The 111,232-nt window shown below is 67.0% G+C and carries 106 protein-coding genes and 1 tRNA gene (1 of these 107 cut by a window edge); 71 read left to right on the top strand and 36 right to left on the bottom strand.

Features of this window, described 5'->3' with window-relative positions:
- From AC07S4_RS17390 to AC07S4_RS17365, 6 genes are all read left to right on the top strand, one after another.
- Window positions 1–577: the 3' portion of a glycosyltransferase family 2 protein gene (locus AC07S4_RS17390; protein WP_494987853.1), read on the top strand. The gene continues 398 nt to the left of window position 1, outside the view; only the last 577 of its 975 coding nucleotides appear in the window; its start codon lies beyond the left edge, outside the window; the stop codon is at window positions 575–577.
- An 88-nt stretch (window positions 578–665) separates the two neighbouring features.
- The gene (locus AC07S4_RS17385) at window positions 666–1,712 is read left to right on the top strand and encodes a glycosyltransferase (protein ID WP_494987852.1); all 1,047 of its coding nucleotides are present in this window, start codon (window positions 666–668) and stop codon (window positions 1,710–1,712) included.
- On the top strand, window positions 1,709–2,758 hold the full coding sequence (locus AC07S4_RS17380; RefSeq protein WP_494987851.1) for an acyltransferase family protein: 1,050 nt from the start codon (window positions 1,709–1,711) through the stop codon (window positions 2,756–2,758). Before AC07S4_RS17385 ends, AC07S4_RS17380 begins: the two co-directional genes overlap by 4 nt.
- A 92-nt stretch (window positions 2,759–2,850) precedes the next feature.
- A complete protein-coding gene (prsT, locus tag AC07S4_RS17375) occupies window positions 2,851–5,631 on the top strand; it encodes an XrtA/PEP-CTERM system TPR-repeat protein PrsT (RefSeq protein ID WP_494987850.1) in 2,781 nt (926 codons plus the stop codon).
- Between the two features lie 159 nt (window positions 5,632–5,790).
- Window positions 5,791–6,606, top strand: a complete 816-nt coding sequence (locus tag AC07S4_RS17370; RefSeq protein WP_494987849.1) for a PEP-CTERM/exosortase system-associated acyltransferase — start codon at window positions 5,791–5,793, stop codon at window positions 6,604–6,606.
- A gap of 20 nt (window positions 6,607–6,626) precedes the next feature.
- Entirely contained in the window at window positions 6,627–7,418 is a 792-nt protein-coding gene (locus tag AC07S4_RS17365; protein WP_494987848.1) for a PEP-CTERM/exosortase system-associated acyltransferase, read from the top strand.
- On the opposite strand, the gene AC07S4_RS17360 is transcribed toward AC07S4_RS17365, so the two are convergent.
- Window positions 7,405–8,238, bottom strand: a complete 834-nt coding sequence (locus AC07S4_RS17360) for a ThiF family adenylyltransferase (RefSeq protein ID WP_494987847.1) — start codon at window positions 8,236–8,238, stop codon at window positions 7,405–7,407. The genes AC07S4_RS17365 and AC07S4_RS17360 overlap by 14 nt on opposite strands.
- A gap of 459 nt (window positions 8,239–8,697) precedes the next feature.
- Between AC07S4_RS17360 and AC07S4_RS17355 the strand changes: the two genes are divergently transcribed.
- Entirely contained in the window at window positions 8,698–9,582 is an 885-nt protein-coding gene (locus tag AC07S4_RS17355) for a PEP-CTERM sorting domain-containing protein (RefSeq protein WP_494987846.1), read from the top strand.
- Window positions 9,583–9,637: 55 nt separating this feature from the next.
- Here AC07S4_RS17355 and AC07S4_RS17350 read toward each other — a convergent pair whose 3' ends face one another.
- From AC07S4_RS17350 to AC07S4_RS17320, 7 genes are all read right to left on the bottom strand, one after another.
- Window positions 9,638–10,504, bottom strand: coding sequence for a lytic transglycosylase domain-containing protein (locus AC07S4_RS17350; RefSeq protein ID WP_494987845.1), 867 nt, complete (start codon window positions 10,502–10,504; stop codon window positions 9,638–9,640).
- A 43-nt stretch (window positions 10,505–10,547) separates the two neighbouring features.
- Window positions 10,548–11,666 (bottom strand): nucleotidyltransferase domain-containing protein, encoded by a 1,119-nt coding sequence (locus AC07S4_RS17345; RefSeq protein WP_494987844.1) that lies wholly within the window; start codon window positions 11,664–11,666, stop codon window positions 10,548–10,550.
- Window positions 11,663–12,598, bottom strand: a complete 936-nt coding sequence (locus AC07S4_RS17340; protein ID WP_494987843.1) for an HprK-related kinase A — start codon at window positions 12,596–12,598, stop codon at window positions 11,663–11,665. Before AC07S4_RS17340 ends, AC07S4_RS17345 begins: the two co-directional genes overlap by 4 nt.
- Window positions 12,592–12,879, bottom strand: a complete 288-nt coding sequence (locus AC07S4_RS17335) for an HPr-rel-A system PqqD family peptide chaperone (RefSeq protein ID WP_494987842.1) — start codon at window positions 12,877–12,879, stop codon at window positions 12,592–12,594. The genes AC07S4_RS17340 and AC07S4_RS17335 overlap by 7 nt, the downstream gene beginning before the upstream one ends.
- A 33-nt stretch (window positions 12,880–12,912) precedes the next feature.
- Entirely contained in the window at window positions 12,913–13,536 is a 624-nt protein-coding gene (locus AC07S4_RS17330; RefSeq protein ID WP_494987841.1) for a hypothetical protein, read from the bottom strand.
- A gap of 191 nt (window positions 13,537–13,727) precedes the next feature.
- Window positions 13,728–14,327 (bottom strand): XrtA/PEP-CTERM system exopolysaccharide export protein, encoded by a 600-nt coding sequence (locus tag AC07S4_RS17325; protein ID WP_494988251.1) that lies wholly within the window; start codon window positions 14,325–14,327, stop codon window positions 13,728–13,730.
- A 139-nt stretch (window positions 14,328–14,466) separates the two neighbouring features.
- A complete protein-coding gene (locus AC07S4_RS17320) occupies window positions 14,467–15,189 on the bottom strand; it encodes a S1 family peptidase (RefSeq protein WP_494987840.1) in 723 nt (240 codons plus the stop codon).
- Window positions 15,190–15,514: 325 nt separating this feature from the next.
- Between AC07S4_RS17320 and AC07S4_RS17315 the strand changes: the two genes are divergently transcribed.
- The 11 genes from AC07S4_RS17315 to AC07S4_RS17265 all read left to right on the top strand — a co-directional run bounded on the left by AC07S4_RS17315 (window position 15,515) and on the right by AC07S4_RS17265 (window position 29,767).
- The gene (locus AC07S4_RS17315) at window positions 15,515–17,053 is read left to right on the top strand and encodes an XrtA system polysaccharide chain length determinant (protein ID WP_494987839.1); all 1,539 of its coding nucleotides are present in this window, start codon (window positions 15,515–15,517) and stop codon (window positions 17,051–17,053) included.
- A 19-nt stretch (window positions 17,054–17,072) separates the two neighbouring features.
- Window positions 17,073–18,095, top strand: a complete 1,023-nt coding sequence (locus AC07S4_RS17310) for an XrtA-associated tyrosine autokinase (protein WP_494987838.1) — start codon at window positions 17,073–17,075, stop codon at window positions 18,093–18,095.
- A complete protein-coding gene (locus AC07S4_RS17305; RefSeq protein WP_494987837.1) occupies window positions 18,088–19,653 on the top strand; it encodes a TIGR03016 family PEP-CTERM system-associated outer membrane protein in 1,566 nt (521 codons plus the stop codon). The genes AC07S4_RS17310 and AC07S4_RS17305 overlap by 8 nt, the downstream gene beginning before the upstream one ends.
- A gap of 15 nt (window positions 19,654–19,668) precedes the next feature.
- The gene (locus AC07S4_RS17300) at window positions 19,669–20,682 is read left to right on the top strand and encodes an XrtA/PEP-CTERM system-associated ATPase (protein ID WP_494987836.1); all 1,014 of its coding nucleotides are present in this window, start codon (window positions 19,669–19,671) and stop codon (window positions 20,680–20,682) included.
- Complete coding sequence (wecB, locus tag AC07S4_RS17295; RefSeq protein ID WP_494987835.1) at window positions 20,679–21,821, top strand: non-hydrolyzing UDP-N-acetylglucosamine 2-epimerase; 1,143 nt, start codon at window positions 20,679–20,681, stop codon at window positions 21,819–21,821. The genes AC07S4_RS17300 and wecB overlap by 4 nt, the downstream gene beginning before the upstream one ends.
- Entirely contained in the window at window positions 21,818–22,681 is an 864-nt protein-coding gene (locus AC07S4_RS17290) for an XrtA system polysaccharide deacetylase (RefSeq protein WP_494987834.1), read from the top strand. The genes wecB and AC07S4_RS17290 overlap by 4 nt, the downstream gene beginning before the upstream one ends.
- Window positions 22,678–23,736: a FemAB family XrtA/PEP-CTERM system-associated protein gene (locus tag AC07S4_RS17285; protein WP_494987833.1), complete on the top strand. Its 1,059-nt coding sequence runs from the start codon at window positions 22,678–22,680 to the stop codon at window positions 23,734–23,736. Before AC07S4_RS17290 ends, AC07S4_RS17285 begins: the two co-directional genes overlap by 4 nt.
- A gap of 4 nt (window positions 23,737–23,740) precedes the next feature.
- Window positions 23,741–24,967 carry a TIGR03087 family PEP-CTERM/XrtA system glycosyltransferase gene (locus AC07S4_RS17280; protein ID WP_494987832.1) on the top strand — a complete coding sequence of 409 codons (1,227 nt, stop codon included), beginning with the start codon at window positions 23,741–23,743 and terminating at the stop codon, window positions 24,965–24,967.
- Window positions 24,964–26,565, top strand: coding sequence for an exosortase A (gene xrtA, locus AC07S4_RS17275; RefSeq protein WP_494987831.1), 1,602 nt, complete (start codon window positions 24,964–24,966; stop codon window positions 26,563–26,565). Before AC07S4_RS17280 ends, xrtA begins: the two co-directional genes overlap by 4 nt.
- Window positions 26,566–26,594: 29 nt before the next feature.
- A complete protein-coding gene (locus tag AC07S4_RS17270; protein WP_494987830.1) occupies window positions 26,595–28,490 on the top strand; it encodes an XrtA/PEP-CTERM system amidotransferase in 1,896 nt (631 codons plus the stop codon).
- Window positions 28,491–28,558: 68 nt separating this feature from the next.
- A complete protein-coding gene (locus AC07S4_RS17265; protein ID WP_494988250.1) occupies window positions 28,559–29,767 on the top strand; it encodes a TIGR04063 family PEP-CTERM/XrtA system glycosyltransferase in 1,209 nt (402 codons plus the stop codon).
- A gap of 4 nt (window positions 29,768–29,771) precedes the next feature.
- On the opposite strand, the gene AC07S4_RS17260 is transcribed toward AC07S4_RS17265, so the two are convergent.
- Together AC07S4_RS17260 and AC07S4_RS17255 are read right to left on the bottom strand one after the other, a co-directional pair.
- Window positions 29,772–30,788 carry an NAD-dependent epimerase/dehydratase family protein gene (locus AC07S4_RS17260; protein WP_494987829.1) on the bottom strand — a complete coding sequence of 339 codons (1,017 nt, stop codon included), beginning with the start codon at window positions 30,786–30,788 and terminating at the stop codon, window positions 29,772–29,774.
- The gene (locus AC07S4_RS17255) at window positions 30,785–32,152 is read right to left on the bottom strand and encodes a UDP-glucose dehydrogenase family protein (protein ID WP_494987828.1); all 1,368 of its coding nucleotides are present in this window, start codon (window positions 32,150–32,152) and stop codon (window positions 30,785–30,787) included. The genes AC07S4_RS17260 and AC07S4_RS17255 overlap by 4 nt, the downstream gene beginning before the upstream one ends.
- Before the next feature lie 164 nt (window positions 32,153–32,316).
- Between AC07S4_RS17255 and AC07S4_RS17250 the strand changes: the two genes are divergently transcribed.
- The 6 genes from AC07S4_RS17250 (at window position 32,317) to AC07S4_RS17225 (ending at window position 38,793) form a co-directional block, all read left to right on the top strand.
- On the top strand, window positions 32,317–33,528 hold the full coding sequence (locus AC07S4_RS17250; protein WP_494987827.1) for a glycosyltransferase family 4 protein: 1,212 nt from the start codon (window positions 32,317–32,319) through the stop codon (window positions 33,526–33,528).
- Window positions 33,525–34,706, top strand: coding sequence for a TIGR03088 family PEP-CTERM/XrtA system glycosyltransferase (locus AC07S4_RS17245; protein WP_494987826.1), 1,182 nt, complete (start codon window positions 33,525–33,527; stop codon window positions 34,704–34,706). Before AC07S4_RS17250 ends, AC07S4_RS17245 begins: the two co-directional genes overlap by 4 nt.
- Entirely contained in the window at window positions 34,703–36,382 is a 1,680-nt protein-coding gene (locus tag AC07S4_RS17240) for an ArnT family glycosyltransferase (protein WP_494987825.1), read from the top strand. The genes AC07S4_RS17245 and AC07S4_RS17240 overlap by 4 nt, the downstream gene beginning before the upstream one ends.
- 126 nt (window positions 36,383–36,508) lie before the next feature.
- A complete protein-coding gene (locus AC07S4_RS17235; protein WP_494987824.1) occupies window positions 36,509–38,107 on the top strand; it encodes a methyl-accepting chemotaxis protein in 1,599 nt (532 codons plus the stop codon).
- Between the two features lie 72 nt (window positions 38,108–38,179).
- Entirely contained in the window at window positions 38,180–38,509 is a 330-nt protein-coding gene (locus AC07S4_RS17230) for a hypothetical protein (protein WP_494987823.1), read from the top strand.
- Entirely contained in the window at window positions 38,506–38,793 is a 288-nt protein-coding gene (locus AC07S4_RS17225; RefSeq protein ID WP_494987822.1) for a 2Fe-2S iron-sulfur cluster-binding protein, read from the top strand. Before AC07S4_RS17230 ends, AC07S4_RS17225 begins: the two co-directional genes overlap by 4 nt.
- Window positions 38,794–38,800: 7 nt before the next feature.
- Here the strand turns inward: AC07S4_RS17225 and AC07S4_RS17220 are convergent, their stop codons facing one another.
- The gene (locus AC07S4_RS17220) at window positions 38,801–39,133 is read right to left on the bottom strand and encodes a hypothetical protein (protein WP_494987821.1); all 333 of its coding nucleotides are present in this window, start codon (window positions 39,131–39,133) and stop codon (window positions 38,801–38,803) included.
- Between the two features lie 94 nt (window positions 39,134–39,227).
- On the opposite strand from AC07S4_RS17220, the gene AC07S4_RS17215 reads away from it, so the two are divergent.
- Together AC07S4_RS17215 and AC07S4_RS17210 are read left to right on the top strand one after the other, a co-directional pair.
- On the top strand, window positions 39,228–39,497 hold the full coding sequence (locus tag AC07S4_RS17215; protein ID WP_494987820.1) for a MoaD/ThiS family protein: 270 nt from the start codon (window positions 39,228–39,230) through the stop codon (window positions 39,495–39,497).
- A 2-nt stretch (window positions 39,498–39,499) separates the two neighbouring features.
- Window positions 39,500–40,588 carry a WD40/YVTN/BNR-like repeat-containing protein gene (locus AC07S4_RS17210; RefSeq protein WP_494987819.1) on the top strand — a complete coding sequence of 363 codons (1,089 nt, stop codon included), beginning with the start codon at window positions 39,500–39,502 and terminating at the stop codon, window positions 40,586–40,588.
- Here the strand turns inward: AC07S4_RS17210 and AC07S4_RS17205 are convergent, their stop codons facing one another.
- On the bottom strand, window positions 40,589–41,194 hold the full coding sequence (locus AC07S4_RS17205; protein ID WP_494987818.1) for a TetR/AcrR family transcriptional regulator: 606 nt from the start codon (window positions 41,192–41,194) through the stop codon (window positions 40,589–40,591).
- Between the two features lie 83 nt (window positions 41,195–41,277).
- Here AC07S4_RS17205 and AC07S4_RS17200 point away from each other — a divergent pair, with 83 nt between their 5' ends.
- Window positions 41,278–42,300, top strand: coding sequence for an MBL fold metallo-hydrolase (locus AC07S4_RS17200; protein WP_494987817.1), 1,023 nt, complete (start codon window positions 41,278–41,280; stop codon window positions 42,298–42,300).
- 12 nt (window positions 42,301–42,312) lie between these two features.
- Here the strand turns inward: AC07S4_RS17200 and AC07S4_RS17195 are convergent, their stop codons facing one another.
- Together AC07S4_RS17195 and AC07S4_RS17190 are read right to left on the bottom strand one after the other, a co-directional pair.
- On the bottom strand, window positions 42,313–42,639 hold the full coding sequence (locus AC07S4_RS17195; RefSeq protein WP_494987816.1) for a hypothetical protein: 327 nt from the start codon (window positions 42,637–42,639) through the stop codon (window positions 42,313–42,315).
- Between the two features lie 119 nt (window positions 42,640–42,758).
- The gene (locus AC07S4_RS17190) at window positions 42,759–45,239 is read right to left on the bottom strand and encodes a TonB-dependent receptor domain-containing protein (protein ID WP_494987815.1); all 2,481 of its coding nucleotides are present in this window, start codon (window positions 45,237–45,239) and stop codon (window positions 42,759–42,761) included.
- A 218-nt stretch (window positions 45,240–45,457) separates the two neighbouring features.
- Between AC07S4_RS17190 and AC07S4_RS17185 the strand changes: the two genes are divergently transcribed.
- From AC07S4_RS17185 to AC07S4_RS17165, 5 genes are all read left to right on the top strand, one after another.
- A complete protein-coding gene (locus tag AC07S4_RS17185; protein WP_161074987.1) occupies window positions 45,458–46,435 on the top strand; it encodes a LacI family DNA-binding transcriptional regulator in 978 nt (325 codons plus the stop codon).
- 81 nt (window positions 46,436–46,516) lie between these two features.
- A complete protein-coding gene (locus AC07S4_RS17180) occupies window positions 46,517–48,835 on the top strand; it encodes a glycoside hydrolase family 65 protein (RefSeq protein WP_494987814.1) in 2,319 nt (772 codons plus the stop codon).
- Window positions 48,832–49,482, top strand: a complete 651-nt coding sequence (gene pgmB / locus AC07S4_RS17175) for a beta-phosphoglucomutase (protein WP_494987813.1) — start codon at window positions 48,832–48,834, stop codon at window positions 49,480–49,482. The genes AC07S4_RS17180 and pgmB overlap by 4 nt, the downstream gene beginning before the upstream one ends.
- Before the next feature lie 30 nt (window positions 49,483–49,512).
- Complete coding sequence (locus AC07S4_RS17170) at window positions 49,513–50,781, top strand: MFS transporter (RefSeq protein WP_494987812.1); 1,269 nt, start codon at window positions 49,513–49,515, stop codon at window positions 50,779–50,781.
- A gap of 10 nt (window positions 50,782–50,791) precedes the next feature.
- A complete protein-coding gene (locus AC07S4_RS17165; protein ID WP_494987811.1) occupies window positions 50,792–51,802 on the top strand; it encodes a substrate-binding domain-containing protein in 1,011 nt (336 codons plus the stop codon).
- A gap of 46 nt (window positions 51,803–51,848) precedes the next feature.
- Here the strand turns inward: AC07S4_RS17165 and AC07S4_RS17160 are convergent, their stop codons facing one another.
- From AC07S4_RS17160 to AC07S4_RS17140, 5 genes are all read right to left on the bottom strand, one after another.
- Entirely contained in the window at window positions 51,849–52,055 is a 207-nt protein-coding gene (locus AC07S4_RS17160) for a hypothetical protein (RefSeq protein ID WP_494987810.1), read from the bottom strand.
- A 79-nt stretch (window positions 52,056–52,134) separates the two neighbouring features.
- Window positions 52,135–52,500 (bottom strand): glyoxalase superfamily protein, encoded by a 366-nt coding sequence (locus AC07S4_RS17155; RefSeq protein ID WP_494988249.1) that lies wholly within the window; start codon window positions 52,498–52,500, stop codon window positions 52,135–52,137.
- A gap of 51 nt (window positions 52,501–52,551) precedes the next feature.
- Window positions 52,552–55,860: a fused isobutyryl-CoA mutase/GTPase IcmF gene (gene icmF, locus AC07S4_RS17150; protein ID WP_494987809.1), complete on the bottom strand. Its 3,309-nt coding sequence runs from the start codon at window positions 55,858–55,860 to the stop codon at window positions 52,552–52,554.
- A 122-nt stretch (window positions 55,861–55,982) separates the two neighbouring features.
- A complete protein-coding gene (locus AC07S4_RS17145; RefSeq protein ID WP_494987808.1) occupies window positions 55,983–59,534 on the bottom strand; it encodes an indolepyruvate ferredoxin oxidoreductase family protein in 3,552 nt (1,183 codons plus the stop codon).
- A gap of 213 nt (window positions 59,535–59,747) precedes the next feature.
- The gene (locus AC07S4_RS17140; RefSeq protein ID WP_494987807.1) at window positions 59,748–60,677 is read right to left on the bottom strand and encodes a LysR substrate-binding domain-containing protein; all 930 of its coding nucleotides are present in this window, start codon (window positions 60,675–60,677) and stop codon (window positions 59,748–59,750) included.
- 78 nt (window positions 60,678–60,755) lie between these two features.
- On the opposite strand from AC07S4_RS17140, the gene AC07S4_RS17135 reads away from it, so the two are divergent.
- The gene (locus AC07S4_RS17135) at window positions 60,756–62,006 is read left to right on the top strand and encodes an HD-GYP domain-containing protein (RefSeq protein ID WP_494987806.1); all 1,251 of its coding nucleotides are present in this window, start codon (window positions 60,756–60,758) and stop codon (window positions 62,004–62,006) included.
- Here AC07S4_RS17135 and AC07S4_RS17130 read toward each other — a convergent pair.
- Window positions 62,003–63,052, bottom strand: a complete 1,050-nt coding sequence (locus AC07S4_RS17130) for a GGDEF domain-containing protein (protein WP_494987805.1) — start codon at window positions 63,050–63,052, stop codon at window positions 62,003–62,005. The two genes, AC07S4_RS17135 and AC07S4_RS17130, sit on opposite strands and share 4 nt — an antisense overlap.
- A 379-nt stretch (window positions 63,053–63,431) precedes the next feature.
- Here AC07S4_RS17130 and AC07S4_RS17125 point away from each other — a divergent pair, with 379 nt between their 5' ends.
- The 13 genes from AC07S4_RS17125 (at window position 63,432) to AC07S4_RS17065 (ending at window position 75,344) form a co-directional block, all read left to right on the top strand.
- Window positions 63,432–63,611, top strand: coding sequence for a Flp family type IVb pilin (locus AC07S4_RS17125; RefSeq protein ID WP_161074999.1), 180 nt, complete (start codon window positions 63,432–63,434; stop codon window positions 63,609–63,611).
- A gap of 59 nt (window positions 63,612–63,670) precedes the next feature.
- Window positions 63,671–64,207 (top strand): prepilin peptidase, encoded by a 537-nt coding sequence (locus AC07S4_RS17120; RefSeq protein WP_494987804.1) that lies wholly within the window; start codon window positions 63,671–63,673, stop codon window positions 64,205–64,207.
- 80 nt (window positions 64,208–64,287) lie between these two features.
- Window positions 64,288–65,682 (top strand): DUF8689 domain-containing protein, encoded by a 1,395-nt coding sequence (locus AC07S4_RS17115; protein WP_494987803.1) that lies wholly within the window; start codon window positions 64,288–64,290, stop codon window positions 65,680–65,682.
- Complete coding sequence (gene cpaB / locus AC07S4_RS17110) at window positions 65,679–66,527, top strand: Flp pilus assembly protein CpaB (protein WP_494987802.1); 849 nt, start codon at window positions 65,679–65,681, stop codon at window positions 66,525–66,527. Before AC07S4_RS17115 ends, cpaB begins: the two co-directional genes overlap by 4 nt.
- Before the next feature lie 8 nt (window positions 66,528–66,535).
- Entirely contained in the window at window positions 66,536–67,936 is a 1,401-nt protein-coding gene (locus tag AC07S4_RS17105) for a type II and III secretion system protein family protein (RefSeq protein ID WP_494987801.1), read from the top strand.
- Window positions 67,933–68,271, top strand: a complete 339-nt coding sequence (locus AC07S4_RS17100; RefSeq protein WP_494987800.1) for a hypothetical protein — start codon at window positions 67,933–67,935, stop codon at window positions 68,269–68,271. Before AC07S4_RS17105 ends, AC07S4_RS17100 begins: the two co-directional genes overlap by 4 nt.
- Window positions 68,271–69,716 carry a pilus assembly protein TadG-related protein gene (locus AC07S4_RS17095; RefSeq protein ID WP_494987799.1) on the top strand — a complete coding sequence of 482 codons (1,446 nt, stop codon included), beginning with the start codon at window positions 68,271–68,273 and terminating at the stop codon, window positions 69,714–69,716. Before AC07S4_RS17100 ends, AC07S4_RS17095 begins: the two co-directional genes overlap by 1 nt.
- Entirely contained in the window at window positions 69,713–70,174 is a 462-nt protein-coding gene (locus AC07S4_RS17090) for a hypothetical protein (RefSeq protein ID WP_494987798.1), read from the top strand. Before AC07S4_RS17095 ends, AC07S4_RS17090 begins: the two co-directional genes overlap by 4 nt.
- Window positions 70,164–70,766 (top strand): TadE family protein, encoded by a 603-nt coding sequence (locus AC07S4_RS17085; protein WP_494987797.1) that lies wholly within the window; start codon window positions 70,164–70,166, stop codon window positions 70,764–70,766. Before AC07S4_RS17090 ends, AC07S4_RS17085 begins: the two co-directional genes overlap by 11 nt.
- Before the next feature lie 30 nt (window positions 70,767–70,796).
- Entirely contained in the window at window positions 70,797–71,972 is a 1,176-nt protein-coding gene (locus AC07S4_RS17080) for a CpaE/TadZ family protein (protein WP_494987796.1), read from the top strand.
- A 31-nt stretch (window positions 71,973–72,003) separates the two neighbouring features.
- The gene (locus AC07S4_RS17075; RefSeq protein WP_494987795.1) at window positions 72,004–73,371 is read left to right on the top strand and encodes a TadA family conjugal transfer-associated ATPase; all 1,368 of its coding nucleotides are present in this window, start codon (window positions 72,004–72,006) and stop codon (window positions 73,369–73,371) included.
- A gap of 21 nt (window positions 73,372–73,392) precedes the next feature.
- Entirely contained in the window at window positions 73,393–74,385 is a 993-nt protein-coding gene (locus AC07S4_RS17070; protein ID WP_494987794.1) for a type II secretion system F family protein, read from the top strand.
- 11 nt (window positions 74,386–74,396) lie between these two features.
- Window positions 74,397–75,344: a type II secretion system F family protein gene (locus tag AC07S4_RS17065; RefSeq protein ID WP_494988248.1), complete on the top strand. Its 948-nt coding sequence runs from the start codon at window positions 74,397–74,399 to the stop codon at window positions 75,342–75,344.
- 16 nt (window positions 75,345–75,360) lie between these two features.
- Here the strand turns inward: AC07S4_RS17065 and AC07S4_RS17060 are convergent, their stop codons facing one another.
- The 3 genes from AC07S4_RS17060 to AC07S4_RS17050 form a co-directional block, all read right to left on the bottom strand.
- Window positions 75,361–76,122: a GIN domain-containing protein gene (locus AC07S4_RS17060; protein WP_494987793.1), complete on the bottom strand. Its 762-nt coding sequence runs from the start codon at window positions 76,120–76,122 to the stop codon at window positions 75,361–75,363.
- A 37-nt stretch (window positions 76,123–76,159) separates the two neighbouring features.
- Window positions 76,160–76,375: a hypothetical protein gene (locus AC07S4_RS17055; RefSeq protein WP_494987792.1), complete on the bottom strand. Its 216-nt coding sequence runs from the start codon at window positions 76,373–76,375 to the stop codon at window positions 76,160–76,162.
- Between the two features lie 136 nt (window positions 76,376–76,511).
- Window positions 76,512–77,600, bottom strand: a complete 1,089-nt coding sequence (locus AC07S4_RS17050; protein WP_494987791.1) for a tartrate dehydrogenase — start codon at window positions 77,598–77,600, stop codon at window positions 76,512–76,514.
- A gap of 86 nt (window positions 77,601–77,686) precedes the next feature.
- Between AC07S4_RS17050 and AC07S4_RS17045 the strand changes: the two genes are divergently transcribed.
- Complete coding sequence (locus AC07S4_RS17045) at window positions 77,687–78,643, top strand: LysR family transcriptional regulator (protein WP_494987790.1); 957 nt, start codon at window positions 77,687–77,689, stop codon at window positions 78,641–78,643.
- On the opposite strand, the gene AC07S4_RS17040 is transcribed toward AC07S4_RS17045, so the two are convergent.
- Genes AC07S4_RS17040 through mscL form a run of 3 tightly spaced genes read right to left on the bottom strand, consistent with a single transcriptional unit; the run spans window position 78,586 to window position 80,943 of the window.
- Complete coding sequence (locus AC07S4_RS17040) at window positions 78,586–79,278, bottom strand: DUF2461 domain-containing protein (protein ID WP_494987789.1); 693 nt, start codon at window positions 79,276–79,278, stop codon at window positions 78,586–78,588. The two genes, AC07S4_RS17045 and AC07S4_RS17040, sit on opposite strands and share 58 nt — an antisense overlap.
- A gap of 27 nt (window positions 79,279–79,305) precedes the next feature.
- A complete protein-coding gene (locus AC07S4_RS17035) occupies window positions 79,306–80,475 on the bottom strand; it encodes a S1C family serine protease (RefSeq protein WP_494987788.1) in 1,170 nt (389 codons plus the stop codon).
- Window positions 80,476–80,523: 48 nt separating this feature from the next.
- Window positions 80,524–80,943: a large conductance mechanosensitive channel protein MscL gene (gene mscL / locus AC07S4_RS17030; RefSeq protein WP_494987787.1), complete on the bottom strand. Its 420-nt coding sequence runs from the start codon at window positions 80,941–80,943 to the stop codon at window positions 80,524–80,526.
- Between the two features lie 206 nt (window positions 80,944–81,149).
- On the opposite strand from mscL, the gene petA reads away from it, so the two are divergent.
- From petA to AC07S4_RS17000, 6 genes are all read left to right on the top strand, one after another.
- A complete protein-coding gene (gene petA / locus AC07S4_RS17025) occupies window positions 81,150–81,758 on the top strand; it encodes a ubiquinol-cytochrome c reductase iron-sulfur subunit (protein ID WP_161074598.1) in 609 nt (202 codons plus the stop codon).
- Between the two features lie 3 nt (window positions 81,759–81,761).
- Entirely contained in the window at window positions 81,762–83,174 is a 1,413-nt protein-coding gene (locus AC07S4_RS17020) for a cytochrome b (RefSeq protein WP_494987786.1), read from the top strand.
- A 31-nt stretch (window positions 83,175–83,205) separates the two neighbouring features.
- Window positions 83,206–83,970: a cytochrome c1 gene (locus AC07S4_RS17015; protein WP_494987785.1), complete on the top strand. Its 765-nt coding sequence runs from the start codon at window positions 83,206–83,208 to the stop codon at window positions 83,968–83,970.
- Window positions 83,971–84,086: 116 nt separating this feature from the next.
- Window positions 84,087–84,698, top strand: coding sequence for a glutathione S-transferase N-terminal domain-containing protein (locus AC07S4_RS17010; protein WP_050409980.1), 612 nt, complete (start codon window positions 84,087–84,089; stop codon window positions 84,696–84,698).
- Between the two features lie 2 nt (window positions 84,699–84,700).
- Window positions 84,701–85,219 carry a ClpXP protease specificity-enhancing factor gene (locus tag AC07S4_RS17005; protein ID WP_494987784.1) on the top strand — a complete coding sequence of 173 codons (519 nt, stop codon included), beginning with the start codon at window positions 84,701–84,703 and terminating at the stop codon, window positions 85,217–85,219.
- Between the two features lie 19 nt (window positions 85,220–85,238).
- Window positions 85,239–85,314 (top strand) — tRNA-Thr (locus AC07S4_RS17000).
- Window positions 85,315–85,355: 41 nt separating this feature from the next.
- On the opposite strand, the gene AC07S4_RS16995 is transcribed toward AC07S4_RS17000, so the two are convergent.
- Together AC07S4_RS16995 and AC07S4_RS16990 are read right to left on the bottom strand one after the other, a co-directional pair.
- Window positions 85,356–86,315 (bottom strand): GlxA family transcriptional regulator, encoded by a 960-nt coding sequence (locus tag AC07S4_RS16995; RefSeq protein WP_494987783.1) that lies wholly within the window; start codon window positions 86,313–86,315, stop codon window positions 85,356–85,358.
- A complete protein-coding gene (locus AC07S4_RS16990) occupies window positions 86,312–87,295 on the bottom strand; it encodes an SLAC1 family transporter (protein ID WP_494987782.1) in 984 nt (327 codons plus the stop codon). Before AC07S4_RS16990 ends, AC07S4_RS16995 begins: the two co-directional genes overlap by 4 nt.
- A gap of 255 nt (window positions 87,296–87,550) precedes the next feature.
- On the opposite strand from AC07S4_RS16990, the gene AC07S4_RS16985 reads away from it, so the two are divergent.
- Both AC07S4_RS16985 and AC07S4_RS16980 read left to right on the top strand, forming a co-directional pair.
- A complete protein-coding gene (locus tag AC07S4_RS16985; protein WP_494987781.1) occupies window positions 87,551–87,952 on the top strand; it encodes a cupin domain-containing protein in 402 nt (133 codons plus the stop codon).
- 99 nt (window positions 87,953–88,051) lie between these two features.
- Window positions 88,052–88,594, top strand: a complete 543-nt coding sequence (locus AC07S4_RS16980) for a hypothetical protein (protein ID WP_494987780.1) — start codon at window positions 88,052–88,054, stop codon at window positions 88,592–88,594.
- A gap of 7 nt (window positions 88,595–88,601) precedes the next feature.
- Here AC07S4_RS16980 and AC07S4_RS16975 read toward each other — a convergent pair whose 3' ends face one another.
- The 8 genes from AC07S4_RS16975 to AC07S4_RS16940 all read right to left on the bottom strand — a co-directional run bounded on the left by AC07S4_RS16975 (window position 88,602) and on the right by AC07S4_RS16940 (window position 95,440).
- Window positions 88,602–89,858, bottom strand: a complete 1,257-nt coding sequence (locus tag AC07S4_RS16975) for a hypothetical protein (protein ID WP_494987779.1) — start codon at window positions 89,856–89,858, stop codon at window positions 88,602–88,604.
- 9 nt (window positions 89,859–89,867) lie between these two features.
- Window positions 89,868–91,889, bottom strand: coding sequence for a hypothetical protein (locus tag AC07S4_RS16970; protein WP_494987778.1), 2,022 nt, complete (start codon window positions 91,887–91,889; stop codon window positions 89,868–89,870).
- Window positions 91,890–91,900: 11 nt separating this feature from the next.
- A complete protein-coding gene (locus AC07S4_RS16965; protein WP_494987777.1) occupies window positions 91,901–92,416 on the bottom strand; it encodes a hypothetical protein in 516 nt (171 codons plus the stop codon).
- Window positions 92,417–92,567: 151 nt separating this feature from the next.
- On the bottom strand, window positions 92,568–93,596 hold the full coding sequence (locus AC07S4_RS16960) for an NAD(P)H-dependent glycerol-3-phosphate dehydrogenase (protein WP_494987776.1): 1,029 nt from the start codon (window positions 93,594–93,596) through the stop codon (window positions 92,568–92,570).
- A 9-nt stretch (window positions 93,597–93,605) separates the two neighbouring features.
- A complete protein-coding gene (locus tag AC07S4_RS16955; RefSeq protein WP_161074573.1) occupies window positions 93,606–94,049 on the bottom strand; it encodes an SH3 domain-containing protein in 444 nt (147 codons plus the stop codon).
- Window positions 94,050–94,161: 112 nt separating this feature from the next.
- Window positions 94,162–94,641 (bottom strand): protein-export chaperone SecB, encoded by a 480-nt coding sequence (secB, locus tag AC07S4_RS16950; protein ID WP_494987775.1) that lies wholly within the window; start codon window positions 94,639–94,641, stop codon window positions 94,162–94,164.
- A gap of 122 nt (window positions 94,642–94,763) precedes the next feature.
- A complete protein-coding gene (grxC, locus tag AC07S4_RS16945; RefSeq protein WP_056401242.1) occupies window positions 94,764–95,024 on the bottom strand; it encodes a glutaredoxin 3 in 261 nt (86 codons plus the stop codon).
- Window positions 95,025–95,038: 14 nt separating this feature from the next.
- Window positions 95,039–95,440 (bottom strand): rhodanese-like domain-containing protein, encoded by a 402-nt coding sequence (locus AC07S4_RS16940; RefSeq protein ID WP_494987774.1) that lies wholly within the window; start codon window positions 95,438–95,440, stop codon window positions 95,039–95,041.
- A gap of 105 nt (window positions 95,441–95,545) precedes the next feature.
- On the opposite strand from AC07S4_RS16940, the gene gpmA reads away from it, so the two are divergent.
- The 16 genes from gpmA to AC07S4_RS16860 are packed head-to-tail and all read left to right on the top strand — an operon-like array spanning window position 95,546 to window position 111,105.
- The gene (gpmA, locus tag AC07S4_RS16935; RefSeq protein ID WP_494987773.1) at window positions 95,546–96,292 is read left to right on the top strand and encodes a 2,3-diphosphoglycerate-dependent phosphoglycerate mutase; all 747 of its coding nucleotides are present in this window, start codon (window positions 95,546–95,548) and stop codon (window positions 96,290–96,292) included.
- Between the two features lie 7 nt (window positions 96,293–96,299).
- Window positions 96,300–97,850 carry a murein hydrolase activator EnvC family protein gene (locus AC07S4_RS16930; protein WP_494987772.1) on the top strand — a complete coding sequence of 517 codons (1,551 nt, stop codon included), beginning with the start codon at window positions 96,300–96,302 and terminating at the stop codon, window positions 97,848–97,850.
- A gap of 23 nt (window positions 97,851–97,873) precedes the next feature.
- The gene (locus AC07S4_RS16925) at window positions 97,874–99,364 is read left to right on the top strand and encodes a S41 family peptidase (RefSeq protein ID WP_494987771.1); all 1,491 of its coding nucleotides are present in this window, start codon (window positions 97,874–97,876) and stop codon (window positions 99,362–99,364) included.
- 4 nt (window positions 99,365–99,368) lie between these two features.
- On the top strand, window positions 99,369–100,139 hold the full coding sequence (locus AC07S4_RS16920) for a HesA/MoeB/ThiF family protein (protein ID WP_494987770.1): 771 nt from the start codon (window positions 99,369–99,371) through the stop codon (window positions 100,137–100,139).
- A gap of 41 nt (window positions 100,140–100,180) precedes the next feature.
- Window positions 100,181–100,627: a type II secretion system major pseudopilin GspG gene (gene gspG, locus AC07S4_RS16915; RefSeq protein WP_161074565.1), complete on the top strand. Its 447-nt coding sequence runs from the start codon at window positions 100,181–100,183 to the stop codon at window positions 100,625–100,627.
- Window positions 100,628–100,636: 9 nt separating this feature from the next.
- Complete coding sequence (gene gspH / locus AC07S4_RS16910) at window positions 100,637–101,131, top strand: type II secretion system minor pseudopilin GspH (protein ID WP_494987769.1); 495 nt, start codon at window positions 100,637–100,639, stop codon at window positions 101,129–101,131.
- 1 nt (window position 101,132) lies between these two features.
- The gene (gene gspI / locus AC07S4_RS16905; protein ID WP_494987768.1) at window positions 101,133–101,516 is read left to right on the top strand and encodes a type II secretion system minor pseudopilin GspI; all 384 of its coding nucleotides are present in this window, start codon (window positions 101,133–101,135) and stop codon (window positions 101,514–101,516) included.
- 2 nt (window positions 101,517–101,518) lie between these two features.
- Window positions 101,519–102,172 carry a PulJ/GspJ family protein gene (locus AC07S4_RS16900; RefSeq protein ID WP_494987767.1) on the top strand — a complete coding sequence of 218 codons (654 nt, stop codon included), beginning with the start codon at window positions 101,519–101,521 and terminating at the stop codon, window positions 102,170–102,172.
- Window positions 102,172–103,128, top strand: coding sequence for a type II secretion system minor pseudopilin GspK (gene gspK, locus AC07S4_RS16895; RefSeq protein ID WP_494987766.1), 957 nt, complete (start codon window positions 102,172–102,174; stop codon window positions 103,126–103,128). Before AC07S4_RS16900 ends, gspK begins: the two co-directional genes overlap by 1 nt.
- A 42-nt stretch (window positions 103,129–103,170) precedes the next feature.
- Window positions 103,171–104,448 carry a type II secretion system protein GspL gene (gene gspL, locus AC07S4_RS16890; RefSeq protein ID WP_494987765.1) on the top strand — a complete coding sequence of 426 codons (1,278 nt, stop codon included), beginning with the start codon at window positions 103,171–103,173 and terminating at the stop codon, window positions 104,446–104,448.
- Window positions 104,449–104,456: 8 nt separating this feature from the next.
- Window positions 104,457–104,963 (top strand): type II secretion system protein M, encoded by a 507-nt coding sequence (locus AC07S4_RS16885; RefSeq protein WP_494987764.1) that lies wholly within the window; start codon window positions 104,457–104,459, stop codon window positions 104,961–104,963.
- On the top strand, window positions 104,960–105,736 hold the full coding sequence (gene gspN / locus AC07S4_RS16880; RefSeq protein WP_494987763.1) for a type II secretion system protein N: 777 nt from the start codon (window positions 104,960–104,962) through the stop codon (window positions 105,734–105,736). Before AC07S4_RS16885 ends, gspN begins: the two co-directional genes overlap by 4 nt.
- Before the next feature lie 11 nt (window positions 105,737–105,747).
- The gene (gene gspD / locus AC07S4_RS16875; protein ID WP_494987762.1) at window positions 105,748–107,931 is read left to right on the top strand and encodes a type II secretion system secretin GspD; all 2,184 of its coding nucleotides are present in this window, start codon (window positions 105,748–105,750) and stop codon (window positions 107,929–107,931) included.
- Window positions 107,928–109,349, top strand: a complete 1,422-nt coding sequence (gene gspE, locus AC07S4_RS16870) for a type II secretion system ATPase GspE (protein WP_494987761.1) — start codon at window positions 107,928–107,930, stop codon at window positions 109,347–109,349. Before gspD ends, gspE begins: the two co-directional genes overlap by 4 nt.
- 5 nt (window positions 109,350–109,354) lie before the next feature.
- The gene (gene gspF / locus AC07S4_RS16865; protein ID WP_494987760.1) at window positions 109,355–110,575 is read left to right on the top strand and encodes a type II secretion system inner membrane protein GspF; all 1,221 of its coding nucleotides are present in this window, start codon (window positions 109,355–109,357) and stop codon (window positions 110,573–110,575) included.
- Between the two features lie 2 nt (window positions 110,576–110,577).
- Entirely contained in the window at window positions 110,578–111,105 is a 528-nt protein-coding gene (locus AC07S4_RS16860) for a type II secretion system protein N (RefSeq protein ID WP_494987759.1), read from the top strand.
- The last annotated feature ends 127 nt before the right edge of the window (window positions 111,106–111,232 follow it).

Here is a 111,232-nt window from a genome sequence, read left to right as displayed (position 1 = left end):
GGTCAGTGCTTTCGCGCGCGCGCGCCGCATCGACGTGGCGCAACATCCTGCTTTGCCGGGGACGCCGCAGTTGCACCGCTACGGCGGGGATATGCAAGACCAGGTTCTGCGCGGCAACATCATTGGCACGCCTACCGTGGTGTACCGCTACGCCATCATGCCGGACCTGCGTTTTCGCGAGGAATTCGTCTACGCGGGCGAAGACTATTTATTCTGGCTGGACCTGTCCAGCCGCACCAAGGGCATCGTCTTCTCGTCCGAGTGCGAATGCGTGTGCGGCGCCGGCGTCAACATCTTCTCCGGCTCCGGCTGGGGGACGGAAAAATCGCTGATACGGCTGCACTATGAAATGAAATACAAAAAAGCGATAGCCAGCCTGTTTACGCTGAACCTTGAGCAGCGCGCCGCCAACCAGGCCGCCGTGCGCGCGCTGCGCCAGAGTTTTGTCGCCGATGTGTTGCATCGTGTCCTGCACCGCAAGCCTTTTGGCGAGGTGCTGCGCAAACAGGCCGCCATCGACCTGCGCAGCGTGCTGTATTTTGTGCCGCTGGCGCTGCGCGTACTGCTGCGGCGATAGCGCCGCGCGCGCTGCGGCTGGCGTGACGTTCAATTCGACTAGGAAAGGATGGTAGGCCGGCGATCCGGCGGCGTACCTGAGGTAAGACATGGAAATGACTGTTACGCCGCGCACTGTGCTTGCAAGCATCCTTAATTGGAATACCGCCGCGCAGACGCTGGCTTGCGTGGAAGCGTTGCTGGCCCAGCAAATGCCGCCGGGCGTGATGCTGGAAGTCCTGGTCATCGACAACTGTTCCGCCGACGCCGACCATGCCGCTCTGGCGGCCGGCTTGCAGGCCTGGCCGGCAGTGCGGCTGCTGCGCATGCCGCGCAACCTGGGTTTTGCCGGCGGCCATAATGTGGCCATCGCCGAGGGGCAGCAGCGCGGCCTGTCGTACAGCTGGCTGGTCAATAGCGACGCGGTGATGGACGGCGCAGGCGTGCTGTCCGCGCTGCTGGCGCGCATGGAGACCGAGCCGCGCTGCGGCGCGGTCTCGCCCTTGCTGTCCGATATAGACGACCAGCGCAAAATCTATTTCTACGGCGCCTTCCATGACTGGACGCGCCGCGTCAGTGACCGGCCCGGTTCGGTGGAGGAGGCTCGCCGGCTGGCCGAGCGCATGCCGGAACGGCAGTGGCTGCCGGGCACGGCGGTGCTATTCCGCCTGGCGGCGCTGCGGCAAACCGGGCCGCTTGACGAGCGCATGTTCGCCTATTACGAGGATGACGAAATCGGCGCGCGCCTGGCCGCCGCCGGCTGGCTGAGCGCGGTCGCCTACGAGGCGACTGTGCGCCACAGCATGCCGCGCCGCGAGACCGAGCGTCCGCCCTATTATTTTTACCTGATGGCGCGCAATTACCTGATCTTCTGGCACGGCAGCACGCCGCCCGCGCATCGCCGCTGGCTGCTGCTTAAACTGCTGGACCAGGCGCTATTCGACGTCAACCGTCTGCGTTACATGGGATGCCAGCAGCGCGCCGCCGCCGCGCTGCTGGGAGTGGAGGACTTTTTGCGCGCGCGCCACGGCGCGCCTGAGCTGAAGCGCAAGGCCTCCCTGCCGCTGCGCTTGCTGCGCAGCGTGTTGTGGCTGCCGCACCGGCGGGTGCTGCAGCGCATGGACCTGCCGCTTGCCGCAGCCGAGGCGCCCGTATGAAGCCCGCGCATCTCAACCATTTCAATCTGTTGCGCCTGATCCTGGCGGCGCTGGTGATCATAGGCCATGCGCCGGAAATGTTGGATGGCAATGCGAGCCGCGAACCGCTGATGCGCCTGACCGGCGGCGCCATGACACTGGGGGAACTGGCGGTGGACGGCTTCTTCCTGCTGAGCGGCTACCTGATCCTGCGCAGTTGGCTGGCGCAGCCGGCTGCGCTGGCGTTTCTCGCCAAGCGCGTGCTGCGCCTGGTGCCGGGCTATTTGCTGGCCGCCGCCGTGTGCATCGCGGTGGTGGGGCCGCTGGCGGCAGGCGCCGGCTATTTCTCGTCGTTTTGGCTGGGCGGTACGGTGTTCAGCATCCTGACGCTGGGCGAGCCCATCACGCCGCCGGTATTCGCCGGCACGCCGTATCCGGCAGTAAACGGAGCGATGTGGAGCTTGCGCTATGAATTTTTGTGCTACCTGGGCGTGCTGGCGCTGGGCCTGGCCGGCCTGGCGCGGCGCCGGGTGGTGCTGGCGGTGCTGGCCGCAGCGCTAATCTCGCTGTGCACCGCCGTGCGCTGGGATCAGTTTGCGGCGTGGAACCTGCTGCCGGGCGCCGCTGGGCATCTGTGGCGGCTGGCGGCATTCTTTGCGGTAGGCATGCTCTATGGCCTGTGCTGCCCGCGCCCGCGCTGGTCGCTGCCGTGGGGCACGCTGGCAGCGCTGTTGCTGTGCGCCGGCATGCTGCATCGGGCCAGCGCTGAACTGGCGCTGCTGGTCTGCGGTTCCTATTTGCTGTTTTGCGGGGTGTTCGCGCCGGCATCCTGGCTGGCTTGGGCGCAGCGCATGCCGGACGCGTCCTATGGCACTTACCTCTATGGCTGGCCGGCCGGCAAGCTGCTGGCCTGGTACTGGCCCGGCATCGGGCCCGGCCTGCTGGCCGCCGCAGCCTTGTTGCTGGCGTATGCCTGCGGCCTGGCCAGCTGTTATCTGATTGAACGGCCTGCCCTTGCCTTGTGGCGGCCCGCCCCTGGTGCAAACCAGCTAGGGGCTGCGGCGTAAGCGGGTGGCAGACGTGCTGGGCTATTGCCGTTTGGCCAGTGACATGCCAACATGTAGTTATTAATTGTTTATTTCCCATCAACAGGACACCTATGTCTCATCGCGTGCAAAAGCTGACCATCGCCACCTTGGTTTCCGGCGCCTTAATCATGTCTGCCAGCCTGAGCGGTTGCAAGAAGGAGGACACGCCGGCTGCGCTGGTACTCCAGGCCAAACAGCTGCAGCAAAAAGGCGACAGCACCGGCGCCATGATTCAGTTGAAAAATGCTTTGGCGGCGGCCCCCGACGACGGCGAAGCGCGTTACCTGCTGGCCAAGCTGTCGCTCGACGGCGGCGACGTGCTGGCGGCGGACAAGGAAATCCGCAAGGCCATCGGGCTCAAGTATCCGGATGCGCAGACCATGCCGGTGCTGGCGCGCGCGCTGCTGATACAGGGCAAATTCCAGAACGCGCTGGACGAAACCGAGGCCGCCGCCAAGGCCGGCGGCGCCGAGCTGCTGTGCGTGCGCGCCGACGCCCTGCTGGCGCTGGGCAAGCGCGACGAAGCCAAGGCCCTGTTCGCCTCCGTGCTGCAAAGCCAGCCCCAGCATGCCGCCGCGCTGGTGGGACTGGGCCGCGTGGCCTTCCTGGAGCGCAATGCCGCCTCCGCCATGAGCTATGCCGACCAGGCCGTGGCGGCCGGCCCCAAGGACGCTGACGCGCTGATGTTCAAGGCCGACCTGCTGCGCGCCCAGGGCAAGCCCGAGCAGGCGCTGGAAGCCTATGCGCAGGTGCTGGTGGCCAATCCGGCGCACCGTTCGGCCCATATCGAAAAAGCCTACCTGGAAATCGCCTCGGGCAAGTATGAGCTGGCCCAGGCCGACCTGGCGGCGGCCAAGAAGATCACGCCCGGCAGCATGATGGTGACCTATACCCAAGCTTTGCTGGACTTTACCCAGGGCAAGAACGCGGCCGCGCTGGAATCGCTGCAGAAAGTGCTGCGCGCCGCGCCCGAGCACATGCCCAGCATCCTGCTGGCCGGCGCGGTCAACCTGAACCTGGGATCGACCCAGCAGGCCGGACAGCATTTGCGCAAATACCTGGAGAAAAACCCGGACAATCTGTACGCGCGCAAGATGCTGGCCACCAGCCTGCTGCGCGGCGGCCAGACGCCGGACGCGCTGGCGGTGCTGGCGCCCGCGCTCAAGGGCGGCGAGCCGGCCGACGTGCAGCTGCTGGCGCTGGCCGGCGAATCGTATATGCAGGCGCGCGACTTCAACAAGGCCACCGAGTACTTCGAGAAGGCCACCGCGCTGGAGCCGAAAGCGGCCTCGCTGCGCACTTCGCTGGGTTTGAGCAAGCTGGGCAAGGGCGACAAGGCGCAGGGCATCAGCGACCTGGAGCTGGCCACCCAGCTGGACGGCAAATCGCAGCAGGCCGGCGCGGCGCTGGTGCGCACCGAACTCGGCTTGCGCAACTTCGACAAGGCCCTGGCGGCCCTGGCCAAGATGGAACAGAGCCAGCCCGCCAGTCCGATGGTGCATGACCTGAAGGGGGCGGCGCTGGTGGGCAAGGGCGACATGGCGGGCGCGCGCGCCAGCTACGAGAAGGCGCTGGCGCTGAAGCCGGCCTATTTCCCGTCTGTGTCCAGCCTGGTTCAACTGGACTTGATCGACAAGAAGCCGGAAAACGCCAAGAAGCGCCTGCAGGCCTACCTGGAACAGGACCCGAAAAGCATAGACGCGCTGACGGCGCTGGCGGGCGTGGCGGCCAGCGCCAACCAGCAGGCCGAGGCCACCACCTGGCTGGAAAAAGCGGCCGAGCTCAACCCCGAGTCGGTGCCGGCCGGCATGCGCCTGGCTACCCAGTATCTGCGCACCGGCGTGCCGCAGAAGGCGCTGCTGCTGGCGCGCAAACTGCAAGTGAGCAATGCCGGCAATGTAGATCTGCTGGACCTGCTGGCGCGCGCCCAGCTGGCCACCAAGGACGACGCCGGCGCGCTGGAGTCGTACAGCAAACTGGCCAGCCTGGCGCCGAAATCGGCGCTGGCGCAGTTTCGCCTGGCCGGTGTGCATGCCAGGATGAAGAGTGAGAGTGCCGCCGCCGAGGACCTGAAGAAGGCCTTGCAGCTGCAGCCCGACTATCCGGAAGCCCAACTGATGCAGGCCGAGCTGCTGATGCGCCAGAACAAGCCCGATGCCGCCATCGCCGTGGCGCGCCAGCTGCAAAAACTGCACGACAAGGTGCCGGGCGGCTTTGTGCTGGAGGCCGACATCCTGTCGACGCAGGGCAAGCATGCGGCCGCCTTGCCGCTGTATGAGAAGGCGCTGGCGCGGGCCAAGACGCCGGCGCTGGCGGTTAAGGTGGTGGAGGCGCTCAAGCGCAGCGGCAAGATCAAGGAAGGCGAGCAGCGCGCCGAACAATGGCTCAAGGAAAACCCGAAAGACGCGCTGATGGCCATGTATCTGGCCGAAACCAGCCTGGCAAGCAAGCAATACCAGATTGCAATCGGGCAATTCGAAGCTATCCTGAAGCTGACGCCCCAAAACGCGGTGGCCTACAACAACCTCGCGCAAGCCTATCTGCAGTTGAAGGACCCGCGCGCGCTGGCGTCGGCCGAGCAGGCCGACAAGCTGGTGCCCAACCATCCGGCGATTATGGATACGCTGGGCTGGGTGCTGGTGGAACAGGGCAATGTGGCGCGCGGTTTGCCGCTGCTGAAAAAAGCGGCGGCGGGGGCGGCGGGCAACACCGAAATCCGTTACCACTACGCCGCCGCGCTGAGCAAGTCGGGCGACAAGGCGGGCGCGCGCAAGGAATTGGAACAGTTGTTGGCTGACGGAAAATCCTTCCCCCTGGCCGACGATGCCCGCGCGCTGCTGAAGCAGCTCTGATCCGGCCGCAAGCCGCATGCACGGCGGCTTGCGGAGCCGCGCACGGTTGAATTCGCTCGTGCGTGCTGGGCGGAAATAGGTTATCTTTGCGCCTGAGATTGGCTTGCATGTCGCGAGTCCGTTCCAGGCGCCCGATTAAATTGCAGACAAGGAAGTATCATGCTGCTCGAGCGACTTTTCGGCAAGCGCGACATTCTGATCCCGTATTTTGACTTCGCCAGCGTGATGAAGGGCATGATGGATTCGGCCGTGCTGGCCGAGATCTACCGCCTGCGCTACGACGTGTATTGCCTCGAATGCCATTACCTGGACGCGGCCGAGTTTGACGAAGGCAAGGAGACCGACGAGTACGACGACTGCTCCATCCACTTCGCCGCCTACGCCACGCGGGACCAGGCCATGGTGGGCACGGTGCGCCTGGTGCAGCCCAAGGACGGACAGGTCTATCCCTTCGAGTCGCACTGCACGGTGTTCGAGGACTTCACCATGCCGGCGCGCGAGCAGGCCGGCGAGGTGTCGCGGCTGGTGGTGAAGAAGACGCACCGCCGCCGCCGGGGCGACTCGATGGAAGGCGTGTCCAAGGATTTTATGGAACAGAAGGGCGGCCCGGCCATGATCAAGCCGCCCAGCGGCAAGGAGCAGCGCACCAACAGCCCGCTGCTGCTGCTGGGGCTGTACCGCGAGATGTACCGCTACAGCCGCAAGAACGGCATCCGTTACTGGTATGCCGCCATGGAGCGCTCGCTGGCGCGCTCGCTGGAAAAGATGGGGTTCCGCTTCGTCCCCATCGGGCCGCAGGTGGACTATTACGGGCCGGTCACGCCCCATATGGTCGACTTGAATGAGCTGAATGAACGATTGAAGCAGGAAAACCGTTTTCTGGCCGCGTGGTTCAATGATGAACCCATCCCTTTCTGGACCCTGGTGAAAACCATGGTCGGCACGTTCATGATAGGGCGGACCAGGAAGAAATAAACCGTAGGAGTGTCCGCTGTATGGCGCATGTTTTGGAAGTCCCCGGCTATCACAGCGTACTGTCCCACCAGGAATATCAGGCCCATGCGGAAACCGTGGACCATGCCAACAGCAAGATATTCCGTTCCTACCGCGGCGACCTGCACGGCGCGGTGCCGCACGATATTTTCCGCCTGCGCTACGACGTGTATTGCATCGAATGCGCCTTCCTGCCGCAAACCGAGCAGGCCGGCGGCATGGAAGTCGACGAATACGAAACCCGCGCGCTGCACGTGGCCGCCTACTCGATGGACGAGACCCTGATCGGCACGGTGCGCCTGGTGCAGCCGGAGGCCGGCCAGCCCTACCCCTTCGAACGCCACTGCGCCGTGTTTGACGGCTACGTGCATCCGCCGCGCGAGTTGTCCTGCGAGATTTCCCGCCTGGCCGTGCGCAAGGACCATCGCCGCCGCCGGGCCGACAGCCTGGACGGCGTGCCCGGCCTGCCGGCGCTGGCGCCGGTGGCCGAGCGCCGCCACGGCGAACGGCGCCGCGTGTCGCCCATGCTGCTGTTCGGCATGTACCGCGAAATGTACCGCCACAGCCGCGACACCGGCATCCGCTACTGGTATGCCGCCATGGAGCGCGCGCTGGCGCGCTCGCTGCAGGGCATGGGCTTCGGCTTCGAGCCGATCGGCCCGCCGGCCGACTACTACGGCGCGGTGGTGCCCTACGTGCTGGACCTGCGCCAGATGGAGGCCGGCCTGGCCGACCACAATCCGGCCCTGGTGGCCTGGCTGCAGGAGCACCCCGAAGCGTTCAGTCCGCGCTGATCTTGATCTTCTTGGTGATGTGGTTGCGGAAGCTGTGCACCACGATGTAGGGCGCGCTGGGCACCTCCAGCCCGGCCAGCATGTCGTGCATCATCGCCAGCCCCATCGAGCCGACCGTGAAGCTGCCCACCGAAATCTGCGAGGCCGGGCAGGGGCGGCCGTCCTCCATGATGGTCAGCGCGCGGCCGACCTGCTCGACCACCTGGGCGTCCAGGTGGATGCCGATGCGCCCCATGATTTTGCCAAACACGTTCGAATAGCTGACGTCGCCCTCCGCCGTGGCGGCGGCCACGTCCTTGGCGATGATGTCGGCCAGCGATTCCGGCGCGTCCGGCGGGAAGTGCAGCACGCCGGCGCCGAAGCCGATCGACAGCGCCGTGAAGATATGCTTGCCCATGGCCTTGGCCGTGCCGTGCAGGTGCAGGATGGCTTCCAGGTCGAGGAAGTCGATGGTGTCGAACACGATGTCGACCTTGCTCACCAGCTCAGCCACGTTGCTCTTGTCCAGGTTGGCCTGGATGGTCTCCACCTGCGCGGTCGGATTGATGCGCAGGATCTGCTTTTTCAGCGCTTCCACCTTGGAGCGGCCGATGTCCTCGAAGTCGAAGAACTGGCGGTTCAGATTGTGCATGTCCACCGTGTCGCCGTCGATCAGCACGAAGTGCTGGAAGCCCATGCGGGTGGCGGCCACGGGCAGCGCGCTGCCCAGCCCGGCGCCGGCGATCAGCAGCCGCGTTTCGCGTATCTTGGCCTGCGTGGCCTTGTTTACATAGCCGTCATTGCGGGTGACGAAGCGGTCATAGTCGAATTCGATAGCCATGGCATGGAACCCCATTAGTGTGTGGAAAAGTGGGCCGCGCGGGCGGCGGAGTAATTACAGATTGGCAATACCATAGTAGCGCAAGGCGCGCTTTCTGCCCAGTCTGCTGCCTTGTCGGTTTTCTTTACACGGCAGGCTGGACCGTGCAGAAAAAGCGGCGCCGAAACTTTCCCAGCAGTAGTAAACAACGGCGGATTTGGCAGGCGGGACAGGCTTTGCGGGATGGCGGGCCGTGATACTGTCCGGCTGGCAACAAATGTCACATCGGCTGTCGGATTTCTTTACAGACGTGGCAAAAATAACAAAATCACGGCGCCGTGCCTGCGGATCGAACTGCCTGTATTTGCTGGGGGAAAGGGCGCTCCAAGCCCATTTTTAAACGAGCTGGCACGCCGATTGCTTTAGTGGGTATGTGACGCTAACACTGACAGCGCCCCCCAACACACTGGAGATACAAAGATGAAACTCAAAAAATTGCTGGCAGCAGTTGCCGTGGGATTCGCAGCAACGTCCGCGATGGCAGCGCCTGTTAGCCTGGACGCGATCTCGGGCAGCCTGACGGTCAAGATGACCGGCCTGACCACCGAAACCAACCTCACCGCCGGCTCGACCGAAACGACCTGGGGCATTGGCGCCATCAATCAGCTGCTGTCGACCAATGGCGACACCTGGAGCGCCGGCACCAACGGCCAGTACCTGTATTACATGATCTACGGTATTGCGGACCAAGGTATCACGGGCACCAGCCCCAACGTCAACATCTTCAACACCGGCGCAACCGGCGGCGGGGCTGACGGCAAGATCCACTTCGACCTGTACCTGTCGGATCACCAGATCACCTCGATCGACTCGAGCTTCACCGCCCTGGTTTCGGACCGCAACGGCTACAACGGCTACGCGGCCTATAACACGCTCGGCCCAGCATGGCTGCAAGCAGTTTTCACGCCAGGCCTGATTGCTGCCGACGACCCGGACACCCCATGGGATGAAACCCTGACCTCGCTGTTCCAGACCGCGTCGAGCTCGTCCCTGCCAGCAACCGGCGCCGGCTCCTTCTACGCCGACGTCGTTGGCGGCACCGACTATGACCGCTGGAACACCAACACCCAGGACGGCCGTGACATGTTCGGTACCTTCACGCTGAGCCAGAACGGCATTACGCCGGGAGCCCAAGTGCCTGACCACGGCACCTGCCCAACCGCATCCGTCCTGGACAACACCTGCTTCGCTGGCTACATCAGCGATCCTATCGTGGCCAACCGCCTGCCTGAGCCTACTTCGCTGGCTCTGTTCGGTCTGGGCCTGGCCGGCCTGGCCGGCCTGCGCCGCCGCAAGCAGCAGTAATCCTGCGCCGCTCCGGCGGCCGATGAACCCGCCTGGGAAACCCGGCGGGTTTTTTTTATTTGAGCGGCGGCGTGGGGTGCAGCGCGTGCTTGTACAGGCGCGCCAGGCGCTTCACGTATTCCTGGGTTTCCGCATACGGCGGCACCCCCTTGTACTGGTCGACCGCCTTTTCGCCGGCGTTGTAGGCCGCCGCCACCAGCTGCACGTCGCCCCGGAAGTAGGCCAGCAGCCAGCGCAGATAGGCCAGGCCGCCGCGGATGTTCTGCTCGGGATCGAAGGCGTCCTTGACGCGGAAGCGTTCGGCCGTTTCCGGTATCAGCTGCATCAGTCCCTGCGCGTTTTTCGGCGACACGGCGCGCGCGTTGAAACCGGACTCGATGGCGATGATGGCCATCGCCAGCCGCGGGTCGACGTCGAACTGCGGCGCCAGCGCCTCCACCAGCGCGCCGATCTGCTTGCTGGCGGCCTGGGTGTAGAGCACGCGCGGTTCGGGCGGCATGGCGACCGGCGGCGTGTCCGGCAGCAAACAGGCCGGCAGCGGCGTGCCGGGCGCGGTATTGGTCATGTGCAGCATGGCCTGCGCCTGCGGATGGCCCTGCGCGGCGGCCAGCGCGAACAGCTGGGATGCCGCGCCGTCGTCGCGCGCCGCGCCGCGCCCGTTGGCCAGCATCCAGCCCAGCGCGTACTGCGCTTGCGCGTCGCCCAGGCGGGCGGCGCGGCAATACAGGGCCAGCGCCTGCGGCAGGTCGCGCGGCACGCCTTCGCCGTGCTCGAGACGCACGGCGGCGGCCATCAGTTCGGCGGCCGGGCCGGCCGCGTCGGCCGCCAGCGCCGGCGGCAGCGCCGACAACTGTGCCGACAACAGCGCCGCCAGCGCGCCTGCGCGCGCGGCCCTAGTGTGCCGGAAAGTGGATCGCTGCATGCTGCACCTTTGTGCTGCCCGACGATGCTTAATTGTAGAGCAGTCAGGGCTGTTCGGCCTGATCTTTGTCTTTGGGCGAGAGGAAAGCTTTGTGGAACAGGTGGCGCGCCAGCAGCAGCGGCGGCATGCGCAGCCAGTTGGCGCGGATGTAGAGCGCCAAGCGGGCGGCGGGCGTGAACGCGTCGGCGCAGCTGGCGTGGGCCGGCAGCAGGGCGCGGCGGTACAGCGCGTCCATCAGCCGCAGCAGCAGCGCGCCGGGCCGGCCTGCGGCGGCGGCGGCCCGGGCTTCCGGCGGCAGCGGCGTGTGCAGCAGCAGTGCGGTGTAGCGCAACGCGTAGAACAGCGGACGCTGCAGCTGCAAACGCGCCGCGTGCGCGCGCAGCGCGTCCCAGAAGCCGGGCTGGCCGCCGTAGTGGCGCAGCAGGCCGTCCAGGTCCACCAGGTCGCGCAGGCCGTGCTCCAGTTCGCCGTCGAAGAATAAATGCGTGGCGCTGTGCAGCACCAGGTCGGGCGGCGCCAGCACATGCAGGCCGGGCTGGCCGGGCAGGGGGCGCGCGGCGGCGCGCAGCTGGACCGGGTCGGGATGGACCGGCGCCGTCAGCGGCAGGATGGCGTGGTGCACATCGATGGCGGTGCGGCGCTTGACGTGCTCCATCGGCGGCAGCTCGTGCATCCATTCGCGGTAGTAGCGCTGGTCGTAGGCATCCAGATGGGTGCTGGCCCAGCCGTGCAGCATCAGCGCGGCCTCGGCGTCGTCCAGTTTTTCCCTGGGCACCAGGATGTCGATGTCCGAGAACAGCCGGCCGGCCGCCGGCGGCAGCCCGGCCAGCGCGTAGGCGGCGCCCTTGAGCAGTATCAGCGGCGCGTCCAGGCCGGCCAGCGCCTGCCGGATCTGTTCCACTTCCCAGCGCACCGCCTGGCTGTGCCGCTCGGCCACCGTGCGTGACCAGTCGAGGTGGCGCCGGGCCGGCGCCGGTATGCGCTCGAGCTCGCCGCGTTCGCGCAGCAGGTAGTACAGGCGCGGCTGCAGATTGGCACTGGCGCACTGGCGCAGCAGCACATTCCATTCGGCCTCGCTGAAGCCGGCCAGCAGCGCCGGCTGGCGGAAGGCCAGCACGGCCAGCGGCACGCCGGCCGGCGCGGACAGGGCGGCGCCGCTCATGGCTGCTGCGCCAGGCGCTCGAACAGCGCGACCGCCTCGTCCAGCTGGCTGTACACGAAGCTGTGGCAGTGCGCGGCGCCGACCAGGCCGGTGAGGGCGTCGAAGCCGCGTTCGGCCAGCAGGCTGTAGTTGAAGGAGTTTTCCGCCACGCGCAGCACGGTGCCGGCTTTCGGCAGCGGCGCCAGCTCGGTGGCGGCGCCGGCCTGGTAGCGCGGGAACACGATCCAGCCCGGCGCGGCGGTCTCGGCGCTGCGCGCCACGCTGGCGGGCGGCGCCTGCAGATGCGCCACCGTGCCCTTGACGGTGTCGGCCACCGGCGGACTGAACACGGCTCCGTCCGCCGCCAGGTAGCGCTGCATCAGCGGGATGGAGGCGTTTTTCAGGCTGATGGGGCGCGGCAGCGGCTGCAGCCGGCCGTCGGCCAGCTGTACCAGCGCCAGTTCGTCCGACAGCAGGCGCCAGCCGCGGTGCGCCAGCGCGGCGCACAGGGTGCTCTTGCCGGAGCCGGGCGGGGCCGGCAGGATGAGCGCGCGGCCGTGGCGTTCCAGCACCGCCGCGTGGATGATCAGGCAGTCGTGCGCGCGGCTCGACACGCACCAGTTCAGGCCCCATTCGAACATGGGGAAGGCTTGCGCCAGCGGCAGCGGCTTGAACATACTGGCGCCGTTATGCATCAGCATCACTTGCGGCCGCCACCAGCGCCGCAGCCCGGCCGGCTGCACCACGCGCAGGTGGAAGTCGGCGAAGGCGTCCGCGCCGCGCAGCGCATAGCCGCCGTACAGCAGGGCCAGGCCTTGCGCCACGCTGGGCACGCTGCTTTCGAGGTGGGTGGTGTAGGCGCCGGTCTGCAGCACGATGCCGCCGCGCGCCAGGCGCCGCGCCAGCTCGGCCGGCGCCAGCGAGGACACCGTGGTGGCCGGCGCGCTCAGCATGCGGAGGAGGGCTGCGTGTCGACCAGGGCCATGGCGCGCAGCTGCCCGAGCAGTTCTTCCAGTTCGGCCAGCTGCTCCGGTTCGGCGGGGGCGCCGTCGCCCAGCTGCAAGGCGGCAGCCAGCCCGGCCGTGGTGGCCGCGCCGCGCTGCAGCACGCTCAGGATTTCAATGGCGGCGGCGTCGAGCAGATGGGTATCGCCCGACAGGTTGTTGTACAGCACGAATTCCTCGCCGTCCCAGCTGCGGCTGCGCAGCCGCTGGCCCGGCCTCAGGCGCCACATGGCAAAACGGCTTGAGTCAGCATGCGGCCCGTGTCAGTCCATGGTGCCGGCCAGGTAGGCGACGATTTCCGCGCCATACCATTTTTTGCCAGCCATGGGGGTGTAGTAGCCGCGGCCGGAGCCGCCGGTGGCCCAGTATTCGTTCCAGATCGCCTGCACCTTGGCCGCCACCATGAAGGAGGTGTAGCCCTTGAGCGCGTTCTGGTAGGCGGCGATGCAATGCATGGCCACGTTGTCCTGGTCGTAGCTCTGGTGGTCCAGCAGGAACAGCATGGTCTTGTTGTAGAAGCTGCTGGTGGTCGAGCAATTGAACTTTTTCTGGAACCTGGTGCTGCTGACGCAGCTGCTGTGCCAGGCGCTGGTGTGGGTCTTCCAGTAGCCGGGCGACAGGCCCTGGCACACCACCACGTGCGGGTTGTGGCTGTTCAGGTTGCCGGACGCGAAGCCGGACGGCGAATGGCAGATGCTGCAGGCCATGCCGGGCTGGCTCTTGACGGTCAGGATGGCGCCGACGGCCGCCGCGCCCCTGGTGGCGAAGCGGCGGCGCGCGGCGCCGGCGAAGGCCGGCTTGGCGGCGCCGTCGACGGCCGTGCTGGGGGCTGCGGGGGGCAGCTGCGGGGTGCCGTTGTCCCCGTCGTGCTGGTCTTGGTTGGCCACGTCTGTATCCTCGGTTAGCGCTCGGCCGGTGGCCGTAATCTTTAATGATGAATGGAAACGAAGCAATATTCGTTCCCATCCGGGCAATGCGCAGTGACCTTGATATAAATCAAAGACTTAGCGGAACTTTCTGCGCAGCTCACGCTCACTAGATTAGTCTAGCGCAAAAACTGTAAGAATTCTCGACATTGTTAGAAGTAGCTCTCCGGCACCACCAGCACGTCGCCCGGGCGCATCGGCAGGTTGGCCGAGATGTCGCCGTCCTTGATCAGGTCGTTCAGGCGCACGGTCAGCTTCTGCTGCTTGCCGTCCACGGTGCGCAGCAGGATGGCGCGGTTGCCGGCCGCAAAGTCGGTGACGCCGCCGACGGCTATCATCACGTCCAGCAGCGACATGTCGCGGCGGTAGGGCAGCGCCTGCGGACGCGCGGCCTGGCCGATCACCTTGATCTGCTCGCTGTACACGCCGACAAAGCCGGTCACGATCACCGTCACCACCGGCTGCTGGATGAATTTGGACAGCGCTTTTTCAATGTCGCGCGCCAGTTCGGTCGAGGTCTTGCCGCTGGCCTGCAAATCCTCCACCAGCGGGGTGGTGATCTTGCCGTCCGGCCGCACCGGCACGCCCTGGGACACTTCCGGATTGCGCCACACCACGATGCTCAGAGTGTCGCCCGGGCCGATCAGGTAGTCGGTGGCGGCCGCTGCCTCTTGCGGCAGCACCTGCTTGGTGGCGCAGCCGCCCAGGGCCAGCGCGGACAGCGCCAGCGCGCCGCAGGCCAGCCATTTCATCAGGGGAGTATTCACGTGCATGTCCTCTTGTTAGGGTGAAATTCTTCTAGGCAATATGCATGGCATTTTATGTAGCATTTTTGCATGCCCAATTGTATACCAGCCCCTGCCGGCGCAAGCCGCGGCGGGGGGAATATTTTTATTCTGGCACTTTTCTTTGCAACAATTCCTGCACGTAGCGCGCCGGGATGGCGTAGGTGATGCCGCTGGGGGCGGTGATCGCGGTTTCCTTCAGACCCTTGACGAACACCATATTGATGATGGCGTACACGGTGCCGTCGGCCGGGTCGTACACCGGGCTGCCGCTGTTGCCGGGATAGGCGGTGCCGTCCAGCTGGAAGATGTTGAACGGCGGGCGCTGCAGCGCCGCCACCGAGCGCGCGTCCAGCTGGCGCGCACTGGCCGAGGGCAGGATGATGGGCGTGACGGCGGCCAGCGTGGCGCGGTGGGTGGCGTGGTGCAGGCCCAGCACCATGCCCAGCGGGAAGCCGGTGAAGGCCAGGTCGCGCCCCTCGCGCAGCGTGCCCGAGTCGCCCAGGCGCAACGCCGGCAGCGGCGCACCGCTCAGGCGCAAGTGGGCCAGGTCGTGTTCCTTGTCGATGGCCGCCACCGTGGCCGGGCGGAAGGTGAAGGCCGTGCCTTCGCCGGCCACCAGCACGCCCAGGGTCTGCTCGCTGTCGGCGAAGTCGGGCACCACGTGGGCGTTGGTGATCACGCTCAGGCCGTCGCCCAGCACCACCCCGGTGCCGTTGAAGACGGTGGACGGGCTGCGCAGGCGCTGGTAGCTGCCGATGCCCACCACCGAGGGCTTGACGGCCGCAATCACGGCGGGCAGGTCGGCGGCGGCGTGGCCGCAGAGCATGCTGAAAAGTAATATTAGTGACAGGCGGAAATGCATAGCGGTGCTTGTAGTCTCGGCGCAACAACGATAGCAGATTTTTGCGGGAATCAGCTGTCTTTCGCACAACAATTATCAGCGCGCATGTGTCACAATAATGCTTGCATCTTTGGAAATAATTATTTCACAGAGTTAAATACGCGACACTGCCTGTCCACGGCTGCATCAGAGGGGCGGAGCGGCCGCCATTTAGTAGTAACATGGCTTGCAAACTCATGTATCATAGTTGCGATTGATGCATTTTAAGCAAGTTCAAAGCGCGCACCAATTCATAGGCGAGATAGACGATATGGCGGAATTACAGGCACTGCTCTTAACCTTTCTAAAAGCCATAGGCAAGTACCGCTGGTACGCCGTGGCCATTTCCTGGGTGGTGGCGGTGGTCGGCTGGGCAGTGGTGTACAAGCTGCCGGACGATTACCAGGCGTCGGCGCGCGTCTATGTCGACACCCAGAGCATACTGCGGCCATTGTTGTCTGGCATGACCACCGTGCCCAACGTCGAGCAGCAGGTGCAGTTCATGCGCCGCACCCTGATCAGCCGGCCCAACGTCGAGACCGTCATGCGCATGGTCGATCTGGACATCAAGACCAAGTCGGTGCAGGAGCACGAGAAGCTGGTCGACGAGCTGACCGCGCAGATCAAGGTCACCGGTACCGAGCGCGACGACATCTACACCATCTCCTATAACAACCCCAATCCCAAGCTGGGCAAGCAGATCGTGCAGTCGCTGCTGACCATCTTCGTCGAGGGCAGCTTCGGCGGCAAGAAGCAGGAGTCGGACAAGGCGGTGCAGTTCATCGAGGAGCAGATCAAGAGCTACGAGGAAAAGCTGGCCGCCGGCGAAAACGCGCTGAAGGACTTCAAGATCCAGAACATGGGCTTGCTGCCGCGCCAGGGCGCCGACTACAGCACCACGCTGGCCGACATGGCCGACAAGCTGAACCAGGCGCGCCTGGAGCTGGCCGAGGCCGAGCAGGCCCGCAATGCGATCAAGCGCCAGATGGGCGGCGAAGAGCCGGCCCCGCTGACCCAGGCCGCGCCGGCCCAGGACGACGGCATCAACCCCGAGCTGGACGGCCGCATCCAGACCATAGAGAAAACCCTGGACGGGCTGCGCCTGCAGTTCACCGAGGAGCATCCGGACATCGTGTCCAACAAGCGCCTGCTGGCGCAGCTGCAGCAGCGCAAGAAGGAGGAGGCCAAGAAGCGCGTGCGCAGCGCCGACCCCGGCGTCAACTACAGCCCCATGATGCAGCAGATGAACGTGCAGCTCTCGGTGGAGGAGGCGCGCGTGGCTTCGCTCAAGGCGCGCGTGGATGAATACAATACGCGCCTGGGGCGTTTGCGCAGCCAGAGCACGGCGGCGCCGGAAGTGGAGGCCCAGCTGTCGCAGCTGAACCGCGACTACCAGGTCAACAAGGAAAACTACGGTAAGCTGGTGGAGCGCCGCGAAGCGGCCCGCCTGTCCGGCGACCTGACCTCGGCCACCGACATGCTGAGTTTCCGCGTGATCGATCCGCCCACCGCGTCCAACCTGCCGATCGGTCCGAACCGGCCGCGCCTGATGTCCGTGGTGTTCGGCGCCGCGCTGGCGCTGGGCCTGGGCGTGGCGCTGCTGATGAGCCAGATCCGCCCGACCTTTGTCAGCCAGGCTTCGCTGCGCAGCACCACCGGTTTCCCTATCCTGGGCACCATCAGCATGAACTGGACCGACCAGCAGAAAATCCGCCGCCGGCGCCGCCTGTACGCCTTCAGCGCCGCCGTGGCCGTGCTGTTCACCGCCTACGGCGGCGTGATGGCCGCCTTGCTGATAAAACCTACCTGACCGATTCACGGGGAATCCGATGAGCATTATTGAACGCGCGGCCAGCCGCATAGAGCATCCGAAGGACGCGCCGGCCGGCGCTGACACCGAGACCACGCAGCCGGGCGCGCACGCCGCCGAGACCGCGCCACCGGTGGCCGACGCCGGACACGCGGCCGCCGTGGCCGCCGCCATGGCCGCCGCACCCGTCGAGGCTGCCGGCGCCGCTGCCCCCTCCGTGACCGCCCCCGCTGCCGCCTCCGCCCCCGTTGCCGCCCCGGCCGCCGGTGGCCAGGCCGCGCCTGCCGAGGTCGAGGCCGATGGCGCGCAGCGCCGCGGCCCGCGCCGGGTGGAACTGGACCTCAAGCATATGCAGGACATCGGCCTGGTCACCGCCGCCGGCGGCCGCACCACGCTGGTGGAGGACTTCCGCGTCATCAAGCGCCCGCTGATCAAGCGCGCCTTCGGTCCGCGTCCGGCCGACGAAAAGCCGGGCAACCTGATCATGATCACCAGCTCGCTGCCGGGCGAAGGCAAGACCTTCTGCTCGATCAACCTGGCCATGAGCATCGCCATGGAGCTGGACCACACGGTGCTGCTGGTGGACGCCGACGTGGCGCGCCCGTCGGTGCTGCGCACCCTGGGCCTGCCGGCCCAGCGCGGCCTGATGGATCTGCTGCTCGACGAGAAGATCGACATGGCCGACGTGATGCTGCGCACCAACGTCGACACGCTGACCCTGCTGCCCGCCGGCACCAGCAACCCGCGCGCCACCGAGCTGCTGGCCAGCCAGACCATGACTTCGCTGGTCTACGAGATCGCCAACCGCTATCCGGACCGTATCGTCATCTTCGACTCGCCGCCGCTGCTGCTGACCAGCGAAGCGCATGTGCTGGCGGCCCACATGGGCCAGATCGTGGTGGTGGTGGAGGCCGAGCGCACCACGCAGCACGCGGTCAAGGAGGCGCTGTCCCAGCTTGAAGGGCTGACCAATGTCAACCTGATCTACAACAAGACCCGTGAATTCCCCGGCACTGAAACCTATGATTATCACTATGGCTGAACCGCGCCGCAACACCCTGGCGGCGGCGGTGGGCCTGGCCCTGCTGGCGCTGGCGCAGCCCAGCCGCGCCGACTGGACCGTGGCGCCCAGCGTCACGTTGCGCGAATCCTGGAGCGACAACGTGCTGCTGGCCGCCAAGGGCCAGGAGCGCGGCCAGTTCGTTTCCGAGGCGCAGCCGGCGCTGGCGCTGCAGGCGCACAGCCCGCGCGTGGACTTCAGCGCCAATTACAGCAAGAGTTTCTACAAATACGCCGACGAAGAGGTGCGCGGACCGGACGGCCAGGCTGCCAACAGCGGCCGCCAGAACCTGCAGGCGCAACTGCACGCCAAGCTGATCGGCGAGAAGCTGTTCCTGGACAGCACGGCCAGCATCAGCGAGCAGGGCGTGTCCGCCTTTGGCCCGTCCGCCGTGGTCAACCCGTCCAACCCCTACGCGCCTGGGCTGACCAGCGAGGTCAAGACCTGGCGCGTCAGCCCTTATCTGCTGCAGCGCTTCGGCGAGCAGGCCAAGGCCGAAGTGCGCTACGCGCACGACAAGGTCAGCTCCGACCAGCTCAATTTCGGCAGCAGCACCAGCGACCAGTTTTCGGTCAACCTGGCCAGCGGTCCGGCCTTCCGCACCATAGGCTGGAACCTGTACTACACACGCCAGAACCTGGAAGACACGATCGCGCAAAGCTCCAGCAGCCAGAGCATGACGGGAACGCTGAACTACCAGTATTCGCCGCAGCTGACGCTGACAGTGACGGGCGGCTACGACAGCTATGACTACCAGGCGCCCGGCGGCGAAACCAAGGGCAAGAACTGGTCGGTGGGCGGCAGCTGGCGGCCCAGCAGCCTCACGTCCGTCCAGCTCAACGTGGGCAAGCGCTACTTCGGCGACAGCTATTTCCTGTCCGCTTCGCACCGCACCCGGCTCAGCGTCTGGAGCCTGAACTACAGCGACGCGGTCACCACCACGCGCTCGCAGTTTCTGCTGCCGTCCGCCGTCAGCACGGCGGCCATGCTGGACCAGCTGTTCCAGGCCCAGATCCCCGATCCGGTGGCGCGCCGCCAGGCGGTGGAGGCCTATATCATTGCGGCCGGGCTGCCGCCGTCGCTGGCCAACAGCATCAACTACCTGAGCAACCGCTACATGCTGCAGAAGCAGCTGCAGGCCACGGCCGCCTTCAACGGCGTGCGCAACACGCTGATTTTGGCCCTGACCAGCTCGCGCCGCAGCGGCCTGTCGCTGCTGGACGTGGACGCCGGCCTGCTGGGCAACAGCTCCAGTGCGCTGAACGACAATACGCGCCAGAGCACCGCTACCGCCACCTACAACTGGCGCATCTCGCCGCTCACCAGCATAAACCTGTCGGCCAACTACAACCGGTCCGAATCCTTGTCGTCGCCGGCCCGCCGCGACAACAACCGCTCCGTGCGGCTGAACCTGACGCGCCAGTTCGCCCGCAAGGTGAACGGCAATCTGGAGCTGCGCCGATCCAAGGGAGCCACCGCGGTCGCCGGACGCGACTACACCGAGAACGCCATATCGGCGTCCTTGAGCAAGCAGTTCTAGTGGAGTCTGGCAAGGATGTACGAAAGTTACTACGGCCTTAGCGCCAAACCGTTCCGGCTGCGGCCGGACCCGCATTTCTTCTTCGGCAGCAAGGGCCACAAGCGGGCCATGGCTTACCTGGAGTACGGCCTGTCGCAAGGCGAGGGCTTCATCGTCATCACCGGCGAAGTGGGGGCGGGCAAGACCACGCTGGTGCGCAATATGCTCAACACCCTGTCCTCGCAGCAGATCGTGGCGGCGCATATCGTCAACACCGCGCTCAATTCGGAAGACACGCTGCGCATGGTGCTGTCGGCCTTCGGCCTGCCCAGCGAGGACGCCAGCAAGAGCACGCTACTGACGCGGCTGGAAGCCTTTTTGCGCGCCTGCGACCAGCAGGGCCGCCGCGCGCTGCTGGTGGTGGACGAGGCGCAGAACCTGACGCCGCGCACGGTGGAAGAGCTGCGCATGCTGTCGAACTTCCAGACCGACGACAAGTCGCTGCTGCAGACTTTCCTGCTGGGCCAGCCGGAGTTCCGCGCCACGCTGCACAGCCAGGACATGCAGCAGCTGCGCCAGCGCGTGATCGCCACCTACCACCTGGGACCGATGGACGCGCAGGAAACCCAGGCCTATATCGAGCACCGCCTGCACACGGTGGGCTGGAACAACGACCCGGCTTTCACGCCCGAGGCGCACGCCGGCATCTACGCCTACAGCGGCGGCATTCCGCGCATGACCAACGCGCTGTGCGACCGCCTGCTGCTGATGGGTTTCCTCGAAGAGCTGCATGAATTCACCGGCGCCCATGTGGAGGAAGTGGTCAAGGACATCGCCACCGAGTTCCAGGAGCCGTCCGGCCCGGCCAAGGTGGTGGTGGACGAGGCCGACATGGCCGCCGTCAACGCCGCCTACCCGGACGGCATGGACGAGCGCATGATGCGCCTGGAAAAATCCGTGGTGTCCGTGCTCAATATACTGAAAAAAATCGTCGCCGCGCCGGCACCCGCCACGGCCAACAATAATGCCAAACAGGACAATATAGAATGAGTTCCGCTTTCCGCATCCTGTGCGTAGTGGGCGCCCGGCCCAATTTCATGAAGATGGCGCCCATCATGGCGGCGCTGTCCGCGCTGCGCCCGCAGGTCGACGTCAAGCTGGTGCACACCGGCCAGCACTACGACGTGGCCATGAACCACCAGTACTTCGAGGCGCTCGGCATTCCGTCGCCGGACATCAACCTGGAAGTCGGCTCCGGCAGCCACGCGCAGCAGACCGCCGAGGTCATGAAGAAGTTCGAGCCCGCGCTGGACGAGGTGCAGCCGACCGCCGTGCTGGTGGTGGGCGACGTCAACTCCACCATCGCCTGCGCGCTGGTGGCGGCCAAGAAGGGCGTGCCGGTGATCCACGTCGAGGCCGGACTGCGCAGCTTCGACCGCGCCATGCCGGAGGAAATCAACCGCGTGCTGACCGACCAAATTTCGGACCTGCTGTTTACCACCGAGGAAAGCGGCGAGGAAAACCTGCTGCGCGAAGGCGTGGCGGCGCACCGCATCCAGTTCGTCGGCAATGTGATGATCGACACCCTGGTGCGCAATCTGCCGCGCGCCGTTCCGGCCGCCGCCATCGTGGCCGACGCGGGCCGTCCCGGCCTGGCCGACGGCGCCGAAGGCTACGCCGTGCTGACCCTGCACCGCCCGTCCAATGTGGACGACCCGGCCGTGCTGCGCACCCTGCTGGAAACGGCGGCCGCCATTGCGCAGCGCACGCCGGTGATCTTCCCGCTGCATCCGCGCACGCGCGGCATGATAGAGAAGGCCGGCCTGAACCACCTGGTGGAAGGCCCCAATGTGCTGCTGCTGCCGCCCATGGGCTACCTGGAGATGCTGGGACTGATGAAGCAGGCCCGCGTGGTGCTGACCGATTCCGGCGGCATCCAGGAAGAGACCACCGCGCTGGGCGTGCCCTGCATCACGCTGCGCAACAACACCGAACGCCCCATCACGGTGGAGCAGGGCACCAACACCATCGCCGGGCAGGACCCGGCCCGCATCCTCGCCATCTACGAGGAAGTGATGGGCGGCGGCGGCAAGGCCGGCCGCGTGCCGCGCTTCTGGGACGGCCAGGCCGCCGTGCGCATCGCCGCCGCCCTGCAGGCCTGGATGCAGAACGGGTGCAAGACATCATGAACCATCCCGCCGCCCCCGGTAGCGCCATCCGCAACGCCATGACCATCGACGTGGAAGACTACTTCCAGGTCTCCGCCTTCGCGCCCTACATTGCGCGCGACAGCTGGCCCGAGCGCGAGTGCCGTGTCGAAGCGAATATCGACCGCATCCTGGCCATCCTGGAGGCCGGCAATGTGCACGCCACCTTCTTCACGCTGGGCTGGATCGCCGAGCGCTATCCGGCCATGGTCAGGCGCATCGTGGCCGGCGGCCATGAACTGGCCAGCCACGGCTACGGCCACCTGCGCGCCTCCGACCAGGACCGCGCCGCCTTCATGCAGGACATCGGCAGCAGCAAGGCCATCCTGGAAGACCTGGGCGGCCAGGCCGTGCTGGGCTACCGCGCGCCCAGCTTCTCCATCGGCCACGGCAACCTGTGGGCGCTGGACGCGCTGAGCGAGGCCGGCTACCGCTACAGCTCCAGCATCTACCCGGTGCAGCACGACCACTACGGCATGCCGGACGCGCCGCGCTTCGCCTGGCACCCGGAGAACGCCGGCGGCCTGCTGGAGGTGCCGATCACCACCGTGCGCATGGGGGCGCGCAACCTGCCGGCCGGCGGTGGCGGCTATTTCCGCCTGCTGCCGTATTCGCTGTCGCGCTGGATGATGCGCAAGGTGAACCAGGACGACGGCCAGCCCGCGATCTTCTACTTCCATCCCTGGGAGATCGACCCCGGCCAGCCCCGTCCCGACGGCATCAACCTGAAGACGCGCTTCCGCCACTACGTCAACCTGGCGCGCATGGACGGCCGCATCCAGGCCCTCACGCGCGACTTCGCGTGGGACCGCATGGACCGCATTTTCCTGGGCAAGGCATGAGCTCCGTCGTCGATGCGGCGCCCGCCGTGGCCACCCTCAAGCTGCTCACGCCGGCCGATCATGGCCGCTGGGACGCTTTCGTGCGCGCCGCGCCGCAGGCCACCTTTTTCCACCTGGCCGCCTGGCAGACGCTGATACAGCGCTGCTACGGCCACAAGACCTGGTTCTACTACGTCGAGCAGGACGGCCGGATCCAGGGCATCCTGGGCCTGTGCGAAATCAAGAGCCGGCTGTTCGGCCACTCGCTCAGCTCCCTGCCGTTCTGCGTGCACGGCGGCGTGGTGGCGCTGAACGACGGCGCGCGCGCCATGCTGGACGCGGCGGCAAGCAAGCTGGCCGATGAACTGGGCGCGGGCCACCTGGAATACCGCAATATCGAGCCGACCGGCAAGCCGGGCTGGCACGTGAAGGACTTGTACGTCACCTTCCGCAAGGCCATCAGCGACAACCACGAAGAAAACATGAACGCCATTCCGCGCAAGCAGCGCGCCATGGTACGCAAGGGCATCAAGTGCGGCCTGGCGGCGGAAATCGACCAGACCGTGGACCGCTTCTTCCACATCTACGCCACCAGCGTGCTGCGCCTGGGCACGCCGGTGTTCCCGAAGAAGTACTTCGCGCTGATCAAGGAGCTGTTCGGCGAGCAGTGCGAAATCCGCATCATCGTCAAGGACGGCGAGCCGGTGGCCGGCGTGATGAGCTTCTTCTGGCGCGACGAAGTGCTGCCCTACTACGGCGGCAGCATGCCCCTCGCGCGCGAGGTGGCCGGCAACGACTTCATGTACTGGAACCTGATGGAAGCGTCGGCCGAGCGCGGCGTGCGCCTGTTCGACTTCGGCCGCAGCAAGATCGGCACCGGCGCCTACGACTTCAAGAAGAACTGGGGCTTCACCGCCACGCCGCTGGCCTACGAGTACCAGATGCACGCGGCCACTGAGCTGCCGGACAATAATCCGCTCAATCCCAAGTACCAGCTGTTCATCAAGCTGTGGAAGCGGCTGCCGTTGCCGCTGGCCAATCTGCTTGGGCCGCACATCGTCCGCAGCCTGGGATAGCGCCATGGACAATTTGCTGCTGCTGGTGCACCGGATACCGTACCCGCCCAACAAGGGCGACAAGATCCGCTCCTACCATTTGCTGAAACACCTGGCCGAACATTACCGCGTGCACCTGGCCACCTTCGTCGACGACCAGGACGACTGGCAGCACGTGCCGCGCCTGCAGGCCATGACGGCCAGCGCGCACTTCGCGCCGCTGAACCCGAAGACCGCGCGCGTGCGCAGCCTGGGCGCACTGCTGGGCAACCGCTCGCTGTCGCTGGACTACTACCGCGACGCCGGCCTGCGGCGCTGGGTGGACGAAACCGTGCGGCGCGAAGGCATCACGCGCATCGTGGTGTTCTCGTCGGCCATGGCGCAGTACGCCGAGGCCTATCCGGACGCCACCCGGGTGGTCGATTTCGTCGACGTCGATTCCGACAAGTGGCGCCAGTATGCCGAGAAGAAGTCCTGGCCCATGAGCATGCTGTACGCGCACGAGGCGCGCCAGCTGCTGGCCTACGAGCGCCGCGTGGCGCGGGAATGCGACGCGGCGCTGTTCGTGTCCGCGCCCGAGGCGGAGCTGTTCCGCACGCTGGCGCCGGAGAGCGCGGCGCGCACCGGCCACTTCAGCAACGGCGTGGACACGGTGTATTTTTCGCCCGAAGACCCGCATGGCCGTCCGCACGGCAATCCCTACACGGCGCAGGAGCTGCCGCTGGTGTTCACCGGCGCCATGGACTACTGGCCGAATATCGACGCCGTGACCTGGTTCGCGCAGGACGTGCTGCCGGCGGTGCGCGCGCGCCATCCGCAGGCGGTGTTCTACATCGTCGGCGCGCGGCCCGCGTCCGAAGTGCAGGAACTGGCCGGCCTGCCCGGCGTGGTGGTCACCGGCACCGTGCCGGACGTGCGGCCCTATGTGGCGCACGCCGCGCTGTGCGTGGCGCCGCTGCGCATTGCGCGCGGCATACAGAACAAAGTATTGGAAGCGATGGCCATGGCGCGCACCGTGGTGGTGTCGCCGCAGGCGCTGGAGGGCATCGAGGCCGAACCGGGCCGCTCGCTGCTGCTGGCCGCCGATGCGCCGGCCTTTATCGTCACCGTCAACGCCGCGCTGGACCAGCCCGATGCCGCCATCGGCCGTGCCGCGCGCGCCACCGTCGAACACCTGTATGGCTGGAACAGCCATCTGGCCCAGGTCTGCGCCCTGCTGGAGGCCGGCCGCCCCGTGAGGAAAGAAGCATGACATCCAGTTCCCTGCCAGCGGCCAATGACGGCGCGCCCGCAACCGCATCCCATCCCGGCCCCGCACCCGGCGCCGGCAAGAGCCAGAAGGCCTTGCTGCTGCTCGCCGTGGCGGCCCTGCTGCTGCCCGTGCTCGCCTATTTTTCCACGGCGCGCTCCATCGTCGAGATCTGGGACAGCTCCGGCACCTTCACCCACGGCTACGTGATCCTGCCCATCAGCCTGTGGCTGGCGTGGCAGCGCCGCGCCGCCCTCGCGCAGCTGAGCGCCGCGCCCTGCTGGCCCGCGCTGCTGGCGCTGGCCGCCTGCGGCGCCGCCTGGCTGCTGGGCGAATTCGGCGACGTGCAGATCGTGCGCCACTATGCCTTCGTGGCCATGCTGCCGCTGGCGGTGCTGGCACTGCTGGGCAAACGCATCGCCTGGGCGCTGGCCTTTCCGCTGGCCTTCCTGCTGTTCGCCGTGCCCTTCGGCGACGTCTTCATCAATCCGCTGATCGGCGTCACCGCCGACTTCACGGTGTGGGCGCTGCGCGCCACCGGCATCCCGGTGCTGCGCGACGGCACCAGCTTCTCCATCCCGACCGGCAACTGGTCGGTGGTGGAAGCGTGCAGCGGCGTGCGCTACCTGATCGCCTCCGTCACGCTGGGCTGCCTGTACGCCTACCTGACCTTCCGCAGCACCCGGCGCCGCGCGCTGTTCATCGCGGCCTCCGTGCTGGTGCCGATTATCGCCAACGGCCTGCGCGCCTACATGATCGTCATGTTGGGCCACCTGAGCGGCATGACGGTGGCGGTCGGCGTCGACCACCTGATCTACGGCTGGCTGTTCTTCGGCCTGGTGATGTTTTTGCTGTTCTGGCTGGGCAGCCTGTGGCGCGAGGACGCGCCGGCCGACGAGCAGGCCGCGTCGGAGCGCGCCGCCGCCGAAGCGGCCGCCCTGGCGCACAGCGCGCCCATGCGCAGCTTCGCCGCCGCCCTGCTGGCCATCGCCGTGTGCGTGGGCGCCTGGCCTGCCTACGCGGCCTGGCTGGAGCAGCGCGAAAGCGCCGCCGCGCCGGCCAGCTTGTCCGCCTTCGCCAGCGCCTGGCAGCCGGCCGCGCCTTTCGCGCAGTGGAAGCCGAGCTACCCGGCCGCCAGCGCCGAGCTGCAGCAGTTCTATGCCGATCAGGCCGGCCATGCCGTCGGCCTGAACCTGCTCTATTACCGCCAGCAGGACCACAACACCAAGCTGATCAGCTCGGTGAACCGGATCGCGGCGGAAAAAGATCCCAACTGGCGCAGCGTGGCTTCCGAGCTGCGCGAGGAAAACCTGGGCGGGCGTGTCCTGGCCGTGCGCGAAAGCACGCTGTCGGGCGCCGGCGGCCGCATGCTGGTGTGGAGCTGGTACTGGGTGGACGGCCGCTACACCGCCAACGATTATCTGGGCAAGGTGCTGCAGGTGAAGCAGAAGGTGCTCAAGGGCAGCGACGACGGCGCGGCCGTCATGGTCTTCTCGCCCTACGACGAGAAGCCGGAAGCGGCGCGCGCCGCCATGCGCGCCTTCCTGGCGGCGAACCTGGCGCGGGTGGATGCCGCGCTTAATGCGAATCGGCATAAATAAATACTGAAACTGGGAAAGCGCGGGACATCATGTGTGGAATAGTCGGAATCTTTGATACGCGCGGCACGCGCGAAATCGACCGCGCGGTGCTGGCGCGGATGAACGAAACACAGCACCACCGCGGCCCCGACGAGGCCGACCTGTACATCGAGCCGGGCGTGGGCTTCGGCCACCGCCGCCTGTCGGTGATCGACGTGGCGGCCGGCCTGCAGCCGCTCGGCAACGAGGACGGCAGCGTCATGGTCTGCTACAACGGCGAGATCTACAACTACCGCGAGCTGACCGAGGAACTGAAAGGCCTGGGCCACACCTTCCGCACCCGCTGCGACACCGAGGTGATCGTGCACGCGTGGGAGGAGTGGGGCGAGGCCTGCGTGCACCGCTTCCGCGGCATGTTCGCCTTCGGCCTGTGGGACCGCAACCAGCAGGTGATGTTCCTGGGCCGCGACCGCATGGGCGTCAAGCCGCTGTACTACGCCATGCTGCCGGACGGCTTCTTCGCCTTCAGCTCGGAGCTGAAAGCGCTGCGCACCCTGCCGCAGCTGAACCGCGAGATCGACCCGCAGGCGGTGGAGGACTACTTCGCCTACGGCTACGTGCCCGAGCCGAAGACCATCTTCAAGGGCGCGCTCAAGCTCTCGCCCGGCTTCACCTTGCTGCAGAAAGTGGGCGCGCCGCAGGCCGTGCCCAAGCAGTACTGGGACGTGCCGTTCAAGCTGCACGGCGCCATGTCCGAGCAGGACGCGCAGGAAGAGCTGCTGACCCGCATCCGCGAAGCGGTGAAGATCCGCCTGGTGGCCGAGGTGCCGCTGGGCGCCTTCCTGTCCGGCGGCGTCGATTCGAGCGCGGTGGTGGCCATGATGGCCGGCCTCAATGAAGGCCCGGTGCACACCTGCTCGATCGCCTTCAACGACAAGGCCTACGACGAATCCGAATATGCCTCCATGGTGGCCGCGCAGTACAAGACCGACCACTACACCGAGACCGTCGACACCGACGACTACGGCCTGATCGACACCCTGGCCCACCTGTACGACGAGCCCTTCGCCGACAGCTCGGCGATACCGACCTACCGCGTGTGCCAGCTGGCGCGCAAGCGCGTCACGGTGGCGCTGTCGGGCGACGGCGGCGACGAAAACCTGGCCGGCTACCGCCGCTACCGCTACGCCATGGCCGAGCAGAACGTGCGCGGCCGCATTCCGCTCAGCCTGCGCAAGCCGGTGTTCGGCACGCTGGGCCGGCTGTATCCCAAGGCCGACTGGGCGCCGCGCGTGTTCCGCGCCAAGACCACCTTCGAAGCGCTGGCGCGCGACACGGTGGAAGGCTATTTCCACGGCGTGACGGTGATGTCGGACGCCATGCGCGACAAGCTGTTCAGCCCCGGCTTCCGCGCCGGCCTGCAAGGCTACCGCGCCATCGACGTGATGCGCGGCCACGCCGCCAAGTCGCCGACCGACGATCCGCTGTCGCTGATACAGTACATCGACATGAAGACCTATCTGCCGGGCGACATCCTGACCAAGGTGGACCGCGCCTCGATGGCCCACGCGCTGGAAGTGCGGGTGCCGCTGCTGGACCACCAGCTGGTGGAATGGATCTCCGGCCTGCCGTCCGACATGAAGCTGCGCGGCAGCGAGGGCAAGTACGTGTTCAAGAAGAGCCTGGAGGCCCATCTGCCGCACGACATCCTGTACCGCAAGAAGATGGGCTTCTCCGTGCCGCTGGCGGCCTGGTTCCGCGGACCGCTGGCCCAGCGCGTGCGCGACGCGCTGCTCGGTCCCCTGCTGGCCGACACCGGCATCTTCAACAAAGGCTTCCTGCACGAACTGGTGGAGCACCACCAGTCCGGCCGCCGCGACTACAGCGCGTCCATCTGGACCGTGCTGATGTTCGAGGCCTTCCTGCGCAAGGAAATGGCGGCTTAACCATGACTGCAACCGTGAACCAAGCTACCACCACCGCCACCGCCACCGCAGGCGCCGGGAGCGCGCCGCTGCGCATCCTGCACGTGCTGGACCATTCGATTCCGCTGCACAGCGGCTACACCTTCCGCACCCGCTCCATCCTGCAGCAGCAGCGCGCGCTGGGCTGGGAAACCTGCCACATCACCAGCTCCAAGCAGGGCGAAGCCGGCCCGGCCAAGGAAAGCGTGGACGGGCTGGAGTTCTACCGCACCGCGCCGTCCACCGGCATGCTGGCGCGCCTGCCGGTGTTCAGCCAGCTGGCCGTGATCGACACGCTGGCCGCGCGCCTGCTGGAGGTGGCGCGCCAGGTGCGGCCGGACATCCTGCACGCGCATTCGCCGGCGCTGAACGCGGTGGCGGCGCTGCGGGTGGGCAAGAAGCTGGGCATCCCCGTGGTGTACGAGATCCGCGCCTTCTGGGAGGACGCGGCGGTGGACCACGGCACCGCCACCGAATGGGGCATGCGCTACCGCTTCACGCGCGCCATGGAAACCTATGCGCTCAAGCGGGTGGACGCGGCCACCACCATCTGCGAAGGCCTGCGCGGCGAAATCATCACGCGCGGCATTCCGGCGCAGAAGCTGACCGTGATACCGAACGCCGTCAACATCGAGGACTTCAGCATCGGCGGCCAGCGCGACGCCGCGCTGGCCGCGTCGCTGGGCATGGACGGCAAGGTGGTGCTGGGCTTCATAGGCTCCTTCTACGCCTACGAGGGCCTGGACGTGCTGCTGCAGGCCGTGCCGGCCATGCTGGCGGCCAATCCGGACATCCGCGTGCTGCTGGTGGGCGGCGGTCCGCAGGACGCGGCGCTCAAGGCGCAGGCCGCGGCGCTGGGCATCGCCGGCCAGGTGGTGTTCACCGGGCGCGTGCCGCACAGCGAAGTGCAGCGCTACTATGACCTGATCGACGTGCTGGTGTATCCGCGCCTGAAGATGCGGCTGACCGACCTGGTCACGCCGCTCAAGCCGCTCGAAGCCATGGCGCAGGGCAGGCTGCTGGCCGCGTCCGACGTGGGCGGCCACAAGGAGCTGATTATCGACGGCGAGACCGGGGTGCTGTTCAAGGCCGGCGACCCGCAGTCGCTGGCGCAGAAGGTGCTGGCGCTGCTGGCCGAGCCGCAGCGCTGGGCCGCGCTGCGCGCGAGTGGACGCAACTACGTGGAAACGGAACGCAACTGGCGCGCCAGCGTGGCGCGCTACAAGCCGGTGTACGCCGCCCTGAGCGGGCGGCCCTAGCGCATCAGCCGGCGGCGGCTTGTTCTGCCGCGTCGCGCTGCGCGCGCCACGGCAGATACCAGTCGCGGAAGCGGGACAAGCCCGTCTCCAGCGTGATGGTGGGCGCGAAGCCCACCCAGCCGCGCAGCTTGTCGATGGCGGCGTAGGTGGCCGGCACGTCGCCCGGCTGCATCGGCAGGAAATTCATTTTCGCCTCCACGCCCAGCACGCGTTCCAGCGTCTGGATGAACTCCAGCACGCGCACCGGCTGGTGGTTGCCGATGTTGAACACGGCGTGCGGCACCTTCCCTTCGCCGGCGGGCTGCGGCTTGTGCAGCAGCCGCACCACGCCCTCGACGATGTCGTCGATATAGGTGAAGTCGCGGCTCAATTTGCCTTCGGCGAAAACGGGTATCGCTTCGCCGCGCATCATCTTCTCGGCAAAGCTGAAGTAGGCCATGTCCGGCCGTCCCCACGGTCCATACACGGTGAAGAAGCGCAGGCCGGTGGCGGGCAGGCCGAACAGGTGGCTGTAGGAGTGCGCCATCAGCTCGTTGGCCTTCTTGGTGGCCGCGTACATCGACACCGGGCCGTCGCAGCGGTCGTCCTCGCTGAAGGGCAGGCTGGCGTTGGCGCCGTACACGCTGCTGCTGCTGGCGTACAGCAGGTGCTGCACCCGGTGGTGGCGGCAGGCCTCCAGCATGTGGCCGAAGGCCACCAGGTTGGACTGCACATAGGCGGCCGGATTGTCCAGCGAGTAGCGCACGCCGGCCTGCGCGGCCAGGTGCACCACCAGCGCCGGCTGCTCGCGCTCGAACAGCGCCTGCACCTGCGCGCCGTCGGCCAGCTCCACGCTGTGGCAGGCCACGCCGGCCGGGGCCAGCAGCGCCTGCACGCGGCCGGTTTTCAGGCGCGGATCGTAATAGTCGTTGAAGTTGTCGCAGCCCACCACGGCGTGGCCCATGGCGGCCAGGCGCGCGGCCACGGCGCTGCCGACAAAGCCGGCCGCGCCGGTCACCAGTACTTTTTGCGGCGCGTTCATGGATGCAGGGTGTGGTTGATGCGTCCTATGCCTTCATAGGACAGGCCGGCCGCGCTCACCGCTTCCAGGTCGTAGATGTTGCGGCCGTCGAACACCGCCTTGTCGCGCAGCTGCTCGGCCAGGTAGCGGAAGTCCGGCGAACGGAATTCCTTCCACTCGGTCACCAGCACCAGCGCGTCGGCGCCGGCGGCCGCCTCCTTGGCCGAGGCGGCCAGCACCAGCAGGTCGGCGCAGCGCGCCTGGCCGTGCTCGGCCAGCAGCAGGCGTTCGGCCTCGGCGCTGGCCACCGGATCGTAGGCGCGCACCTTGCAACCGGCCGCGAACAGGGCGCGCATCAGCACCAGGCTGGGCGCTTCGCGCATGTCGTCGGTATTGGGCTTGAAGGCCAGGCCCCACAGCGCGATGGTCTTGCCGTGCAGCGCGCCGGCGCTGCCGTAGTGGCGCACCAGCTTGTCGAACAGCACATTCTTCTGGCGTTCGTTGACGTCCTCGGTGGCCTGCAGGATGCGCAGCGGCTGGTCGTGGTCGGCGCCGGTGCGTATCAGCGCCTTGACGTCCTTCGGGAAGCAGGAGCCGCCGTAGCCCATGCCGGCGTACAGGAACTGCGGGCCGATGCGCGGGTCCTTGCCCATGCCCAGGCGCACCGATTCGATGTCCGCGCCCAGCAGCTCGGCCAGGTTGGCCAGCTCGTTCATGAAGCTGATGCGGGTGGCCAGCATGGCGTTGGCGGCGTACTTGGTCAGCTCGGCGCTGCGCACGTCCATCTCGATGAATTTCTCGTGCTGGCGGCTGAACGGCGCGTACAGCAGGCGCATCTGCTTGAGCGCGGCCGGGTTGTCGCTGCCCACGATAATGCGGTCCGGGCGCGTGAAGTCTTCCAGCGCCGCGCCTTCCTTCAGGAATTCGGGATTGCTCACCACGTCGAACTGCACTTCGGCGCCGCGCTTGGCCAGCTCGGCGGCGATGGCGTCGCGCACCTTGTCGCCGGTGCCGACCGGCACGGTGGACTTGTCGACCACGATCACCGGGCGGGTGATGCGCTGGCCTATGCTGCGCGCGGCGGCCAGGATGTACTGCAGGTCGGCGCTGCCGTCCTCGTCGGGCGGGGTGCCCACCGCCAGGAAGATCACGTCGGCATGCGCCACCGCGTCGTCGTAGCTGGTGGAGAACAGCAGGCGGCCGGCGGCGGCGTTGCGCGCCACCAGCGTGTCGAGGCCGGGTTCATGGATGGGAATGCCGCCGCTGTTCAGGAGAGCGATCTTGCGCTCGTCCACGTCCAGGCACAGCACAGTGTTGCCAACATCGGCGAAACAGGCGCCGGTCACGAGACCGACATAGCCCGAGCCTATCACAGAAATATTCATATATTGTGCCCGTAGACTGGAACGCCAGGGGAGGCGAGGGGAGGAATGTGCTTGGCCGTCCAAGCGTAGCTCTTGCGTAATTGTACTTTCAATTTTATTATCAGTAAACGTGCCGCAGTGCGGCGTAAACGCCCACCGTCTGCCCACCGTCCGCTACCGATAAAATGAAGCTACTTACCTTCAGCACCTTATTTCCCAACGAGCAACAACCTGGCCACGGTATCTTCGTCGAAACCCGGCTGCGCTATCTGCTGGCCAGCGGCCAGGCCACCTCGCGCGTGGTGGCGCCGGTGCCGTGGTTCCCGTCCAGCCATCCCCGTTTCGGCCAGTACGCCACCTATGCCAAAGTGCCGCGCCACGAGGAGCGGCACGGCATACAGGTGAGCCATCCGCGCTATGTCAGCCTGCCCAAGGTCGGCATGCGCGTGGCGCCGCTGCTGCTGGCGCGCGCCGCCAAGGCCGAGATCGGCCGCATCCTGGACGAAGGCTATGACTTCGACCTGATCGATGCGCACTATTTTTATCCGGACGGCGTGGCGGCGGTGATGCTGGGCAAGTACTTCAACAAGCCGGTGGTGATCACCGCGCGCGGCACGGACATTAATTTGATCCCGCAATATTCTTTGCCTAAGCGCATGATTTTGTGGGCTGCACGCAACGCCCAGGGCATGATTACCGTGTGCCAGGCCTTGAAAGATGAAATGGTGCAGCTCGGGGTGGACCCGGCCCGCGTGACGCCGCTGCGCAACGGTGTGGATTTGCAGCGCTTCGCACCGTTGCCCGGACGCGACGCGGTGCGCAGCGAACTGGGCCTGAACCGCTACACCCTGCTGTCGGTCGGCTACCTGATCGAGCGCAAGGGCCACGAACTGATCATCGCCGCGCTGCCGGCCCTGCCGGACGCGGAGCTGCTGATCGCCGGCAGCGGCCCGGACCGCGCCAAGCTGGAAGCGCTGGCGGTGCAGCTGGGCGTGGCGGAGCGGGTGCGCTTCCTCGGCCCGGTGGCGCAGCCGGAACTGAAACGCTATTACAACGCCGCCGACGCCATGGTGCTGGCCTCCAGCCGCGAAGGCTGGGCCAATGTGCTGCTCGAGGCCATGGCCTGCGGCACGCCGGTGGTGGCCAGCAATGTGTGGGGCACGCCGGAAGTAGTGGCCGCGCCGGCGGCCGGGGTGCTGATGCGCGAACGCACGCCGCTGGGCGTGGCCGACGCGGTCAAGGCGCTGCGCGCCGCGCCGCCCGAGCGCGCCGACACCCGGCGCTACGCCGAGCTGTTCAGCTGGGACGCCACCACCGAGGGCCAGCTGCGCCTGTTCGGCGACATCCTGCAGGGCCGCAGCTCGCCCGTGTGGCAGCCGAGCGGAGTGCGTCCTTGAGCGCAGCGATGAGCCCGGCGCCGGGCGCGCAGGCCGATGACCGTCCGCTGGTGCTGCACGTGATCCACCACCTGGTGATGGGTGGGCTGGAGAACGGCCTGGTGAACCTGATCAACAGCATGCCGCCGGAACGCTACCGCCACGCCATTGTGTGCGTGGAGAACTACAACGACTTCCGCCTGCGCATCGCGCGCGCCGACGTGGAGGTGATTGCGCTGCACCGCTCGCGCATCGGCATCTGGCGCATGCGGCTGGAAATGCTGCGCCTGTTCCGCCGCCTGCGGCCGGCCATCGTCCACTCGCGCAATATGTCGGGACTGGACGCGCTGCTGCCGGCGCGCCTGGCCGGGGTGCGCACCTGCGTGCACGGCGAGCACGGCTGGGACGTGGGCGACCTGGACGGCAGCCAGTGGAAGCCGGCGCTGCTGCGCCGCCTGCACGCGCCGCTGGTGGACCGCTACATCACCGTGTCGCAGGACCTGGCGCGCTACCTGGCGCGCCGCGTCGGCGTGGCGCAGCCGCGCATCCGCCAGGTCTACAACGGCGTGGACACCGCGCGCTTCGCCCCGCGCGCGCCCGGTGCGCCGCGGCCCGCGCTGCCGGACGGCTTTGCAGGTCCGGACCACATCCTGATCGGCACCGTCGGCCGCCTGCAGCCGGTGAAGGACCAGGCCACGCTGCTGCGCGCCTTCGCCCGCCTGCGCGAAACGCAGCCGGCGCTGTGGCCGCGCCTGCGCCTAGCCATCGTCGGCGGCGGGCCGCTGGAAGCGGAACTGCAGGCGCTGGCGGCGGAGCTGGACGTGGGCGCGCAGCTGTGGCTGTCCGGCGCGCGCGACGACGTGCCCGCCATCCTGGCCAGCTTCGACGTGTTCGTGCTGCCCTCGCTGTCCGAGGGCATCTCCAACACCATCCTGGAGGCCATGGCCTGCGGCCTGCCGGTGCTGGCCACCGGCGTGGGCGGCAACCTGGAACTGGTGAAGGACGGCGTCTGCGGCCGCTTCTTCACCCCCGGCGACGTGGACGCGCTGAGCGGCCTGCTGGCGGCCTATGGCGGCGACGCCGGGCTGCGCGGCGCGCACGGCGCGGCGGCGCGCCATATCGCAGTGGAGGAATTCAGCATGGCGGCCATGGTCAACAACTATATGGCGGTGTACGACAGCGCCGGGAAGCGCGCATGACGCCTCCGCTCAACACCCCGCGCAGTACCTCAGGCAGCACCCTCGCCATCCACCTGCTGCTGGCCGCTCTGGTGGGCCTGCTGTTCATGGGCGCGCACGCGGACGGCTCCTACTGGTGGAGCGACGCGCCGCGCCACGCCCTGAACGGCGTCTTCGTCAAAGACCTGGTGGCCGCCGCGCCCTGGTCCGACCCGTCGCGCTACGCCTACGACTACTACGCCCAGTACCCGGCGCTCACCATCCTGTTCTACCCGCCGCTGTTCTACGCCATCAGCGCGCCGTTCTACGCCCTGTTCGGCGTGTCCGAAGCGACCGCGCTGCTGGTGGTGGCGCTGCACTACGTGGCCTTCGCCTGGGGCGCGTGGGCGCTGTTCCGCTGCTGGCTGCCGGCCTGGCACGCCGCGCTGGCCGCCGCCGCGCTGGCGGCGCTGCCGGAGATCGCTTTCTGGGGCCGCCAGGTGATGCTGGAAGTGCCCAGCCTGGCCTTCTTCATCTGGAGCGCGGTGCTGTTTACGCGCTACCGGCGCACCGCGCGTCCGCTGCTGCTATACGGCGCGGCCGCCTTGCTGCTGCTGGCCATGTACACCAAGCTGACGGCCGGCTTCCTGGCGCTGGCCTACGCCGGCACCCTGCTGTACGAACGCCGCGCCGCCATGCTGAAAGACCGCCACCTGTGGCTGGCCGCGCTGCTGGCCTGCGTCGGCCTGGTGCCGCTGCTGGTGCTGACGGTGAAGTTCGGCCAGGCCAACATTCAGTCCGCGTCCGGCATCAACGACTCGCTGGTGTCGCGCAATTCATTGGCCGGCTGGCTGTGGTATCTGCGCCAGTTCCCCGGCCAGATGGGCTGGGCCGTGCTGGCGGCGGGCGCCGCCGGGCTGCTGGCAGGCGCCGTGGCGGCGGTGCGCAAGCGCGGGCTGGACTGGCTGGCCAAGGCCGGGGCGGGAGGGGAGGGCGGCCTGGGCCGTGGCGACCTGGTGTTCTGGCTGCTGTGGCTGCTGGCCGGCTATCTGTTCTTCTCCGCCATCGACCTGAAGGAAGCGCGCCATAGCGTCTTCATCCTGCCGCCGCTGGTGCTGGCCGCCGCGCTGCTGCTGGCGCGCCTGCCCCGGCCGTCCTGGCAGCTGGCGGCGCTGGCCGCGCTGGCCGGCGCCGCGCTGCTGCAGACCACGCTGCTGCGTCCGGTGCCCTATGTGCGCGGCTTCGCCGAGGCCGCGCGCCTCGTGGCCGCGCAGGCGCCCCGGGACAGCAGCGTGCTGTTCTCCGGCTACCGCGACGGCTCCTTCGTGTTCAATATGCGTACCCACGAGGAGCGCCGCGACCTGACCGTGGTGCGCGCGGACAAGATCCTGCTGAATGTGGCCGTGCGGCGCGAACTGGGCGTGACGGAGCACGAGCTGAGCGAGGACGACATCCTGCGCCAGATCCAGGACCTGAACGTCAGCTATCTGGTGGTGCAGCCCGGCTTCTGGAACGACCTGGCCGTCATGCAGCGCTTCGAGCGCGTGCTGGCGCAGGCCCGCTTCGAGGTGGTGGCGCGCATCCCCACGCCGAACAACGTCAAGGCCTACGAGAAGGAGCTGGTGGTGTACCGCAACAAGGAGCCGTCCGGCCGCCGCGCCGGGCCGCGCAAGCTGGACCTGCCCATCATCAACCGCAGCATAGAAGCCGGACGCTAAAAAAAAATTCACGACTGCAACAATTGGAGACAATTCGGGGCGAATCGCTGGCTATACTAAAAATTCCCCAGCGAGCCCCTGACCCCGCCTCGCGTATCGAACGCCCCACTCCAGCGAGGATATGCGATGCGCCAGAACACCCCAGTCACACAAAACGAGTACGTCCTTGAGGACGGCAAGACCATCGTTTCGACCACCGATTTGCAGGGCAATATCAACTACGCCAATCCCTATTTCATCGAGGTGAGCGGCTTCCAGGAAGCCGAGCTGCTGGGCGCGCCGCAGAACATCCTGCGCCACCCCGACATGCCGGCGGAAGCCTTCGCCGACCTGTGGGCCACCATCAAGGGCGGCATGCCCTGGACCGGCATGGTGAAGAACCGCTGCAAGAACGGCGACTTCTACTGGGTGCTGGCGAATGTGACGCCGGTGGTGGAGCACGGCCGGCCGGTGGGCTATATGTCGGTGCGCACCAAGCCCAGCCGCGAACAGGTGGCGCAGGCGTCCGCGCTGTACCGCGAGATCCGCAACGGCAATCCGAACGGCCTGCGCATCCGCAACGGCCGCGTGCTGGGCAGCGGCGCGCTGGCGCGGCTCAACGAACTGCGCAAGCTGTCCGTGGCCAGCCACCTCGGCATCAACTGCGCCTGGCTCACCGCCAGCATGCTGGTGTTCGCGGCGGCCTTCTGGAGCATGGACGGCGCCTACAGCGGCTGGCTGGGCGGCGCCGCGCTGCTGGCGGCGGCCATCGTGCTGTATTTCTGGTACAGCCTGCACCGCGCCATTGTCGCGCCGCTGGCGCGCGCCACTGCGGCGGCGCGCAAGATGGCGGGCGGCGACCTGACCGGCGTGATCGACGTGCCGCGCGACGACGACATGGGCCAGCTGCTGGCCGCGCTGCGCCAGATGAATGTGAACCTGCACAGCATCATCGGCGACGTGCGCAGCAATTTCGACGAGATCAAGCAGGCCACCACCGAGATCGCCAGCGGCAACCAGGACCTGTCCGGCCGCACCGAGTCGCAGGCCAGCAGCCTGCAGCAGACCGCCGCCAGCATGGAGCAGCTCACCACCAATGTGCAGCAGAGCGCCACCAGCGTGGCCAGCGCCAACGAGCTGGCCGAAGCCGCCTCGCACATCGCCGCGCAGGGCGGCAGCATCGTGTCGCAGGTGGTGACCACCATGGACGACATCAGCAGCTCGTCGCGCAAGATCCTGGACATCATCGGCCTGATCGACGGCATCGCTTTCCAGACCAATATCCTGGCCCTGAACGCGGCGGTGGAGGCGGCCCGGGCCGGCGAGCAGGGGCGCGGCTTCGCCGTGGTGGCCAGCGAGGTGCGCAACCTGGCGCACCGCTCGGCCAGCGCGGCCAAGGAGGTCAAGGCGCTGATCGACCTGTCGATCGAGAAGGTGAGCGCCGGCTCGGTGCTGACCGGCAGCGCGGGCGCCACCATGAGCGAGGTCATCAAGTCCGTGGGCCGCGTGACCAGCGTGATGGACGAAATCTCCACCGCCACCAAGGAGCAGGGCAACGGCATCGTGCAGGTCAACCAGGCGGTGATACAGATAGACGACATCACCCAGCAGAACGCGGCGCTGGTGGAGCAGGCGGCGGCCGCCGCCACCAGCCTGGCCCATCAGACCGAATGCGTGTCGCAGGCGATGGCGGTCTTCAAACTCAAGGAGCTGGCCGTGGTCTCCCGGGTGCGCCAGCTGGCTTGAGGGCGCGAAGGGGGACGGGGGCGGCGCCAAGTCGGTGTAAGATACCCGGAGTAATTCATCCGGGAAACTTTCATGCGTCAGACCATTCTCCTGGCGGCCCTGCTGGCCGCCGCCCACGCCACCGCCGCGCCGGCCGCAAGCGCGCCCGCCGCCAACCCGCGCCTGGACGGCGTGAAGCAAATCGAGCGCAATGCCTGCGTGCGCGCCGGCAACACGGGGCCAGGCGCGCCGCGCAACCTCAAGCTGGTGCCGAAATACTGCGAGTGCGTATCCAGCCACTACTGGAACGGCGTGCCGCAGGCGGAAGTGGATGAATTGATGAACAACGGCCAGTCCGCCGCCATCGACCGCAAAAAGGACGAGCGCCTGGCCGCCGCGCGCAGCGCCTGCCAGGTGAAATGAAGGTCAGCCTGAGCATCCAGGGCTGGCAGTTCGAGACCGACGGCGCGGCCAGCGTGCTGATGGCGGCGCAGCAGGCCGGCATCCGCCTGCCCAGCTCCTGCCGCAACGGCACCTGCCGCACCTGCATCTGCCACATGGGCAGCGGCAGCGTGCGCTACCTGGTCGAATGGCCGGGCCTGAGCGCCGACGAAAAGCGCGAAGGCTACATCCTGCCCTGTGTGGCCGTGGCCCAGTCCGACCTGGAACTGGCGGTGCCGGCAGCGCGCCGCATCGACCCGGCTTAGGGCGCGCTCAGTCCGGTTCCGCGCCGCCGCCGCCGATATCGCCCCGGCGCAGCCTGCTCAGCAGCGCATCCGCGCTGCCGCTCAGCGGCAAGCCGTGCTGGCGCAGCATCTGGATGTGCAGCACCAGATTTTCCAGCACCAGCTTGGCCGCCACCGCCATCAAGGTCAGGCGGCGGTCCTCCTCGCTGAACGACTCCATGGCGTCGGCCATGTCGACCAGGTGGCTGGCCACCAGGCCGCGCAAATCCTGCTCGTCGAAGGGCAGGTCGGCGAAATCGATCGGGTCTTCCTGCTCCACCTCCAGCATCAGCGTTTCCAGTTCCGCACGCGTGATCGTCATGTGTTGCTCCTGTGGTTGCCCTGATTGCATTTTAGTCCCAAGCGCCCCCGATACGCGCTAGAATTTCCGGTCCGGGAGCCTGGTGGAGCCACGCATGGCGCAGATTATCTTTACGCAGCAACTAGCCCGTTTCCTGCCCGTGCCCCGGCTCGAGGTGCAGGCCGCCGACCTGCGCGCCGCGCTGGCCGCCGCCTTCGAGGGCAAGGAGCGCCTGCGCGGCTACGTGCTGGACGACCAGGGCTGCTTGCGCGAAAACGTCGTCATCTTCATCGACGGCCAGCGCAGCCGCGACCGCCAGCGGCTGGACGACCCGCTGCGGCCCGATTCCCAGATCTATATCTTGCAAGCACTTTCAGGAGGCTGACCATGGCAGACCGCGCATACCTCGCAACCCGCAAGGGCCTGTTCGAACTGGCGCCCCGGAACGGCGTGTGGCAGCTGGAAGGCCACCACTTCCTTGGCGAGCCGGTCAGCCAGGTGCTGGTGGACGAGCGCGACGGCACGCTGTACGCCGCGCTCAACCTGGGCCACTTCGGCACCAAGCTGCACCGGCGCGACGCCGGCAGCGGCAGCTGGACCGAGGTGGGCGTGCCGGTCTACCCGCCCAAGCCGGAAGGCAGCGACGACAAGGTGGACTGGACGCTGCGCCAGATCTGGTGCCTGGAAACGGGCGGCAAGGACGAGCCCGGCGTGCTGTGGGCCGGCACCTTGCCGGGCGGCCTGTTCAAGTCCAGCGACCGGGGCGACAGCTGGCAGCTGGTGGAGTCCCTGTGGAACCTGCCCGAGCGGCGGCAGTGGATGGGCGGCGGCTACGACGTGGCAGGCATCCACAGCATCTGCGTCGATCCGCGCGACAGCCGCAGCATCCTGGTCGGCGTGTCCGTGGGCGGCGTGTGGCTCACCACGGACGGCGGCGCCAGCTGGAGCTTGCGCGCCAGCGGCATGGTGGCCGGCTATATGCCGCCCGAGCTGGCCGAGGACGGCGTGGCCCAGGACCCGCACCGCATCGTGCGCTGCGAAGGCGAGCCGGACAAATTATGGTGCCAGCACCACAGCGGCATCTGGCGCAGCGTGGACAACGGCGCGCGCTGGATGGAGGTGAAGGACGTGCAGCCGTCCAGCTTCGGCTTCGCGGTGGCGGTGCACCCGCGCGACGGCGACACGGCCTGGTTCGCGCCCGGCGTGGCCGACCAGCAGCGCATCCCGGTGGACGCGGCCATGGCCACCACCCGCAGCAGCGACGGCGGCGCCAGCTTCACGGCGCAGCGCAACGGCCTGCCGCAGGAACACTGCTACGACCTGGTGTACCGGCACGGCCTGGCGGTGGCCGAGGACGGCAAAACGCTGCTGATGGGCTCCACCACCGGCGGCGTGTGGCTGTCGGCCAACGGCGGCGACTTTTGGCAGACCATCTCCAGCAATATGCCGCCGGTGTACGCGGTCAGGTTCGGCTGATCACGCGGCGTAGTAGGCCAGGAACATATCGGCCGCCGTCGCGATCAGGGCGGCCTCGGCGGCCGGCGCCAGCACCGGCTGGCCCATGGTCACCTGCGGCCAGAAGGCGAAGGCCTTCAGCTGGCCTTGCAGCAGATGCGAGGCGAACACCGGGTCCAGCGGCTTGAGCTTGCCGTCCGCCTGCGCCGCGCGCAGCCAGGCCGCCACGCCTTCCTCCTTGTCGGCCAGCCTGGCCACCATTTCCTGCGCCCGCTCCGGGTGGTGGATGCCCTCGGCGATGGCGACCCGCGCCAGGTCGAGGAAATAGCCGTCGCGCAGCAGCGCCATCTTGGTCCCCATCAGCTCCAGCAATTGCGCGCGCAGCGGCTGGTCCGCGCGGTAGCGCAAGGCCTGCAGCGCTGCGCTGCTGTCCCACAGCTGCTGCAGGATATGGGCGAACAGCGCGTCCTTGCTGGGGAAATGGTTGTAGACAGTGCGCTTGGAAACGCCGGCGGTGGCGGCGATCTTGTCCATGCTGGTGGCGTCGAAGCCGTTGGCGCGGAATTCAGCCACGGCGGCGGCGACGATGGCCTGGCGTTTGCGGTCGGTGAGGCGGGTAGTGTCCATGCAAGTATTTTACACCGGGTAGTTTACTTTCTCAAAAAATGAAACTACACTGTGCAGTATACTTTTTACCGGGAACCCCGACCATGGCCTACTGCACCCTGTCCGCGCAAGAAATTGACCACGCCTCGCCGCAATACCGCGACGGCAAATTCCGCAACCCGGTGCGGATGCACAAGGCCGGCTTCATGGGCACGCTGCGCATCCTGTACCGCGTGGCTTTCGAAAAGCCGGCCGATACCGCGCCGGCCAAGGCGGTGCCGGTGCACGCCATCACGCGCGAGCAGCTGCTGGTGGCGCCCAACAACAGCGTGTTCCGCCTGGGCCATTCGACCGTCCTGCTCAAGCTGGACGGCGGCTTCTGGCTGACCGACCCGGTGTTCTCCGAGCGCGCCTCGCCGTTCCAATGGCTGGGACCCCAGCGTTTCCACCAGCCGCCGATCAGCATAGAGCAGTTGCCGGCGCTCAAGGGCGTGATCCTGTCGCACGACCATTACGACCACCTGGACCGTGCCGCCGTGCTGGCGCTGGCGGCCAAGACCGAGCACTTCCTCGCCCCGCTGGGCGTGGGCGACACGCTGGTCAAGTGGGGCGTGCCGGCCGCCAAGGTGCAGCAGCTGGATTGGTGGCAATCCACCGCCGTGGACGGCGTGCGCCTGACGGCGACGCCGGCGCAGCACTTCTCGGGCCGGGGACTGACCGACGGCAACAAGACACTGTGGGCCTCGTGGGTCATCCAGGCCGGCGGGCAGCGCATCTTCTTCAGCGGCGACACCGGCTACTTCAAGGGCTTCAAGGAGATAGGGGACAAATACGGCCCCTTCGACCTGACGATGCTGGAGACCGGCGCCTACGACCCGCAATGGCCGGACATCCACATGCAGCCGGAAGAAACGATGCAGGCCCACATCGACCTGCGGGGCAAGCTGCTGATGCCCATCCACAACGGCACTTTCGACCTGGCCATGCATGCGTGGAACGAACCGTTCGACCGCATCAGCGCGCTGGCCGAGCAGCGCGGCCAGGTGCTCGCCACGCCCGAGATCGGCCAGCAGCTCAACCTGCGCCACATCCCCGCCACCGGCAAATGGTGGCTGCAAGCCCTCTAGAATAGGGCGGTGTCAGACTGTGACGTTGATGAGGCGGCCGACCGTCTGGCCCTGGGCGTTGAGCTGGGGCGCGCGCGGCAGGCCGTCCAGGCTGGCGGGAACGGGTTTGGTGATGGTGCTGTCGAGCCGGACCGGGGCCGCCGTGGGGGAGTTGGCGCTCTCGGCCGCACGGCTTGCTTTTTGCCGGGTGCTGAGCTGCTCCTGGTCCTTCGCCAACTGCACGCGGCTGTCCTGCAGCCGGCTGGCGTCCTGGTCCACACGCGTCTGGTCCTGCTGGACTTTACGTTCAGCAATCGCAACCGCATTGCGCAGCGTATTGACGGACGTGACGGTTACCACGGTGCACCCTCAGAGCGGACTGTATCTCAAGCGTAGGCCAAAATTGGCGCGGTTGCAATACAAAAAAAGGGCAAGGCCGGAAGGGAACGGCCTTGCCCAAGCCTACAGGGGAGTTGTGTTTAGAAGCGGTACAGCAGCGATCCTTCCACCGCCCGGCCGAACAGCGGACGCGCATTGATCGGGCCGCTGTTGCCGCTGCTCAGGCGCGAGTTGCCTTCCGTCAGCCCCAGCTCGTTGTTGACGTTGGTGGCCGCCAGCCGCAGCTCGATCTTCTCGCCCAGCGAGAACAGCGCGCCCAGGTCCAGCGTGCGGTAGGACGGCAGGTATTGCAGATTGGCCTGGTCCGCCCAGCGCGCGCCGATCTTGGTGTAGGTGCCGTACAGCTTGACCGAGTTGTCGTCGCCCAGCGGGATCTTGTAGGTCGGCGTGAAGCGGAACTGCAGCTTGGGCTGGCGCTGCACCATCTTGCCTTCGGTGGCCGGGTTGTCCTTGTATTCGGACTTCTGGTAGTCGCCGGTCAAGGTCAGGGTCAGGTTGCGCACCGGACGCAGCGACACTTCCCACTCCAGGCCGTTGCCCTTGGAGCCGCTGGTGGAGTTCAGGATGCTGCCGTTGGACAGGATTTGCTGGAAGGCGATGCCGTCGAACTCGGTGTGGAAGGCGTTGATGTAAGCGCTGTACAGCTCGCCCACCGTCTTGAAGCCCACTTCCAGCTGCTTGATTTTCGGCGTCGGCAGGCCGCTGCGGTCGTCCACCGCCTTCTGGCTGCCGGCGTTGCGCAGGTCGTCGAAGGTGATGAAGGTGTGGCCGGTGTTGGCGCGCGCGAACACGCTGGCGTCTTTGCTCAGCTTGTAGTTGCCGCCTATGGTGAAGGAGCTGGCCGTGTCCTTGCGGCCCAGCGCGGTGTACGCGCCGCTGGGCATCGAAGTGCCGTTGTTGTACACCGTGAGCGGATTGTTGTCGGTGTCGGCCGAGACCAGGTTGGAGACCGAGCCGTCGATTTTCTGCCGTTCGCGGCGCGCGCCGGCGTCGACCTTGATGCGGTCGTTCACCTTCCATTCGTTGCTCGCGTAGAAGGCGGTGTTGCTGCCGTCGTAGGACGCGTTCGGCGCGTAGAACACATTGCCGTCGGTGCCGTTGTTGGACACCACCACGCCGTTGTTGAGTTTGACGTTGATCAGGCTGGCGTTCGGCACCGCCGTCATCAAATGGCTGTTGCCCAGGTACCAGACGTCGTCCGACGAGTAGCTGGCGAAGTAGGCGCCCACGGTGACGGTGTTGCCCTGCATCCATTCGCGGCTGACGCGCAGCTCGTCGGTGAACGATTTCAGCTTTTTCTCCACCGCCCACAGGCCGGCCTGCACCACCTGCGTGCTGTCCGAGACCGCGCCGCCGCCGTTGGTGAAGGTGGCCGTGGCCGACGTGGCCGGGCGGCCCGCCGCCGCCAGCGTGGCCGCGCTGCCGTTGGCCGAGGCGATGGCGGCCGCCTTGTAGGCGCCCATGGTGAGCGGATTGTTGCCGGTGAACATGGCGATGGTGTTCATGTCCGCGTCGAAGCGGTTGAACTTGTTCGACACGGTCCAGCCGCTGAAGGTCTGGTCGAACTCGGCGCCGAAGACGTTGCCTTTCAGGCCGCGCCCGTCGCCCAGGTCGTAGGTCAGGGTCTTGCCGGGCGCCGCTTCCAGCGTGAAGCGGCGCATTTCGCCGCTCATCAGGGTGCCTTTCAGCGGGTCGAAGCCGGGGAAGGCGCTGATGCTGCGGCCTTCGTTGGCCGAGATCAGCGGCACGCCGGTGTAGAAGGCGTTCTTGTCGCTGGTGCTGCGGGTGTACAGGGTCAGCTCGCCCTGGTCCAGCTTGCGGGTCAGGGTGGCGGTGATCTGGTGGCCGTCGTCGGCCGGGAAGCCGGCGTCGCGCACGCCGTGCGCGGTGCGGTAGAAGCCGCCCACGCTGCCGTACCAGCCGTCGCCGATCTTGCCGCCGTAGTACAGGTCAACCCGGCGCAGCTCGCCGGTGCCGGCTGTGAAGCGGATGCTGCCTTCCGGCGTGTCCGTGCCCTTTTTCAGGATGAAGTTCATGGTCGCGCCCGGCTGGCCGCTGGAGAAGATGGTGCTCGGGCCGCCGCGCAGCACTTCCACGCGCTCGATGGTGTCGTCCAGGCGGAAGGCCGACGAGCCTTCGAAGAAGGACAGGGTGGGCACTGGATAGATGGGGTTGCCCTGCATTTGCACCGAGACGAAGGGCGAATCGGAGCCGGACGGGAAGCCGCGCACTTCGATATTGGCGCCGGACTGGCCGCCGGTGGCTTCGGCGTACACGCCGGGCACCAGCTTCATCACGTCGGCGGTGCTGCTGGGCGAAGCCTGTTTCAGCTGTTCCTCGCTGGCGGTGGTGATGGAAAACGCCGAGTCGAGCTTGCGCACGCCGCGCGAGGCGGCCACGCCGGTCACCACCACCTGCTGCAGCTCGGCGGCCACGGAATCCTTGGCCGGGGCGGCGGCGGGCTGGGCCGGCGGGCTGGCGTCCTGCGCCTGCGCCTGGTTCATCAGGGTCAGGACGGCCAGCGTCACTGACGACAACAGAAACTGTTTCGAGCTGTTCATATGCTTCTCTTTCTTATCGAGGTAATCGTGCTGTCTCACGGACATGATGCCACTGTCCACACGCTTCGCAGAGGTCGTTGCTGCGAAAGTGTAGCCATTAAATCCACAAATGATATCGATGTCAATCAAATTGTTATCGATGTCATTTGATGTGTTGCGCTTTAAAAAATCTGTCATAATGCGTCGCAAGTACTGAAAAGAAGACAAGAAAGCGATGCATGCCTGCACCTAAGACCATGGAGGACCTGGCCAAGCTGGCGGGGGTATCGAAGATCACCGTGTCGCGCGCGCTGCGCGACAGCCCGCTGGTCACGCAGGAGACCCGCGACAAGGTGCGCCAGATCGCCAGCGAGCAGGGCTACCGCCTGAACGTGAGCGCGCGCAACCTGCGCATGCGCCGCAGCTATTCGGTGGCGGTGGTGGTGGAAATGACGCCCGTGAAGGGCCGGCCGATGTCGGACCCGTATCCGCTGGAGCTGCTGGGCGGCATCACGCAGGAATTGACGACGGCCGGCTACAGCGTGGTGCTGACCTCCAAGCAGCTGCTGGACACGGCCCCGGTGCAGGGCGCGGACGGCATGATCCTGCTGGGCCAGGGCTCGCACGGCGAAGCGGTGCACGCGCTGCAGAAGACCGGCCTGCCGCTGGTGGTGTGGGGCGCGCCCGAGCCGGGCGGCGACTATATCGTGGTCGGCTCGGACAACCGCGCCGGCGGCGTCAGCGCCGCGCAGCGTTTCATCGACCTGGGCCGCCGCAAGCTGGTGTTCCTGGGCGACGTGGACCACGCCGAGGTGCAGGAGCGCTGCGCCGGCTTTATCGACGCCCTGGGCGGCCAGGGCACGGTGCACATCATGCGGCCCAAGGCCTTCACCTTCGAGGCCGGCTTCGACTGCATCTCGTCGCTGCTGAAGAAGAAGGGGCCGGTGTTCGACGGCGTGTTCGCCGCCAGCGACTCGCTGGCCATGGGCGCCATCCGCGCGCTGGCGGAAAAGAATATGCGGGTGCCGGAGTCGGTGTCCGTCATCGGCTACGACGACACGCCCAGCGCCGCCAGCTTTGTGCCGCCGCTGACCAGCGTGCACCAGTACCTGCGCGACGGCGGCGTGCTGCTGGCGAAAAAAATGCTGGGCCTGATCGAGTCCCAGCCTGTGCAGTCCGAAATGCTGCCGACCATGCTGATGGTGCGGCAGACCTGATCCGGAAACAACGCCAGCTGCGGCTGGCTTTTTTTGAAACCGGCTTCCAAACCGGTTTGAATATCGAAAAGGACGAGTATCGTGCCCCCTGAACACACTTACCCGCTGGAACCGTGGTGCATCCGCGAGACCGCCTTCGACACCGGCTCCCACTTCCTGGACGAGACCCTGTTCGCGCTGGGCAACGGCTATATCGGCCTGCGCGGCACGCACGAGGAGGGCTACACCGGTCCGGCCGGCACCTCGCTGGACGGCACCTACCTGAACGGCTTCTACGAATCGGAAGCCATCCACTATCCGGAAGCGGCCTACGGCCTGGCCAAGACCAACCAGTTCATGCTGAACGTGCCCAACGCCAAGGGCATTGCGCTGTGGCTGGAGGACGAGCGCTTCGATCCGCTGCAAGGCACCCTCAACAGTTACGAACGCATGCTGGATTTCCGCACCGGCGTGCTGCGCCGCGTGCTGGAATGGACCTCGCCGCAGGGCCGCCGCGTGGCCATCGCCAGCCGCCGCCTGGTCAGCATGACGGACAAGCATCTGTTCGCGATTGAATACGAAGTGACGCCGCTGAACTTCTCCGGCAAGGTGGTGCTGGTGTCCAGCGTGGACGGCGCGGTGAAGAACCTGGAGGCGGGCGACGACCCGCGCGTGGGCTCGGCCGTCAGCGGCCAGTCGCTGGCGCTGGTGGACGCCGAACAGGCGCCGCACTTCTCCGCGCTCACGCAGCGCACCGTCAACAGCGGCTTCCGGCTGGTGAGCGCGGTGCAGAGCGAGATGCGCGGCGTGTTCGAACTGGCGCAGCGCCGCCAGGAGCAGCGCCTGGAGCAGGTCTACACCGTGGCCGCCATGCAGGGCGAAGCCATCCGCCTGAGCAAATACGGCAGCTACCACAGCTCGCGCGACTATCCCGAGGCCGAACTGCTGCCGCGCGCCAAAGCCACGCTGGCCGCCGCTGCCGCCAAAGGCTTCCGCGCGCTGGCGCAGGAGCAGGAGCACTACCTGGCCGACTTCTGGCAGCACGCCGACGTGGAAATCAGCGGCGACGACGCGCTGCAGCAAGGCATGCGCTTCAACCAGTTCCACCTGCTGCAATCGGCCGGCCGCGACGGCAAGACCAATATCTCCGCCAAGGGCGTGACCGGCGAAGGCTACGAGGGCCACTATTTCTGGGACACGGAAATCTACATCTTCCCCTTCTTCCTGTACTCCAAGCCGGAGATCGCCAAGAAGCTGCTGGAGTACCGCTACGCCGGCCTGCCGCTGGCGCGCGAGCGGGCGCGCCAGATGTCGCACGCCAAAGGCGCGCTGTACCCGTGGCGCACCATCGCGGGCGTGGAATGCTCGGCCTACTACCCGGCAGGCACGGCGCAATATCACATCAACGCCGACATCGCCTACTCCATCAAGCTGTACATGGAAGCGACGCGGGACGAGGACTACCTGCTGCAATACGGCGCCGAGATCGTGCTGGAGACGGCGCGCATCTGGATGGGCATAGGCGCCTACGACCGCGCCGGCCGCTACTGCATCAACGAAGTGACGGGGCCGGACGAATACACGGCGCTGGTCAACAACAACTACTACACCAACGCCATGGCGCGCATGCATCTGGACTTCGCCGCCTCCATCGCCGAGCGCCTGGCGCAGGAGCAGCCGGAGGCCTACGCGCGCATCGCCGCGCTGGTGCAGCTGGACGCGGACGAGGCGCCGCAATGGCGCCGCGCCGCCGCGCGGATGCTGCTGCCGTATGACGAAGCGCTGCAGATCCACGCGCAGGACGACAGCTTCCTCGACAAGAAGGTGTGGGACTTCGCCAACACGCCGAAGGAAAACTATCCGCTGCTGCTGAACTACCACCCGCTGGTGATCTACCGCCACCAGGTATGCAAGCAGGCCGACGTGGTGCTGGCCCTGCTGCTGCTGAGCGACGAGTTCAAGCCCGAGGACAAGCGGCGCGACTTCGACTACTACGAGCGGGTGACCACGCACGATTCCTCGCTGTCGTCCTGCATCTTCAGCATCATCGCGGCGGAAGTGGGCTACCAGGACAAGGCTTACGACTACTTCATGGAGACCGCGCGCCTGGACCTGGACAACACGCACGGCAACACGCACTACGGCGTGCACACCGCCGCCATGGCGGGCACCTGGATGGGCGTGGCCTACGGCTTTGCCGGCATGCGCGTGGTGGACGGCGCGGTGCGCTTCGCGCCGGCGCTGCCCAAGCAGTGGCGGCACTACCAGTTCAAGCTGCACCTGCAAGGCTGTTTGCTGCAGGTGCGCGTGGAAGCCGGCCGCACCGTCTACACCCTGCTGCAAGGGGACGCGCTGGCCTTCAGCCACCGCGGCCAGCCGGTGGCGCTCAGCGCCGCCGCCAACGTAAAGGAACTCGCATGAACACCTTCGACGCAGTGATCTTCGACCTGGACGGCGTCATTACCGACACCGCGCGCTACCACTACCTGGCCTGGAAGCGCCTGGCCGAAACGCAGGGCGTGCCCTTCGACGAGGCCTTCAACGAGCACCTGAAAGGCATAGACCGCATGGGATCGCTGGACCTGATACTGGCGTCCGCCGCGCGCAGCTACACGCAGGAGGAAAAGCTGGCGCTGGCCGACGAGAAGAACCGCCACTACGTGCAGCTGATTTCCACCATGTCCCCGGCCGACCTGCTGCCCGGCGCCGTGCCCGCGCTGGACGCCTGCCGCGCCGCCGGCCTGAAGATAGGCCTGGCCTCGGTCAGCAAGAATGCCTTTGCCGTGCTGGAGATGCTGGGCATCACCGGCAAGTTCGACTACGTGGTGGACGCGGCGAAGATCGCGAAAGGCAAGCCGGACCCGGAGATATTCCTGAAGGCCGCGTCGGAACTGGGCGTGGCGCCGGAGCGCTGCCTGGGCGTGGAGGACGCGGTGGCCGGCGTGGCCTCCATCAAGGCGGCCGGCATGACGGCGCTGGGCGTGGGCGATCCGGCGGTGCTCACCCAGGCCGACCGCGTGATACCGGGCCTGGGCCGCTTCAGCCTCGACCTCAGCTTGGCCAACTAAAACTACAATCATAAAAATACCGGAGACACCATGAACAAGCAGCGCATCCTGTTCGCCCTGTTTTTGATTTACTTCGTTTTCGCCATCCTGCTCAACAGCGTGGGCACGGTGATCCTGCAGGTCATTGCCAACTACGGCGTGAGCAAGTCCGGCGCCAGCGTGCTGGAAGGTTTCAAGGACCTGCCGATCGCCATCGTGTCCTTCCTGGTGGCGTCCTTCCTGCCGCGCATCGGCTACAAGAAAGCCATGCTGGCCGGGCTGGCGCTGGTGACGCTGGCCTGCGTGGCCATGCCGCTGGCGCCCGCCTTCCTCACCACCAAGCTGCTGTTCCTGTGCGTGGGCGTGGCCTTTGCGCTGGTGAAGGTGTCAGTGTATTCCACGCTGGGCCTGATCGCGGCGGACCGCAAGCAGCACGCCAGCATCATGAACACGCTGGAGGGCTTCTTCATGGTGGGCGTGCTCAGCGCCTACTGGGTGTTCGGCTACTTCATCGACTCGGACAACCCGCAGTCGCAAAGCTGGCTGCAGGTCTACTGGGTGCTGGCGGCCTTGTGCGCCATGACCTTCGCGCTGGTGCTCACCACCGGGTTCGACGAAAGCACCGCCGCGCTGCCTGCCGAGCGCAGCCTGGCGCAGGACTTCGCCGCCATGCTCAGGCTGTTCTTCAAGCCGCTGGTGTGCGTGTTCGTCATCACCGCCTTCCTGTACGTGCTGATCGAGCAGAGCGTGGGTACCTGGCTGCCCACCTTCAATAACGAAATCCTCAAGCTGCCGGCGGCCATGAGCGTGCAGGTGACCAGCATCTACGCGGCCTGCCTGGCGGTGGGACGCTTGTCGGCGGGCGTGCTGATGCGGCGCCTGAACTGGTATCCGGTGATGAACGCCTGCGTGCTGGGCATGGGCGCCATGGTGCTGCTGGCCCTGCCGCTCACGCACGACATTGCGCACAACCCCAATGTCAGCTGGTCCACCGCGCCGGTGGCGGCCTTCTTGTTCCCGCTGATCGGCCTGTTCATGGCGCCCATCTACCCCGGCATCAATTCCGTCATGCTCAGCTCCCTGCCCAAGAACCAGCACTCCGCCATGACCGGCTTGCTGGTGATCTTTTCCGCGCTGGGCGGCACCACCGGCTCGCTGATCACCGGTTATGTGTTCGGCAATTTCAGCGGCCACTTTGCCTTCTACCTGACGCTGGCGCCCATCTCTATCATCTTGATTATGTTGTATTTTTTCAAAAAATCGGTGGATGCCGGAGCGGACGGCTATGACGGCTCGGCTATAATCAGCGGTCAGCATTGAAGCTTCCGCCATGAACCTCAAGAGTCTTGCCGACTTGCTCGGCATGTCCAAAACCACCGTGAGCCGGGCACTGAACGGGTATCCGGAAGTGAACGTGCGCACGCGCGAGCGCGTGCTGGCCGCTGCGCGCGAGGCGGGCTACGAAGCCAATCCCATGGCGCGCGGGCTGGCGGTGGGGCGCACCAATGTGTTCGGCATCATCTACCCGCTGCTGCCGGCGGATTTGGGCGACGCCATGTTCCTGCACACGGTGGGCGGCATGACGGAGGCGCTGGAAGCGCGCAAGATGAACTTCATCATCGGCCCCGTATCGGCCGGCAACGAGCTGGCCTCCTATGAGCAGATCGTGCGCGGGCGGCGCGTGGACGGCCTGGTGGTCAGCCGCACGCTGGTGCGCGACGAGCGCATCGCCTTTCTGAGCAAGGCGGGCTTTCCTTTCGTGGCGCACGGCCGCACGGCGCTGGACACGCCCTATGCCTGGTTCGACTATGACAACGAGGCGGGCATCCGCATGGCGGCGGCCTGCCTGCTGGAGCAGGGCCACCAGCGCATTGCGCTGCTGAGCGCTCCGCTGGAAATGAACTTCGCCTGCCAGCGCAAGCAGGCCTTCCTGGCCGCGCTGTCCGGCGCTGGTTTGAGCGCCGACCCGCGCTATCTGATTTCGGACACCATAGACCGCCGCAGCGGCTACCAGGCCATGCAGCAGCTGCTGGCCTGCACGCCGCGTCCCACCGCCGTCATCGTGGACAACCATTTGTCCGGCGTGGGCGCGGTGCGCGCGCTGCTCGACGCGGGCGTGGAGATCGGCAAGGAGATGTCGATTATCGTCTGGGGCAGCCTGGCCGACACGCTGGCCGGCGCCAACGTCACCACGATAGACCAGCCCGACCCGGCGGGCGCCGGCAAGAAGATGATAGAAATGCTGCTGGCCCTGTCCACCGGCACCCCGGCCGGCGAGCTGCAAGTGCTATGGCAGCCCGTCCTCCTCCCCGGCGCCACCGTGGGCCGCTGCCCCGCCTGAGGCGCTTGTCTTCCAGCGCTCATCCGAAAGACAATCGGCCATACCGCTATTTGCGGTGGCGCGGGGGCGGCTCGGGGTCTTGTTCGGGTTCGGACTCGGTCGCCAGGCGGTGCGAGACGGCGAAGATGTCGGTGAAGGTGCGGCGGCGGATTTCGTTTTGCAGCAGCTCGGCCAGCGTGACAGGATCGAGCAGGCCGAGTTCGCCGGCGTCGTGCACCAGCTGGTCGGGTAAGGAGATGTGTATGGTCGTCATGGTCCCTCCGGTTTGACCCAGCATAGGGGAAGGCATGGCGGGGATATTGATTTTTCTCCTGCTGAGCTCACTTAGCCTTTCAGGTCGACAGCGCCGTAAAGCGGATGCGGTTGCCGAAGGGATCCCACACCGTCATCTCGCGCCCCCAGTCGCGCTCCTCGATGCCGGGCCGCATGTGCCGGTACTGCTTGGCGTTCAGCTCCGCGTGCAGCGCATCCAGGTCGTCCACGTGCACCATCAGCGCCATGCCCGGCGATCCGTCGCCGTGATGCTCGCTCAAGTGCAGCGTCAGCGCCCCGCGCCGGAGCTCCATGTAGAGCGGCGTGTCCGGCTCGAAGCGGTGCTCCCATGCGATGTCAAAGCCGAGAAAATCGACATAGAACTCCTTGGCCTTGGCCTCGGAAAAGCTGCGCAGGATGGGAATGGCTGGAGAGAGTTGCATGATGCCCCCTGACTGGACGGCGCCGCAGCGGGCTGCTGCGGCGCCGGGGGAGTATTACATATTGCGGCGGTACTGGCCGCCGACTTCGAACAGCGCGGCCGTGATCTGGCCGAGTGAGCAGACGCGCACGGCGTCCATCAGCTTGCCGAACACGTTCTCGTTGTCGATGGCGGCTTTCTGCAGCGCGGCCAGCGCGGCCGGTGCTGCGGCTGCGTGGCGCGTGTGGAAGTCTTCCAGGCGCTTGAGCTGCGACTGCTTTTCGTCGTCGGTGGAACGCGCCAGTTCGATCGGCGCCGGCACGTCGGTGGCCTTCGGATTGCGGAAGGTGTTCACGCCGATGATGGGCAGCGTGCCGTCGTGCTTCTGGTGCTCGTACAGCATGGACTCTTCCTGGATCTTGCCGCGCTGGTAGCCGGTTTCCATCGCGCCCAGCACGCCGCCGCGCTCGGCGATGCGCTCGAATTCCTGCAGCACCGCTTCTTCCACCATGTCGGTCAGCTCGTCCATGATGAAGGAACCCTGGTTCGGGTTCTCGTTCTTGGCCAGGCCCCATTCGCGGTTGATGATTAGCTGGATCGCCAGTGCGCGGCGCACGGATTCGTCGGTCGGCGTGGTGATGGCTTCGTCGTAGGCGTTGGTGTGCAGCGAGTTGCAGTTGTCGTAGATCGCGATCAGCGCCTGCAAGGTGGTGCGGATGTCGTTGAAGTCGATCTCCTGCGCGTGCAGCGAGCGGCCCGAGGTCTGCACGTGGTACTTCAGCTTCTGCGAGCGGTCGTTGGCGCCGTACTTGTCGCGCATCGCCACGGCCCAGATGCGGCGGGCGACACGGCCCAGCACCGTGTATTCCGGGTCCATGCCGTTCGAGAAGAAGAACGACAGGTTGGGCGCGAAATCGTCGATGTGCATGCCGCGCGCCAGGTAGGCTTCGACGAAGGTGAAGCCGTTCGACAGCGTGAACGCCAGCTGCGAGATCGGGTTCGCGCCCGCCTCGGCGATGTGGTAGCCGGAGATGGACACGGAGTAGAAGTTGCGCACCTGGTGGTGCACGAAGTACTCCTGGATGTCGCCCATCACCTTGAGCGAGAACTCGGTCGAGAAGATGCAGGTGTTCTGGCCCTGGTCTTCCTTCAGGATGTCGGCCTGCACCGTGCCGCGCACGTTCTGCAGCACCCAGTCCTTGATCTTGGCCGCTTCGTCGGCGCTAGGCTGGCGGTGGTTCTCGGCGACGAACTTGTCCACCTGCTGGTCGATGGCGGTGTTCATGAACATGGCCAGGATGGTCGGCGCCGGGCCGTTGATGGTCATCGACACCGAGGTGCTCGGGCTGCACAGGTTGAAGCCGTCGTACAGCACTTTCATGTCGTCCAGCGTGGCGATGGACACGCCGGAGTTGCCCACCTTGCCGTAGATGTCTGGACGGATCGCAGGGTCGGCGCCGTACAGCGTGACCGAGTCGAACGCGGTCGACAAACGCTTGGCGTCCATGCCGGTGGAGACCAGCTTGAAGCGGCGGTTGGTGCGGAAGGCGTCGCCTTCGCCGGCGAACATGCGGGTTGGATCTTCACCCTCGCGCTTGAAGGCGAACACGCCGGCGGTGAAGGGGAAGGAGCCCGGCACGTTCTCGGACATCAGGAAGCGCAGCACTTCGCCGTCGTCCTCATAGCGCGGCAGCGCCACCTTGCGCACCTTGGTGCCGGACAGCGTGTGCGAGATCAGACGGGTGCGGATTTCCTTGTCGCGTATCTTCACCACGTAGTCGTCGCCCGCGTAGGCGGCCTGCATGTCCGGCCATTGCGCCAGCAGCTTCTTGGCGCCCGCTTCCATGGCGCTGTCGCGGTCCGAAATCAGGGTGTCGAAGTCGGCGCCCAGATCCATGCCCTTGGCTTCTTCCAGCATGCGCTTCGATTCGCGCAGTTGCTGGCGCTCGCGCGCCAGCTTGACCTGCTTGGCGGTGTTCTTGTGGTAGCCGCGCACGGTGTCCGAAATCTCGGCCAGGTAGCGCGCGCGCGCCGGCGGCACGATCACGTTCTTGCCGCTGCTGAAACGCACGTCCACCGCCGGCAGCTTGCCCGCCACGGTCTTCATGCCGAATTCGGCCAGCTTGACCACCAGGCCCTGGTACAGCGAGGTCACGCCGTCGTCGTTGAAGCGCGACGCCTGGGTACCGTAGACCGGCATTTCTTCCGGACGCTGGCTCCACAGTTCGCGGTTGCGCTGGTATTGCTTGGCCACGTCGCGCAGCGCGTCCAGCGCGCCCTTGCGGTCGAATTTGTTGATGGCGATGAAGTCGGCGAAATCGAGCATGTCGATTTTCTCCAGCTGCGAGGCGGCGCCGAATTCCGGCGTCATCACATACATGGACACGTCGACGTGCGGCACGATGGCGGCGTCGCCCTGGCCGATGCCGGAGGTCTCGACGATCACCAGGTCGAAGCCCGCTACCTTGCAGGCGGCGATCACGTCCGGCAGCGCCTGCGAGATTTCGGAACCCGCTTCGCGCGTGGCCAGCGAGCGCATGAAGACGCGGCTTTGGCCGGCCCATGGAGCGATGGCGTTCATGCGGATGCGGTCGCCCAGCAGCGCGCCGCCCGATTTGCGGCGCGACGGGTCGATGGAGATGACGGCGATGTTCAGCGCGTCGCCCTGGTCCAGGCGGATGCGGCGTATCAGTTCATCGGTGAGCGAGGATTTGCCCGCGCCGCCGGTGCCGGTGATGCCCAGCGTGGGCACCGGCAGGTCTTCGGCGGCGGCGCGCAGTTCGGCGCGCAGCTCGGGGGAGGCTTTCTCGTTCTCCAGCGCGGTGATCAGCTGGGCCAGCGGGCGGTGGCGGCCAGAAATGTCCAAACCTGTGTCGCCTTCGCGCAGCGGCGCCAGGGCCGTCGGGGAGTACTGCGACAGGTCGATGTCGCACTGCTGCACCATCCACTGGATCATGCCGGCCAGGCCCATGCGCTGGCCGTCTTCCGGGCTGAAGATGCGGGTCACGCCGTAGGCATGCAGGTCCGCGATTTCTTCCGGCACGATCACGCCGCCGCCGCCGCCGAACACCTTGATGTGCGCGCCGCCGCGCTGGCGCAGCAGGTCCAGCATGTATTTGAAGTATTCAACGTGGCCGCCCTGGTAGCTGGAGATGGCGATGCCTTGCACGTCCTCGGCCAGCGCGGCGGTGACCACTTCGTCCACCGAGCGGTTGTGGCCCAGGTGGACCACTTCCACGCCGTTCGATTGCAGGATGCGGCGCATGATGTTGATCGAGGCGTCATGGCCGTCGAACAGGGAGGCGGCGGTGACGAAGCGTACCTTGTTGGCCAGCTTGGCCTGCTCGGGCACGGCGGCGAGTTTCGGAGCGGAGAGGTCGTTCATGGGTGTCCTTGTCGTTCTGGAACGCGAGAAATTTGATTATATGACGTTTACGTTAACGTCAAGTCAAGCGATTTTGTGGCGCGTGGCGGGTTAGCGGCGCAGCCGCGTAACCCGCCAGGCCGTCACGCGGCGTGCTGGTGGCCACCGCCGAACGCGGCCATCAGGCGCGCCTTCTCGGCGCGGAACTCGGCCACCGCTTTTTCCTTCACATGCCCAAAGCCGCGGATCTTCTCCGGCAGTTGCGCCAGCGCCACTGCCGTCTCATAGTTGCCTGCATTCAACTGCGCCAGCACGGCGCCGACCAGTTCGCGGTATTCGCCTATCAGCGCGCGTTCCATCTTACGCTCATCCGTGTAGCCGAAGATGTCGAATGCACCGCCACGCAGGCCTTTCAGCTTGGCCAGCATCTTGAACGCGCTCCACATCCACGAGCCGAATTCGGCTTTCACCAGATGGCCCTTGGCATCCTTCTTGGCCAGCAGCGGCGGCGCCAGGTTGAACTTGAGCGAGAAGTTGCCCTCGAACTGGGACTGCAGCTGTTCGACGAAGCGGCCGTCGGTGTACAGGCGCGCCACTTCGTATTCGTCCTTGTAGGCCATCAGCTTGGACAGCGACTTGGCGACCGCCATCGACAGCTTGTTGCCCAGGTTGAGGTTCGCATCCTTGGCGCGCACCTGCTGCACCAGCTCCTCGTAGGATGCGGCGTAAGCGGCGTCCTGGTAGCCGGTCAGGAACTCGACGCGCTTCTTGATCACCGATTCCAGGCTTTGCGGCATCTGCACCACGATGGCCTGGCCGGGGATGGCGGTCTTCTCCACGCGCTTCAGGTCGACGGCGGCGCGGCGGCCCCACAGGAAGCTCTTCTTGTTCGCTTCCACGCCCACGCCGTTCAGCTCAATGGCGCGCAGCAGCGACGCTTCGGTCAGCGGGATGCGGCCCTTTTGCCACGCGTAGCCCAGCATGAACAGATTGGCGGCGATGGAGTCGCCCATCAGCGCGGTGGCCAGCTTGGTGGCGTCGATGAAGTCGGCGCTGTGGTGCTGGGCCGCGCCCACCGATTCCTCGATCAGCGCGCGCACTTCGGCGGCCGGGTACTGCCAGTCGGCCTGCTGCGCGAAGGTCCCGGGCGGCTGCTCGTGCAGGTTGACCACGGCCAGGGTGCGGCCCGGACGCATCTTCGAGACCGCGTCGGCGGCGCCGGCGGTCAGCATGTCGCAGCCCAGCACCAGGTCGGCCTCGCCGGTGGCGATGCGCTGCGCGCGCAGGTGGGCCGGCGAGCTGGCCACCTTCACGTGCGAGGTGACGGAACCGTTCTTCTGCGACATGCCCGTCATGTCCAGCACCGACGCGCCTTTGCCTTCCAGGTGCGCCGCCATGCCCATCAGCGCGCCGACGGTGATGACGCCGGTGCCGCCGATGCCGTTGATCAGGATGTTGTACGGCTGCTCGCAGGCCGGCAGCACAGGCTGCGGCAGCGCGTCCCAGCCGTCGGCCGATTTATCCTTGCTCACGCCGGTTTTCGATTTCTTCAGCGCACCGCCTTCCACTGTCACGAAGGACGGGCAGAAGCCTTTTACGCACGAGTAGTCCTTGTTGCAGGACGACTGGTCGATGGTGCGCTTGCGGCCGAAATCGGTCTCCTTCGGCAGGATGGACACGCAGTTGGACTGGATGCCGCAATCGCCGCAGCCTTCGCACACGGCCTCGTTGATGACCATGCGCTTGGCCGGGTCCGGGAACTCGTTTTTCTTGCGGCGGCGGCGCTTCTCGGCCGCGCAGGTCTGGTCGTAGATCAGCACCGTGGCGCCTTCGATCTCGCGCAGCTCGCGCTGCACCGCGTCGATCTCCTTGCGGTCGTGCAGGGACACGATGGACGGCAGGGCGGAGCGGTCGGTGTAGCGGCTCAGGTCTTCGGTCACCAGCGCAATCCGTTTGATACCCTCTGCGGCCATCTGCTGCGCAATCATCGGCACGGACACGGTGCCGTCCACCGGCTGGCCGCCGGTCATGGCGACGGCGTCGTTGTACAGGATCTTGTAGGTGATGTTGACCTTGGCCGCCACGGCGGCGCGGATGGCCAGGTAGCCGGAGTGGAAATAGGTGCCGTCGCCCAGGTTCTGGAACACGTGCGGCACTTTCGAGAACGCGGCCTGGCCTATCCACGGCGCGCCTTCGCCGCCCATATGGGTGGTCAGCTTGTTGTACTCGGGGTAGATCGACGTGGCCATCACGTGGCAGCCGATGCCGGCCAGCGCGAAGCTGCCGTCCGGGACCTTGGTAGAGGTGTTGTGCGGGCAGCCGGAGCAGTAGAAGGCCGGGCGGAACGGGGTGCTGATGGCTTTCTTCAGCACGGCGTCCTTGGCGTCCAGGAAGGTCAGGCGGGCCTTGATCTGGTCCTGGATATTGGTGTCGGAGATGTACTGCTTGACGCGCGAGGCGATCACGCGCGCCACTTGCGAGACCGAGAAGTCGGCCTTGGGCGGCAGCAGCCATTCGCCGCGCGGGGCCACCCATTCGCCCTTGTCGTCGAACTTGCCGATCACGCGCGGACGCACGTCGTCGCGCCAGTTGTAGAGCTGTTCCTTGAGCTGGTATTCGACGAATTGGCGCTTCTCTTCCACCACCAGGATCTCGTCCAGGCCCTGCGCGAATTCGCGCACGCTGTCCGGCTCCAGCGGCCACGGCATGGCCACTTTGAACAAGCGCAGGCCGACGGTGGCGGCCATCGCTTCGTCGATGCCCAGCTCCTCCAGCGCTTCCAGCACGTCCAGGTAGGACTTGCCGGAGGCGATGATGCCCAGCTTGGCGTCCTTGGAGTCGATGGTGGTGTGGTTCAGCTTGTTTTCACGGGCATAAGCCAGGGCGGCGTAGATCTTGTAGTCCTGCATCAGCGCTTCCTGGTTGCGCGCCTGCTGGCCCAGCGGGATGGACGACAGGCGGGCGTTCAGGCCGCCTTCCGGCATGACGAATTCCTTGGGCAGCTTCACTTCCACGCGGAACGGGTCGGCATCGACCGACGCCGAGGACTCGACGGTGTCGGCCAGCGCCTTGAAGGCCACCGCGCAGCCGGAGAAGCGCGACATGGCCCAGCCGTGCACGCCCAGGTCCAGGTATTCCTGCACGTTGCAGGGATAGAGCACGGGGATCATGCAGGCCGAGAAGATATGGTCGGACTGGTGCGGCAGGGTGGACGAATAGGCGCCGTGGTCGTCGCCGGCCACCAGCAGCACGCCGCCGTGCTTGGCGGTGCCGGCATGGTTCATATGTTTGAAGACATCGCCGCAGCGGTCCACGCCGGGGCCTTTGCCGTACCACATGGCAAACACGCCGTCGTACTTGGCCTCGCCGATCAGGTCCACCTGCTGCGAGCCCCATACGGCGGTGGCGGCCAGGTCCTCGTTTACGCCGGGCACGAACTGCACCTTGTGCGCCTGCAGGTGCGGCTGGGCCTTCCACAGCGTCTCGTCCAGGCCGCCCAGCGGCGAGCCGCGGTAGCCGGAGATGAAGCCGGCGGTGTCCAGGCCGGCGGCGGCGTCGCGGATCTGCTGCACCATGGGCAGGCGCACCAGGGCCTGGATGCCGGAGAGGAAGATGCTGCCGGAGGTGGCTGTGTATTTGTCGTCGAGCGTGACGGTGCTGAGGCGCGAGGACGCGAGTGCCGTATTTTCGGCCATGGTGATGTCTCCAAATGGTGTTCGGGTGGTTTGCCGTTCCGTTGCCGCGCCGGGTAAGCGCAAGCGGGTCCAGCCGTAACGCCGCCGGTGGGCGGCATTACCAATATTTCAGTGTAGGGCCTAGTTGACGTATACGGAAATACGGAATGCCAATGGAGGTATAAGAAAAAATGATAGCCCAGCAAAAAAAGGTCAGCAAAAAGGGGCCAGGGTTTAGAGCAAGCGGGCGCCGAGCCAGTAGTGGCTGTGGCAGAGGTCGGCTGCCACCTGGCAGGCGAGGCGGCTGACGGCGGCGCCGGCGTTGGTGAGGGGGATGTTTTTGGAGCCGCACAGCACCACCGTGCGCGAGATGGAGGGGTTTTCTATCGGCAGCGCGACCATGGCGCCGCGCTCGATTTCCGCCAGCACCGGCGCCACCGGCAGGATGGTGGCGCCCATGTCGGCGAGGATGGCGGATTTTAGTATGGCGATGGAGTTGATTTCGATGACGTTGGCAGTGGTCAAGCCGGCGCTGCGGGCCACGCTTTCGATCCGCGGCCGCACGCCGTGCTGCGGACCGGGCAGTATCAGCTGGGCCGCCAGCGCTTGTTCCAGCGTCACGCTGGCGCGGCCTTCGGCCCAGGGCGAGCCGGCGCGGCAGATGAAGCGCAGCTCTTCTTCCACCAGCGGGGTGCAGACGAAGGGTGAGAGCTGGCCGTCGTCGAACAGCACCGCCAGGTTGACGCGCCCGGATTTGAGCTGCTCGGCCAGGTTGCCGGTCAGTTCTTCCGTCAATTGCAGCGTAATTTCGGGGAACTGCGCGCGCGCGGCCGACAGCAGCGGCAGCGCCAGCGCGCCGGAAATGCTGTGCGGCAGGCCCAGGGTGACGCTGCCGCTGGGCCGCTCGGCCGACTGGGTGACGGCCGATTTGGCGTCCGCCACCTGTTTGAGGATGGCTTGCGCGTGCTCATAAAAAACCTTGCCGGCGTCCGTGCTGAGCACGCCCTGGGCGGAGCGGTGCAGCAGCTGGACGCCCAGTTCTTCCTCCAGCTGGCGCAGCTGCTGGGTCAGCGCCGGCTGCGCCACGTGCAGCACCGTGGCCGCGCGCGACAGCGAGCCGTGGTCGACGATGGCGACGAAATAGCGGAGTTGGCGTAATTCCATGTGGCGTGGTTGCGATGTTTAGGACAAAAGTATAAATCCGGGGAGAAACTATTTGTTATACTGATTCTAACCTCTCCGATGTCCACAAGTCCCGCAGGCCCGCGTATGCTCAAGAAAGTTGATTCTTCACAGTTGACCGTGGGTATGTACATTCACGACCTGAGTTGCGATTGGATGACCCATCCGTTTATCCGCAACCGCTTCGTCATCAGCAGCGAAGACGAAATCCGCAAAATCCTCAAAGCCGGCATCCACGACGTGGTGATCGACAGTTCCAAGGGCCTGGACGTGCAGGACGCGCCCACGCTGGAGGAGGCCAATCAGGCCACCGAGCGCGAGCTCACCGAGCTGGCCGCCAAGCCGATGGTGGTGACCCGGGTGTCGCTGGGCGAGGAGCTGTCGCGCGCGGCCCAGATCCGCCACCAGGCTTCCACGCTGGTGCGCACGGTGATGCGCGACGCGCGCCTGGGCAAGGCCATCGAGATCGGCCAGGTGCAGCCGGTGGTGCAGAACATCACCGAATCCATCCTCCGCAATCCGGGCGCGCTGGTGGGGCTGTTGCGCATCAAGAACAAGGACGATTACACCTTTCTGCATTCGGTGAGCGTGTGCGCGCTGCTGGTGGCCTTCTGCAATTCGCGCGGCATGGATGCGGACATCACGCGCCAAGCCGGCCTGGGCGGCCTGTTGCACGACACCGGCAAGGCGCTGGTGCCGGACGAGGTGCTGAACAAGCCGGCCGCGCTGACGGACGATGAGTTCGCCATTATCCGCAAGCATCCGCAGGACGGCTACGACATCCTGCGCCAGTCGCCGGAGGTGAACGATATCGCGCTCGACATCACGCTGCACCACCACGAGCGGCGCGACGGCAGCGGCTATCCGAACAAGCTGTCCGGCGACGCCATCAGCGAACTGGCACAAATGGCGGCCATCGTGGACGTATATGACGCCATCACCGCCGATCGCTGCTACCACAAGGGCATGTCGGCGGCCGCCGCGCTGCGCAAGATCTACGAGTGGAGCAAGTTCCATTTCAATCCGCAGTACGCGCAGGAGTTCATGCGCTGCGTGGGTATTTATCCGGTGGGCACCATGGTGATGCTGGAGTCGGGCCGCCTGGGCGTGGTGATCGAGCCGCACGAGACCAATCTGCTGGCGCCCAAGGTGAATGTGTTCTTCCACGCCAAGAAGAATGTCTACATCAAGCCGGAGACGGTGGATCTGGCGCGCGGGCTGGGCTTTGGCGGCGGCGACAAGATCGTCGGCCACGAATCGCCCGCCAAGTGGAATGTCGATCCGATGCGTTTCCTCACCCTGGCGGGCTAGAAGAACTCGGCCTCGTCGTTCGATTCGATCAGCTGCAGCAGGCCGCCGCTGACCAGCTCGTCGTAGTGGCAGACCTTGTTGCGGCCATGGCTTTTGGCGTAGTACAGCGCCTGGTCGGCCTGGCCGAGGATGATCACCGGCGCCTGGTAGGCGCTGATGCTGACATAGCCTATGCTGACCGTCACCTTGCCCACCTGCGGGAATTCGTGCGTTTCCACATTGCTGCGGAAGCGGTCGATGATGCGCGCCGCGTTGGCCTGCGAGGTCGAGCGCAGCAGCACCACGAACTCCTCGCCGCCGAAACGGAACACGCGGTCCTGCGCGCGGAAGGAGGAGGTCAGCAGGTTGGCGATCAGGATCAGCACTTCGTCGCCGTACAGGTGGCCGAATTTGTCGTTGACGTGCTTGAAGTGGTCCACGTCGACCACGGCCAGCCACTGCCTTTCCTCGTCGTTGTGGCGGCGCCGCTCCTGCTCGCCCGGCGGCAGCGCCAGCGCGTCCTGCTCGGCGGTGCTGGCCTGCAGCATCTTGGCCAGCTGGTCGTCGAAGGTCTTGCGGTTGAGCAGGCCGGTCAGCGAGTCGCGCTCGCTGTAGTCGAGCAGGTTCTGGAAGTTGCGGTACACGCTGACGATGCCGCCCACCACGTGGATGGTTTCGCTGGTGTAGGGCGTGGGGTTGATGATTTCCAGGCAGGTGTTGGCCTTGTCGCCCAGCCAGATGGGCAGCCACAGCGTGTGGTTGCCGTCGGCGTCGACCTGGTCGGCCGACTGTTCGTGGCGCGCGATGCAGGCGGCCAGCGCCGGGAACATGCTGATGGGGTCGCCGGCGCAGGACGGATCGGCGTGATCCTCCATGCGGGCCGGGCTGCCGCACACGATGATGGCGCGCGGCCGCACGAACAGCTGGCCGCGCACCGACGTCAGCGTCAGCACGCGGGTCTGGCGCGCGCCAGCCAGCTCCTGGACGGCCGATATCACCGAGACGTCCAGCATCGTGTGGTCGCGGTGGCCAGTCATATCCACCATGTGTTTCAGTAGGGAATCCATCGTCGTTCTCTGATCACGGCACCAAGGCGCACAGTGCTCACAAGCACGAGGCCTTTCCAAAAGACAGCTAAGCAGAATAATCGCTTTTTGTAAGATAGGCAATTCCAGCGTGCGATATTTCTGCTGAAACGCCACGATTCTACCCTTCAATGACGGGCACAAGCGCGTGCTAGCGCCACCATCCCTCGAAAGTTTGATTTAAAACAGTTTCCTTCTTACCACACTGGGTCCGGACGCGCGTTTCGAATGATTCCGTGCGGAAAACTTGCGCTCAATCAACGTCGTCGAAACTGGCAGGAATATAGTGTATTCAATGGCCGCCGGACTGCAGACCGGCTGTGCCAGGGCGTAGCTTTGATTTCTTTTCAAGGGGACCATCATGAACAGTTTTATGCAGGCAGCCCGTGACTTTGCCAGGGATGAGGAGGGGATTACCGCGATCGAATATGGGCTGATCGCGGCGGCCATGGCCGGCGTGATCGCGGTGGCGTTCACGCCGCTCAGGGCGGCCATCGTGGCGGCGTTCGGCGAGATCATCACCGCCATGAACGTGGTCTGACGCAGCCGGGCGCGCCGCTGATCCGGTGCGGCGCGCCCATTCCCCGCTGGGAGGACCCGATGTGGACCGCGACCGAGGTGCTGTTGCTGTGGCTGGTGCTGCAAGCGGCCGCCACTGACCTGGCGCTGCGCAAGATTCCCAATGCCCTGGTGCTCAGCGGTTTGCTGCTGGCGCTGGTGCTGCACGGCTTGGCCGGGCCGCCGCATACGCTGCTGACGCAGTGGCTGGCGGGGCTGCTGGCCGGCTTCTTTCTGTTTCTGCCGCTGTACTTGCTGCGCGGCATGGCCGCCGGCGACGTCAAGCTGATGGCCATGGTGGGCGCTTTCAGCGGTCCGCTGCAGGCGCTCGATATCGCTCTGCTGAGCTTTGCGGCCGGCGGCGTGCTCGGCTTGCTGCTCATGGCGGCCAGCGGCCGGTGGCGGCGCGGCCTGGCCAATCTGCGCGCCATGCTGCTGCCGGCCCTGCTGCGCCTGGCGGGCGTGCCCCTGCAGGCGGTGCCGTTGCAGCCTGGCCACAGCGTCGGCGGCATGCCCTATGGCGTGGCCGTGGCGCTGGGCACGGCGGGCGTGGTGCTGGCGCCGCACTGGCGCGCTTAGCCTTTGCTGTAGCTCAATATCGTCCCGGTTCACCCTTGCTAGTATCGATTCCTCATCGCAATATTTACCAGGAGAATCGCATGATGGAGTTTGCCACCGCACTGCCCGCTACCCGCTGCGAGGAAGACGTCCCAGGCGCGCTGCTGCCGCCGCAGCCCAAATGCGTGCGCGAGACCGGACTGGAACTGCAACTGATCGTGGAGCTGGCCGCCAAGGCCATGTATGTGGCCGGGCGCACCCATCTGCCCATCCTGGCCACGCGGCTGCGGCTGTCGATCAATGTGCTGCGCGAGGCGCTCGATTTCATGGTGGCCGAGCAGCTGGCCGAAGTGGCCTGGCGCGGCGACGCCGATATCGACGTGCAATACCAGTTGACGGCGGCGGGCAAGCTGCGCGCCGCCGGCTGGCTGGAGCGTTCGCCCTACCAGGGGCCGGCGCCGGTGACGCTGGAGGCCTGGCGCGCCATGGCCGCGCGCCAGGCGGCGCAGCTGCCGGTGCCCAGCGCCGAGGACGTGGAAGCGGTGTTCGGCGAGGCCGGGCTGGAGCCGGCGGTGCGCAACCTGATCGGCGCGGCCATGCACGCCGGGCGCTCCATGCTGCTGTACGGTCCGCCCGGCAGCGGCAAGAGCACGCTGGCGCGCAAGCTGGGCCGGCTGCTGCAGGGCACGGTGCTGGTGCCGCACGCGGTGGCGGTGGGGCAGGAGATCATCCAGCTGTACGATCCGGCGCTGCATCTGCCGCCGTCGCTGCCGCCGGGCGCGGCCGGGCGCCAGCCGCTGGAACGGCGCAGCACCGACGCGCGCTGGGTGCTGTGCCAGCGGCCGGTGGTGCAGCTGGGGGCGGAACTGGACGAGTCCATGCTGGAGCTGCGCCACGACGCCTTCTCCGGCTGCTACCAGGCGCCGCCGCATTGCAAGGCCAGCCACGGCCTGTTCATCATCGACGACCTGGGCCGCCAGCGCCTGAGCGCGCCGGCCCTGCTGAACCGCCTGATCCAGCCGCTGGACGCGGGCCAGGACCAGCTGTCGCTGCAGGGCGGCCACAAATTCGCCATGCCTTTCCAGGCCATGCTGGTGTTCGCCACCAACCTGGCGCCGCAGGTGCTGCTGGACGGCTCGGCGCTGCGCCGGCTGGGCTACAAGGTCCACGTGGGCGCGCTCAGCGAGGCCAGCTACCGCAGCCTGTTCCGCCTGCAGTGCCGCGCCGCCGGCGTGGCGCTGGACGACGCCGGCCTGCGCTACCTGATCGAGGAGCTGCACCGGGGCAGCGGCCAGCCGCTGCTGGCCAGCTATCCGCGCGAGATCCTGGGCCGCATCGCCGACTTCGCCGGCTACGCGGGCCAGCCGCCGCGCCTGTCGGTGGCGGCGCTGGACCAGGCCTGGTCTAGCATGTTCGCCGCCTGCTGGCCGGCCGAAGTGCAGTCCCAGGCCCAGGCGGATGCCGGGCAGGCCTGCCTGCGGGCGAGGGCGGCATGAAAAACCGGCGCGCTTACCTGATGCTGGGGCTGGCGGCGGTGCTGGGGCTGGCGGCGGTGCTGCTGGCGTCGCGCTGGCTGCTGCGGCAAACGCCCGGCGCGGCCGGCCGCATCGTGGTGGCCGCCGCCGACGTCAACCTGGGCCAGCGCCTGGCGCCGGACATGTTCAAGCTGGCGGACTGGCCGGCCGACGCGCTGCCGCCGGGCGCGCTGCGCGATCCGGCCCGGCTCAGCGGCCGGGTGCTGAAGACCAGCGTGCTGCGCGGCGAACCGCTGAGCGAGGCCAAGCTGGCCCCGGCCGGCACGCTGGGCGGCCTGTCGGCGCTGATCGCCGAGGGCAAGCGCGCCATCACCGTGCGCGTCAACGACGTGGTGGGCGTGGCCGGCTTTGCGCTGCCGGGCAACTTCGTCGACATCATCGTGCACACCCAGGCCGGCGAGCAGCAACAGCAGCGCGATATTTCCAAGATCGTGCTGGAGCGCATCCTGGTGCTGGCGGTGGCGCAGGAAGTGAGCCGCGACGACACCAAGCCGCGCGTGGTGAACGCCGTCACGCTGGAGGTGACGCCGGAGCAGGCCGAGCACCTGGACCTGGCGCGCAGCGTGGGCAGCCTGTCGCTGGCGCTGCGCAACCAGGTCGACCCGCGCCCGGGCGTGACCAGCGGCGCCACCAAGGGCACGCTGCTGGGCCTGCACGAGCCGGCCCCGGCCGCCGAAACCGCCAAAACCTCCGCACCGCCGGTCCGCCCGGCCGCCGCCGCGCCGCGCCCGCAACTGGCGTCCGCGCCGGCGCGCCAGTGCATCAGCGTGATCAACGGCCTGCACAGCAGCCGGGAATGCCTGTGAGGCCCGCCATGAAAATCTTGTCCATCCTGGCCCTGGCCTGCTGCGTGCAGCAGGCGCTGGCGGCGCCCGCCGGCGAGGGGCCGCGCTGCTCGGGCGAGACGCCGGCCCAGCACAGCCTGGCCCTGCAGCCGGGCAAGTCCACCCTGCTGCGCCTGCCCGAGCCGGTGGCCAGCCGCAGCATAGGCAACCCGGCCGTGGCGCAAGCCATGCTGGTGGCCCCGGACACGCTGTACGTGGCCGGCGTGGATATCGGCAGCACCAATATGGTGGTGCAGGGCAAGAGCGGCAAATGCAGCCTGATCGACCTGGTGGTGGGCATGGACGTGGCCGGCCTGAAAGGCACGCTGGCCGAGCTGCTGCCGCAGGAGAAAAACATCCGCGTGACGGCGGCCGGCGACGCGCTGGTGCTGAGCGGCACGGTGGAGGACGGCGCCACGCTGATGCATGTGCTGGAACTGGCGCACGCCTTTGTGCGCCGGCCGGTGCAGCCGCTGGCGGTCGCGCGCGCGGCGGAGGACAAGGCGCCGCAGCCCGCGCCGCAGCCGGCCGCCGCCGCGCCGGGCGCCGCGGGCGCGAACCTGAGCCGCGTGGTCAACCTGCTGGCCGTGACGGCGCCACAGCAGGTGATGCTGGAAGTGAAAATCGCCGAAGTGTCCAAGACCTTGCTCGACAAGCTGGAAGCGGGCGTGATGCTGCACTACGCCGGCGGCGGCTGGGCCACCACCGTGCTGTCCAATTTCCTGTCCGGGGTGGCGGGCGGCCGGCTCGACCTGAGTAAGGGCGAGAACAAGCGCATCACGCTGGACGCCGAACGCAAGGACGGCCTGGTGCGCATCCTGGCCGAGCCCACGGTGATGGCCATCAGCGGCCAGGAGGGCAGCTTCCTGGCCGGCGGCAAGATCTTCATCCCGGTGGCGCAGGACAAGGACAAGGTCACGCTGGAGGAAAAGGAGTTCGGCGTGGGCCTGCGCTTCACGCCCACGGTGCTGGCGGGCGGGCGCATCAACCTGAAGGTGGCGCCGGAGGTGTCGGAGCTGGCGCGCGAGGGCATAGGCATTACGGCCACCGGCTTTACCGGCAGCGCCATCCTGCCGCTGATCACCACGCGCCGCGCCACCACCACGGTGCAGCTGTACGACGGCCAGAGCTTCGCCATCGGCGGCCTGATACGCAACACCCAGAACACCAGCGTCAAGGGCCTGCCGCTGCTGGGCGAACTGCCGGTGCTGGGCGCGCTGTTCCGCAGCACCGATTTCCAGCACGACCGCAGCGAACTGCTGTTCGTCATCACCGCCCACCTGGTCAAGCCCCTGCCGCCGGGCGAACCGGTGCTGCCCACCGGCGGCATGGCGCCGCCGGCGCGCGGCGAACTGTTCCTGGGCGCCCGCCCGCAAGGAGGACAACCATGACGCCACGCTTACCATTCCGCCCGCGCGCCCCTCTGGCGGCGACGGCATTGCCGATATTGCTGCTGGCTGTGCTGCTGTCGGGCTGCGCCGCCGGGCGCGCGCAGCAGCCCGGCGCCGGCGTCGCGCCGCTGCCTTTCGGCGAGGCCACCCGCGCCACACTGGCGCTGCAGATCGCCAATCCGGACGCGGCCCGCCAGGCCCACGCGCGCGGCCAGGCGGCGGCCGGCATGGACGGCGGCGCCGCCAGCCAGGCGCAGGGCCGCTACCAAAAAAGTTTTACCGAAGCGGCGCCGCAACAGGGCAGCTTCACCATCGGCGTGAGCGGGGCCAAGTGATGCGCCGCGCCGTCCACCGCAGCCCGGCGCGCCAGCGTGGCGTGCTGTCCCTGCTGTTCGCGCTGCTGCTGCCGGTACTGCTGTGCGTGATCGGCATGGCGCTGGACCTGTCCTTGCTGTACCAGCAAAAAAGCCGCCTGCAAAATCTGGCGGACGCGGCGGCGCTGGCCGCCGCGCGCTCGCTGGACGGCACGGCGGCCGGGGTGGGCATTGCGGCCGACCAGGCACGCATCGTGGCCGAACAGCAGAGCTATCAGGGGAGCGCGCTGTCCTGGAAGCCGGCCGCGCTCACATTCAGCGCCACCCCGGACGCGGCGGACGCGGCCTGGGTGGACGCGGCCGCCGCCGCCGCCGCGCCGGCCGGGTTGGCCTACGCCAAAGTGGACACCCGGGAACTCGACGCGAGCCTGGTCAACACCGTTTTCCTGCGCATGGCCGGCGTCGCCCGGCAGGTCAGCATGGTGGGCCGCGCCGTGGCCGGGCGCGCGCGGGCGCAGGTGACGCCGCTGGCCATCTGCGCCATGGGCGCCGCCAGCAGCACGCGCATCAATCCCGGCGCCGCCTCCACCGGAACGGGCGCCGGCGCGCAGGAGCTGGTGAGCTACGGCTTCCGCTACGGCGTGTCCTACAACCTGCTCAAGCTGAACGCCGGGGTGAACACCAGCACGGCGGAATATTTTCTGGTCGATCCATTCCAGTATGCCGGCCCCGCGCCGGGGCCGGTGCAGCAGACCGGCGACGCGGTGCTGGCGCCTTTCATGTGCAGTGGCACGGTGCAGCTGCCGCGCGTCACGGGCGCCGCGCTCAGGCTGCGCCGCCCGGCCGGCTTCACGCTGGGCGAGCAGCTCAATTCGCGCTTCGGCGTGTATGGCGCCGGCGCGCTGGCCTGCGTGCCGGCCACCGCGCCGCCGGACACCAATGTGCGCGAGTTCGGCACGGCCAGCGCCGCGACCTGGATGGTGCCGCCGCCCGCCGGCCCCAGCGCGCAGCCGGCCGCGGCCGCGTCCGGCCAAAAGTACAACACCGTGGCCGACCGCGCCACGGGCCCCGACGACGCGGCCAAGTATGGCCCGTTGTGGACTTACGGCCCCGCCAAGCAGGCTGCGGGCGGCGCGGCCATCCTCCGCAGCCAATGGCCCTTCCTGTATCCGGTGACTGCCGGCCCGGTGCCCTCGGCCCCTGCGTACACGGCGACGGCGCCGTATTTCCGCACCAGCGGCAGCTATTTCCTGCCGCCGTCCCAGCCGTCGCTGGCGGGGCGGCGCGTGCTGACCATTCCGCTGCTGCAATGCCCGGTGGCGCCCGGCGCCGACACGCAGGCGGTGGCGCTGGCGCTGGGCCGCTTCCTGATGACGGCGCAGGCCGACTCGGACGGCGTGTACGGCGAATTCATCGGCGTGGCCGATGAGAACGATCTGGGCGGCGGCGTGGAGCTGTACCGATGAAGGCGGCGCTGCGCAGGGGCCGCGTGCGCGGCGCCATCCTGGTGGAGCTGGCGCTGATCCTGCTGCTGACGTATTGGGTGGCGCCTTGCGTGCTGACGGTGGGGCGCGCCATGCGCCAGCAGATGCTGCTGGAAAAAGCGGCCTACGCGGCGGCGAGCCGGATGGCGGCGCTGCCGCGCCTGCAGATGGGCAAGGTGGCCAGTTACCAGCAGGCGGAGGCGGCGCTGCGCGCCGAGGTCCTGGCGCAGCTGGGCGGCGAACACATCGACACGTCGGATCTGAGCTTGGCCGTGGTGTGCGATGCCGCCTGCGGCGTCGCCACCAGTTTGCCGCAGCGCATCAAGGTGAGCATGCTGCTTACCGTGCACGCGGCCCAGTGGGACGGCCTGAGCGGCTTTCTGCTGGGCCACGACGGCTTGCTGCTGCGGACGGAAGTGGTGCTGCGCTATGAAAACTAAACGCCGTGCGCGCGGCGCCGTGCTGGTCGAGCTGGTGCTGGCGCTGCCGCTGTTCCTGGTGGTCATGTACGGTCTGCTGGAGTGCGCGCGCCTGGTGTATCTGTGGAACACGCTGCAGGCAGTCACGCGCGCCGCCGTGCGCGCCGCCGCCGTCACCGACTACAACGACGCGGCGGCGATGGAGCAGCTGCGCCGGCGCGCGCTGCTGCGGACCGGCGCCGGCCCGCTGGCGATGGGGGCGCCGGTCGACGGCAGCTATCTGCGCATCGAGTACCTGTGGCAGAACGCCGCCGGCGCGCTGCAGCCGGTGGCGGCGGGCGCGCGCGCGCCGTGCCCGGCGCTGAACCTGCTGTACTGCCTGCGCAACCCGAACGGCAGCGACTGCATCCGCTTTGTGCGGGCCAGCATCTGCAGCCCGGCCGACGCGGACAGTTGCCAGCCGGTGCCGTTCGAGCCGCTGCTGCCGCCTTTGCCGCGGATGAACTGGCAAGGCCTGGCCTTGCCGCCCTCGGATTCCACGGCGCGCGCCGGCGCGCTGGGATACCAGCCGGGCAGCGCGCTGTGCGCCGCGCCTGCCCCGCCGCCTCCCTGACACGGCGCACCACTTGAGGAAGGAATGCCCATGAAAGCCCTGATGATAAGCCGGGACAGCCTGTTGCACGCCGAGGTGGCGGCGCAGGGATCGGCGCGCATGCCGGCGGTGCAGCTGGTGGCCTCGCGCCTGGGCCTGCGCGACGCGGTCGAGCGCGTGCTGGCCGAGCCGCCCGAATTGGTGATACTCGACGCCAGCGAGGTGGCGCCGGAGGAGGCCGAGCTGGTCGAGCGCCTGGTCAAGCACTACCCGCGCGCCAGCTGCATGCTGCTCACGCGCGGGCCGCAGCAGGAGCTGCTGATACGCGCCATGCGCGCCGGCATGCGCGAGGTGCTGCCGCTGCCGCTGGTGCACCGCGCCTTCCACGAGGCGATGGACCGCATCGAGGTGGAGACCGGCGTGGCCCATATGCGCGACGGCAAGGCGCTGGCCTTCATCTCCTGCAAGGGCGGCAGCGGCGCCACCTTTTTGGCCACCAATTTCGGCTACGCGCTGGCGGTGCTGGCCGAGCGCAAGGTGCTGCTGATCGACCTGCACGGCCAGTTCGGCGACGCCACCCTGTACGTGTCGGACCAGAAGCCGGCCATGACGCTGTCCGACATCTGCGCCCAGATCGCGCGCATGGACGGCGCCTTCCTCGATTCCTGCCTGGTGCACGTCACGCCCAACTTCGGCGTGCTGGCGGCGGCCGACGATCCGCACCAGGCCGGGACCATGAAGCCCGAGCATATGGACGCCATCATGCGCGTGGCGCGCCAGCACTACGACTACATCGTGCTGGACGTGGGCCGCCAGATCGACGCGATCTCGCTGCGCGCGCTCGACAGCGCGGACGCCATCTACCCGGTGCTGCAGCTGGCGCTGCCCGACATCCGCGACGGCCGCCGCCTGCTCGACATCTTCCGTTCGCTCGGCTATCCGGGCGAGCGCATCCGCCTGATCGTCAACCGCTACGAGCGCGGAGGCAAGCTGCGCCTGGCCGACCTGGAACAGGCGCTGGGCGCGGAAGTGGTGCACACGGTGCCCAACGACTACCTGTCCGCCACCGACTCGGTCAACCAGGGCGTGCCGCTGCTGCAGCTCTCGCGCAGCAGCCCGGTGGCGCGCAGCCTGGCCGACCTGGTGGAAGTGGTGACGGCGCGCCGCGTCCCGGAAAGCAAGGGCTTGTTCGACCGCCTGTTCGGCCGCAGCGAGTCTGAACTGTAGTTCCAGCTGTAACCCATCCAAGGAGAGCACCATGAGTTTGCGCGAACGCCTGGCCAGTGGCGACGAAACAAGGGGCAGCGCCGGCGTGGTCGGCCTGCATCCGGGGGCGATGGGCAGCCTGCCCGACGCGGCCTACCAGGAGCTGCGCAAGACCATGCACCAGACCATCTTGGACCGCATCGACCTGGAGCGCCTGAAGCGGCTCACGCCGGAGCAGTTCAAGCACGAACTGGCGCTGCTGGTGCAGCGCGTGATCGAGGACGAGCGCATTGTGCTGAACCAGCAGGAGCGGCACCGCCTGGTGCTCGACATCCAGCACGAGATGCTGGGCTTCGGTCCGCTCGAACCGCTGCTGGCGGACGCCGGCGTGTCCGACATCCTGGTCAACACCTGGGCCAAGGTCTACGTGGAGCGCGGCGGCCGGCTCGAGCTGAGCGGCGTGACCTTCCACGACAACGCCCACCTGATGAAGATCATCGAGAAGATCGTGTCGCGCGTGGGGCGCCGCATCGACGAATCGAGCCCCATGGTGGACGCGCGCCTGCCGGACGGTTCGCGCGTGAACGCCATCATTCCGCCGCTGGCAATCGACGGTCCCATGCTGTCGATCCGCCGCTTCGCCGTGCAGCCGCTGACGGTGGCCAACCTGCTGGCCTACAAGAGCGTCACGCCGCCCATGGTGCAGGTGCTGGAGGCGCTGGGCCACGCCAAGATCAACATCCTCATTTCGGGCGGCACCGGCAGCGGTAAGACCACCTTGCTCAACGTGCTGTCCGGCTTCATTCCCGGCAGCGAGCGCGTGGTCACCATCGAGGACGCGGCCGAGCTGCAGCTGCGCCAGCCGCACGTGGTGCGGCTGGAAACGCGGCCGCCCAATATCGAAGGCAAGGGCGAGGTCACGCAGCGCGCGCTGGTGCGCAACGCGCTGCGCATGCGTCCGGACCGCATCATCCTGGGCGAGGTGCGCGGCGCCGAGGCGGTGGACATGCTGCAGGCCATGAACACCGGCCATGAGGGCTCGCTCGCGACCATCCATTCCAATTCGCCGCGCGACGCCTTGTCGCGGCTGGAGAACATGGTGGGCATGGCCGGCCTCACGCTCACGCCGCGCGCCACGCGCCAGCAGATCTGCTCGGCCCTGACGGTGGTGATGCAGGTGTCGCGCCTGACGGACGGCGCGCGCAAGCTGGTCAGCCTGCAGGAGATCACCGGCATGGAAGGCGACATGATCGCCATGCACGAGATTTTCCGCTACGAGCAAACCGGGGTGGATGCCGAGGGCAAGGTGCAGGGCCAGTTCCGCGCCACCGGCGTGCGGCCGCGCTTTGCGGAACGGCTGCGCATGTTCGGCGCGGCCGTGCCGGACAGCGCTTTCGATCCCGACAAGATCTACGAATAAAGAACCCACACTGGAGCTGCCATGGACCTGGTCTTTTCCGCTTTCGCCGTGCTGCTGTTCGCCGCCGTGATCCTGCTGATCGAGGGTGCCTGGCTGTGGTGGTCCGGCACCCACGGCGGCGGCGCGCGCCGCATTGCGCGCCGCCTGGAACTGATGGCCGCGCGCGGCGAGGACGGCGGCCTGGCGCCGCGCGTCACCATCCTCAAGCAGCGCCGCTACAGCGCCGCGCCTTGGCTGGAGGCGCTGCTGCGGCGCCCGCGCCTGCTGCCGCTGGCGGCGCTGCTGGACCGGCTGCTGCTGCAGGCCGGCCTGGGCTGGAGCGTGGCGCGCCTGCTGGGCGTGCAGGCGGGCCTGCTGCTGGCCGCCGCCGTGGCGCCGCCGCTGGCCGGCCTGCCGCGTCCCGCCCACATGCTGGCCCTGGCGGCGGCCCTGCTGGCGCCGGCGCTGCTGCTGTACCGGGCGCGCAGCGCGCGCCTGGCCCGGCTGCAGGAACAGCTGCCCGAGGCGGCCGACTTCCTCAGCCGCGCGCTGCGCGCCGGCCACTCGTTCGCCAACGTGCTGCACATGGTGGGCAACGAGATGCCGGAGCCGATAGGCAGCGAATTCCGCACCGCCTACGAGGAGATCAACTACGGCGTGCCGATGAACGAAGCCTTGCACAACCTGGGCGCGCGCATTCCGCTGACCGATCTGCGCTACCTGGTGATCGCGGTGCTGATACAGCGCGAGTCGGGCGGCAACCTGGCTGAATTGCTGGGTAATATCGCGCGCATGGTGCGCGCCCGCCTGCGGCTGCTGGGGCAGATCCGCGTGCTCACGGCCGAGGGCCGCATGTCGGCCTGGATACTGGGCTTGCTGCCGCTGGGCGCCATCGCCATGATGTCGCTCACCAGCTACGAGTACATCAGCGTGCTGTGGACCGACCCGGGCGGCGTGAAAATGCTGTGGTACGGCGCCGCCGCCATGCTGGCCGGGCTGCTGTGGATGCGCCAGCTGATCAGGATACGCCTGTGAACGCGCCGGCACTGGACCTGAACCACCTGCTGTTCCTGCTGGTGGTCTTCGTGGTGGTGGCGCTGGTGGCGCTGGCGGCCATGGCGCTGCTGGCCCCCGGCGCGCTGCGCCAGCGCCTGGCCGCGCACGCGCTGCCGGAGAGCCGCGCGGACGCGCCGTCCGGCTGGGTGGAGCGCGCGGCCAAGGTGGCGCAGCCCTTCGTGCGGCTGTCGCTGCCGGAGGAGGGCTGGGAGCGTTCGCCGTTGCGCACCCGCTTCATGACGGCAGGCTGGCGCCACGCCTCGGCGCCCACGCTGTACTTCGCGGCCAAGACCCTGCTGTCGCTGCTGCTGCCGGCGCTGCTGGCCGTGCTGGCCTGGGCGTTTTCGGCGGACGCGCCCGGCGGCGCCGTGGGACGCGGCTGGCTGGCCGGCCTGCTGGCTTCTGCGGCGCTGGGCTACTACCTGCCCAACGTGCTGCTGGCGCGCACCGCCGCCGCGCGCCAGCGCGACATCTTCGAGCATCTGCCGGATGCGCTGGACTTGCTGACGGTGTGCGTGGAGGCGGGCTTGAGCCTGGAGCGCGCGCTGGCCAAGGTGGCCGGCGAGGTGCACCTCAAAAGCGTGGTGCTGGCCCAGGAGCTGCAGCTGGTGCTGATGGAGATGCGGGCCGGCTTCAGCAAGGAGCGGGCCTTGCGCAACCTGGCGCTGCGCAGCGGGGTGGAGGACGTGGACACGCTGGTGGCCATGCTGATCCAGTCCGAGCGCTTCGGCACCAGCATGGGCGACTCGCTGCGGGTGCATGCGGAGAATTTGCGCGGCAAACGCAGCATGATGGCGGAAGAAGCGGCGGCGAAGATCGCGCTGAAGATGCTGTTCCCGCTGATCTTCTGCATCTTCCCGACGCTGATGATGGTGCTGCTCGGACCGGCCCTGATCCAGCTGGGCAAGGTGATGGCGCCGGCCGCCGGCGCGCACTGAGGCGCGCCCGGCGGTGCTAGTTCCAGGCCACGCTGCCCAGGCCGCGCGCGCTGGCACTGCGGTTGGCGGGCTTGCCGTACACGGTGGCCGAACCGAGGCCGGTCAGGCGCAGGTTGGCGCTGGTCTTGGCATACACGGTGGCGCCGCCCAGGCCGCTCAGGTCCACGTCCACGCTGTCGGCGCGCAGCTGCTGCGCGTCCAGGCTGCCGATGCCGCCCAGCTTGGCGTTCAGGTTTTTGCTCTGGCCGCTGACCACGATCTGGCCCGCGCCGCGCAAATCCAGGCCGACGGTTTCAGCCTCGCCGGCATTCAGGTGCATGCTGCCCACGCCGGTCAGTCTGGCGTTCACGTTGCGGTAGCGCGAGGTGACGTTGACGGCGCCCGCGCCTTCCAGCGCCAGGCGCATTTCGTCGCCGGTGAAGCCGCTCACGTCGGCCGAGCCCACGCCGGCCGACACCAGCTCGCGCAGATTGGGCAGCGTCAGTTCGGCGCGCAGCTGGTGGTTGTGCAGTTGCACCCCGTTCAGTTCCGTGCCGATGCGCAGCGTGTCGCCGTTCTGCACCACGGTCACCTTGGTCAGGTAGCGCTTGTCGCCGCTGACCACCAGCGAGGCGGTCGCGCCCTGCTTGACGTTGAGGCTGATGACACCGTCCAGCACCACCTTCACGGCACGCGCGTCGATGCGGCGGCTTTCGCTGGCCAGTTCCTGCGCGATGGTGGCGCCGTGCGCCGCGTACAGGGTGGCTGCCATCATCGTGGCGCTGATAAAGTTGTTCATTGCGTGCTCCGTGGAAGTGGTGTGCGGCGATGCTGCGTTAGTTGGCGAGCGCTGCTTTTTCGGCGGCGCTCAGCCGTTTTGCGGTAATCGTCACCACGGGCATGGCGGCGGCGGGAGCCTTGGCCACCACGGCGGCGGGGGCGGCCGGTGCGGTTGGCGCGGTCATTGGCACGGCGGCGGTGGCGAAGCTGGCGGCGCTGGCCAGGGCGACTGCGGCGATGAAGATGGCTTCCATGTTTTTAGCGATGTTCATGATATTTCTCCTTGTCTGGTGGGTGCTGCGGGTGTGTTTGCGTTTGCGTTGAGTGAACTATAGATAAACACACGGCGGCACTCCACCGGAGTGCGACGAACTGTCAATTCGGCGACATGAACTGCAAATATGGGCGCTAGATCAGCGCGGCCACGGCCATCCCCATGGCGGTGGTGCTGGCCGTGCCGCCCATGTCGGGCGTGCGCGGGCCATCCACCAGCACGGTCTCGATGGCGCGCATGATGTCGCCGTGCGCGGCCTGGAAGGCGGCCTGCTGCGCCGCGTCGCCCTGGCCGAGGAAGTCCAGCATCAGCGCGCCGGACCAGATCATGGCCACCGGGTTGGCGATGTTCTTGCCCGCGATGTCGGGCGCCGAGCCGTGCACAGGTTCGAACAGCGAGGGGAAGGTGCGGTCCGGGTTCAGGTTGGCCGACGGCGCGATGCCTATGGTGCCGGTGCAGGCCGGCCCCAGGTCGGACAGGATGTCGCCGAACAGGTTGGAGGCCACCACCACGTCGAAGCGCTCGGGGCTGAGCACGAAGCGCGCCGCCAGGATGTCGATGTGGTACTGGTCCCAGCGCACCCCGGGATAGTCGCCCGCCATATTCTTCACGCGCTCGTCCCAGTAGGGCATGCTGATGGCGATGCCGTTGGACTTGGTGGCCGAGGTCAGGTGTTTTTTCGGGCGGCTCTGCGCCAGCTCGAAGGCGTACTTCAGGATGCGGTCCACGCCCTTGCGCGTGAACACCGACTCCTGCAGCACGGTTTCGCGCTCCGTGCCCTCGAACAGGCGCCCGCCCACCGACGAGTATTCGCCCTCGGTGTTTTCGCGCACCACGTAGAAATCGATATCGCCGGGCTGCTTGTTGGCCAGCGGGCAGGGCACGCCCGGCATCAGGCGCACGGGGCGCAGGTTCACATACTGGTCGAACTCGCGGCGGAACTTGATCAGCGAGCCCCACAGCGAAACGTGGTCGGGCACGGTGTCCGGCCAGCCGACGGCGCCGAAGTAGATGGCGTCGAAGTCCTTCAACTGCGCGTACCAGTCGTCCGGCATCATCTTGCCGTGTTTGGCGTAGTAGTGGCAGTCGGCCCATTCAAAGGTGGTGAATTCCAGCGCGAGCTTGTGCTTGCGCGCTGCGGCCTGGACGGCGCGCAGGCCCTCCGGCATGACTTCCCGGCCTATGCCGTCGCCGGCGATGACTGCGATGCGGTGCGTTTTCATGGATCCTCCGGTTGATGTGGGATCCAGCATAGCGTTAATCGGCAGCGCTATAATCGGCTGATTCGTAATTCCGGCGTGCATGAATCGTGAACAATCAACCCTTGCTGGCCGACCTGCGGCTATTTTGCACCCTGGTGCGCGAGCGCGGCTTTGCCGCCGCCGCCCGCGCGCTGGGCGTATCGAACGCTTATGTCAGCAAGCGCATCGCGCTGCTGGAGCAGTCGCTGCAGGTCAAGCTGCTGCACCGGACCACGCGCAGCGTGGCGGTGACGGAGCAGGGCGGCGTGGTGCTGCAATGGGCGCTGCGGATACTGGAGGATGTGGACCAGATGCGCGACGCGGTGTCGAGCGGGCAGAGCGCGCCCAGCGGCCTGCTGCGCATCTGCACCAGTTCCGGCTTCGGCCGCAACCGTGTGGCGCCCGCCATCTCGGCGCTGGCGCTGCGCTATCCGGCGCTGGAGGTGCAGCTGGAGCTGCTGGACCGGCCGGTGGACCTGATAGGCGAAGGCTTCCATCTTGATATCCGCGTGGGCGAGGCGCACGAGCCGCACCTGATGTCGCGCCGCATCGCCGCCAACCAGCGCGTGCTGTGCGCGGCGCCGTCCTATCTGGCGCGGCACGGCGCGCCGGCCACGCTGGCCGAGCTGGCGCAGCACCGCTGCATCGTCATCCGCGAGCGCGACCAGGACGTCGGGCGCTGGCTGCTGGCCGGCCCGGACGGCGTGGAAGCGGTGAAGGTGGCCGGCGCGCTGTCGGCCAATAACGGCGAGATTGTGCACCAGTGGGCGCTGGACGGCCACGGCATCATCTTGCGTTCGGTGTGGGACGTGGGGCCGGCGCTGGCGCGCGGCGAATTGCTGCGGGTGCTGCCGGCCTACGCGCAGCCGGCCGACGTGTGGGCCGTGTACGCGTCGCGGCTGTCCACCTCGGCCAAGGTGCGGGTGTGCGTGGAGTTTATCGAGCAGTGGCTGGCGCAGGAAGCCGCTCAGGCTTCCGTTTCTTCTTCCACCTTGGCCGAGCGCATCCAGGTCACCAGGGGGTAGGCGTCCTTCAGGCCGTTGGCGATCAACGGCAGCAGCAGGTCCGGCTTGTTCAGGTCCAGCTGCATCTCGGTCCACACGAAGAAGCTTTTCAGCTTGATGAACTCAATGTGCTCGTGGTCCGCGTCGAAGCCCTTGGGCGGGCGCTGCAGCTTGCCTTCGTCCTGGATGGTGCCGTAGCGCGCCTTCAGCGCCTTGTTCTTGAGCGCCTTGGAAAACCCGGCCGCGTCTTCCACCATGTGGCGGCGCAGCGCCTTGGTGCGTTCCGGCGGCGGCATGTATTCGCCGGCGCCGAACAGCAGGCGGCCTTCGCCGTCCAGCTGGAAGTAATAGGTCGGGCCGCCGGCCTTGGACGGGCGGCGCATGTCGTTCGGCGCGATGGCGGCCGAGAAGCGCGTCTTGTACGGGCTCTTGTCGTGGGCGAAGCGCACGTCGCGGTTGATGCGGAACATGGCCTTCTTCGGATTGCAGAACTTCACCGCCGGGTCGAACTTGCCCAGCTCGGCGATCACCTGGGTGACCACCTCCAGGAATTCTTCGCGCAGGATGTCGTAGCGCGGCTTGTTCATGATGAACCAGGGGCGGTTGTTGTTGTCGGCCAGTTCGGTGAGGTAGTTCTTCAGGTCGCGCAGATGCATAGGGGATAGGGATGGTTGTCTTGTAACTTAGCGTGAAACAGGGCGCTTGCCCACGGTGATGGCAAGCTCCGTCTCGCGGCTCTTGCGCAGCACCCGCATTGTAGCTTTTTCGCCCGGCGGCAGCTGGGCGATCAGATTCAGCATGTCGTTGGTGTCGGCCACGGTCTTGCCTTCGACCGACAGCAGGATGTCGCCCGGCTTCATGCCGCCCTTGTCGGCCGGGCCATTGCGCACCACGCCGGCGATGATGGCGCCGGTCTGCACCTTGAGGCCGAAGCTGTCGGCCAGCTCGGGCGTGATCTCCTGCGACTCCACCCCTATCCAGCCGCGCACCACGTGGCCGGAGGCGATGATGGCCTCCATCACGGTTTTCGCGGTGGAAACCGGAATGGCGAAGCCGATGCCGACCGAGCCGCCGGTCTGCGAGTAGATCGCCGAGTTAATGCCCAGCAACTTGCCGCTGGTGTCGATCAGCGCGCCGCCCGAGTTGCCGAAATTGATGGCGGCGTCGGTCTGGATGAAGTTTTCGAAGTTGTTGATGTGCAGATTGTTGCGCCCCAGGGCGGAAATAATGCCCATCGTCACGGTCTGGCCCACGCCGAAGGGGTTGCCGATGGCCAGCACCACGTCGCCCACGCGCGCCTGGTCGGCCTGGCCCAGCACGATCACGGGCAGCTTGTCGAGGTCCACCTTGATGACGGCCAGGTCGGTCTCCGGGTCGGTGCCCACCACCTTGGCGGCGGCCTTGCGGCCATCGGCCAGCACCACCTGGATCTCGTCGGCGGCGTCCACCACGTGGTTGTTGGTCAGGATGTAGCCCTGGGCGCTGACGATGACGCCCGAGCCCAGGCTGGACTGGTCGTCCTCGTCGCCGTCACGGTCGCGGTCGCCGAAGAATTTCTTGAAGAAGGGGTCGCGCGTCAGCGGATGCTTGCGGCGCGGGGCCTTGGTGGTGAGCACGTTGACCACGGCCGGCATGGCCTGCGCCGCCGCCGCGCGGTAGGAGCCGGGGGAGGGCGGTGTGTTGCCGCCGAGTAAGGAGCTGCGGGCGCCGCCAAGCGGCGCCGGGGCCGCGCCGCCGGGGCGGGCGGCGAATCCGGGCAGGCCGGGCCAGTCCGGCCGCATGGCGCTGTAGACAAAGTACAGCGCCAGGACCACGGTCACCGCTTGAGCAAACAATAACCACAGTCGTCGCATGTCACCGCCCTTGGGGTTGCCGCCGGGACGGTCTGCGGGCCGTCCGGCTTATTTTTTCAGTGCGTCGCGGATTTCGCGCAGCAGCAGGATGTCCTCGGCGGTCGGCGCCGGCGCCTCCACCGCGACGGGTTCGGCTTTGCGGGCTTTCTGCAGCAGGCGCACCATCTGGAAGATGATGAACGCCAGGATGACAAAGTTTAACAGGATGGTCAGAAAGTTACCGTACGCCAGCACGGCGCCCAGTTTCTTGGCCTCGACCAGGCTCAGGCTGGCGGCCTGGCCGTTCAGCGGCAGGTAGTAGTTGGCGAAGTCCAGCCCGCCGATCAGCTTGCCGATTGGCGGCATGATGATGTCCTGCACCAGCGAATCGACGATCTTGCTGAAGGCCGCGCCGACGATCACGCCGACCGCGAGGTCGACCACATTGCCCTTCATGGCGAAGTCTTTGAATTCCTGCATCATGCCCATGGTGTACTCCTTGCTATGTTGTGTAGCTGATCATAACGTGTTTTTTAGCAACTGGTCGATAGTCTGCGGCGATCGTGTTGGGGCGGAATTTAGACAAATGCAACGTTTCGCTTTAAAACGGTTTTGGCTTCACCTATAATCTAAGGTTGCTGGAAGCTTGGTTAACGCATAATAACTATTTCGCAATTTGATGATTGGGGTTTGGTATGAGTAACGATAAGCAGGTCGATTCTGGCCGTCGTGGCTTGATCGCCGCAACATGCGCGGCAGGTGGCGTAGTTGGACTGTCCACCGCCGGTGTACTGGTAAGCACTTTCCAGCCGTCCGAGCGAGCGAAAGCGGCCGGCGCACCTGTCGAAGTCGATATCTCCACGCTGCAGCCGGGCGAAATGCGCACCGTCGAGTGGCGCGGCAAGCCGGTCTGGATCCTCAAGCGCACGCCGGAAATGGTGGCGTCGCTGAAAAAGACCGACGGCAAAGTGGCCGACGCCGACTCCAAGCGCAACCCCGAGGAATTCACCCCGGAATACTGCCGCAACGAACACCGCTCCATCAAACCCGAAATCCTGGTCGCCGTGGGCATCTGCACCCACCTCGGCTGCTCGCCGTCGTCGAAATTCACCCCGGGACCGCAGCCTTCGCTGCCGGACGACTGGGAAGGCGGCTTCCTGTGCCCTTGCCACGGCTCCACCTTCGACATGGCCGGCCGCGTCTACAAGAACAAGCCGGCGCCGGACAATCTGCAGGTTCCACGCCATATGTATATGGGCGACACCAAGCTGGTGATCGGCAAAGACGAGAAAGGCGAGGCATAAACCATGGCTGCTTTCAAAGAGACGAAACTCCCCGCCAACGCTCCGGCCGCGCAAAAAGCGCTGGGCTGGGTCGATGACCGCTTTCCGCTGAGCAAGCTGTGGAATGACCAGTGGGGCAAGTACTACGCCCCGAAAAACTTCAACTTCTGGTACATCTTCGGCTCGCTGGCCATGCTGGTGCTGGTGCTGCAGATCGTTACCGGCATCTTCCTGACCATGCACTACAAGCCGGACGCCAACCTGGCCTTCGGTTCGGTGGAATACATCATGCGCGAAGTGCCGTGGGGCTGGCTGGTGCGCTATATGCACTCGACCGGCGCCTCCGCCTTCTTCATCATCGTCTACCTGCACATGACGCGCGGCCTGCTGTACGGTTCCTACCGCAAGCCCCGCGAACTGATCTGGCTGTTCGGTTTCGCCATCTTCCTGTGCCTGATGGCCGAGGCCTTCTTCGGCTACCTGCTGCCATGGGGCCAGATGTCCTACTGGGGCGCGCAGGTGATCGTCAACCTGTTCGGCGCCATCCCGCTGATCGGTCCCGACCTGTCGCTGTGGATACGCGGCGACTACGTGGTGTCCGACGCCACCCTGAACCGCTTCTTCGCCTTCCACGTGATCGCCATTCCGCTGGTCCTGCTGGGCCTGGTTGCCGCCCACCTGATCGCGCTGCACGAAGTGGGCTCGTCCAACCCGGACGGCATCGAAGTGAAGGAAAACCTGGGTCCGGACGGCCATCCGGTCGACTCCATCCCTTCGCATCCTTACTACACCGTGCACGACCTGTTCGGCGTGTCGATCTTCCTGCTGATCTTCTCGACCGTGGTGTTCTTCGCGCCTGAGATGGGCGGCTATTTCCTGGAATACAACAACTTCCTGCCGGGCGACTCGCTGAAGACCCCGCTGCACATCGCGCCGACCTGGTACTTCACGCCGTTCTACTCGGTGCTGCGCGCCACGACCGCCGACTTCATGTGGGTGCTGATGGTGGCCGTGGCCGCCTACGTGGCCTTCCTGTGGCTGAAGTCGCGCCTGGCCTTCATCACCAAGGCGATCATCGCCGTGATTGCCCTGGTGGCCATCGTCGGCATGCTGCCGTCGGTGCTGGACGCGAAATTCTGGGGCGTGGTGTTCTTCGGCGGCTCGGTGGTGATCCTGGCCTTCCTGCCGTGGCTGGACCACTCGCCGGTGAAGTCGATCCGCTACCGTCCCGACTGGCACAAATACGTGTACCTGGTGTTCGGCCTGTCTTTCGTCACCCTGGGCTACCTGGGCACGCAGCCGCCAAGCACGGTCGGCACCATCGTGTCCCAGTGCTGCACCCTGTACTACTTTGCCTTCTTCCTGCTGATGCCGTGGTGGAGCGCGATGGGCCAGTTCAAGACTGTGCCATCCCGCGTGACTTTCCATCCGCACTGATCCGCCGACCACAGCACACAAGGACAAGAATATGAATTTTGCAAAGAAACTGCTCGCGATCCTGGCGCTGGTGCCAGGCCTGGCCCTGGCCAACGAAGGCGGCCACCCGCTGGACAAGGCGCCGGACCGCTCCACCAATATGGCGGCGCTGCAAAATGGCGCCAAGCTGTTTGTGAACTACTGCCTGAACTGCCATAATGCGTCTTCGATGCGTTACAACCGCCTGAAGGACCTGGGCCTGACGGAAGAGCAGATCAAGGGCAACCTGTTGTTTACCGGCGAAAAAGTGGGCGAAATGATGACCACGGCCATGCCGGCCAAGGATGCCAAGGCCTGGTTCGGCGTGGTGCCGCCGGATTTGTCGGTCATCGCGCGGGCCAAGGCCGGCCCGGGCGGCACCGGTGGCGACTACCTGTACACCTATCTGCGCACCTTCTACAAGGATGACACCCGCCCGAACGGCTGGAACAACCTGATGGTGGCCAACGTGGCCATGCCGCACGTGTTGCATGAACTGCAAGGCGTGCAAGTGGCCAAGTTCGCGGAAGAAAAAGATCCGCACGATCCGAGCAAGAGCGTGCACAAGTTCGTCGGCTTCGAGCAGGTCAAGCCCGGCACCATGGACAAGCTGACCTTCGACACCAATGTGGCGGACCTGGTCGGCTACATGGAGTGGATGGCCGAGCCTGCCGCGCAGACCCGCAAGCGCCTCGGCGTGTGGGTGCTGATTTTCCTGACCGGCTTCGCGCTGCTGGCCTGGCGACTGAACGCATCGTACTGGAAGGAAGTCAAATAAGTGAGCATGCCGGCCCTGGGCCGGCTATGTGTTTTGTGCGCCGCCCGCGTGGCGGGCGCGTTCTGGGGTGAGCCGTTTTCGGCTGCATCCCATTTTGTTTCTAAGGAACTACAAAAATGATGGTTCTCTACTCGGGCACTACCTGCCCATTTTCGCAACGCTGCCGCCTGGTCCTGTTTGAAAAAGGCATGGACTTCGAAGTGCGCGACGTCGACCTGTTCAACAAGCCGGAAGACATTTCGACCATGAACCCCTACGGCCAGGTGCCTATCCTGGTCGAGCGCGAACTGATCCTGTACGAATCGAACATCATCAACGAGTACATCGACGAGCGCTTCCCGCACCCGCAGCTGATGCCGGCCGATCCGCTGATGCGCGCGCGCGCCCGCCTGATGCTGTTCAACTTCGAAAAAGAACTGTTCGTGCACGTGCACACGCTGGAAAGCGAGCGCGCCAAGGCCAACGACAAGAGCCACGACAAGGCGCGCGCGGAAATCCGCGACCGCCTGACCACGCTGGCGCCGCTGTTCCTGAAGAACAAGTACATGCTGGGCGACGAGTTCTCCATGCTGGACGTGGCGGTAGCCCCGCTGCTGTGGCGCCTGGACCATTACGGCATCGAGCTGTCGAAGACCGCCGCGCCGCTGATGAAGTATGCCGAGCGCATCTTCTCGCGTCCGGCCTACATCGAAGCGCTGACGCCGTCCGAGAAGGTGATGCGCCGCTGATCATGTCCGAGATTTCCACCAAGCCCTACATGCTGCGCGCCATTTACGAATGGTGCACCGACAGCGGCTACACGCCCTACCTGGCGGTCAAAGTCGACGCCACCACCACGGTGCCGATGGAATACGTCAAGAAGGGCGAGATCGTGCTCAACATCAGCTTCGGCGCCACCTCCGGGCTGAAGATGGACAATGACAGCATCCGCTTCCACGCCCGCTTCGGCGGCGTGTCGCGCGAGATCTACGTGCCGGTCAACAACGTGATGGCCATCTACGCCAACGAAAACGGCCAGGGCATGGCCTTCGAGCCGCAACTGGGCGGCCACGACGACGCGCCCTCGGCCCCGGCCGCACCGGCGCCGGCGCCGCTGGCGCCGGTCTCCAGCGTGCCCACGCTGGCCCCGGTGCCGACCCCGGCGCCGCAGGCCCGCCCGGCCGCAGTGGAAGGCGAAGATGGCCCCGACGACGGCGGCGAGCCGCCCAAAAAAGGCGGCGGACGCCCCACCCTCACGCGTATCAAATAGCGTATAATCCTCGCGCAACGCCGACTTAGCTCATTTGGTAGAGCAGTTGATTTGTAATCATCAGGTGGCCAGTTCGAAACCGGCAGTCGGCACCAGATACGGAAAAGCCCAGCTTTCACAGCTGGGCTTTTTGCATTCAGCGTGCACGGAAGCTGTCGCGGTATTGGGTGGGCGTGACGCCGAAGCGCTGGGAGAAGACCACGCGCATGCGCGCTGCGCTGCCGAACCCGCAGCGGTAGGCGATGCTTTTCAACGCCAGTTCGCTGCCTTCCAGCAAGTTGCGCGCGGCGTCGATGCGCGCGCGCTGCACGAACTCGGCTGGCGTAATCTTCATTTCCTTCACGAACAGGCGCGCGAAGTTGCGGACGCTCATCTCCGCTGCTGCGGCCAGGCGTTCAACCGTGAGTGTCTCCGCCAGATGCGCGACGACATAGCTCTGGATCGCGGTGGCCAGCGTGTCCGGCTTGAGCGCGGCCTGCAGGTAAGGGCTGAATTGGGATTGCCCGCCCTGTCGCTGCGCCACCACCAGCAGGCGCTTGGCGACGGACAGCGCGACCTCAGGCCCATGGTCTTCCGCCACCAGCGCCAGGGCCAGGTCGATGCCGGCGGTGACGCCGGCCGATGTCACCAGGCCGCCGTCGCGCACATGAATGCGGTCGTGTTCAACCCGCGCAAGGGGAAACTCTTCGGCCAGCTGTGCGGCGTCGCTCCAGTGCGTGGTTGCGTGTTTGCCGTCGAGTAGTCCCGCGCGGCCCAGCAAGAATGCGCCGGTGCAAATCGAGCCGTAGCGCGGGGCAGTCTGCGCCACCCTTTGCAGCCAGCCGGACAAGGCCGGATCGCGCTTGCCGCTCGCCAGATCGGGGCCGCCGGCAACGAGCACGATGTCGTAGCCGTATCCGGCATTGTCCAGGCTGAAATCCGCCCCCAGCGGCTGTCCGTTCGAGGCGCGGATGGGGTAGGGCGCAGTGCCCACGGTCACCAAATGGTAGCCTTGTCCGGCAGCCACGTAGCGGTTCGTTTCTGCGAACACATCCATTGGCCCGGAAACGTCCAGCGATTGCACACCAGGAAAAATGAGCAGCGCGACGGTTTTCATGCCCGGCGGCCCAGCGGCGCCGGGACGGCAGCGGGGGCAGGCGGGAAGTAGCTGCCTTTGCTCGCCAGGCGGATGGAGCGGGCTGCCACGTACAGCACCAGCAGCAGACTGGCGGCGAACACCAGGCCCGCCACAGCTGCCAGTAGACGGCTGGGACTGCGTTCGGCCATCAGCATCAGGCCCTGGGCCAGCGTGGCAAGGCCGAAAGTGTAGGCCCAGTAGCCCGGGGCGAAGTCCTGTCTGGCCAGCCAGGGCGATGCGAAGGCCAGTCCGCAGAAGACAAACAAGGCGTAACCAGCCAGTGCGCAGGTCATGGCCGGGCTGGCGCCGGCGCCGGCCAGGACCTGATAGGCGACCAGGGCGACCACGGGCGGCGCGCTGTAGATGCCCATGAAGTTGCGGGTTTTCTCGGCCAGGCCGCCGGTCATCAGCTGATGCGTGACGGCGGAATCCAGGATGAGCCAGGAGATTGCGCCTATGCCGAACAGCATCCAGCCGTAGCTGGCATAGCCGAAAGCGCCCGCCGCCAAGGCGTTGACCAGGACGCTGGCGGTGTATGGCAGATACAGCGGCGGAACCACTTGGGCGGATTCGCGCTGGCTGCTCCAGTGCGCCGCGAGCCGTACTGCGCCAAAGAGCAGATTGGCAGCCGAGCCGATCCAGAATATCGCAGCGGCGCCGGCGGCGGCGTAGGGCTGCATCGCCAGCGCAATCAGGATGACGGCCTCGGGTATCAGCGCCAGGAACGCGGACTGTACCGGGTCTTTGGCTTCGGCCATGGCGGCGCCGGGATGGGCGATCCATTTATTGATGTACATGGCAATGAAAACGAGAAAGGAGATCACGGCCAATCCCTGCAATACCTCGCCGGCGAGCGCTGGCAGAGACCAGAGACCGTGGGCGAAGCGCCAGGCGTTGCCGGTTTCAGCCAGGCCCAGGGTAAGGGCAAAGAAGGATGCGGGCAGGAGTTTGGTTCTCATGGCGTGGAGGAATCTGGTGGGTAGCTAATGAAAACAGTCTAGCTGCTTCATGCCCTGGCATGAAGCGCTCGAATGGATCGGATCCTGCCAATGTGGCGCCGAATTGCGCCGCCGTGTATCGCCATGTGTCGGCAGCGGCGGCGGATACATGGCGAGCCGCGCCGCCCGTTTGCGCGACACAAGGCGGATACACGGCGGCGGTCTAATGTGGCATGGCATCGAATTCGATCCAGTCAACCGCAAAAGGACAGTCAAATGAAAACCATACCAACCATGATGGCCGCGGCCGTGATCGCCGGCAGCGCGCTGCTGGCGCAGTCGGCGCAGGCGCAAATGCAGGGCCTGAAACGCAGCGACATCCTGAAAAGCGATCTGAGCGTTCCCGGCCGCGAAGTGCTGCAGGTGCGCGTGGACTTCGCCGAGGGCGCGCGCTCGCCGCGCCATTCGCATCCGGGCGAGGAGATCGCGTTCGTGCTGGAAGGCACGCTGGAATACGAGATCGAAGGCCGTCCGAACGTCACGCTGAAGGTCGGCGACGCGGTCTTCATTCCGGCCGGCGCCATGCACGTGGCCACCAATGTCGGCAAGGGCAACGCCGGCGAGCTGGCCACCTATCTGGTGGCGAAAAACCAGCCGCTGGTGACGATAGACAAATAAGCGACGCCGCTGGCCGGCGCTGGCCGGCCATTCTTGACTTCCTGTAAGAAAAATGTCATTTTCACATGATAAGAATGACAGTTTCTTCCAGGGATAAACATGGGCCGTATCGCCGCTGAATTCGCCAAGCCTGCCAGCTGGCAGGACTTCGACCGCCTGAGCCGCAGCCTGATGTCGGCCGTGCACGGGGTGCAGTTTGAACGCTGGGGGCCGCCGGACCACCGCCAGCACGGCGCCGACGCCTGGGCCAAACTGCCGAACGGCAAGGTGCTGCTGCTGCAGTGCAAAGGCCGCAGCCGCAGCTTCGGCAAGTCGCTCAGCATAGCCAATCTGGACGCGGCGGTGCGCGAGATCGACAGCTATCCGCACGCGGTCGAAGAACTGATCATCCTGACCACCACGCAAGACAACGTTGCCCTGCAGGACCGCGCCGAGGAACTCAGCGAGCAGCGCGCGGCGGCCGGGCTGTCGCGCGTGTCGCTGTATGGCTGGCACAGCATCGCCAGCCTGATGGCCAAGCACGAGGCGGCGCTGCAGGATTATTTCCGTCCTCGGCGCCGCTTCTGGCTGAACCTGCGCTGGGCCGGCCTGCTGTTTGCGCTGCTGCTGACCGGCGCCTTCCTGCTGCTGCGCCTCAGGTGATCAGGCCTTAGCTCAGCCTGATGACCTGCGGCTTGCTGGTGCTGCTGCCGCACACCACGAAGGCCTGCAAGCTGGGCACCCAGCGGAACTTCGACCAGTAGCCGTTCGCCGCCGTCTGTATCGTCGCCTGGCCATTGCTGTCGGCGGGCCAGTGCTGGAGCGCAACCTTGCTCCACGTCCAAGGATTGCTGGCCGGATTGGTGGCGGGCGGACTGAGCTTGACCACGCTGGGCGGCAGCTCGGACTGGTCCAGTCCGACGATGCAGCCCAGCTCTTCCACCCATTGCAGGCCCATGATGTCCATGCGGTGGAAATTGGGCACCGTGCTGCCGTCGTAGCCGAAAGTGAGCGACGGCACGCTGCCGCTGGCGCTGGTGCGCGTGACCGCGCCGGTGGCCAGGTTGCGCACATACAGGGAGCGGTAGTTCAGGCTGGCGTAGTCGCCGCTGGAGTAGCCGCCGTCGATGGCGACCAGCAGCTGCAGCGAGGGGCACAGCACCATGGTACCGTTGTTCAGGTTGCCGCCCAGCGCGGGATATTGCGTGATCGCGCCGGCCTTGTCGACAAACAGCGTATAGCTGACCGGGCCGTTGACCGCCACCCACCAGCCTTTCCGCTGCTCGTCCATTACGGTGATCGGGTAATTGCCGCCTTGCGCCGTGGGCAAGAACCATATCCCGCCTGGGTCGGCGGTTTGCGCCTGCCGCGTGGCCAGGTTGGTGTAGCCCAGGCTGGGGCGCGACACGTCCAGCAATTTGATGCGGTTGGCAAAGGAGGAGCCGGCCCAGAAGAAGGACACCAGCGTGCCTTGCGCGCCACCGCCCCAGGCGGCTGGCATTTCCTGCAGTCCCAGGTAGCTGTGCGGGCAGTACGGCGTGCCGTCCGGCGCATAGCCTGCCACGAAAGAATCGGCGCGGTTGCTCCGCAGCGGGACGTTGGCGGTGCGCCAGCTCAAGCTGGAAAAATCGCAAATCAGGGAGAACTGGTAATTCGGGGAAGCGCTGGACGATTCATGGCCTGCCGAGTAAAACACCTGCGCGCCCAGCGCACTATAGTCGCGCAGCACGGCGCTGCCGCCCCATAGCACGAAGGGGTTGTTCATCAGGTAATTGTCGCGCTCATAGATGGACGGCACCACGTCGTTAGGCGTGTTGCGCATGGGGATGTCCGCGAAATAGCCGGCTGGCGGCACCCAGGCCGGACGCGCTGCCTGTACTGCCGCTTTCACAGTGATGGTGAATGTATTGGACGAAGCTTGTGACATGGTGATTCCTTAACTTGCGCGCGGCGCAACGCTCCAGACGGGCAGGCTGTTCCAGCCGGAGACGATTTGATTCCAGTTGCTGGCGCCGGTCATGCGGGCATAGGCGGCCTGCGCCCCCGGCACGCCGTGCTGTACCGCATAGGCGATGGCGGGCTGCAGATTGCCCCAATAGCTGGTGGGGTCCGGAAAGTACGCCCCGCGCAAGGGGCCGCCCAGGCCTGGGTTGCGGCTGCCGGTCGTGGCGGCGTACACGTCGCCCCAGCTGGCATACCAGGGGCCAGTGCCACCAAAGAAGTCGGCAGCGTTGGCCGGTGCCACCGCCACCGTGTAGACGGCGGCGTCGCAGTACAAATATTCACCGTCGCCGGTGCCGCCCAGGCGGCCGATGATGCTACGGGCCTTCCATGCGAACAGGGCGTTCAGGCGCGTGAGCGAGTCGCTGGGCAGGGCCGGCGCCAGGTCGATCGCATAGCCCAGGGCTGCGGTGAAAAAATCCTGCTGCCAGGCCGCTTCCATGTATATGCCGCTGCCGTCGGCATAATTGCTGTAGGGCGACACCCATCCCTGGGTGTTGTTCGCCTTGGCGACATAGGTGCTGTGGTACCAGTCCACATTGGCGGCCAGCGACGCTGCCAGATCGGTGCGCAGCAGGGTGTCCGCGTCCGGTGTGGCCGACAGTGCCTGGGCCAGCGTGCGCAGCGACCAGGCCGCGCCGCGCACCGTGTTGGCGCCGGCGGCGGACTGGAACACGCCGCCTGCATACATGCGGATATTGTCGGAGTTTTTCAGATAGTGCAGGGTGGCGGCAAACTGCACCTGTTCCATGAAGTAGTAGCGGCCGGTGAGCAGATAGGCCGTGTAGCCCACGGACGGGTGGTGCGGCGAATCCCATACCGCCGGCGTGGTGCCGCCGGCCAGCGGCGTGTAGCTGCCCTTGCTGGAGCTGCCGATGCCGGAGACGCCGCTGTTACCGCCCAGCACCAGGTTGGGGTGGCTGGAGAAACGCAAGGGACGATTGCTGCTTTCATCGCGATAGTGGATGGGGTAGCGGCCTGCGCTGTAGGCATTCACCAGCACGCCGGGCAGCGCGCGCGCGTCGCTGCCGGCCAAATAGAGCACGTCCCACTCGGGCAGCAGGCCGATGGCGGGATGGTAGCCGGTCTGGCCCATGGCGTCGGAATAATTGCTCTGCTGCAAAGGAGTATAGCTGCCGGCCAGGGTGTTCCAGACGGCGGCACTGGACGGCACCAGCGCACGGTAGTTGGGTACCACGCGGGTGGCCTGCAGATAGGTTTTGTCGTGGCTGGGCGCCATGCGCGGGTCGCTGCCCAGCCAGTAGCTGAACGTCGTGCCCTGCAGCAGCACGGTGCGGCAGTGGTGGGGCAGGTCGATGGCGGCGCTGAAGCGCTGGACGCCGCCCAGCGTGAAGCTGTAGGTGGCGCTCTTGCTGGTGGGGCCGGCCACGTTCAGGTAGCCGTTTTCCACCCAGGGCAGCACTTCCACCGCGCCGCCCGCGTACAGCCGCACTTCCAGCCACGCCACCAGGTGGGCGTCGCTGCCGATAGGCTTGCGGTAAATCCAGGAACTCATTTCCGGCCCGGCCACCCAGGCCGAGAACGGCGCGTCCCAGTCGGCGCCGGACCAGCTGGCCGCGCCATAGCTGCCGGCGCTGACGGCGGCCGTGATATTGGTGGCGCGCAGCGCGGCCGTGCCGAGCGCGGCGGCGGTGCTGGCGGCGCCGGCGGCGGTCAGCGTGTAGGTCTTGGCGGTGTTGGCCGCCAGCGTGGCGCGTCCGGACAGGATGGCGAACTTGAGCGAGCCGTCCGGCCAGGTGTTCTTCGGCGTCACCTGCAGGCCGGGCAGGCTGCTGCCGACGAATTTGCCGGCCGGCACCTGGCCCTGGCGGAAGGCCTGGCCCAGCGTGAACGGCAGGCTGGCGCCGCCGGCGGCCGAGCTCAGCGTGAAAGACGCGAAGCCGGCCGCGGGCGCCTGCACCTGGATGGTGAAGGGATTGGAGGAGGACTGGGCCATGGCGCTGTTCCTTAGATGTCGTTGGCGGTCAGCACATGGCCATCATTGCTGCTGGCTGCGCCGATGCCGTCGTAGACGAAGGACAGTGTCCTGGCGTTGTAAGTGACGCCCGGCGGCAGCGCGACGCTGTTCAGGGCGATGGCCAGCGGTCCGCCGCTGGCGCTCTTGACGTATTTGGAAATCGAGATCGTGCTGGCCACGCCCTGGGTAAACGTCAGCGTGGGGATCAGGCTCCACACCGGCGGAGCGCTGGCCGGCGCCAGGGCGGACGGGGCGCTGCTGCCGCCCGAGGCTGTCTTGACGGGCGGCGTGGCCGGCTCGGGGGCGGGCGCCGGTCCGGCCAGGCTGGTGCCGGCGGCCGCGCTGTCGGCGCTGCCGCCGCCGCAGGCCTGCAGCGCAAGCGTGGCGGCGCTGGCCGACATCAGCTTGATGAACTGGCGGCGCTGCGGTGATTGCTGGCTGTCGGCGGGGAGGATTTCGTTGCCAGCGCAGACCGCTGCTGGGACGGACGTGCGGGAATGTCTCATTGCCAAGTGTCTTCTTAAAAAAAAAGGAAGATGCCGTTAATTGCTGCGCGGCATACTGAATAGTGTCGCACAGAACTACGGCACGTTTCAGCAGGAAATGAGATTTATTTTGTTCGCTTCTGTAACAAATAGCAGAACAATATTTAACGTTTCAAATAGGCAAGCTCGCTTCGCCGCGCGGGTCGCGGGCCAGCAATTTGGCCACCATGGCCTGCGGCTGGTCGCCGTCGAACAGCACGCCGGCCACCGCGTTGGTGATCGGCATGTCCACGCCCAGGCGGGCCGCCAGGTCGCGCACGGCCTTGGCGCAGGGCACGCCCTCGGCCACATGGCCCAGCTCATTGACGATGGTGTCCAGCGCCTTGCCCTGCGCCAGGCCCAGGCCCACGCGCCGGTTGCGCGACAGGTCGCCGGTGCAGGTGAGGATCAGGTCGCCCATGCCGGTCAGGCCCATGAAGGTTTCCACCTGCCCGCCCAGCGCCGTGCCCAGGCGGGTGATCTCGGCCAGGCCGCGCGTAATCAGCGCGGCGCGCGCGTTCAGGCCCAGTCCCAGGCCGTCCGCCACGCCGGTGGCGATGGCCAGCACGTTCTTGACCGCGCCGCCCACTTCCACTCCCACCAGGTCGGCGCTGCTATAGACCCGCACGTTGCCGCCGTGCATGGCCGCCACCACGCGGTCGCGCAGTTCGGCCGAGCTGGACGCAATGGTCAGCGCGCACGGCAAGCCGCGCGCCACTTCCTGCGCGAAGGAGGGGCCGGACAGGGCGCCGCCGGGCACGCTGTCGCCCAGCACTTCGCGCATGATCTGGTGCGGCAGCAGGCCGGTGCCGTATTCGAAGCCCTTGCACAGCCATACCAGGTTGGGCAGGGCGCGGCCCTTGAGCTGCTCCAGCAGCGGGCGCAGGCCGGCCACCGGACAGGCCGCGATCAGCAGGTCGCGGCCGTGGGCCAGCGCGGCGCCGAAATCGGCGCCGATTGTTAAACCGGGGGGGAAGGGGTGGCCGGGCAGGTAATGCAGATTGTCGCGCGCGGCGGCCATCTCATGCATGGCGGCACTGTTGCGCCCCCACAACAAAACATCGTGGCGGGCGGCCAGCGCCATGGCCACGGCCGTGCCCCAGGCGCCTGCGCCGAGCACGCTGATCCGGCGCGCGCCGGCGGCATGTTGATGGTGAGCCATGAGTCTTCCTTAAATGCCCCAGATTTCGCTGCTTTTCACGTAGCCGGACTGGCCGTCGCGGTGGCGCACCTTGATCCAGCCGCCGGCGGCCGGTTCGGCCAGCTCCAGCAGCACGCCCTTGTCGGCGATAAACACGGCGGCGGCGCTGTCGTCGGCGCTGGCGCGCACCTTGGTGTTGGCGGCGCGCACCACCAGGGTGCGCTTGGCGCTCAGGCCCTTGGACTCGGTCCAGGCCAGGTCGCCGCTGGCGTCGCGCACCTTGACCCAGTCGCCATAGCTGAGCACCACTTCCAGCGGCATGCCGCGCGGCGCCACGAACAGCTTGCCGCCCTTGGTGGACGGCGCGTCGTACAGGATGGCCGGGGCCGCGCCGACCGATTTGAAGTCCAGCGCCTGCCCGGCCGTGGCGGCCAGCAGCAGGGCTGCGCCTGCGATCCATCGGGACAGTGTCATACCGGGCCTCTGCTCAGAATTCGGGGGAGAAAAAACGCAAAGGCCGATGCCGGCCTTTGGGAAGGCGGCGCGCCGCGCGCACCGCCGATACTGCATCTTAAAGCGGATGCAATTAGTGCGCCGCACCTTCGGCTGGTGCTGCGGCAGCGGCTTGCTGCTCAGCCAGCGCTTGCAGGCGCTGCTGGTAGAACACTTCGAAGTTGATCTCGGCCAGGTGCACTGGCGGGAAGCCGGCGCGGGTGATCATGTCGGCGATGTTGGCGCGCAGGTATGGGTACACAATGTTCGGGCAACCGATGCCCAGCAGCGGGTCCAGCTGGTCGGCTGGAATGTTGCGCGCTTCGAAGATACCGGCTTGCTTGCCTTCAACCAGGAAAGCCACTTTGTCTTTGATCTTGGCGGTCACGGTGATGGTGACGGTCGATTCGAAGATGCCTTCAGCCAGCGGCTCGGCAGCCACGTCCAGCGCGACTTCGATCGCAGGCGCTTCCTGTTCCAGGAAAATGGCTGGGGAGTTCGGCTGTTCCAGCGACATGTCTTTCAGGTAGACGCGTTGGATTTGGAAGACTGGTTGCAGATTTTCGTCAGACATGGTGCGCTTTCATATATTGGAAAAGAGCGGCGTAAGCGCCGGCAGTTAGCTTATCGGCGCGCGCACCCTGAGGATGCCCGCGCAAATGCGCAGCAATTGTAGCAAAACCAATTTGAGGGCGGTCAGCCTTTTAACAAGGGGTCCAGGCCGCCGGCTTGATCGAGCGCATACAAATCGTCGAAACCGCCCACATGGGTGTCGCCGATGTAAATTTGCGGCACGGTGCGGCGGCCGGTTTTCTGCATCATCAGCACGCGCTGCTCGGGGTCGAGGTCGACGCGGATCTTGTTGATGCCGGTCACGCCTTTGGCTTCCAGCAGGCGCTCGGCGCGCACGCAATAGGGGCACACGGCGGTGCTGTACAGGGTTACAGGGGCTGTCATGTTGCTATCCTTGGTTATTTGGCCAGCGGCAGGCCGGCGGTTTGCCAGGCGGACTGGCCGCCTTCCAGCACCACCACGTTCTCAAAACCGGCGCTGGCCAGCAGCTTGGCCGCGCCAAAGGCGCGCGCGCCCTTCTGGCACACCACCACCACGGTGCGGTTCTTGAACTTGTCCAGTTCCGCCACGCGCTGCTTGAGCTCGCCCGCCGGGATATGCTTGGCGTCGGGCAGGTGCCCCTCGGCGTATTCCTTGGCCTCGCGCACATCCAAGATGGTGGTCTTGGCGCGGTTTATCAACTGCACCGCTTCCGCCGGCGACACTTTTTTGCCGCGCTGGGTCAGTACCGGCCACAGCAGTGCGCCGCCCGACAGAGCGACGATGCCAATAAGAAAAATTTGATCTAAAAGGAATTTCACGGTGTTCCAATGGTTTAAGGTTATGCGCGCATTATAAAATAGAAGCTGAACCGAGGCTGAAACGCTGCCTCCCGCAGATTTTTTCACACTTTATAGATCGTTCTTATGTACAAAATTGTCTTCATGCGCCATGGCGAATCCACCTGGAACCTGGAAAACCGCTTCACCGGCTGGACCGATGTCGACCTGACCGAGAAAGGCGTGGCCGAAGCCAAGGCCGCCGGCCAGGTGCTGAAACAGGAAGGCTACACCTTCGACCTGGCGTACACCTCGGTGCTCAAGCGCGCCATCCGCACGCTGTGGCTGTCGCTGGACGAAATGGACATGATGTACTTGCCAATCAAGCATGACTGGCGCCTGAACGAGCGCCACTACGGCGCCCTGCAGGGCCTGGACAAGGGCGAAACCGCCGCCAAGTACGGCGACGAGCAGGTGCTGGTATGGCGCCGCAGCTACGACACCCCGCCGCCGCCGCTGGCCGCCGACGACGACCGCACCTCCTTCAACGACCCGCGCTACGCCGGCCTGCCGCAAGCCAGCATCCCGCTGACCGAATGCCTGAAGGACACCGTGGCGCGCGTGATGCCGGCCTGGGACGAGGAAATCGCCCCGGCCATCCGCGCCGGCAAGAAAATCATCATCTCGGCGCACGGCAACAGCCTGCGCGCGCTGATCAAGATGCTCGACGGCATCAGCGACAGCGACATCGTCGGCCTCAACATCCCCAACGGCCAGCCGCTGGTGTACGAGCTGGACGCCGACCTGAAGCCGATCCGCCACTACTACCTGGGCGACCCGGCCGCCATTGCCGCCGCCCAGGCTGCGGTTGCCAACCAGGGCAAGGCCAAGTAAACCGCTGATGCCGCTGTTCCACCTTACCCGCCGCGCGGGCGCGCTGGCGTTGGCCTTGCTGTTGCTGGGCGCCGCCCACGGCGTCCAGGCCGCCCCGGCCAAGCCCACCGAGCGCAGCAAGCAAAAGCTGCAGGCCGAAGCCGAGCGCGCCGGCCTGCAGCAAAAGCTCAATGCGCTGCGGCGCGACATCGGCCAGACCGAGAGCGCCCGCGAGGACGCGGCCGACACCCTGGCCGAGTCCGAAGAGGCGATTTCGAACGCCAACCGCAGCCTGCGCGAGCTTGCCGAGGAGCAATCCGAAACCAACGTCCGGCTGCAAACGCTGGGCGCGGAGCGCGCGCGCCTGCAGGGCACGGTGGAGCAGCAGAAGCAGCAGCTGGCCAAGCTGCTGCGCGAGCAATACGTGGCGGGCAATGAGGACCGCATCAAACTGCTGCTGTCCGGCGACAACCCGAACCGCATCAACCGCGACCTGCAGCTGATGGCCTATGTGTCGCAGGCGCAGGCGCGGCTGCTGGAATCGCTGCGCGCCAATCTGCGCGCGGTGGAGGCGAACCAGGCCGACGCGCAGAACGCGCGCGACGAGCTGGAGGAGATCGCGCAGGAGGAACGCCAGCAGAAGGACTTGCTGGTCAAGGAAAAAGCCAAGCGCGCCAGCGTGCTGGCCAGCCTGTCGCAGCGCCTGGTGGCGCAGCGCAAGGAGGCCGGCAAGGTGGCGCAGGACGAACAGCGCATGGCCGGCCTGGTGGACAAGCTGGGCAAGCTGATCGAGGAACAAGCCAAGGCGGCCGCCGCCGAGCAGGCGCGGCTCGAGCGAGTGGCCGCCGCCAAGGCCGCCAAGGCCAAGGCCGACGCCGAAGCGCGGGCGCTGGCGCAGGCCAAGGCGCGCGAGCAGGCCAAGGCGCGCGCCGACGCGCTGGCCAAGGCCAGGGCCGAGCAGGCCGAGCGCGAACGCATCGCCAAGGCCGAAGGCAAGCCGAAACCGGCGCCGCTGCCGCTGCCGCCGGCGGCCGTGACGCCGCCGCAGACCGCGCAGGCCACGCCCGCCAACGAGGGCGGCAAGCTGGAACCGATCGAAGTGGACGAATCGAAAGTGGCGGCGGTGAGGGACGAGCCGCCGGCCCGCAAAGCCGACATCGCCCTGGCCCCCGCCATGCCGGACGGCGCGTTTGCCGCGCTCAAGGGCCAGCTGCGGGCGCCGGTGGCGGGCAAGGTGGCGGCGCGCTTCGGCAGCAAGCGCGGCGACGGCCCCAGCTGGAAAGGCATGTTCATCCGCGCCGCCGAGGGCGCCGACGTGCACACGGTGGCCAGCGGCCGCGTGGTGCACGCGAGCTGGCTGCGCGGGTTCGGCAATCTCATCATTGTCGACCACGGCGGGCAGTACTGGAGCTTGTACGCCAACAACCAGTCCCTGCTGCGCCGCGTGGGCGACGTGGTCAAGGCCGGCGAGGTCATTGCGGCAGCCGGAAACACCGGCGGCAACGAGGAATCGGGTTTATACTTTGAACTCAGGCACAAGGGCAAGGAATTCGATCCGGCCAGCTGGGTCAAATTCTGACAGTCCAACACAGCGGAAGAAACATGGGTAACAAGTTCAAGAATTTCGGCCTGATCGGCCTGGGCATGGTGGCCGGCGTGGCCGCCTCCCTGCAGTTTTCCGCTGTGGCACAGAAGGCGCCGGGCAGTCCGCTGCCGCTGGAGGAGCTGCGCCAGCTGTCCGACGTGTTCGGCCTCATCAAGTCCGACTACGTGGAGAACGTGGACGAGAAAAAGCTCGTCACCGAAGCCATATCCGGCATGGTGGCCTCGCTCGACCCGCACTCGGTCTATCTGGACAAGAAGGCCTTCAAGGAGATGCGCGAGACCATGCAGGGCAAGTTTGTCGGCATCGGCATCGAAGTGGGCATCGAGGACGGCTACGTCAAAGTGGTGTCGCCGATCGAGGATTCGCCCGCCTTCAAGGCCGGCATCAAGGCCGGCGACCTGATCACCCGGCTCGACAGCACGCCGATACGCGGCCTGTCGCTGGACGACGCGATCAAGAAAATGCGCGGCGAGCCGCACTCCAAGATCGTGCTCACGCTGTCGCGCAAGGGCGAGGACAAGCCCATCATCGTGCCCATCGTGCGCGAGGAAATCCGCGTGCAGAGCGTGAAAGCGAAGATGGTGGAGCCGGGCTACGCCTGGCTGCGCGTGTCGCAGTTCCAGGAGCCCACCGTGGACGACATGGCGCGCAAGCTGGGCAATCTGTACGCGCAAAACCCCGGCATCAAGGGCCTGGTGCTGGACCTGCGCAACGATCCGGGCGGCGTGGTGCCGGGCGCCATCGGCGTGTCGGCCGCCTTCCTGCCCAAGGACGCGGTGGTGGTGTCCACCAACGGCCAGCTGGCCGACTCCAAGCAGACTTTCTACGCCCGCCCCGAATACTATTCCGGCCGCGCCAACAGCGACCCGCTGGCCAAGCTGCCGGCCGCGCTGAAGAACGTGCCCATGGTGGTGCTGGTCAATTCCGGCTCCGCCTCGGCCTCCGAGATCGTGGCCGGCGCGCTGCAGGACTACAAGCGCGCCGTGGTGATGGGCACGCAGACCTTCGGCAAGGGTTCGGTGCAGACGCTGCGCCAGCTCACCGCCGACACCGCCGTCAAACTGACCACGGCGCGCTACTACACGCCGCACGGCCGCTCCATCCAGGCGCGCGGCATCGTGCCGGACATGCTGGTCGACGAAACCGCCGAAGGCGACGGCCTGAACAGCCTGCGCCTGCGCGAGGCCGACCTGGTCAAGCACCTGAACAACAAGGACGACGCCGAGCTGCCCACGCCGCCGGTGCACGACGAGCTGGAAGAGGAGCAGCGCATCCTGGCGCTGTCCAAGAACCGCAAGCCGGTGGAATTCGGCAGCAAGGACGACTTCCAGCTGGCGCAGGCGCTGAACCATTTCAAAGGCCTGCCGGTGCAGCTGTCGAAAACCGAAAAAGCGCGCGACCTGGAAGCCGAGGCCAAGCCGGCCAAGGCGGACAAGCCCGAAGCCCCCGTGAAACAGGACGCGCCGGCCAAGCCGCTGAAGAAATAAGGCGATGGACGACAGCCAGCTGCTGCGCTATTCGCGCCATATCCTGCTTGATGAAATCGGCATCGAAGGCCAGCAGCGGCTGCTAGCCGCGCGCGCGCTGGTGATAGGCGCGGGCGGCCTGGGCTCCCCGGCCGCCATGTACCTGGCCTCGGCCGGCGTGGGCCAGCTCACCATCATCGACCACGACACGGTGGACCTGACCAATCTGCAGCGCCAGATCGCCCACACCACGGCGCGCGTGGGCCAGCCCAAGGCCGAGTCGGCGCGCGCCACGCTGGCCGCCATCAATCCCACGATAGCCATCGAAGCCCTGGTCGAGCGCGCGGACGACGCCCGCCTGGCCGAGCTGGTGGCCGGCGCCGACGTGGTGCTGGACTGCACCGACAACTTCGCCACCCGCCACGCCGTCAACCGCGCCTGCGTGGCGCACGGCGTGCCGCTGGTGTCCGGCGCGGTGATACGCTTCGACGGCCAGATCAGCGTGTTCGATCCGCGCGGCGCTGCGCTGCCCTGCTATTCCTGCCTGTTCCCGCAAGACCAGCCCTTCGAGGACGTGGCCTGCTCCACCATGGGCGTGTTCGCGCCGCTGGTGGGCGTGGTCGGCGCCATGCAGGCGGCCGAGGCGCTCAAGCTGCTGATGGGCGTGGGCGAGCCGCTGTCGGGCCGGCTGCTGCTGCTGGACGGCCTGCGCATGGAATGGACCAGCATCCAGATCGGCCGCAACGCGGCCTGCCCGGTATGCGCCGCAAGGCCGCCCGCCGCGGCGCCTGATTAAGCCTTATACTTCCGCACTCTCACCTGAAAAGTGTCCTGTCTATGCAAAACGTAACACTCCCCGCCAAACGCCGCGCGCGCGGTTTCACCCTGATCGAGATCATGGTGGTTGTGGTGATCATGGGCGTGCTGGCGGCGCTGGTTGTGCCCAAGCTGCTGAGCCGCACCGGCGAATCGAAAGTCGCCGCCGCCAAGGTCGACATCGCCACCGTGATGCAGGCGCTGAAACTGTACAAGCTGGATAACCAGCGCTACCCGACCACGGAACAGGGCCTGCAGGCGCTGCTGACCAAGCCCACCACCGGCCCGGCCGCGAATGGCTGGAAAGCCGGCGGCTACCTGGAAAAGATGCCGAAAGACCCGTGGGGCAATGCCTACCAGTTCCTGTCGCCCGGCGTGCGCGGCGAGATCGACGTGTTCTCGCTGGGCGCCGACGGCCAGCCCGGCGGCACCGGCGACGATGCCGACATCGGCTCCTGGGACAACTAAGCTTCCGCCATGGCGGCCGCCGCGCGCTTTACCCAACCGCAGCGCGGCTTTACGCTGATCGAGCTGCTGGTGGTGCTGGTCATTGCCGGCATCACGCTGGGGCTGGTGTCGCTCAACGCGGCGCCCAGCCGGCGCCAGGGCATGCAGCAGGAAGCGCAGCGCGTGGCCCTGCTGCTGCAGCTGGCGCGCGATGAAGCCATCGTGCGCAACCGCCTGGTGGCCTTCGAAGCGGGGCCGGAGAGCTACCGCTTCCTGGTGCGTAACGAGCAGCGCGTGTGGGAGCCGGTCACCAAAGACGGGCAGGACGACCTGCTGCGCGAGCGCCAGTTCAAGAATAGCCCCGTGACCATGCTGCTCGATCCCGCCTCCACGGTGCCGGGCGACACGCTGCGCATCGTCTTCGGCCGCGAGCCGGTGGACAAGCCCTTTGTGCTGACCATGGCCAGCGGCGACGTCAGCGTTGCCATCCGCGCCGACGGCATCGGCCATTTCACGGTGGACTGAGATGACATTGCCGCAACCCCCATCCCGCGCACGCGGCTTCACCTTGCTGGAAGTGCTGGTGGCCCTGGTCATCGTCGGCACCGCGCTGGGTGCGTCCATGCGTGCGGTCGGCAGCCTGACCCAGAACAGCGACGGCCTGCGCGCCGCCATGATGGCCACCTGGTCGGCCGAGAACCGCCTGGTGCAGCTCAGCCTGAACAAGCAATTTCCCAACATCGGCAAGACCACCTTCGAATGCCCGCAGGGCGAGCTGAAACTGCTGTGCCAGGAAGAGGTGATCGCCAGCCCCAATCCGCGCCTGCGGCGGGTGGAGGTCAGCGTGTTCGACGAGCGCCAGCCGGAACGCCTCATCATCAAGCTGGTGCAGCTGAAGCTGCTGGAATGACGATGGCCTTCGCATACGCAACGCGCCGAGCGCGCGGCTTTACGCTGATCGAACTGCTGGTGGCGGTGGCGGTGCTGGCCATCGTCGCCGTGCTGGGCTGGCGCGGCCTGGACGGCATCGTCCGTTCGCGCCAGGCGCTCACCGAGCAGATGGAACAGACGCGCGGCATCCAGCTGGCCTTGGCCCAGCTGCAAAGCGACATGGAGCACCGCGCGCTGCGCAAGCAGCTGCGCTCGCGCGAAAACCTGGCGGCGGATAACGACCGCATGATCTTTGTGCGCACCGTGCTGGCCGAGAGCGAGCCTTCGCGCCTGCAAGTGGTGACCTACCGCATCCGCGACGGCGTGCTCACGCGCCGCGAGTCGCGCGCCGTGCGCGACCTGCTGCAGCTAGACGCGCTGTGGGCCGCCGCCATCAGCGACAGCGACGCCACGCCCGGCGTGGTGCTGCAGAACGGCGTGGAAAGCATGGCCGTGCGCGGCTGGCGCGACGGCGGCTGGCAGGCGGTGGCGGGCGTGCAGGCCAGCCAGGGACAGAATGGACAGGGCGCGCAGGCCAACGCCGCCGTGCAGGACCTGGACGGCCTGGAACTGTCGCTGCAGCTGCAGGGCCAGGCCGGCCCGCTGGTCAAAGCCTTCCTGATGGGGGAGAAGTGATGGCGCCGCGCCTGCACCGCCAGCGCGGCGTGGCCGTCATCACGGCGCTGCTGCTGACCACGCTGGCCGTCACCATCGTGGCCAGCCTGTTCTGGCAGCAGCAGGTGCAGGTGCGCTCCATGGAGAACCAGCGCCTGCATTTGCAAACCAAGTGGATACTGCGCGGCGGCCTTGACTGGGCGCGCCTGATCCTGCAGCAGGACCGCATCGACAATCCGAACATGACCACCGAAACCGGGGCCTGGGCCACGCCGCTGGCCGAAACGCGGCTGGACGACTATGTGGAACGCGAGCGCGTGGCGAATGAAAAATTCGACGCCACCCTGTCCGGCCGGGTCACCGACGCCCAGGCGCGTTACAATCTCGCCAACCTTGTTTTGAACGGCGCGCCGGACCCGGTGCAGACGCAGGTGTTCCAGCGCCTGCTGCAGCAGCTGCAGCTGAACCCCGGCCTGGCGCAAGCGGTGGCGGAGGAAGTGGCGCTCAGCCAGCCCGCTGCGCCCAACCCAAGCGGAGGCGGCCAGACGCCATCCGTCAGCAGCCGCGAACCGCTGGAGCTGATACGGCCGGAGGATTTGCTGGCGGTGGCGGGCTTTACGCCGCAGGCGGTGGAAAAGCTGCGCGAGTTCGTGATCGTGCTGCCGGGCCGCAGCAAAGTGAATGTGAACACGGCGCCGCCCGAAGTGCTGGCGGCGCTGGTGAGTAATTTTACGGTGTCGGAAGCGGCCACGCTGGTGCAGTTCCGGCTGCGCACGCCCTTCACCGGCGTGGCCGCCTTCAGCAGCTACCTGGCGCAAAGCGGCAGGTCGCTGCCGGCCGGCCTGGAGGTGGACGTCAGGAGCGACTACTTCCTGGTGCTCACCCATGTGAAGCTGGACCGGGCGGCGCTGGACGCGCAGTCGCTGATATTCCGCGGCGGGAGAGCACCCACGCTGCAATGGATGCGGGAAATTTAAGCAGCTCGAATTAAGTAGCACCAACGAAAGCGAGATTCTTCTTTGACGACTTTATACATCCGCTATCCAGCCAGGGCGGCCGCCGACGCCGGCGCGGGCGCTGCGCCGGCCTGCCATTTCGCCATGGTGGGCGACGGCGGCAATGTGATGCAGCAGGGCGCCTCCGCGCTCGGCAACCTGGCCGACCTGGTGGCCACCGCGCGCCGCGTGGTGCTGCTGCTGGCCGCCGCCGACGTCACGCTGCTGCATGTGCCGGTGCCGCCGCTGTCGAGCGCGCGCCTGAAGGCCGCGCTGCCGGCGCTGGTGGAAGACCAGGTGCTGGGCGACCCGGCCGACTGCGTGCTGGCGCTCGCGCCGCTGACCTCCACCCAGGACGGCAGCACCCGCACCGTGGCCGTGGTGCAGCGCAGCTGGCTGGAAGTGCTGGTGAAAACGCTGGTGGCGCAAGGCGCGCAATCGATCTCCGCGCTGCCCGCGCAACTGTGCTTGCCGCTGGCGCCGGGCGGCGCCTCGGCCGCGCTCGCGCAGACCGACAGCGGCCTGGAACTGACGTTGCGCAAAGGCCCGCAGGACGGCCTGGGCCTGACCGTGGGCCCGCAGCCGGAAGCGGCGCTGCACATGCTGCGCGCGCTGGCCGGCGATGCGCCGCTGACGGTGTACCTGCCGGCCGCGCTGCTGCCGCAGTTCCAGCCGCTGGCCGAAGCCGCCAGCCACGTTGCGCTGGAAAGCGACCATTGGGCGCACTGGGTGTCCGCCGCCAAGAGCGCCAAGGGCGTGGTGGCGCCGGACCTGGCCGCCAGCCTGGGCGCCACCGGCGCGCAGTCGCGCGCCTGGCAGCGCTGGCGCTGGCCGCTGCGCCTGGCGCTGCTGGCCGTGGCGGTCAACCTGGCCGGGCTCAATATCGAATGGCTGCGCATGAAGGGCGAGGCCAGGGAGATGCGCGAGTCCATGGTGCAGATCTTCCGCGCCGCCTATCCGAAGGAAACCGTGATACTCGATCCGGCCGCGCAGATGCGCAAGAACATCGCCGCCGCCAAGGCCGGCAGCGGCGACGTGGGCGCCGACGAGTTCACCGCCATCAGTGCCGCCTTCGGCGAAGCGCTGGCCGCCAGCGGCAAACGCGACGTGGTGGCCTCGATGGAATACCGCGAACGCAGCCTGCTCATCAAACTCAAACCCAACAGCGCCGACGCGGCCACCTTGCAGCAGCTGCAGGGCGCCTTGTCCGCGCGCGGCCTGGCGCTGGCGGAAACGGCGCCTGGCGTGTGGCAGATAAGAAGTGGCAGCAACAGTGGCAACAGCAGCGGAGGCAAGGCATGAGCGCGGCAATGACGAAGATCCAGCAGCTGCGCGACAGCGCGTCCGCCTTCTGGAATGAACGCAGCGAGCAGGAACGCCGCATGCTGGCCGTAGGCGGCGCCGTGGTCGGGCTGGCGCTGGCGTACAGCGTGCTGGTGGCGCCCGCGCTGGAAGGGCGCGACGCGCTGCGCAAGGCGCTGCCCCAGCTGCGCCAGGACGTGGCCGAGCTGAAGGCGCTGGCGCGCACCGCCGCCGAGCTGGCGGCCAAGCCGCCGGTGCAGGCGCCGCCAATGTCGCGCGACGCGCTGACCGCCAGCCTGAACGCGGCCGGCCTCAAGCCGCAATCGCTCAATCTCACCGGCGAATACGCCAAGCTGGAACTGAAGGGCGTGGCCTTTGCCGCGCTGGTCACCTGGCTGGACGCGCAGCGCCGCGACAGCGCCGTGATGGTGCAGGAAGCCGTCGTCAGCGGCCAGGCCGCGCCCGGCATGGTGGACGCCGCCATTACGCTGCGCCAGGCCGGCGGAGGCCGATGAAGCGCGCCGTGCTATGGTTGCTGGCTGCGCTGCTGGGCGTGCTGCTGTCGGTGCTGTCCTTCTTCCCGGCCGCCTGGGTGGCGGACGCGCTGGAAAGCCGCAGCGGCGGCCGTTTGACGCTGGGCGACGCGCAGGGTACGCTGTGGCGCGGTTCCGCCTTCATCGGCGGCGCGGCCAGCAGCAATGGCGCGGTGACGCCGCTGCTGCCGGGACGCTTTGCGTGGAAGCTGTCGCCGCTGTCGCTGCTGGGCATGGTGGACATGGAATTGTCGAACGAGCAGGCGCTGGCGCAGCCGGTCAGCTTCAAGGGCAGCTGGAAGCAGTGGCAATTGAGCCCGTCCGCCTTGCTGCTGCCGGCCGACGGCCTGGCGGGCCTGGGCGCGCCGCTCAACACGCTGGCGCCCAGCGGCCGCCTGCGGCTGTCGTGGACCACGCTGGAGCTGGCGCTGGCCGGCCAGCGCATGGACGTGAACGGCCGCACCACGCTGGAGATGGCCGACATGTCCTCGCGGCTGTCGCCGCTGAAGCCGCTGGGCAGCTACCAGCTGGCGCTGGACTGGCGCGGCCAGCAGGCGCAGCTGGCACTGAGTTCCCTGAAAGGCCCGCTGCTGTTGAGCGGGAAAGGCAGCCTGAATAACGGCCGCCTGCAGTTCTCCGGACAGGCCGAGGCGGCCGACGGTTACGAGCAGTCGCTGGGCAATCTTTTGAATTTGCTGGGCCAGCGCCGTCCCAACCAGGGCGGCAAGAACATCATCGCGTTAGAGTTCAGATAATAGTACAGACAATGAAAAAACAGTCCCGGTTCGCCAACCAGTCCAAACTTCCCACGCTGCGCCAGCTGAGCGCCGCCGCCATGCTGTGCTGCGCCGCGCTCACCGCGCAGGCGCCCGCGTGGGCCGCGCCCGGCGACGACGCCGCGCTCAACTTCGTCGGCGCCGACATCGAATCGGTCATCAAGGCGGTAGGCCACTACACCAACATCACCTTCCTGATCGATCCGCGCGTCAAAGGCACGCTGACCCTGGTGTCCGAAGGCCCGATGAGCAAGACCCAGGCCTTCTCGCTGCTGACCTCCGCGCTGCGCCTGCAGGGCTTCGCCATCGTCAGCGGCGACGGCTACGCCAAGGTGGTGCCGGAAGCGGAAGCCAAGCTGCAGGCCACGCCGACCCAGATCGGCTCGGCCTCCGCGCTGAAGGGCGACCAGATCGCCACCCAGGTCTTCCACCTGAACTACGAATCCTCGGCCAACCTGGTGACGGTGCTGCGCCCCCTGATCACGCCGAACAACACCATCAACGCCAACCCGGGCAACAACACCCTGGTCATCACCGACTACGCGGATAACCTGAAGCGGCTGGGCAAACTGATCGCCGCGCTGGACGCGCCCACCGCCGCCGACATGGACGTGATCCCGGTGCGCTACGCCATCGCCAGCGACCTGGCCACCATGCTGGGCAAGCTGCTGGAGCCGGGCGCCGGCGGCGGCGCCGACGCCGGCCGCGTCAGCGTGCTGGCCGATCCGCGCACCAACTCGCTGGTGCTGCGCGCCCCGTCCGCGGCGCGCGCCAACCTGGCCAAGTCGCTGATCGCCAAGCTGGACCAGCCCACCACGCAGCTGGGCAATGTGCACGTGGTCTACCTGAAGAACGCCGAAGCGACCAAACTGGCGCAGACGCTGCGCGCCGTCATGTCCGGCGACAGCGGCGCCGCCGGCCAGACCGGCGGCACCTCCGGCTTCAACAGCCAGCAGGGCGGCAGCACCGGCGGCATGCAGGGCCAGAGCGGCAGCGGCATGACCGGCAGCGGCAGCAGCACCGGCTCCACCAATCCGCTGCTCAACGCCAGCGGCAGCAACACCCAGCAGGCCACCGGCGGGGCCGGCTTCATCCAGGCCGACGCCACCACCAACACGCTGATCATCACCGCGCCCGAATCGGTGTACCGCAACCTGCGCGCCGTGATCGACCAGCTGGACGTGCGCCGCGCCCAGGTCTACATCGAATCGCTGATCGTCGAAGTGAGCGCCGACAAGGCCTCCGAGTTCGGCGTGCAGTGGCTGGGCCTGAGCGGCAACGACAACTCCACCTACCGCGTGGGCGGCGGCACCTCGTTTGCCAACGGCACGGCCGACAACCTGCTCACGCTCGCCGCCGGCGGCGGCAAGGCGCTGCCCGGCGCCGGCATGACCATCGGCATCTTCAAGCAGCTGGCAAACGGCAAGCTGGGCCTGGGCGCCGTGGCGCACACGCTGGAATCGGACGGCGACACCAACATCCTGTCCACGCCCAATGTGTTCACGCTGGACAACGAGCTGGCCACCATCCGCGTCGGCCAGAACGTGCCCATCCTGACCGGCCAGTTCACCACCACCTCCGGCACCAGCACCAACCCCTTCCAGACCATAGACCGCAAGGACGTGGGCCTGACGCTGAAAGTGCGCCCGCAGATCTCCGAAGGCGGCACCATCAAGCTGGCCATCTACAACGAGAGCTCCAGCATCGACACCACGGTCACCTCGGCCAGCGGCATCGTGCTCAAGACGCGCACCATAGAAACCAACATCATCGCCGACGACGGCCAGATCGTGGTGCTGGGCGGCCTGATCTCCGACGACGCCGGCGACAACGTGGAGAAAGTGCGCGGCCTGGGCGACATCCCCATCCTGGGCAACCTGTTCAAATACCAGAAGCGCGGCCGCAAGAAGACCAACCTGATGGTGTTCCTGCGCCCGGTGGTGATACGCAACAAGGAGCAGAGCACCAGCCTGGCCACCGACCGCTACGACTATATGCGCGCCACCCAGCAGGACGTCAAGCCTGACGATACGCCGCTGCTGAAAAACCTCGGCCAGCCCATGCTGCCGGCGCTGCAGGACGGCCAGCCTATGCAGGGCAGCGGCCAGCTGGCGCGTCCGGCCCTGCCGCCCGCGCCGGCCACCACCCCAGCTGAAGGCAAGCAGCCAGAATGAGCAACCTGCTGCCCTACGCCTTCGCGCGCGACTATTCGGTGCTGGCCCAGCCGGGCCAGGAAGCCGAGCACTCGGTGGACGTGTACGTGTCCACCGCCACCGCGCCGGCCGCCATTGCCGAAGTGTCGCGCCGCTTCGGCCGCATCAACATCAAATCGCTGGGCCGCGCCGACCTGGAGGAAGCCATCGCCAAGGCCTACGCCGGCGCCGGCGGCGACGCCTCGCAAGTGGCCGACGAATTCGACGCCGACCTGGACCTGACCAAGCTGCTGCAGGACGTGCCGGCCATCGAAGACCTGCTCGAATCGAGCGACGACGCGCCGGTGATACGCATGATCAACGCGCTGCTCACGCAGGCGCTGCGCGAAGGCGCGTCCGACATCCACATCGAACCCTTCGAGCAGACCTCGGTGGTGCGCTTCCGCGTGGACGGCACGCTGCGCGACGTGGTCAAGCCGCGCAAAGCCATCCACGGCTCGCTGATCTCGCGCATCAAGATCATGGCGCAGCTCGACATCGCCGAAAAACGCCTGCCGCAGGACGGCCGCATCACCCTGCGCGTGGGCGGCAAACCGGTGGACGTGCGCGTCTCCACGCTGCCCACCGGCCACGGCGAACGCGCTGTGCTGCGCCTGCTGGACAAGGAAGCCGGGCGCCTCGACCTGCAGCATCTGGGCATGAGCGCCGCCATGCTGCCGCAGTTCGACAGCCTGATCGCGCAGCCGCACGGCATCGTGCTGGTGACCGGCCCCACCGGCTCGGGCAAGACCACCACCTTGTACGCCGCGCTGTCGCGGGTGAACTCCACCACCACCAACATCCTCACGGTGGAAGACCCGATCGAATACGACCTGCAAGGCGTGGGCCAGACCCAGGTCAACCCGCGCATCGACATGACCTTCGCCAAGGCCCTGCGCGCCATCCTGCGCCAGGACCCGGACGTGATCATGATAGGCGAGATCCGCGACCTGGAAACCGCGCAGATCGCGGTGCAGGCCTCGCTCACCGGCCACTTGGTGCTGGCCACGCTGCACACCAACGACGCCTCGGCGGCGGTGACGCGGCTGCTGGACATGGGCATCGAGCCCTTCCTGCTGTCGTCCTCGCTGCTCGGCGTGCTGGCGCAGCGCCTGGTGCGCAAGCTGTGCCCCTCGTGCAAAACCTACGACGGCGCGCAATGGCACGCGGTGGGCTGCGAACACTGCGGCCACACCGGCTACCAGGGCCGGGTCGGCATCTACGAGCTGCTGCAGACCACCGAGCAAATCCGCGCCCAGATCCACAACCGCGCCTCGGAAGCCGAAGTGCGCGCGGCCGCGCAGGCCGGCGGCATGCTGACCATGCGCGAAGACGGCGAACGCTGGCTGCGCGACGGCACCACCACGCAGGCCGAACTGCTGCGCGTGGCGAAGGACTAGCCTAGATGCCAGCATTCCGCTACGAAGCCGTCGATGCCGGCGGCGCCACCAGGAAGGGCGTGGTCAACGCCGACAGCCCGCGCTCGGCGCGCTCCGACCTGCGCGCGCAAGGACTCACGCCGCTCAAGGTGGAAGCCATCTCGGCCCAGGTCGACGCCAGCGGCAAGGCCACGCGGCGCGGCTTCGGCGAGCGCCTGTCCACCACCGAACTGGCGCTGTTCACGCGCCAGCTGGCCAGTTTGCTCGAAGCCGGCCTGCCGCTCGAGCAGGCCTTCTCGGCGCTGCTGGAGCAGGCCGAGCGGCCCTATGTGCGCGACCTGATCGCCTCCATCCGCTCCGAAGTGATAGGCGGCGCGGCGCTGTCCGAAGTGCTGTCGCGCCACCCGCGCGACTTCGCCGAGATCTACCGCGCGCTGGTGGCCTCGGGCGAGCAGATCGGCCAGCTCTCGCGCGTGCTGACGCGACTGGCCGACTACATCGAACGGCGCAACGCGCTGGTGCAGAAGGTCAAGCTGGCGTTCACCTACCCGGCCATCGTGACGGTGGTGGCGTTCTCCATCGTGATCTTCCTGCTCACCTATGTGGTGCCGCAGATCGTCTCCGTGTTCGCCAACACCAAGCAGAAGCTGCCGGTGCTGACGGTGGTGATGCTGGCCGTGTCCGACTTCGTGCGCAACTACGGGCTGATCGTGCTGGTGCTGCTGATCGGCGCCTGGGTATCGTGGCGGCGCGCGCTGCAAAACATCGCGCTCAAGACGCGCTGGCACACCTGGCTGCTGACGGCGCCGCTGTACGGCAAATTCGAGCGCAGCCTGAACACCTCGCGCTTCGCCAGCACGCTGGCCATCACCACCGGCTCCGGCGTGCCGATACTGCGCGCCCTCGAGACCAGCCGCGACACGCTGACCAACGTCGCCATGCAGCAGCTGGTGGAAGAAGCGAGCGACGCGGTGCGCGAAGGCGTGAGCCTGGCGCGCGCGCTGTCGGCGCAGAAGCACTTCCCGCCCATGCTGATCCACATGATACGGGCCGGCGAAATCACGGGCGAGCTGCCGGCCATGCTGAACCGCGCCGCCAGCGCGCAGGAAGCGGACCTGGAGCGGCGCACGCTGACCATCGCCGGCCTGCTGGAGCCGGCGCTGATCCTCGCCATGGGGCTGGTGGTGCTGCTGATTGTCCTGGCGGTGCTGATGCCGATTATTGAAATTAACCAGCTGGTGCACTGAAGATGAATCGACTGCCTGTAATAGCAAGTTTTGTGGCCGTGGTGGCCCTGTCCGCGTCGTGCGCCTACTGGGGCATGCTGCTGTTCAAGCCCGAACAGCGCGCGCTGGCCGCCGTGCCCATGCAGGCCGCGCCGGAAGCGCCGGTGGCGGCCGCGCGCAACCTGTTCGGCGGCGACATCGCCGTTGCCGCAGCCAGCAGCTACCAGCTGCGCGGCGTGGTGGCGGCCGCCAACGGGCGCGGCAGCGTCGCCATCATCGCGACCGACGGCCAGCCTGCGAAGGCCTATCCGGTGGGCGCCGAAGTGGCGGGCAATGTCAAGGTACAGGAAGTGCAGGCCTTGTACGTGGTGCTATCGGAAGGCGGCATCCAGAAGCGGCTCGACCTGCCGCCGCCGGAGAGCGCCCCGTCGTCGTCCGCCATGGCAGCCCCGCTGCCTATGCCCCCGGTGCAGCAGCAACTGCAGCCAGCGCCCCCGCCGCCGCCCCAGCCCGCCCCGCAAATGCCGGCCCCGGTCAACCCCACCCGCTAAGCCCCGGCCCGATAAGCAGGCTGAGCCGCATTCGGGGTCTGACCCCGAACGGGGCTCAGCTCGCTGGGTTAGCCAGGCCGCTTCATCTGGCACGAGGTCGGCTGGCCGGCCACGTAGGCGTCGATCT

The sequence above is a fragment of the Pseudoduganella sp. GW821-FHT05F09 genome, assembly GCF_059419605.1.
Note: the sequence above shows the minus strand (reverse complement) of the source record. Positions and strands in the feature narration are given on the sequence as shown.

Excerpts from the sequence above, each read along its gene's own strand:
- AC07S4_RS17305 (WP_494987837.1), top strand. The coding sequence starts at position 18,088 with ATGGCTGAACCGCGCCGCAACACCCTGGCGGCGGCGGTGGGCCTGGCC.
- AC07S4_RS17010 (WP_050409980.1), top strand. The coding sequence starts at position 84,087 with ATGATGGTTCTCTACTCGGGCACTACCTGCCCATTTTCGCAACGCTGC.
- AC07S4_RS17130 (WP_494987805.1), bottom strand. The coding sequence starts at position 63,052 with ATGGATTCCCTACTGAAACACATGGTGGATATGACTGGCCACCGCGAC.
- AC07S4_RS17240 (WP_494987825.1), top strand. The coding sequence starts at position 34,703 with ATGACGCCTCCGCTCAACACCCCGCGCAGTACCTCAGGCAGCACCCTC.
- AC07S4_RS17170 (WP_494987812.1), top strand. The coding sequence starts at position 49,513 with ATGAACAAGCAGCGCATCCTGTTCGCCCTGTTTTTGATTTACTTCGTT.
- AC07S4_RS17100 (WP_494987800.1), top strand. The coding sequence starts at position 67,933 with ATGACGCCACGCTTACCATTCCGCCCGCGCGCCCCTCTGGCGGCGACG.
- AC07S4_RS16995 (WP_494987783.1), bottom strand. The coding sequence starts at position 86,315 with ATGAAAACCGTCGCGCTGCTCATTTTTCCTGGTGTGCAATCGCTGGAC.
- AC07S4_RS17385 (WP_494987852.1), top strand. The coding sequence starts at position 666 with ATGGAAATGACTGTTACGCCGCGCACTGTGCTTGCAAGCATCCTTAAT.
- AC07S4_RS17185 (WP_161074987.1), top strand. The coding sequence starts at position 45,458 with ATGCCTGCACCTAAGACCATGGAGGACCTGGCCAAGCTGGCGGGGGTA.
- AC07S4_RS17310 (WP_494987838.1), top strand. The coding sequence starts at position 17,073 with ATGAGCATTATTGAACGCGCGGCCAGCCGCATAGAGCATCCGAAGGAC.
- AC07S4_RS17250 (WP_494987827.1), top strand. The coding sequence starts at position 32,317 with ATGAAGCTACTTACCTTCAGCACCTTATTTCCCAACGAGCAACAACCT.
- AC07S4_RS17145 (WP_494987808.1), bottom strand. The coding sequence starts at position 59,534 with ATGGCCGAAAATACGGCACTCGCGTCCTCGCGCCTCAGCACCGTCACG.
- AC07S4_RS17340 (WP_494987843.1), bottom strand. The coding sequence starts at position 12,598 with ATGCTGAGCGCGCCGGCCACCACGGTGTCCTCGCTGGCGCCGGCCGAG.
- AC07S4_RS17260 (WP_494987829.1), bottom strand. The coding sequence starts at position 30,788 with ATGAACGCGCCGCAAAAAGTACTGGTGACCGGCGCGGCCGGCTTTGTC.
- AC07S4_RS16860 (WP_494987759.1), top strand. The coding sequence starts at position 110,578 with ATGAATCGACTGCCTGTAATAGCAAGTTTTGTGGCCGTGGTGGCCCTG.
- AC07S4_RS17290 (WP_494987834.1), top strand. The coding sequence starts at position 21,818 with ATGAACCATCCCGCCGCCCCCGGTAGCGCCATCCGCAACGCCATGACC.
- AC07S4_RS17165 (WP_494987811.1), top strand. The coding sequence starts at position 50,792 with ATGAACCTCAAGAGTCTTGCCGACTTGCTCGGCATGTCCAAAACCACC.
- AC07S4_RS17380 (WP_494987851.1), top strand. The coding sequence starts at position 1,709 with ATGAAGCCCGCGCATCTCAACCATTTCAATCTGTTGCGCCTGATCCTG.
- AC07S4_RS17345 (WP_494987844.1), bottom strand. The coding sequence starts at position 11,666 with ATGAGCGGCGCCGCCCTGTCCGCGCCGGCCGGCGTGCCGCTGGCCGTG.
- AC07S4_RS17355 (WP_494987846.1), top strand. The coding sequence starts at position 8,698 with ATGAAACTCAAAAAATTGCTGGCAGCAGTTGCCGTGGGATTCGCAGCA.
- gpmA (WP_494987773.1), top strand. The coding sequence starts at position 95,546 with ATGTACAAAATTGTCTTCATGCGCCATGGCGAATCCACCTGGAACCTG.
- pgmB (WP_494987813.1), top strand. The coding sequence starts at position 48,832 with ATGAACACCTTCGACGCAGTGATCTTCGACCTGGACGGCGTCATTACC.
- wecB (WP_494987835.1), top strand. The coding sequence starts at position 20,679 with ATGAGTTCCGCTTTCCGCATCCTGTGCGTAGTGGGCGCCCGGCCCAAT.
- AC07S4_RS17080 (WP_494987796.1), top strand. The coding sequence starts at position 70,797 with ATGAAAGCCCTGATGATAAGCCGGGACAGCCTGTTGCACGCCGAGGTG.
- AC07S4_RS17200 (WP_494987817.1), top strand. The coding sequence starts at position 41,278 with ATGGCCTACTGCACCCTGTCCGCGCAAGAAATTGACCACGCCTCGCCG.
- AC07S4_RS17215 (WP_494987820.1), top strand. The coding sequence starts at position 39,228 with ATGGCGCAGATTATCTTTACGCAGCAACTAGCCCGTTTCCTGCCCGTG.
- secB (WP_494987775.1), bottom strand. The coding sequence starts at position 94,641 with ATGTCTGACGAAAATCTGCAACCAGTCTTCCAAATCCAACGCGTCTAC.
- mscL (WP_494987787.1), bottom strand. The coding sequence starts at position 80,943 with ATGGGCATGATGCAGGAATTCAAAGACTTCGCCATGAAGGGCAATGTG.
- AC07S4_RS17140 (WP_494987807.1), bottom strand. The coding sequence starts at position 60,677 with ATGGAATTACGCCAACTCCGCTATTTCGTCGCCATCGTCGACCACGGC.
- AC07S4_RS16960 (WP_494987776.1), bottom strand. The coding sequence starts at position 93,596 with ATGGCTCACCATCAACATGCCGCCGGCGCGCGCCGGATCAGCGTGCTC.
- AC07S4_RS17160 (WP_494987810.1), bottom strand. The coding sequence starts at position 52,055 with ATGACGACCATACACATCTCCTTACCCGACCAGCTGGTGCACGACGCC.
- AC07S4_RS16970 (WP_494987778.1), bottom strand. The coding sequence starts at position 91,889 with ATGGCCCAGTCCTCCTCCAATCCCTTCACCATCCAGGTGCAGGCGCCC.
- AC07S4_RS16955 (WP_161074573.1), bottom strand. The coding sequence starts at position 94,049 with ATGACACTGTCCCGATGGATCGCAGGCGCAGCCCTGCTGCTGGCCGCC.
- AC07S4_RS17335 (WP_494987842.1), bottom strand. The coding sequence starts at position 12,879 with ATGTGGCGCCTGAGGCCGGGCCAGCGGCTGCGCAGCCGCAGCTGGGAC.
- AC07S4_RS17070 (WP_494987794.1), top strand. The coding sequence starts at position 73,393 with ATGGACCTGGTCTTTTCCGCTTTCGCCGTGCTGCTGTTCGCCGCCGTG.
- AC07S4_RS16980 (WP_494987780.1), top strand. The coding sequence starts at position 88,052 with ATGGGCCGTATCGCCGCTGAATTCGCCAAGCCTGCCAGCTGGCAGGAC.
- AC07S4_RS17115 (WP_494987803.1), top strand. The coding sequence starts at position 64,288 with ATGATGGAGTTTGCCACCGCACTGCCCGCTACCCGCTGCGAGGAAGAC.
- prsT (WP_494987850.1), top strand. The coding sequence starts at position 2,851 with ATGTCTCATCGCGTGCAAAAGCTGACCATCGCCACCTTGGTTTCCGGC.
- AC07S4_RS17085 (WP_494987797.1), top strand. The coding sequence starts at position 70,164 with ATGAAAACTAAACGCCGTGCGCGCGGCGCCGTGCTGGTCGAGCTGGTG.
- AC07S4_RS17020 (WP_494987786.1), top strand. The coding sequence starts at position 81,762 with ATGGCTGCTTTCAAAGAGACGAAACTCCCCGCCAACGCTCCGGCCGCG.
- AC07S4_RS17210 (WP_494987819.1), top strand. The coding sequence starts at position 39,500 with ATGGCAGACCGCGCATACCTCGCAACCCGCAAGGGCCTGTTCGAACTG.
- icmF (WP_494987809.1), bottom strand. The coding sequence starts at position 55,860 with ATGAACGACCTCTCCGCTCCGAAACTCGCCGCCGTGCCCGAGCAGGCC.
- AC07S4_RS17230 (WP_494987823.1), top strand. The coding sequence starts at position 38,180 with ATGCGTCAGACCATTCTCCTGGCGGCCCTGCTGGCCGCCGCCCACGCC.
- AC07S4_RS17190 (WP_494987815.1), bottom strand. The coding sequence starts at position 45,239 with ATGAACAGCTCGAAACAGTTTCTGTTGTCGTCAGTGACGCTGGCCGTC.
- AC07S4_RS17205 (WP_494987818.1), bottom strand. The coding sequence starts at position 41,194 with ATGGACACTACCCGCCTCACCGACCGCAAACGCCAGGCCATCGTCGCC.
- AC07S4_RS17040 (WP_494987789.1), bottom strand. The coding sequence starts at position 79,278 with ATGCATCTGCGCGACCTGAAGAACTACCTCACCGAACTGGCCGACAAC.
- AC07S4_RS16920 (WP_494987770.1), top strand. The coding sequence starts at position 99,369 with ATGGACGACAGCCAGCTGCTGCGCTATTCGCGCCATATCCTGCTTGAT.
- gspG (WP_161074565.1), top strand. The coding sequence starts at position 100,181 with ATGCAAAACGTAACACTCCCCGCCAAACGCCGCGCGCGCGGTTTCACC.
- AC07S4_RS16900 (WP_494987767.1), top strand. The coding sequence starts at position 101,519 with ATGGCCTTCGCATACGCAACGCGCCGAGCGCGCGGCTTTACGCTGATC.
- gspN (WP_494987763.1), top strand. The coding sequence starts at position 104,960 with ATGAAGCGCGCCGTGCTATGGTTGCTGGCTGCGCTGCTGGGCGTGCTG.
- AC07S4_RS17105 (WP_494987801.1), top strand. The coding sequence starts at position 66,536 with ATGAAAATCTTGTCCATCCTGGCCCTGGCCTGCTGCGTGCAGCAGGCG.
- AC07S4_RS17005 (WP_494987784.1), top strand. The coding sequence starts at position 84,701 with ATGTCCGAGATTTCCACCAAGCCCTACATGCTGCGCGCCATTTACGAA.
- gspH (WP_494987769.1), top strand. The coding sequence starts at position 100,637 with ATGGCGGCCGCCGCGCGCTTTACCCAACCGCAGCGCGGCTTTACGCTG.
- AC07S4_RS17325 (WP_494988251.1), bottom strand. The coding sequence starts at position 14,327 with ATGAAATGGCTGGCCTGCGGCGCGCTGGCGCTGTCCGCGCTGGCCCTG.
- AC07S4_RS17365 (WP_494987848.1), top strand. The coding sequence starts at position 6,627 with ATGGCGCATGTTTTGGAAGTCCCCGGCTATCACAGCGTACTGTCCCAC.
- gspF (WP_494987760.1), top strand. The coding sequence starts at position 109,355 with ATGCCAGCATTCCGCTACGAAGCCGTCGATGCCGGCGGCGCCACCAGG.
- gspK (WP_494987766.1), top strand. The coding sequence starts at position 102,172 with ATGGCGCCGCGCCTGCACCGCCAGCGCGGCGTGGCCGTCATCACGGCG.
- AC07S4_RS17360 (WP_494987847.1), bottom strand. The coding sequence starts at position 8,238 with ATGGCTATCGAATTCGACTATGACCGCTTCGTCACCCGCAATGACGGC.
- AC07S4_RS16965 (WP_494987777.1), bottom strand. The coding sequence starts at position 92,416 with ATGAGACATTCCCGCACGTCCGTCCCAGCAGCGGTCTGCGCTGGCAAC.
- AC07S4_RS17225 (WP_494987822.1), top strand. The coding sequence starts at position 38,506 with ATGAAGGTCAGCCTGAGCATCCAGGGCTGGCAGTTCGAGACCGACGGC.
- AC07S4_RS17285 (WP_494987833.1), top strand. The coding sequence starts at position 22,678 with ATGAGCTCCGTCGTCGATGCGGCGCCCGCCGTGGCCACCCTCAAGCTG.
- AC07S4_RS17235 (WP_494987824.1), top strand. The coding sequence starts at position 36,509 with ATGCGCCAGAACACCCCAGTCACACAAAACGAGTACGTCCTTGAGGAC.
- AC07S4_RS17280 (WP_494987832.1), top strand. The coding sequence starts at position 23,741 with ATGGACAATTTGCTGCTGCTGGTGCACCGGATACCGTACCCGCCCAAC.
- petA (WP_161074598.1), top strand. The coding sequence starts at position 81,150 with ATGAGTAACGATAAGCAGGTCGATTCTGGCCGTCGTGGCTTGATCGCC.
- AC07S4_RS16990 (WP_494987782.1), bottom strand. The coding sequence starts at position 87,295 with ATGAGAACCAAACTCCTGCCCGCATCCTTCTTTGCCCTTACCCTGGGC.
- AC07S4_RS17060 (WP_494987793.1), bottom strand. The coding sequence starts at position 76,122 with ATGAACAACTTTATCAGCGCCACGATGATGGCAGCCACCCTGTACGCG.
- AC07S4_RS17350 (WP_494987845.1), bottom strand. The coding sequence starts at position 10,504 with ATGCAGCGATCCACTTTCCGGCACACTAGGGCCGCGCGCGCAGGCGCG.
- AC07S4_RS17220 (WP_494987821.1), bottom strand. The coding sequence starts at position 39,133 with ATGACGATCACGCGTGCGGAACTGGAAACGCTGATGCTGGAGGTGGAG.
- AC07S4_RS17095 (WP_494987799.1), top strand. The coding sequence starts at position 68,271 with ATGCGCCGCGCCGTCCACCGCAGCCCGGCGCGCCAGCGTGGCGTGCTG.
- AC07S4_RS16930 (WP_494987772.1), top strand. The coding sequence starts at position 96,300 with ATGCCGCTGTTCCACCTTACCCGCCGCGCGGGCGCGCTGGCGTTGGCC.
- AC07S4_RS17315 (WP_494987839.1), top strand. The coding sequence starts at position 15,515 with ATGGCGGAATTACAGGCACTGCTCTTAACCTTTCTAAAAGCCATAGGC.
- xrtA (WP_494987831.1), top strand. The coding sequence starts at position 24,964 with ATGACATCCAGTTCCCTGCCAGCGGCCAATGACGGCGCGCCCGCAACC.
- AC07S4_RS17050 (WP_494987791.1), bottom strand. The coding sequence starts at position 77,600 with ATGAAAACGCACCGCATCGCAGTCATCGCCGGCGACGGCATAGGCCGG.
- AC07S4_RS17120 (WP_494987804.1), top strand. The coding sequence starts at position 63,671 with ATGTGGACCGCGACCGAGGTGCTGTTGCTGTGGCTGGTGCTGCAAGCG.
- AC07S4_RS17055 (WP_494987792.1), bottom strand. The coding sequence starts at position 76,375 with ATGAACATCGCTAAAAACATGGAAGCCATCTTCATCGCCGCAGTCGCC.
- gspE (WP_494987761.1), top strand. The coding sequence starts at position 107,928 with ATGAGCAACCTGCTGCCCTACGCCTTCGCGCGCGACTATTCGGTGCTG.
- gspI (WP_494987768.1), top strand. The coding sequence starts at position 101,133 with ATGACATTGCCGCAACCCCCATCCCGCGCACGCGGCTTCACCTTGCTG.
- AC07S4_RS17255 (WP_494987828.1), bottom strand. The coding sequence starts at position 32,152 with ATGAATATTTCTGTGATAGGCTCGGGCTATGTCGGTCTCGTGACCGGC.
- AC07S4_RS17135 (WP_494987806.1), top strand. The coding sequence starts at position 60,756 with ATGTCCACAAGTCCCGCAGGCCCGCGTATGCTCAAGAAAGTTGATTCT.
- AC07S4_RS17075 (WP_494987795.1), top strand. The coding sequence starts at position 72,004 with ATGAGTTTGCGCGAACGCCTGGCCAGTGGCGACGAAACAAGGGGCAGC.
- AC07S4_RS17035 (WP_494987788.1), bottom strand. The coding sequence starts at position 80,475 with ATGCGACGACTGTGGTTATTGTTTGCTCAAGCGGTGACCGTGGTCCTG.
- AC07S4_RS16975 (WP_494987779.1), bottom strand. The coding sequence starts at position 89,858 with ATGTCACAAGCTTCGTCCAATACATTCACCATCACTGTGAAAGCGGCA.
- AC07S4_RS17015 (WP_494987785.1), top strand. The coding sequence starts at position 83,206 with ATGAATTTTGCAAAGAAACTGCTCGCGATCCTGGCGCTGGTGCCAGGC.
- AC07S4_RS17125 (WP_161074999.1), top strand. The coding sequence starts at position 63,432 with ATGAACAGTTTTATGCAGGCAGCCCGTGACTTTGCCAGGGATGAGGAG.
- AC07S4_RS17300 (WP_494987836.1), top strand. The coding sequence starts at position 19,669 with ATGTACGAAAGTTACTACGGCCTTAGCGCCAAACCGTTCCGGCTGCGG.
- AC07S4_RS16885 (WP_494987764.1), top strand. The coding sequence starts at position 104,457 with ATGACGAAGATCCAGCAGCTGCGCGACAGCGCGTCCGCCTTCTGGAAT.
- AC07S4_RS16985 (WP_494987781.1), top strand. The coding sequence starts at position 87,551 with ATGAAAACCATACCAACCATGATGGCCGCGGCCGTGATCGCCGGCAGC.
- gspD (WP_494987762.1), top strand. The coding sequence starts at position 105,748 with ATGAAAAAACAGTCCCGGTTCGCCAACCAGTCCAAACTTCCCACGCTG.
- grxC (WP_056401242.1), bottom strand. The coding sequence starts at position 95,024 with ATGACAGCCCCTGTAACCCTGTACAGCACCGCCGTGTGCCCCTATTGC.
- AC07S4_RS17270 (WP_494987830.1), top strand. The coding sequence starts at position 26,595 with ATGTGTGGAATAGTCGGAATCTTTGATACGCGCGGCACGCGCGAAATC.
- AC07S4_RS17090 (WP_494987798.1), top strand. The coding sequence starts at position 69,713 with ATGAAGGCGGCGCTGCGCAGGGGCCGCGTGCGCGGCGCCATCCTGGTG.
- AC07S4_RS17370 (WP_494987849.1), top strand. The coding sequence starts at position 5,791 with ATGCTGCTCGAGCGACTTTTCGGCAAGCGCGACATTCTGATCCCGTAT.
- AC07S4_RS16925 (WP_494987771.1), top strand. The coding sequence starts at position 97,874 with ATGGGTAACAAGTTCAAGAATTTCGGCCTGATCGGCCTGGGCATGGTG.
- cpaB (WP_494987802.1), top strand. The coding sequence starts at position 65,679 with ATGAAAAACCGGCGCGCTTACCTGATGCTGGGGCTGGCGGCGGTGCTG.
- AC07S4_RS17320 (WP_494987840.1), bottom strand. The coding sequence starts at position 15,189 with ATGCTCTGCGGCCACGCCGCCGCCGACCTGCCCGCCGTGATTGCGGCC.